The sequence below is a fragment of the Rhizobium mesosinicum genome (assembly GCF_019511345.1).
GTDB lineage: Bacteria > Pseudomonadota > Alphaproteobacteria > Rhizobiales > Rhizobiaceae > Rhizobium > Rhizobium mesosinicum.
In genome coordinates, this window is the sequence record NZ_JAEUAK010000005.1 from 223526 (window position 1) to 337670 (window position 114145).

The 114145-nt window shown below is 60.0% G+C and carries 108 protein-coding genes and 1 tRNA gene (2 of these 109 cut by a window edge); 64 read left to right on the forward strand and 45 right to left on the reverse strand.

What is annotated here, in order from left to right:
• The 7 genes from tkt to JNB85_RS15645 all read left to right on the forward strand — a co-directional run.
• Positions 1-1573 carry the 3' portion of a transketolase gene (gene tkt / locus JNB85_RS15615; RefSeq protein ID WP_220335254.1) on the forward strand. 401 nt of this gene lie to the left of the window's left edge, so the window shows 1573 of its 1974 coding nt (coding positions 402-1974); its start codon lies beyond the left edge, outside the window; the stop codon is at positions 1571-1573.
• 66 nt (positions 1574-1639) lie between these two features.
• Positions 1640-2650, forward strand: coding sequence for a type I glyceraldehyde-3-phosphate dehydrogenase (gap, locus tag JNB85_RS15620; protein ID WP_220335255.1), 1011 nt, complete (start codon positions 1640-1642; stop codon positions 2648-2650).
• A 76-nt stretch (positions 2651-2726) separates the two neighbouring features.
• Positions 2727-3236: a GNAT family N-acetyltransferase gene (locus JNB85_RS15625; RefSeq protein WP_420852274.1), complete on the forward strand. Its 510-nt coding sequence runs from the start codon at positions 2727-2729 to the stop codon at positions 3234-3236.
• 279 nt (positions 3237-3515) lie between these two features.
• Positions 3516-5366, forward strand: a complete 1851-nt coding sequence (locus JNB85_RS15630; RefSeq protein ID WP_220335256.1) for a potassium/proton antiporter — start codon at positions 3516-3518, stop codon at positions 5364-5366.
• A gap of 79 nt (positions 5367-5445) precedes the next feature.
• Positions 5446-6642 (forward strand): phosphoglycerate kinase, encoded by a 1197-nt coding sequence (locus tag JNB85_RS15635; protein ID WP_220335257.1) that lies wholly within the window; start codon positions 5446-5448, stop codon positions 6640-6642.
• Positions 6643-6875: 233 nt separating this feature from the next.
• Positions 6876-7901: a class I fructose-bisphosphate aldolase gene (locus JNB85_RS15640; RefSeq protein WP_220335258.1), complete on the forward strand. Its 1026-nt coding sequence runs from the start codon at positions 6876-6878 to the stop codon at positions 7899-7901.
• A gap of 160 nt (positions 7902-8061) precedes the next feature.
• Positions 8062-8982 carry a PhzF family phenazine biosynthesis protein gene (locus tag JNB85_RS15645; RefSeq protein ID WP_220335259.1) on the forward strand — a complete coding sequence of 307 codons (921 nt, stop codon included), beginning with the start codon at positions 8062-8064 and terminating at the stop codon, positions 8980-8982.
• Positions 8983-8988: 6 nt separating this feature from the next.
• On the opposite strand, the gene JNB85_RS15650 is transcribed toward JNB85_RS15645, so the two are convergent.
• Positions 8989-9156 carry a hypothetical protein gene (locus JNB85_RS15650; RefSeq protein WP_183850680.1) on the reverse strand — a complete coding sequence of 56 codons (168 nt, stop codon included), beginning with the start codon at positions 9154-9156 and terminating at the stop codon, positions 8989-8991.
• Positions 9157-9331: 175 nt separating this feature from the next.
• Here JNB85_RS15650 and JNB85_RS15655 point away from each other — a divergent pair, with 175 nt between their 5' ends.
• The 4 genes from JNB85_RS15655 to JNB85_RS15670 all read left to right on the forward strand — a co-directional run bounded on the left by JNB85_RS15655 (position 9332) and on the right by JNB85_RS15670 (position 13327).
• Entirely contained in the window at positions 9332-10612 is a 1281-nt protein-coding gene (locus JNB85_RS15655) for an MFS transporter (protein WP_220335260.1), read from the forward strand.
• 119 nt (positions 10613-10731) lie between these two features.
• Positions 10732-10923, forward strand: coding sequence for a DUF1192 domain-containing protein (locus JNB85_RS15660; RefSeq protein WP_220335261.1), 192 nt, complete (start codon positions 10732-10734; stop codon positions 10921-10923).
• A gap of 372 nt (positions 10924-11295) precedes the next feature.
• Entirely contained in the window at positions 11296-11811 is a 516-nt protein-coding gene (gene rcdA, locus JNB85_RS15665) for a protease adaptor protein RcdA (RefSeq protein WP_112545041.1), read from the forward strand.
• A 149-nt stretch (positions 11812-11960) separates the two neighbouring features.
• A protein-coding gene (locus JNB85_RS15670) for an IS3 family transposase (protein WP_223216515.1) occupies positions 11961-13327 on the forward strand; the annotation gives its coding sequence in 2 pieces (ribosomal slippage) (positions 11961-12435 and positions 12435-13327; 1368 coding nt in all).
• 66 nt (positions 13328-13393) lie between these two features.
• Here JNB85_RS15670 and rpmE read toward each other — a convergent pair.
• Entirely contained in the window at positions 13394-13615 is a 222-nt protein-coding gene (rpmE, locus tag JNB85_RS15675; protein WP_220335262.1) for a 50S ribosomal protein L31, read from the reverse strand.
• Positions 13616-13809: 194 nt separating this feature from the next.
• On the opposite strand from rpmE, the gene JNB85_RS15680 reads away from it, so the two are divergent.
• The 5 genes from JNB85_RS15680 (at position 13810) to JNB85_RS15700 (ending at position 18932) form a co-directional block, all read left to right on the forward strand.
• Complete coding sequence (locus JNB85_RS15680) at positions 13810-15612, forward strand: ABC transporter transmembrane domain-containing protein (RefSeq protein ID WP_220335263.1); 1803 nt, start codon at positions 13810-13812, stop codon at positions 15610-15612.
• Between the two features lie 136 nt (positions 15613-15748).
• Positions 15749-16738 (forward strand): Bug family tripartite tricarboxylate transporter substrate binding protein, encoded by a 990-nt coding sequence (locus JNB85_RS15685; protein ID WP_220335264.1) that lies wholly within the window; start codon positions 15749-15751, stop codon positions 16736-16738.
• A gap of 170 nt (positions 16739-16908) precedes the next feature.
• Positions 16909-17097 carry a YegP family protein gene (locus tag JNB85_RS15690; RefSeq protein ID WP_220335265.1) on the forward strand — a complete coding sequence of 63 codons (189 nt, stop codon included), beginning with the start codon at positions 16909-16911 and terminating at the stop codon, positions 17095-17097.
• Between the two features lie 232 nt (positions 17098-17329).
• Positions 17330-17674 carry a YciI family protein gene (locus JNB85_RS15695; RefSeq protein WP_220335266.1) on the forward strand — a complete coding sequence of 115 codons (345 nt, stop codon included), beginning with the start codon at positions 17330-17332 and terminating at the stop codon, positions 17672-17674.
• A gap of 7 nt (positions 17675-17681) precedes the next feature.
• Entirely contained in the window at positions 17682-18932 is a 1251-nt protein-coding gene (locus JNB85_RS15700; RefSeq protein ID WP_220335267.1) for an RNA polymerase sigma factor, read from the forward strand.
• Here the strand turns inward: JNB85_RS15700 and JNB85_RS15705 are convergent.
• From JNB85_RS15705 to JNB85_RS15770, 14 genes are all read right to left on the reverse strand, one after another.
• Complete coding sequence (locus JNB85_RS15705; RefSeq protein WP_220335268.1) at positions 18913-19944, reverse strand: peptidoglycan -binding protein; 1032 nt, start codon at positions 19942-19944, stop codon at positions 18913-18915. The two genes, JNB85_RS15700 and JNB85_RS15705, sit on opposite strands and share 20 nt — an antisense overlap.
• 3 nt (positions 19945-19947) lie before the next feature.
• On the reverse strand, positions 19948-21048 hold the full coding sequence (locus tag JNB85_RS15710) for a MotA/TolQ/ExbB proton channel family protein (RefSeq protein ID WP_220335269.1): 1101 nt from the start codon (positions 21046-21048) through the stop codon (positions 19948-19950).
• A 112-nt stretch (positions 21049-21160) separates the two neighbouring features.
• A complete protein-coding gene (locus tag JNB85_RS15715; protein WP_220335270.1) occupies positions 21161-21961 on the reverse strand; it encodes an inositol monophosphatase family protein in 801 nt (266 codons plus the stop codon).
• 192 nt (positions 21962-22153) lie between these two features.
• On the reverse strand, positions 22154-23251 hold the full coding sequence (locus JNB85_RS15720; protein ID WP_220335271.1) for a protein-glutamate methylesterase/protein-glutamine glutaminase: 1098 nt from the start codon (positions 23249-23251) through the stop codon (positions 22154-22156).
• 9 nt (positions 23252-23260) lie between these two features.
• Positions 23261-24115 (reverse strand): CheR family methyltransferase, encoded by an 855-nt coding sequence (locus tag JNB85_RS15725; protein ID WP_220335272.1) that lies wholly within the window; start codon positions 24113-24115, stop codon positions 23261-23263.
• A 32-nt stretch (positions 24116-24147) separates the two neighbouring features.
• Positions 24148-24624 carry a chemotaxis protein CheW gene (locus JNB85_RS15730; RefSeq protein ID WP_220335273.1) on the reverse strand — a complete coding sequence of 159 codons (477 nt, stop codon included), beginning with the start codon at positions 24622-24624 and terminating at the stop codon, positions 24148-24150.
• Positions 24625-24700: 76 nt separating this feature from the next.
• A complete protein-coding gene (locus tag JNB85_RS15735; RefSeq protein ID WP_220335274.1) occupies positions 24701-26521 on the reverse strand; it encodes a methyl-accepting chemotaxis protein in 1821 nt (606 codons plus the stop codon).
• A gap of 169 nt (positions 26522-26690) precedes the next feature.
• Positions 26691-28751: a HAMP domain-containing methyl-accepting chemotaxis protein gene (locus tag JNB85_RS15740; protein WP_220335275.1), complete on the reverse strand. Its 2061-nt coding sequence runs from the start codon at positions 28749-28751 to the stop codon at positions 26691-26693.
• A gap of 198 nt (positions 28752-28949) precedes the next feature.
• Complete coding sequence (locus JNB85_RS15745; protein WP_220335276.1) at positions 28950-30878, reverse strand: HAMP domain-containing methyl-accepting chemotaxis protein; 1929 nt, start codon at positions 30876-30878, stop codon at positions 28950-28952.
• A 359-nt stretch (positions 30879-31237) separates the two neighbouring features.
• A complete protein-coding gene (locus tag JNB85_RS15750; RefSeq protein WP_220335277.1) occupies positions 31238-32947 on the reverse strand; it encodes a methyl-accepting chemotaxis protein in 1710 nt (569 codons plus the stop codon).
• Positions 32948-32977: 30 nt separating this feature from the next.
• A complete protein-coding gene (locus JNB85_RS15755) occupies positions 32978-33484 on the reverse strand; it encodes a chemotaxis protein CheW (protein ID WP_220335278.1) in 507 nt (168 codons plus the stop codon).
• Positions 33481-35541, reverse strand: coding sequence for a chemotaxis protein CheA (locus JNB85_RS15760; RefSeq protein WP_220335279.1), 2061 nt, complete (start codon positions 35539-35541; stop codon positions 33481-33483). The genes JNB85_RS15755 and JNB85_RS15760 overlap by 4 nt, the downstream gene beginning before the upstream one ends.
• Positions 35538-35906 carry a response regulator gene (locus tag JNB85_RS15765; protein WP_183748778.1) on the reverse strand — a complete coding sequence of 123 codons (369 nt, stop codon included), beginning with the start codon at positions 35904-35906 and terminating at the stop codon, positions 35538-35540. The genes JNB85_RS15760 and JNB85_RS15765 overlap by 4 nt, the downstream gene beginning before the upstream one ends.
• Positions 35903-36232 carry an STAS domain-containing protein gene (locus tag JNB85_RS15770; RefSeq protein ID WP_220335280.1) on the reverse strand — a complete coding sequence of 110 codons (330 nt, stop codon included), beginning with the start codon at positions 36230-36232 and terminating at the stop codon, positions 35903-35905. The genes JNB85_RS15765 and JNB85_RS15770 overlap by 4 nt, the downstream gene beginning before the upstream one ends.
• Before the next feature lie 353 nt (positions 36233-36585).
• Here JNB85_RS15770 and JNB85_RS15775 point away from each other — a divergent pair, with 353 nt between their 5' ends.
• Positions 36586-38319, forward strand: a complete 1734-nt coding sequence (locus JNB85_RS15775; RefSeq protein WP_220335281.1) for a chemotaxis protein — start codon at positions 36586-36588, stop codon at positions 38317-38319.
• Positions 38320-38332: 13 nt separating this feature from the next.
• Here the strand turns inward: JNB85_RS15775 and JNB85_RS15780 are convergent, their stop codons facing one another.
• Together JNB85_RS15780 and JNB85_RS15785 are read right to left on the reverse strand one after the other, a co-directional pair.
• Positions 38333-39412 carry a tetratricopeptide repeat protein gene (locus JNB85_RS15780; RefSeq protein ID WP_220335282.1) on the reverse strand — a complete coding sequence of 360 codons (1080 nt, stop codon included), beginning with the start codon at positions 39410-39412 and terminating at the stop codon, positions 38333-38335.
• A gap of 10 nt (positions 39413-39422) precedes the next feature.
• Complete coding sequence (locus JNB85_RS15785; RefSeq protein ID WP_220335283.1) at positions 39423-40076, reverse strand: thiamine phosphate synthase; 654 nt, start codon at positions 40074-40076, stop codon at positions 39423-39425.
• Between the two features lie 108 nt (positions 40077-40184).
• Between JNB85_RS15785 and JNB85_RS15790 the strand changes: the two genes are divergently transcribed.
• Complete coding sequence (locus JNB85_RS15790; protein WP_220335284.1) at positions 40185-40949, forward strand: sulfite exporter TauE/SafE family protein; 765 nt, start codon at positions 40185-40187, stop codon at positions 40947-40949.
• A 63-nt stretch (positions 40950-41012) separates the two neighbouring features.
• Entirely contained in the window at positions 41013-41273 is a 261-nt protein-coding gene (locus tag JNB85_RS15795; protein ID WP_025669780.1) for an ArsR/SmtB family transcription factor, read from the forward strand.
• Positions 41274-41427: 154 nt separating this feature from the next.
• Here JNB85_RS15795 and JNB85_RS15800 read toward each other — a convergent pair whose 3' ends face one another.
• The gene (locus JNB85_RS15800) at positions 41428-41601 is read right to left on the reverse strand and encodes a YdcH family protein (protein WP_007826474.1); all 174 of its coding nucleotides are present in this window, start codon (positions 41599-41601) and stop codon (positions 41428-41430) included.
• A gap of 230 nt (positions 41602-41831) precedes the next feature.
• On the opposite strand from JNB85_RS15800, the gene JNB85_RS15805 reads away from it, so the two are divergent.
• The 6 genes from JNB85_RS15805 (at position 41832) to JNB85_RS15830 (ending at position 45757) form a co-directional block, all read left to right on the forward strand.
• Entirely contained in the window at positions 41832-42035 is a 204-nt protein-coding gene (locus JNB85_RS15805) for a YdcH family protein (protein WP_220335285.1), read from the forward strand.
• Between the two features lie 16 nt (positions 42036-42051).
• Positions 42052-42546: a 5-(carboxyamino)imidazole ribonucleotide mutase gene (gene purE, locus JNB85_RS15810; protein WP_220335499.1), complete on the forward strand. Its 495-nt coding sequence runs from the start codon at positions 42052-42054 to the stop codon at positions 42544-42546.
• Complete coding sequence (locus JNB85_RS15815; protein WP_220335498.1) at positions 42543-43610, forward strand: 5-(carboxyamino)imidazole ribonucleotide synthase; 1068 nt, start codon at positions 42543-42545, stop codon at positions 43608-43610. The genes purE and JNB85_RS15815 overlap by 4 nt, the downstream gene beginning before the upstream one ends.
• Positions 43611-43786: 176 nt before the next feature.
• Positions 43787-43912, forward strand: a complete 126-nt coding sequence (ykgO, locus tag JNB85_RS15820) for a type B 50S ribosomal protein L36 (protein ID WP_109457334.1) — start codon at positions 43787-43789, stop codon at positions 43910-43912.
• 99 nt (positions 43913-44011) lie between these two features.
• Positions 44012-44629 carry a tetratricopeptide repeat protein gene (locus JNB85_RS15825; protein ID WP_220335286.1) on the forward strand — a complete coding sequence of 206 codons (618 nt, stop codon included), beginning with the start codon at positions 44012-44014 and terminating at the stop codon, positions 44627-44629.
• A gap of 78 nt (positions 44630-44707) precedes the next feature.
• The gene (locus tag JNB85_RS15830) at positions 44708-45757 is read left to right on the forward strand and encodes an alpha/beta fold hydrolase (RefSeq protein WP_220335287.1); all 1050 of its coding nucleotides are present in this window, start codon (positions 44708-44710) and stop codon (positions 45755-45757) included.
• Positions 45758-45832: 75 nt separating this feature from the next.
• On the opposite strand, the gene JNB85_RS15835 is transcribed toward JNB85_RS15830, so the two are convergent.
• Positions 45833-46549 carry an SDR family oxidoreductase gene (locus JNB85_RS15835; RefSeq protein WP_220335288.1) on the reverse strand — a complete coding sequence of 239 codons (717 nt, stop codon included), beginning with the start codon at positions 46547-46549 and terminating at the stop codon, positions 45833-45835.
• A gap of 114 nt (positions 46550-46663) precedes the next feature.
• Between JNB85_RS15835 and JNB85_RS15840 the strand changes: the two genes are divergently transcribed.
• Entirely contained in the window at positions 46664-47515 is an 852-nt protein-coding gene (locus JNB85_RS15840) for a helix-turn-helix transcriptional regulator (protein WP_220335289.1), read from the forward strand.
• Between the two features lie 63 nt (positions 47516-47578).
• A complete protein-coding gene (gene ggt / locus JNB85_RS15845) occupies positions 47579-49321 on the forward strand; it encodes a gamma-glutamyltransferase (RefSeq protein ID WP_220335290.1) in 1743 nt (580 codons plus the stop codon).
• 8 nt (positions 49322-49329) lie between these two features.
• On the opposite strand, the gene JNB85_RS15850 is transcribed toward ggt, so the two are convergent.
• Positions 49330-50037: a hypothetical protein gene (locus JNB85_RS15850; protein ID WP_220335291.1), complete on the reverse strand. Its 708-nt coding sequence runs from the start codon at positions 50035-50037 to the stop codon at positions 49330-49332.
• A gap of 149 nt (positions 50038-50186) precedes the next feature.
• Between JNB85_RS15850 and JNB85_RS15855 the strand changes: the two genes are divergently transcribed.
• The 3 genes from JNB85_RS15855 (at position 50187) to JNB85_RS15865 (ending at position 53453) form a co-directional block, all read left to right on the forward strand.
• Positions 50187-51248, forward strand: a complete 1062-nt coding sequence (locus tag JNB85_RS15855; RefSeq protein WP_220335292.1) for a helix-turn-helix domain-containing protein — start codon at positions 50187-50189, stop codon at positions 51246-51248.
• A gap of 69 nt (positions 51249-51317) precedes the next feature.
• A complete protein-coding gene (locus tag JNB85_RS15860) occupies positions 51318-52292 on the forward strand; it encodes a threonine ammonia-lyase (protein WP_220335293.1) in 975 nt (324 codons plus the stop codon).
• A gap of 132 nt (positions 52293-52424) precedes the next feature.
• Positions 52425-53453 (forward strand): alpha/beta hydrolase family protein, encoded by a 1029-nt coding sequence (locus JNB85_RS15865; protein WP_220335294.1) that lies wholly within the window; start codon positions 52425-52427, stop codon positions 53451-53453.
• Between the two features lie 53 nt (positions 53454-53506).
• On the opposite strand, the gene JNB85_RS15870 is transcribed toward JNB85_RS15865, so the two are convergent.
• Positions 53507-54304, reverse strand: a complete 798-nt coding sequence (locus JNB85_RS15870; protein ID WP_220335295.1) for an SDR family NAD(P)-dependent oxidoreductase — start codon at positions 54302-54304, stop codon at positions 53507-53509.
• Between the two features lie 128 nt (positions 54305-54432).
• Between JNB85_RS15870 and JNB85_RS15875 the strand changes: the two genes are divergently transcribed.
• Positions 54433-55377, forward strand: coding sequence for a GlxA family transcriptional regulator (locus tag JNB85_RS15875; RefSeq protein WP_220335296.1), 945 nt, complete (start codon positions 54433-54435; stop codon positions 55375-55377).
• A 424-nt stretch (positions 55378-55801) separates the two neighbouring features.
• On the opposite strand, the gene JNB85_RS15880 is transcribed toward JNB85_RS15875, so the two are convergent.
• Together JNB85_RS15880 and JNB85_RS15885 are read right to left on the reverse strand one after the other, a co-directional pair.
• Entirely contained in the window at positions 55802-56608 is an 807-nt protein-coding gene (locus JNB85_RS15880; protein ID WP_220335297.1) for a phytanoyl-CoA dioxygenase family protein, read from the reverse strand.
• Between the two features lie 225 nt (positions 56609-56833).
• Positions 56834-57766 (reverse strand): LysR substrate-binding domain-containing protein, encoded by a 933-nt coding sequence (locus tag JNB85_RS15885; RefSeq protein WP_220335298.1) that lies wholly within the window; start codon positions 57764-57766, stop codon positions 56834-56836.
• 107 nt (positions 57767-57873) lie between these two features.
• On the opposite strand from JNB85_RS15885, the gene JNB85_RS15890 reads away from it, so the two are divergent.
• From JNB85_RS15890 to JNB85_RS15900, 3 genes are read left to right on the forward strand one after another with little or no spacing between them, the layout of a single operon-like run.
• The gene (locus JNB85_RS15890; RefSeq protein ID WP_220335299.1) at positions 57874-58293 is read left to right on the forward strand and encodes a tautomerase family protein; all 420 of its coding nucleotides are present in this window, start codon (positions 57874-57876) and stop codon (positions 58291-58293) included.
• Positions 58290-58694 (forward strand): cupin domain-containing protein, encoded by a 405-nt coding sequence (locus JNB85_RS15895; RefSeq protein ID WP_220335300.1) that lies wholly within the window; start codon positions 58290-58292, stop codon positions 58692-58694. Before JNB85_RS15890 ends, JNB85_RS15895 begins: the two co-directional genes overlap by 4 nt.
• Positions 58691-59242, forward strand: a complete 552-nt coding sequence (locus JNB85_RS15900) for a DUF4865 family protein (RefSeq protein WP_220335301.1) — start codon at positions 58691-58693, stop codon at positions 59240-59242. Before JNB85_RS15895 ends, JNB85_RS15900 begins: the two co-directional genes overlap by 4 nt.
• A 78-nt stretch (positions 59243-59320) precedes the next feature.
• On the opposite strand, the gene pyk is transcribed toward JNB85_RS15900, so the two are convergent.
• Positions 59321-60760: a pyruvate kinase gene (gene pyk, locus JNB85_RS15905; RefSeq protein ID WP_220335302.1), complete on the reverse strand. Its 1440-nt coding sequence runs from the start codon at positions 60758-60760 to the stop codon at positions 59321-59323.
• Positions 60760-61233, reverse strand: a complete 474-nt coding sequence (locus tag JNB85_RS15910; RefSeq protein ID WP_420852275.1) for a DUF1036 domain-containing protein — start codon at positions 61231-61233, stop codon at positions 60760-60762. The genes pyk and JNB85_RS15910 overlap by 1 nt, the downstream gene beginning before the upstream one ends.
• Positions 61234-61448: 215 nt before the next feature.
• On the opposite strand from JNB85_RS15910, the gene JNB85_RS15915 reads away from it, so the two are divergent.
• The 3 genes from JNB85_RS15915 (at position 61449) to JNB85_RS15925 (ending at position 62913) form a co-directional block, all read left to right on the forward strand.
• The gene (locus tag JNB85_RS15915; protein ID WP_220335500.1) at positions 61449-62237 is read left to right on the forward strand and encodes an N-formylglutamate amidohydrolase; all 789 of its coding nucleotides are present in this window, start codon (positions 61449-61451) and stop codon (positions 62235-62237) included.
• Positions 62238-62253: 16 nt separating this feature from the next.
• A complete protein-coding gene (locus tag JNB85_RS15920; RefSeq protein ID WP_220335304.1) occupies positions 62254-62559 on the forward strand; it encodes a DUF1244 domain-containing protein in 306 nt (101 codons plus the stop codon).
• Between the two features lie 90 nt (positions 62560-62649).
• Positions 62650-62913, forward strand: a complete 264-nt coding sequence (locus JNB85_RS15925; RefSeq protein ID WP_007822869.1) for a DUF2312 domain-containing protein — start codon at positions 62650-62652, stop codon at positions 62911-62913.
• 149 nt (positions 62914-63062) lie between these two features.
• Here JNB85_RS15925 and JNB85_RS15930 read toward each other — a convergent pair whose 3' ends face one another.
• Both JNB85_RS15930 and JNB85_RS15935 read right to left on the reverse strand, forming a co-directional pair.
• Positions 63063-64937, reverse strand: coding sequence for a peptidoglycan L,D-endopeptidase MepK (locus tag JNB85_RS15930; RefSeq protein ID WP_220335305.1), 1875 nt, complete (start codon positions 64935-64937; stop codon positions 63063-63065).
• 179 nt (positions 64938-65116) lie between these two features.
• On the reverse strand, positions 65117-66661 hold the full coding sequence (locus tag JNB85_RS15935; protein ID WP_220335306.1) for a sigma-54-dependent transcriptional regulator: 1545 nt from the start codon (positions 66659-66661) through the stop codon (positions 65117-65119).
• A gap of 208 nt (positions 66662-66869) precedes the next feature.
• On the opposite strand from JNB85_RS15935, the gene JNB85_RS15940 reads away from it, so the two are divergent.
• The 11 genes from JNB85_RS15940 to JNB85_RS15990 all read left to right on the forward strand — a co-directional run bounded on the left by JNB85_RS15940 (position 66870) and on the right by JNB85_RS15990 (position 78299).
• The gene (locus JNB85_RS15940) at positions 66870-68723 is read left to right on the forward strand and encodes a M3 family oligoendopeptidase (RefSeq protein ID WP_220335307.1); all 1854 of its coding nucleotides are present in this window, start codon (positions 66870-66872) and stop codon (positions 68721-68723) included.
• A gap of 33 nt (positions 68724-68756) precedes the next feature.
• Positions 68757-69917: an aminodeoxychorismate synthase component I gene (locus tag JNB85_RS15945; RefSeq protein ID WP_220335308.1), complete on the forward strand. Its 1161-nt coding sequence runs from the start codon at positions 68757-68759 to the stop codon at positions 69915-69917.
• Positions 69914-70543, forward strand: a complete 630-nt coding sequence (locus tag JNB85_RS15950) for an aminotransferase class IV family protein (RefSeq protein ID WP_262928183.1) — start codon at positions 69914-69916, stop codon at positions 70541-70543. The genes JNB85_RS15945 and JNB85_RS15950 overlap by 4 nt, the downstream gene beginning before the upstream one ends.
• Positions 70544-70545: 2 nt before the next feature.
• Entirely contained in the window at positions 70546-70830 is a 285-nt protein-coding gene (locus JNB85_RS15955) for a YciI family protein (protein ID WP_220335310.1), read from the forward strand.
• A gap of 155 nt (positions 70831-70985) precedes the next feature.
• Positions 70986-72431, forward strand: coding sequence for a homospermidine synthase (locus JNB85_RS15960; protein WP_220335311.1), 1446 nt, complete (start codon positions 70986-70988; stop codon positions 72429-72431).
• Between the two features lie 171 nt (positions 72432-72602).
• Positions 72603-72971 (forward strand): outer membrane lipoprotein Omp10, encoded by a 369-nt coding sequence (omp10, locus tag JNB85_RS15965; protein WP_220335312.1) that lies wholly within the window; start codon positions 72603-72605, stop codon positions 72969-72971.
• 265 nt (positions 72972-73236) lie between these two features.
• Complete coding sequence (locus JNB85_RS15970; protein ID WP_220335313.1) at positions 73237-75156, forward strand: bifunctional metallophosphatase/5'-nucleotidase; 1920 nt, start codon at positions 73237-73239, stop codon at positions 75154-75156.
• A gap of 126 nt (positions 75157-75282) precedes the next feature.
• Positions 75283-76314 (forward strand): ferrochelatase, encoded by a 1032-nt coding sequence (gene hemH, locus JNB85_RS15975; RefSeq protein WP_220335314.1) that lies wholly within the window; start codon positions 75283-75285, stop codon positions 76312-76314.
• Between the two features lie 153 nt (positions 76315-76467).
• Positions 76468-76731, forward strand: a complete 264-nt coding sequence (locus tag JNB85_RS15980; RefSeq protein WP_220335315.1) for a hypothetical protein — start codon at positions 76468-76470, stop codon at positions 76729-76731.
• A gap of 83 nt (positions 76732-76814) precedes the next feature.
• Positions 76815-77840 carry an SPFH domain-containing protein gene (locus JNB85_RS15985; protein WP_220335316.1) on the forward strand — a complete coding sequence of 342 codons (1026 nt, stop codon included), beginning with the start codon at positions 76815-76817 and terminating at the stop codon, positions 77838-77840.
• A 3-nt stretch (positions 77841-77843) separates the two neighbouring features.
• Positions 77844-78299, forward strand: a complete 456-nt coding sequence (locus JNB85_RS15990; protein WP_183748694.1) for an NfeD family protein — start codon at positions 77844-77846, stop codon at positions 78297-78299.
• Here the strand turns inward: JNB85_RS15990 and JNB85_RS15995 are convergent, their stop codons facing one another.
• Positions 78300-79295 carry a KpsF/GutQ family sugar-phosphate isomerase gene (locus JNB85_RS15995; protein WP_220335317.1) on the reverse strand — a complete coding sequence of 332 codons (996 nt, stop codon included), beginning with the start codon at positions 79293-79295 and terminating at the stop codon, positions 78300-78302.
• A gap of 143 nt (positions 79296-79438) precedes the next feature.
• Between JNB85_RS15995 and JNB85_RS16000 the strand changes: the two genes are divergently transcribed.
• Positions 79439-80980 (forward strand): outer membrane beta-barrel protein, encoded by a 1542-nt coding sequence (locus tag JNB85_RS16000; RefSeq protein WP_220335318.1) that lies wholly within the window; start codon positions 79439-79441, stop codon positions 80978-80980.
• Between the two features lie 6 nt (positions 80981-80986).
• Here the strand turns inward: JNB85_RS16000 and galU are convergent, their stop codons facing one another.
• On the reverse strand, positions 80987-81874 hold the full coding sequence (galU, locus tag JNB85_RS16005; RefSeq protein ID WP_220335319.1) for a UTP--glucose-1-phosphate uridylyltransferase GalU: 888 nt from the start codon (positions 81872-81874) through the stop codon (positions 80987-80989).
• Between the two features lie 204 nt (positions 81875-82078).
• Here galU and JNB85_RS16010 point away from each other — a divergent pair, with 204 nt between their 5' ends.
• Positions 82079-83302, forward strand: a complete 1224-nt coding sequence (locus tag JNB85_RS16010) for a lytic murein transglycosylase (RefSeq protein ID WP_220335320.1) — start codon at positions 82079-82081, stop codon at positions 83300-83302.
• 188 nt (positions 83303-83490) lie between these two features.
• Positions 83491-84699: an SGNH/GDSL hydrolase family protein gene (locus JNB85_RS16015; RefSeq protein WP_220335321.1), complete on the forward strand. Its 1209-nt coding sequence runs from the start codon at positions 83491-83493 to the stop codon at positions 84697-84699.
• Between the two features lie 321 nt (positions 84700-85020).
• On the opposite strand, the gene JNB85_RS16020 is transcribed toward JNB85_RS16015, so the two are convergent.
• Both JNB85_RS16020 and gltB read right to left on the reverse strand, forming a co-directional pair.
• Complete coding sequence (locus tag JNB85_RS16020; RefSeq protein WP_220335501.1) at positions 85021-86475, reverse strand: glutamate synthase subunit beta; 1455 nt, start codon at positions 86473-86475, stop codon at positions 85021-85023.
• Between the two features lie 222 nt (positions 86476-86697).
• Positions 86698-91422: a glutamate synthase large subunit gene (gltB, locus tag JNB85_RS16025; RefSeq protein ID WP_220335322.1), complete on the reverse strand. Its 4725-nt coding sequence runs from the start codon at positions 91420-91422 to the stop codon at positions 86698-86700.
• Positions 91423-91964: 542 nt separating this feature from the next.
• On the opposite strand from gltB, the gene JNB85_RS16030 reads away from it, so the two are divergent.
• Complete coding sequence (locus JNB85_RS16030; RefSeq protein ID WP_220335323.1) at positions 91965-93017, forward strand: threonine aldolase family protein; 1053 nt, start codon at positions 91965-91967, stop codon at positions 93015-93017.
• A gap of 133 nt (positions 93018-93150) precedes the next feature.
• Positions 93151-93579, forward strand: coding sequence for a BA14K family protein (locus JNB85_RS16035; RefSeq protein WP_220335324.1), 429 nt, complete (start codon positions 93151-93153; stop codon positions 93577-93579).
• Positions 93580-93640: 61 nt separating this feature from the next.
• Here JNB85_RS16035 and JNB85_RS16040 read toward each other — a convergent pair whose 3' ends face one another.
• On the reverse strand, positions 93641-94495 hold the full coding sequence (locus JNB85_RS16040) for a LysR family transcriptional regulator (protein WP_220335325.1): 855 nt from the start codon (positions 94493-94495) through the stop codon (positions 93641-93643).
• A gap of 94 nt (positions 94496-94589) precedes the next feature.
• Between JNB85_RS16040 and JNB85_RS16045 the strand changes: the two genes are divergently transcribed.
• Complete coding sequence (locus tag JNB85_RS16045) at positions 94590-95594, forward strand: bile acid:sodium symporter family protein (RefSeq protein WP_220335326.1); 1005 nt, start codon at positions 94590-94592, stop codon at positions 95592-95594.
• 74 nt (positions 95595-95668) lie between these two features.
• On the opposite strand, the gene JNB85_RS16050 is transcribed toward JNB85_RS16045, so the two are convergent.
• Entirely contained in the window at positions 95669-96139 is a 471-nt protein-coding gene (locus JNB85_RS16050) for an Hsp20 family protein (RefSeq protein WP_183829563.1), read from the reverse strand.
• 546 nt (positions 96140-96685) lie between these two features.
• Here JNB85_RS16050 and JNB85_RS16055 point away from each other — a divergent pair.
• Positions 96686-97657 carry an alpha/beta fold hydrolase gene (locus tag JNB85_RS16055; protein ID WP_220335327.1) on the forward strand — a complete coding sequence of 324 codons (972 nt, stop codon included), beginning with the start codon at positions 96686-96688 and terminating at the stop codon, positions 97655-97657.
• Positions 97658-97751: 94 nt separating this feature from the next.
• Here the strand turns inward: JNB85_RS16055 and hisN are convergent, their stop codons facing one another.
• On the reverse strand, positions 97752-98525 hold the full coding sequence (hisN, locus tag JNB85_RS16060) for a histidinol-phosphatase (RefSeq protein ID WP_220335328.1): 774 nt from the start codon (positions 98523-98525) through the stop codon (positions 97752-97754).
• A gap of 247 nt (positions 98526-98772) precedes the next feature.
• Positions 98773-99654 (reverse strand): N-formylglutamate amidohydrolase, encoded by an 882-nt coding sequence (locus JNB85_RS16065; protein ID WP_220335329.1) that lies wholly within the window; start codon positions 99652-99654, stop codon positions 98773-98775.
• A gap of 191 nt (positions 99655-99845) precedes the next feature.
• On the opposite strand from JNB85_RS16065, the gene cpdR1 reads away from it, so the two are divergent.
• The 3 genes from cpdR1 (at position 99846) to JNB85_RS16080 (ending at position 101080) form a co-directional block, all read left to right on the forward strand.
• Positions 99846-100208: a response regulator CpdR1 gene (gene cpdR1, locus JNB85_RS16070; RefSeq protein WP_003542883.1), complete on the forward strand. Its 363-nt coding sequence runs from the start codon at positions 99846-99848 to the stop codon at positions 100206-100208.
• Between the two features lie 84 nt (positions 100209-100292).
• Positions 100293-100367: transfer RNA gene (locus tag JNB85_RS16075), tRNA-Val, on the forward strand.
• Positions 100368-100591: 224 nt separating this feature from the next.
• On the forward strand, positions 100592-101080 hold the full coding sequence (locus tag JNB85_RS16080; protein ID WP_220335330.1) for a hypothetical protein: 489 nt from the start codon (positions 100592-100594) through the stop codon (positions 101078-101080).
• Positions 101081-101100: 20 nt separating this feature from the next.
• On the opposite strand, the gene JNB85_RS16085 is transcribed toward JNB85_RS16080, so the two are convergent.
• The 3 genes from JNB85_RS16085 to JNB85_RS16095 form a co-directional block, all read right to left on the reverse strand.
• Complete coding sequence (locus JNB85_RS16085; RefSeq protein WP_220335331.1) at positions 101101-101817, reverse strand: hypothetical protein; 717 nt, start codon at positions 101815-101817, stop codon at positions 101101-101103.
• A 155-nt stretch (positions 101818-101972) separates the two neighbouring features.
• Positions 101973-102149, reverse strand: coding sequence for a hypothetical protein (locus tag JNB85_RS16090; RefSeq protein WP_220335332.1), 177 nt, complete (start codon positions 102147-102149; stop codon positions 101973-101975).
• A 32-nt stretch (positions 102150-102181) separates the two neighbouring features.
• Positions 102182-102421, reverse strand: coding sequence for a hypothetical protein (locus tag JNB85_RS16095; protein WP_220335333.1), 240 nt, complete (start codon positions 102419-102421; stop codon positions 102182-102184).
• A 368-nt stretch (positions 102422-102789) separates the two neighbouring features.
• On the opposite strand from JNB85_RS16095, the gene JNB85_RS16100 reads away from it, so the two are divergent.
• A complete protein-coding gene (locus JNB85_RS16100; protein WP_220335334.1) occupies positions 102790-103884 on the forward strand; it encodes a DUF475 domain-containing protein in 1095 nt (364 codons plus the stop codon).
• 122 nt (positions 103885-104006) lie between these two features.
• Here JNB85_RS16100 and JNB85_RS16105 read toward each other — a convergent pair whose 3' ends face one another.
• The 6 genes from JNB85_RS16105 to JNB85_RS16130 all read right to left on the reverse strand — a co-directional run bounded on the left by JNB85_RS16105 (position 104007) and on the right by JNB85_RS16130 (position 109379).
• Complete coding sequence (locus JNB85_RS16105) at positions 104007-104177, reverse strand: hypothetical protein (protein ID WP_184398949.1); 171 nt, start codon at positions 104175-104177, stop codon at positions 104007-104009.
• A gap of 258 nt (positions 104178-104435) precedes the next feature.
• Positions 104436-105953: a tripartite tricarboxylate transporter permease gene (locus JNB85_RS16110; RefSeq protein ID WP_220335335.1), complete on the reverse strand. Its 1518-nt coding sequence runs from the start codon at positions 105951-105953 to the stop codon at positions 104436-104438.
• A 93-nt stretch (positions 105954-106046) separates the two neighbouring features.
• Positions 106047-106538: a tripartite tricarboxylate transporter TctB family protein gene (locus JNB85_RS16115; protein ID WP_220335336.1), complete on the reverse strand. Its 492-nt coding sequence runs from the start codon at positions 106536-106538 to the stop codon at positions 106047-106049.
• Positions 106535-107479 carry a Bug family tripartite tricarboxylate transporter substrate binding protein gene (locus JNB85_RS16120; protein ID WP_220335337.1) on the reverse strand — a complete coding sequence of 315 codons (945 nt, stop codon included), beginning with the start codon at positions 107477-107479 and terminating at the stop codon, positions 106535-106537. Before JNB85_RS16120 ends, JNB85_RS16115 begins: the two co-directional genes overlap by 4 nt.
• Positions 107480-107758: 279 nt before the next feature.
• Entirely contained in the window at positions 107759-108823 is a 1065-nt protein-coding gene (locus JNB85_RS16125; protein ID WP_223216516.1) for an ABC transporter substrate-binding protein, read from the reverse strand.
• A gap of 43 nt (positions 108824-108866) precedes the next feature.
• Positions 108867-109379 carry a GNAT family N-acetyltransferase gene (locus JNB85_RS16130; RefSeq protein WP_220335338.1) on the reverse strand — a complete coding sequence of 171 codons (513 nt, stop codon included), beginning with the start codon at positions 109377-109379 and terminating at the stop codon, positions 108867-108869.
• A 137-nt stretch (positions 109380-109516) separates the two neighbouring features.
• Between JNB85_RS16130 and JNB85_RS16135 the strand changes: the two genes are divergently transcribed.
• The 5 genes from JNB85_RS16135 to JNB85_RS16155 all read left to right on the forward strand — a co-directional run.
• Complete coding sequence (locus tag JNB85_RS16135) at positions 109517-110137, forward strand: TetR/AcrR family transcriptional regulator (protein WP_220335339.1); 621 nt, start codon at positions 109517-109519, stop codon at positions 110135-110137.
• Positions 110134-110604 (forward strand): cupin domain-containing protein, encoded by a 471-nt coding sequence (locus JNB85_RS16140; protein WP_220335340.1) that lies wholly within the window; start codon positions 110134-110136, stop codon positions 110602-110604. Before JNB85_RS16135 ends, JNB85_RS16140 begins: the two co-directional genes overlap by 4 nt.
• 159 nt (positions 110605-110763) lie before the next feature.
• Positions 110764-111441, forward strand: coding sequence for a response regulator (locus JNB85_RS16145; RefSeq protein WP_220335341.1), 678 nt, complete (start codon positions 110764-110766; stop codon positions 111439-111441).
• Positions 111438-112820, forward strand: coding sequence for a sensor histidine kinase (locus JNB85_RS16150; RefSeq protein WP_220335342.1), 1383 nt, complete (start codon positions 111438-111440; stop codon positions 112818-112820). Before JNB85_RS16145 ends, JNB85_RS16150 begins: the two co-directional genes overlap by 4 nt.
• Positions 112821-112928: 108 nt before the next feature.
• Positions 112929-114145 carry the 5' end (the start) of a transglutaminase family protein gene (locus JNB85_RS16155; protein ID WP_220335343.1) on the forward strand. 2104 nt of this gene lie beyond the right edge of the window, so only the first 1217 of its 3321 coding nucleotides appear in the window; the start codon lies at positions 112929-112931; its stop codon lies beyond the right edge, outside the window.

The window sequence follows — 114145 nt, forward strand, 5'->3', positions numbered from 1 at the left end:
GCGCAAGCTGCGCGAAGAGTTCGGTCCGGAACTGCAAGACCATTATACCTACGTCATCAATGGCGACGGCTGCCTGATGGAGGGTATCAGCCATGAGGCGATTGCACTCGCCGGCCATCTGAAGCTGAACAAGCTGATCCTCTTCTGGGACAACAACTCGATTACCATCGACGGCGCCGTCTCGCTGTCCGACTCCACTGACCAGATCGCCCGCTTCAAAGCCGTTCACTGGAACACGATCGAGATCGACGGTCACGACCAGGCCGCCATCGCAGACGCGATCGAAGCCGCCCACAAATCCGACCGCCCGACCTTCATCGCCTGCAAGACCGTCATCGGTTTCGGCGCACCGAACAAGCAGGGCACCCACAAGGTACACGGCAATCCGCTCGGTGCCGACGAAATTGCCGCGACCCGCAAGGCGCTGAACTGGGAATACGAGCCCTTCGTCATCCCTTCCGATGTCCTCGACGCGTGGCGCGCAGCTGGCGCCCGCTCCGACAATATCGTCAAGGCCTGGGAAGAAACCCTTTCCAAGTCGCCGGCCAAGGCCGAGTTCACCCGTCGTTTTGCCGGTGACCTGCCCGAAGGCTTCGACAAGGCCATCGACGACTACAAGAAGAAGCTTGCCGAAACCAAGCCGACGATCGCTTCCCGCAAGGCATCCGAAGATGCGCTCGAAGTCATCAACGGCTTCGTGCCGGAAACGCTTGGCGGCTCCGCCGACCTGACGCCGTCCAACAACACCAAGACCAGCCAGATGCACTCGATCACGCCGACGGATTTCGCCGGTCGTTACATGCACTGGGGCATCCGCGAGCACGGCATGGCATCTGCCATGAACGGTATCGCGCTGCACGGCGGTCTTATTCCTTACGGCGGCGGCTTCATGATCTTCTCCGATTATTGCCGCCCGCCGATCCGTCTCGCCTCGCTCATGGGCATCCGTGTCATCCACGTGCTCACCCATGACTCGATCGGCGTCGGCGAAGACGGCCCGACCCACCAGCCGGTCGAGCAGATTGCCGGTCTGCGCGCCGTTCCGAACCTGCGGGTCTTCCGCCCCGCAGACGCGGTGGAAACCGCGGAATGCTGGCAGATCGCCATGAAAAGCAAGAACCATCCGTCTGCATTGGCTCTCACCCGCCAGAACCTGACGACCGTCCGCACCGAATATAACCAGAAGAACCTCTGCGAACTCGGCGCCTACACGCTCGCCGGCAATGCCGACGCCAAAGTCACGATCTTTGCGTCCGGCTCGGAAGTGGAACTCGCGGTGGCGGCCCGCGCAACGCTGGAAGGCAAGGGTGTCAGCACCCGTGTCGTTTCCGTTCCCTGCACGGAGCTCTTCTTCGATCAGCCGGATGCTTACCGCAAGGATGTCATCGGTAACTCGCCGGTCAAGATCGCCGTCGAAGCCGCCGTCCGCGAAGGCTGGGATGCCTTCATCGGTCCGGAAGGAACCTTCGTCGGCATGAAGGGCTTCGGCGCTTCCGGTCCGGCAAAGAAGGTCTTCGAACATTTTGGCATCACGGCTGACGCCGTCGTTGCAGCAGCGGAAGCGAAGCTTTAATAGAAGTACCTTCGGGCACTTCCTCATCTACTATCAGCAAGCCCCACCTCTAGGGAGTGAATGCACATGACAGTCAAGGTTGCCATCAACGGTTTCGGACGTATCGGCCGCAACGTTCTTCGCGCCATCGTCGAGTCCGGTCGCACCGACATCGAAGTCGTCGCCATCAATGACCTCGGACCGGTCGAAACCAATGCCCACCTGCTCCGTTACGACTCCATCCACGGCAAGTTCCCGGCCGAAGTGAAGGTCGAAGGCGATACGATCATCGTCGGCGGCGGCAAGCCGATCAAGGTCACCGCGATCAAGGATCCGGCAACCCTTCCCCACAGGGAACTGGGTGTCGACATCGCGATGGAATGCACGGGCATATTCACCGCTCGCGACAAGGCTGCGGCCCACCTGACAGCTGGCGCCAAGCGCGTCATCGTTTCGGCCCCTGCCGACGGTGCTGACCTGACGGTCGTCTTCGGCGTCAACCATGACCAGCTCACCAAGGAGCACATGGTCATCTCCAACGCCTCCTGCACGACGAACTGCCTCGTGCCGGTCGTTAAGGTTCTCGACGACGCCGTTGGCATCGACCACGGCTTCATGACGACCATCCACTCCTACACCGGTGATCAGCCGACGCTCGACACGATGCACAAGGACCTATATCGCGCCCGTGCTGCTGCGCTTTCGATGATCCCGACCTCGACAGGCGCAGCCAAGGCCGTCGGCCTCGTTCTGCCGCACCTGAAGGGTAAGCTTGACGGCACCTCGATCCGCGTTCCAACCCCGAACGTTTCCGTCGTCGACTTCAAGTTCGTTGCCAAAAAGGCCACCACGGTCGGCGAAATCAACGAAGCTATCAAGGCTGCCTCCAATGGCAAGCTGAAGGGTATCCTCGGCTACACCGACGAGCCGCTGGTTTCTCGCGACTTCAACCACGACAGCCACTCCTCGATCTTCGCAACCGATCAGACCAAGGTCATGGAAGGCAACTTCGTGCGCGTCCTGTCCTGGTACGATAACGAGTGGGGCTTCTCCAGCCGCATGTCCGACACGGCTGTGGCCTTCGCCAAACTTATCTGAGCCTTTAGGCAGTGACATTAGAAAACGGCTCGGGAAACCGGGCCGTTTTTCGTTTCGGGCAAACGTTGGGAAGAGCATGACGCAGTTGACCATTCGCAAGGCGACTGTTGATGACGCGGAGGAACTCTGCGGACTTATCAATGAAATCATCGAAGCCGGCGGCACGACCGCGCTGCAGGATCCCTTTTCTCCCGAAATCCTGGCTGACTGGTTCATATCAGGCGAATTCGCGATCGTCTGCCATGTGGCGCAAGCGGGCTCTGGGCTGACAGGCTTTCAGTTTCTCAGCCGTTATGGCGAACTGCCGGAGGGTTGGGCCGATATCGGAACCTTCGCGCGCCAGAGTCCAAAGATACCAGGCGTCGGCACCGCGCTGTTTGCAGCAACGCTTTCCGCTGCCGCGGAGCGCAATATCGACGTCATCAATGCGACCATCCGCGCCGACAATACCGGCGGTCTCGCATATTACGAAAAGATGGGCTTCCGCACTTATAACACGCTGGTGAAAGTGCCGCTTGCCGACGGTACGCCGGTGGACAGGATTCAGAAGAAATACCCGGTCAAGAAAGAACGAAGCGTCCTCTGACGACCTGATCAACAAAAAGTGCAGTGCCCCGCCTATCTGCCCTGCTCTCGCCTGATTTCCTTATACATTCTTTATACAGAGTTTTTCCCGTAGCATTCTTCATTGCCCTCACCCGAGGGCCGTACAGCAGCATGATGCAGCAATCCAGTCGAGGTTAAGCCGCAAGGCCTACCCTTCTGTGGCATTTTGCCGTTTACTAAAAGATCGCACTGGGCGCGGAGGGGCGAGGACAGGCCGGAGGCGGCTTCGGGATGGCGTGATGAGGCGAAAGGGGTAGGCATGGAAGCGTTTTATATCGTGGTGCTGGTCGCGACGGCACTTGTGCTTCTTGCTGCCTTTTCCAGCCTTCTTGCCTTCCGCTTCGGCGCTCCCCTGCTTTTGCTCTTCCTCATGATCGGCCTTGCCGCAGGTGTCGATGGTCTCGGCATCGAATTCAGCAACAACTACCTCGCCTATATCCTGGGTTCGATTGCTCTTGCGATCATTCTCTTCGATTCCGGCTTTGGCACGCCGATGCAGGCCTTCCGGATTGCCGCGATACCGTCATTGACGCTGGCCTCAGTCGGCGTACTCTTGACAGCGGCCCTCTTTGCCTTCGCCGCTCGCTGGTTGCTCAACTTCACCTGGCTGGAAGGCATGCTGCTCGGTTCGATCGTCGCCTCCACCGATGCCGCGGCCGTCTTCTTCCTGCTGCGCATCGGCGGCATCAATATCCGCGACAAGGTGCGTTCCACGCTTGAGGTTGAATCCGGCACCAACGACCCGATGGCGATTTTCCTCACCATCGCACTGGTCGAGGTTCTCGCCAGCGGCGAACGCTACGCCGGCATCAATATCGGCATGCTCGCCATGTTCATCCAGCAAATGGGCCTTGGCGTTATCCTCGGCCTGCTCGGCGGCATGATGATCGTGCTGATCGCCGGCCGGCTGGAAACGGATCGCGGCCTCACGCCGATCTTCGTGCTGGCGCTCGCTCTGCTCGTCTTCTCCTTCACCGGTGCTGTCGGCGGCAGCGGCTTCCTTGCCGTCTATGTCGCGGGCATCTACGCCGGAAACCGTAAGATGCAGGCGATCGGCACCATCAGGCGCTTTCAGGACGGCATGACCTGGCTTGCCCAGATCATCATGTTCCTCGTGCTCGGCCTGCTCGCAACACCCTCGCAGTTTCCGGTCATCATCGTGCCGGCAATCCTGCTGGCACTGTTCCTGATCTTTATCGCCCGGCCGCTCGCCGTCTGGGTGTCACTGCTGCCTTTCGATTATACGCAGCAGGAAATCGGCTTCGTGGCCTGGGTCGGCCTGCGCGGCGCCGTCTCGATCCTGCTTGCCATCATGCCGATCCTCGGCGGGCTGCAGCATAGCCAGATCTATTTTAACACTGCCTTCATCATCGTGCTTGTCTCGCTGCTCGTGCAGGGCTGGACGATCAAGCCGGTCGCCAAGCGCCTCGGTCTCATCATCCCGCCGCGCATCGGCGCGGTCGACAAAGTCGAGGTCGACCTGCCGGGTGCGGCCAATCACGAGTTGCTTTCCTATCGCGTCGTCAAGGACAGCCCGGTTCTTCGCGGCGAGCGCATTCCGCGCTGGGCAGCACCCTCGCTCGTGATCCGCGACGGCAAGTCGATGCGCTACCAATATGCCGGTCGCTTGAGGGAAAACGATCTCGTCTACCTCTTCATCGCTCCCAGCTATTCGCGCCTGCTCGACCGCCTCTTCGCCAGCCGCGCACCTGTTGATGAGGACGACGCGGAATTCTTCGGCGCCTTCGCGCTGTCGCCGGCCCGCCCTGCCGCCGATCTCGATGCCGCCTATGGTCCGGGCCTGCTCAACGAATCCGAGAAGGGTCTGACGATCGCCGAACTGATGAAACAACGCCTTGGCGGCAAGGCTGACTATGCTGATCGCGTCCGTCTCGGCTCGCTTATCCTCATCGTCCGCGACCTCGACGACCAGGATCACATCACCTCCGTCGGCATGTCGCTGGAAGCCGTCGAGCCCGCCATTACGCTGCCGATCTTCATCAATCTGCGCGAGATTATCCAGCGCACCCGCGAGCGTATGAAGGGCCGGAAGAAGCACGAGGCAACGGCTGCGGAAAGCGCTGCAGGACGTGACGAAAGCCCACGCTAAACGGCCGCCGACTGCCTTGCGTCTCCTCCGATCCTTGCTATGGTCGGCGCAACTTTCGCCAACACGAACGGATACTCCCATGGCAGCTTTCAAGACCATCGACGACCTCAACGACATCGCCGGCAAGCGCGTTCTCGTCCGCGTCGACCTTAACGTCCCGGTCAAGGACGGCAAGGTTACGGACACGACCCGCATCGAGCGCGTTGCGCCGACGATCCTCGAACTGTCAGAAAAGGGCGCCAAGGTCATCCTGCTCGCTCATTTCGGCCGCCCGAAGGACGGTCCCTCGCCAGAATTCTCCCTTTCGCTGGTTGCCCCCTCCGTCGAGCAGGTACTTGACCACGCCGTGCTGACGGCATCCGACTGCATCGGCGAGGCAGCCGCTTCTGCCGTCGCAAAGATGAACAATGGCGATATCCTGCTCCTGGAAAACACCCGCTTCCACAAGGGCGAGGAAAAGAACGATCCAGATTTTACCAAGGCGCTCGCCGCAAACGGCGATATCTATGTGAACGACGCCTTTTCGGCCGCGCACCGCGCCCACTCCTCCACCGAAGGTCTTGCCCATCATTTACCGGCTTATGCGGGGCGCACGATGCAGGCCGAACTCGAGGCACTGGAAAAAGGCCTTGGCAACCCGGTCCGTCCGGTCGTCGCAATCGTTGGCGGCGCCAAGGTCTCGACCAAGATCGACCTTCTTACGAATCTCGTGAAGAGGGTCGATGCACTTGTCATCGGCGGCGGCATGGCCAATACCTTCATCGCCGCCCGCGGCACCAATGTCGGCAAGTCGCTTTGCGAGCATGATCTTGCCGATACGGCCAAGCAGATCATGATCGAAGCTGCCACCGCCGGCTGCGCGATCGTTCTGCCGGAAGACGGTGTCGTCGCCCGTGAATTCAAGGCAGGTGCCGCCAACGAGATCGTCTCGATCGAAGCCATCCCCGGTGATGCCATGGTCCTCGATGTCGGTCCGAAGTCGGTCGATGCCGTCAAGGCCTGGATCGAACGCGCCGCGACACTCGTCTGGAACGGTCCGCTCGGCGCCTTCGAAATCGAGCCCTTCGATGCAGCGACCGTCGCCGCCGCTCGATATGCCGCCGAACGCACCAAGGCCGGCAAGCTCACGTCAGTCGCAGGCGGTGGTGATACGGTCTCTGCTCTGAACCATGCGGGCGTTGCCGAAGAATTTACCTACGTTTCGACGGCAGGCGGCGCCTTTCTTGAATGGATGGAAGGCAAGGAACTGCCCGGCGTCGCCGTTCTCTCCCGTTAACTGGCCCACTGACGGGTAAGCCGATTAGGCAGATATTCCAGCAGGATAGACCGCGGAGGCTAGAGCTTCCGCGGTCTTTTGCTCAAAAAGAGAAAAAATACCCGAACTTTCAAACGATTGAAATCAATTCAATCGTTTCAATGACTTAGCGCTCCCATTTTTCTCCCTATAAACTTCTGTTATCCGAGTTCTATATTGTCAATTCTGCTGGGTTTCATTGTGGAGAGAACGAGATGAGCGAACGACTGGAAGACATTGCAGTGAAGATGGTTGCTGGCGGTCGGGGCCTGCTTGCAGCCGACGAATCGACCTCCACCATCAAGAAGCGTTTCGATACGATCGATCTTGAATCGACCGAGACCAGCCGCCGCGATTATCGCGAGATGCTCTTCCGCTCGGAAGACGCAATGAAGAAGTACATTTCCGGTGTCATCCTTTACGAGGAAACCCTGTTTCAGAAGGCTGCCGACGGCACGCCTTTCGTCGACATCATCAAGGCCGCCGACAGCATTCCGGGCATCAAGGTCGATATCGGCGCCAAGCCGATGGCCAAGTTCCCTGGCGAGACCATCACCGAAGGCCTCGATGGTCTCGCAGATCGCCTTGCCAAATATTACGAAGCCGGCGCCCGCTTCGCCAAGTGGCGCGGTGTGATCGCTATCTCTGAGACCCTGCCAACCCGCGGTTCCGTGCGCGCGAACGCTCAGGCGCTGGCCCGTTATGCCGCACTGTGCCAGGAAGCCGGGATCGTGCCGATCGTCGAGCCGGAATGCCTGATGGACGGCAAGCCGGGTGATCACAATATCGACCGCTGCGCCGAAGTGACCGAATCGACGCTGCGCATCGTGTTTGAGGAACTGGCCGACGCGCGCGTCAGCCTCGAAGGCATGATCCTCAAGCCGAACATGGTCATCGACGGCAAGAATGCCCGCAAAGCTTCCGTCGCTGAAGTCGCCGAGCGCACCGTGCAGGTGCTGAAGCGCACAGTTCCGTCAGCCGTTCCCGGCATCGCCTTCCTCTCCGGCGGCCAGACAACCGAAGAAGCGACCGCCCATCTCTCGGCAATCAATTCCGGCTACGAGCTGCCCTGGCTCGTCACCTTCTCCTATGGCCGCGCCCTACAGGACAGCGCGCTTAAGGCCTGGAATGGCAAGCAGGAAAACGTCGCCGCCGGCCAGCGCGAATTCTCTCATCGCGCCGAAATGAACAGTCTCGCCGCCAAGGGCAACTGGAAGGCCGAGCTCGAAAAGGCCGCGTGAGCCTTTTGATATTGAGAAAATGAGACAGGCGGCGAACATCTTCGCCGCCTGTTTCATTTACGCTTACCTGTCACGAAGGCGATTTGTCATGGCGACAAGATAATCCTTCGCCACAATCGCTGGCCTCGCTAATCATGACGGCTTGACCATTGGAGCCGCCATGAAAAGCCTGCCCTACATCACCGTCGACGTCTTCACCTCTACCCGCTTCGAGGGCAATCCGCTCGCGGTCATGAGCGACGCCAGAGGCGTCGGCGACGCGGCAATGCAGAAGATCGCTGCCGAATTCGGCTATTCCGAAGTCACCTTCGTGCTTCCTCCGGAAAACCCTCAAAACTCGGCAAGAGTGCGTATCTTTACGCCGACGATGGAGATACCCTTCGCCGGTCATCCCAATGTCGGCACCGCCTATGTGCTCGGTCAGCAGAGCGAAATCTTCGGCCGCCCCATCGGCGAAACGCTGCGGTTCGAAGAGAAGGCCGGCCTCGTCGAGGTTGCCCTGCAGCGCCGTGAAGGCCAAGTCACCGCAGCGACGATCCGTGCTCCACGACCGCTTGAAATAGAAGACACGATAGCCGATGCGGTCATCGCCGGGTGCGCCTCCATCGATCCGGCGTCAATCCGCAAGGACACGCATGTCCCGGTCTTCGTCTCCGTCGGCCTGAAATTTGCCGTTTCCGAACTCGAAAGCCTCGAGGCTCTGGCCGCGGCAAGCCCCAATATCAACGGCTTCCAGGCTGCGGCCAAGTCAGTAACCGGCAGCCATGATTTCTCCCTGTTCCTCTATGTTCGCCCTGCCGCCACACCTTGGAAGATCCGCGCCCGCATGTTCGCGCCGCTGGACAACGTCATCGAAGACCCCGCGACCGGCAGCGCTTCGGCAGCCCTTTCCGCCTATCTCGTCTCACTCCTGCCGGAGGCGGACATCAGCCGGCATGTGACGATCGAACAGGGCGTCGAAATGGGCCGGCGCAGCGTCATCGAACTCGATGTGGTCAAGAAAGCCGGCGCGGTGACCGACGTGACGATCTCGGGAAGCTGCGTACCCGTCATGAAAGGCGAGATTATCCTACAGGACTGAACATGCCTATTGCACCAGGAAATCGCGCGCCAGCAACGCCACCGCCCAGATGGCAAAAGCAATCAGCGCGATCTTCCAGAAATCCATCCGGCGGCGCAACCCCGGATAGCCGAGCGGCTTGATGATTTGGATTGCCATGGCAAGGATGAGCAGCAGCGCTATCAGCTTTGTCATGGCTTTATTTTTTCCATTTATCAGAATGTCACAGGACGGACATTTTTTCACGCGAACAGAGAATATCTACTCGCCGTAAAGGCATTCCGGGACACAATCAACATTCTTATGGACTGGGCAGATACAGGTCTCGCCTTATGTCCTTTTTCAAAGCGAACACGCCGAGTCTGGGGATATGACAAGAAATCTGCTGTCCGTCGCTGCGCTGCTCTTTGGCACGCTTTTCCTTTTCATGGGCAACGGATTGCAGGGCATTCTGCTTCCCGTACGCGGAAATCTCGAAGGTTATGCAACGACCACACTCGGCTTGCTCGGCACGTCTTGGGCGGCGGGCTTCGTCATCGGCTGCCTTGTTGCCCCGAAGATGGTGCGCCGCGTCGGCCACGTGCGCGCCTTCTCCGGCTTCATCGCCATTATCGCCATCATCGCGCTCGTGAGCGGCATCGTCATCGACCCTGTCTGGTGGGTCGTTTTGCGCGCCGTCACCGGCTTCTCAACCGCTGGCACCTCGATGATCATCGAAAGCTGGCTGAACGAACGCGCGAATAATGAAAGCCGCGGCGCGATCTTTTCGCTCTATATCGGCATCACGCTGCTCGGCGTCGTGGGCGGTCAGTTGATGATCCCGCTGGAAGACGTGCGCACGCCGGCGCTCTTCATGATCTGCGGTATCTTCTACTGCATCGCCATGCTGCCGACGACGCTCTCGACCGCCGCCTCGCCACAGCCGTTGAAGGCGGTGAAACTCGATCTGCCTGCACTCTATCGCAATTCGCCCGTCTCCTGCCTCGGCATTCTGCTCGTCGGCATCGCCAACGGGGCCTATGGTACGCTCGGCGCCGTATTCGGCGCGGGTGCCGGCCTTTCCGATACCTCGATTGCGGTGATGATGAGTGCCACCATCTTTGCTGGCGCGATAATGCAGCTTCCGGCCGGGCGTCTCTCCGACCGCATCGACCGCCGTTATGTGCTGGCGGCCATGTCGGCCATTGCAGCGCTCGCCGGCCTCCTGATCTTCGTATTGCACCCCTCCTCCCCTGCCTTCCTGATCGGCCTCGTCATCCTCTACGGTGCCGTTGCCAATACGCTCTATCCAATCACCGTCGCGCATGCGAACGACTTTGCCGCATCGGAGGATTTCGTGAAGGTCTCGGGCGGCCTGCTGCTTCTCTACGGTATCGGCACCGTCATCGGTCCGACGATCGGAGGTCCAGTGATGTCGATTATTAGCCCGCATGCACTCTTCCTGGTGACAGCGCTCGCCCATCTTCTGATCACCGGCTACGCCATCGTCAGGAGCCGCATTCGCGCAGCCATTCCGGCAAGCGACCGCGATGCCTATACGACGATCCCGACAGCAACATCTCCCACGCTTACGCCGCAAAGCATGTCGCTTGCCGATCGCGGCTCCAACAAGCCTCCCGAAAGCAGCGATCCTGTTGTAAAGTTCGGCTGACGAACTGAGCTTGTTGCGCAAGCTGTGCAGCGGTTTTGCGATAACGACATGATTGAAACAGAGCTAAAACGTGGAAGCGAATCCTGGAGATCGCGACACGATTTAAAGGAGGGGCGACAATGAGCTTGATGGATGACGACAGGCCGCAGAAGAAGACCGCACATGAGATCGGCTCCGATCTCTCCATGCTTTCGGTGGACGAACTGAAGGCGCGCGTGGAACTGTTGAAAACCGAGATCGCGCGGCTTGAAGCCGAAGCCACCAAGAAGGCGTCCGGCCGGATTGCCGCCGAAAGCCTTTTCCGATCATAAGACTGTGAACGAGCAAATATTGCTTCGAAATTACTTGTCATAAGTCTTGAATTGGGACGGCGTTAATAAAAAATTAAGCTTTATAAGATATTACTCGTTCCGTTCGGATTCTTCTGGACCTCAGACAGTTTTCCAAGCGGTGAATTGGTCTGATTTTTCTCCCTGTTTTACCTTGAGAGCCGCATCTGCGGCTCTTCTTTTTGCGCTGCCTTAGATCTTTCCACGAAACTGTGGAGATTAACCTTTTCTTAAGAAACGGCTTGCGCATCTAGGCTAAAGATACCATCTTAAAATCACAAAGACCGGATTGGGAAACTTTCCCGGGAACCCGGCGTTACCTGATAGTAGATGCGTGCAACAGGGATTCTTTAGATGTCGGAACTTGGATTGAACACGATCAGTTTTGCGGGGCGCGCTGCCGCATCCTCACAGTTCAAGACGCTGTATGCAGAGGGCATGTCGCTGGTCGAGGAAACCGCATCCTACCTCGACGGCCAAGGCCGCGCAGCCTCCAAGGTGCTGCCGCGCATGGCCTCGGTCCTTTACGCCGCTGAATCGATGCGCCTGACCACCCGTCTCATGCAGATGGCTTCCTGGCTGCTCCTGCAGCGCGCTGTCAACAACGGCGAAATGTCCCGCGATCAGGTTCTGGCCGAGAAGAACAAGGTCCGGCTCGACGGCTTCAACGTCGACCGCAACGCTCCGGGCTGGGGCGACCTGCCGGAATCCTTCCGCGACCTCGTAGAGCGGTCGCTTCGCCTGCAGAACCGTATCGCCTTGCTCGACCGCGAAATCTATCGCCCGGCAGAAGCTGCGATCGTTCCGGACAATCAGAACAGCGTCCAGGCTCAGCTTTCCCTGCTGCAGACGGCCTTCGGCAACAACTGATCCGGCATCATAGAACTTCGTTGAAAACCGGCTGCGGCAACGCGGCCGGTTTTTTATTTGCTCACCAACCAATACAGACCCGCAAACAAAAAGCCCGACGACAATGAACTGACCCCCGAAAGTTGGACATCCACCTTCGGGGGTTTTGCATGTCCAAACACAGCGTGGCTTTTAAGCTTTCTGTTGTGGAGTTTTACCGAAAGGGCGAGCGTAGCGCTCGGGAAGTGGGCGCGCATTTCGGAGTGGACCATTCGACGGTTCGCAAATGGGTCGCAAGCTACGAGGCGCACGGGGCTGTGGGGCTTGCGAAGAAGTTCAGCCACTACGATGCAGCATTCAAGCTATCGGTTCTCCAGCGGATGTGGGAGGATGGGCTGTCGTATCGCCAGACGGCGGCGCTGTTCAACATCCGCAATAAGAGTTGCCTTTCGGATTGGGAAAAACATTATGAGCGGGGCGGGATCGACGCCCTGAGCCCGCGCCGCAAAGGAAGGCCCCGATCAATACCCGAGCCGCCAGGGCCCAAAGAACCGGACGCTTCACGTAGCGATGATAAAAAGAGCCGCGAAGAGTTGCTTGCCGAACTGAGCTATTTGCGGATGGAGAACGCCTTCTTAAAAAAATGGGAGCCCTTAACGCGGGAACAACCAGGTCTCAAAAAGCGCAAGTCGTCCAAGCGTTAAGGCCGTTCTATCCGCTTGACGGGTTGCTGAAGCTTTCGGGCCTTTCCCGCAGCACGTTCTATTATCGGCAAAAGATGTCGGCGCTTTGCGACAAGCATGCTGAACTGAAAAACCGGATCCAGGCCATCTTTGACGCTCACAAGGGCCGTTATGGCTATCGGCGCGTGACGGCGGCGATCCGCCAGCTCGGACAGGCGGTCAATCACAAGACGGTCCAGCACCTGATGGTCAAGATGGGATTGAAATCGCTGGTGCGGCCGAAGCAATACCGCTCCTACAAGGGCAGCGTCGGGCGCACCGCCCCCGATCTCATCAAGCGGCAGTTCACCGCACAGGCGATCAATCAGAAATGGGTGACGGACGTCACCGAGTTTAACGTGGCTGGCGAGAAGCTTTATCTCTCACCGATCATGGACCTCTACAACGGCGAGATCATCGCCTTCGAAACCGCCAGAAGGCCAATCTTCAAGCTGGTGGAAAGCATGTTGAGCAAGGCATTGAACCAGCTGAAACATAACGAACGGCCGATCCTGCACTCCGATCAGGGATGGCATTACCAAATGCCCGCTTATCGCAGCCGGCTCCAAAAACGCGGCATCGACCAGAGCATGTCACGCAAAGGCAACTGCCTCGACAACGCCGCCATGGAGAGTTTCTTTGCCGTGCTCAAATCCGAGTTCTTCCATCCCAACCGGTTCGAGAGCATCCAAAGCCTAAAGGACGGCATCAAGGACTATATCCACGACTACAATCATCATCGCATCAAGCTCAAACGCAAAGGGCTGAGCCCTGTACAATACAGGTCCCAGCCCTTAAATCTGCCCAGCCTTTAAACCGTCCAACTTATGGGGTCAGTTCACAAGGCCGGGCTTTTGAATAATCCGCCAAGCGGAAGCGAATTAGAGGCCGAGGCCGCTGAAACGCTTGTTGAACTTCGAAACACGGCCGCCGCGGTCCATCAGCTGCTGGTTACCGCCGGTCCAGGCCGGGTGCGACTTGGAGTCGATTTCGAGGTTCATGACAGCGCCTTCCGAGCCCCAGGTCGAGCGGGTTTCGTACTCGGTGCCATCGGTCATGACTACCTTGATGACGTGGTAGTCGGGATGGATGCCTTCCTTCATGACAATCTTCCTGCGATGCCGAGGTTCAATTTGCCCGCGGACAGTTGCGGGGACAGAACCGATTGAATAAATGAAGCCGCAGTCGTGAAGGCTACGGCTTTCCATTAGAATGCGGTGCCTATACATCAAGGGCGCCGGGATAACAAGGGCCAACGGAGCCGCAATACGCGGTCTTGACAGCGATCGGAGACGATTTGGCAGAGCAGGCAGAACTTGGGGAGAAGAAGTCGCGTTCGCTAAGACCGCTCGGCAGGCTGGCACCCTATGTGGCACGTTATCGTGGCCTGGTCGCAGGTGCTCTGATTTCGCTGGCGCTCGCCGCCGTCACATCACTTGCCATACCGCTTGCCGTGCGGCGCATGATCGATCACGGCTTTACCCAGGCCGATGGTACCTTCATCAACAGCTACTTTGCCATGCTGATGGTCATGGCCATCGTGCTCGCCGTCGCCAGTGCGCTCCGCTACTATTTCGTCATCACCATCGGCGAGCGCATCGTTTCGGACCTGCGCCGCGATGTCTTCTCGCATGTCACACGGCTGTCGCCCTCCTTCTTCGACGTCAACCAGTCGGGCGAGATCGTCTCGCGACTGACGGCCGACACCACGCAGATCAAATCCGCCGTTGGCGCGACCGCTTCGGTGGCGCTGCGCAACCTGATCCTCTGCATCGGCGCGCTCGGCATGATGATCGTGACCTCGCCAAGACTTTCGAGCCTCGTCATCGTCGCAATCCCGATCATTGTTTTTCCGCTTGTCGCCGGAGGCCGCTCGGTGCGCAGGCGCTCCCGAGCGGCGCAGGATACGCTGGCAGAGGCTTCCGCCTTCGCCAATGAGACGATTGCTGCAAGCCGCACCATCCAGGCTTTCAACGCCGAAACCGCTGCGGCAGACCGCTACGGCTCGGCCGTCGAATCCGCCTATCAGGCCGCACGTTCCGCCGTCTCTTCCCGAGCGCTGCTGACAGGCATCGCCATCACCCTGATCTTCGGCAGCGTGGTCGCCGTTCTCTGGTTTGGCGCTCATAGTGTCCTCGCCGGCACGCTTTCGGCAGGGACGCTCGGACAGTTTTTGCTTTATGCAGTCATTGCAGCCGGCTCCCTCGGTGCACTCTCGGAAGTCTGGGGCGAGCTTTCGCAGGCAGCAGGTGCAACGGACCGCCTGACTGAGCTTCTGGACGAGGTTTCGCCGATTGCCGCACCCGCAAATCCGCAGCCTCTCCCTTTACCTGCCCAGGGCCGTGTGGAATTCGACGGCGTGCACTTCGCCTATCCGTCTCGTCCGGGCAAGTCGGCTCTGCACGGGCTGGATTTTACGGTGCTGCCGGGAGAAACGGTCGCGATCGTCGGTGCATCAGGCGCCGGCAAGAGCACAGTCTTCTCGCTGCTGCTGCGCTTCTACGATCCGCAACAGGGTAGCGTGAAGGTCGACGGCATCGATGCCCGCCAGGCAGATCCGGACGCCTTGCGGCAGCGCATTGCTATCGTGCCGCAGGATGTCACCATCTTCGCCGCTTCGATCCACGACAACATCGCTTTCGGTGTCCAAGGCGCCACGCGGGAGCAGGTACGCGCCGCCGCGATCGCGGCGCAGGCTGATGAGTTCGTCAACCGGCTGGACAGGGGCTACGATACCCAAGTCGGTGAAAGGGGCGTAACCCTATCCGGTGGCCAGCGTCAGCGTATTGCCATCGCCCGCGCGATCCTGAAAAACGCACCCATCCTGCTTCTGGACGAAGCGACCTCGGCCCTTGACGCCGAGAGCGAAACGCTTGTGCAGAGGGCGCTTGACGGGCTTATGCATGGCCGCACTACTGTTGTCATCGCCCACCGCCTCGCCACTGTCCTCAAGGCCGACCGCATTCTCGTCATGGATCAGGGCCGCGTCGTCGAGGAAGGCACACATCAGAGCCTGATCCGCCACGGCGGCATCTATGCGAGGCTCGCCCGCCTGCAATTCGATGCAGCCAACGAGGATGCGCTGGCCGCCGCTAAATAGCTGCCTCATACGCCATCGCGACTAAAGTCTGATCGCTATAACTCCCCGGACGCGGTTGCCTTTGCGGCAACCCGCCCTAACCTCCCTATGCCCAGGTAGGGGCCTTTGCTGTTGAAGTCTGTGGGAGGAGATTCGGATGGCGCTTTCTGATATAACCCGTCGCATGAGCCTGGCGCTCGGCCTTGGCCTGCTCGCAGCGGCCACGGGCACGGCCGCATCGGCCCAGAGCTTTCCTGACCGATCCGTAACCATGATCGTGCCCTTCGCGGCAGGAGGCTCGACCGATGTCGTCGCCCGTATCGTCGCGCAGAAAATGTCCGAAGATCTCGGCCAGCAAGTCATCGTGCAGAATGTCGCGGGAGCCGGCGGCAATCTCGGCGCTGACAATGTCGCGCGCGCCGAACCGGACGGCTATACGATCCTGATGGGTACCGTCGCAACCCACGCGCTCAATCCGCTGATCCTGAAATCGACGCCCTATGATCCCGAGAAGGATTTCGCGCCGATCTCGTTGCTCGTGATCGTCCCGAACGTGCTGGTCGTCAATCCGGAACTGCCCGCAAAGAACGTGCAGGAACTGATCGCGCTGCTGAAAGCCAATCCGGACAAATATAGCTATGCCTCATCTGGCAACGGCACGCCGCTGCATCTTTCCGGCGAACTTTTTAAAAGCATGGCGGGCGTCGACATGCAGCATATTCCCTATAAGGGCGCTGGGCCGGCGCTGAACGATGTCATCGGCAATCAGGTGCCGATCATGTTCGACAACCTGCCCTCGTCCTCGAGTCACATCAAGGCCGGCACGCTGCGGGCACTCGCCGTAACGACCGCCGAACGCGCGTCATCCTTCCCTGATATTCCGACCATCGCAGAATCCGGTATATCAGGATACGAGACCTATACGTGGAATGCGCTCTTTGCACCGGCCAACACGCCGGCCGATGTGATCGCCCGCCTCAACGCCTCCGCCAAGAAGGCACTGGCGGATCCGGCCGTAGCCGAGCGGATGAAGGAATTCAGCGCGAAGATCGTCGGTTCCGCGCCGGAGGAACTCGCCGCTCACGTGAAAGCCGAGCTTGCGAAATGGAAACCGGTCGTGGACGGCGCTCATATCCAAATGGAATGATCACAACGGCAGGGGACAGCGTGCCGTTAGCTCCTTATCTCGCGCCCGATCCAGCCGGTGGCATTTGGACGCCAATGCCACTGAATTCTAATTAAGGTAGTGGAAAAGCTGATAATTCTGGGCTAGCTTTCGGAAGGCTGATGGACATTTCAGCTTACCAGGAGGGATCCATGTACAGATTTGAAGTTTACAAGGATAAGACCGGTGAATTCCGCTTCCGCTTCAAGGCATCGAACGGCGAGACCATGTTCTTGTCCGAAGGCTACAAGGCGAAGGCATCCGCAATGAGCGCCATCGAATCCATCAAGAAGAATTCGTCTGGCGCCGATGTCGTGGATCAGACGAAGGCGGACGCCTGACCAGAAGCGGAGGCGGCATCGGTCGCCTCCAGCACTCCCTACTCAGCATATTTTTCACACGCATTTCTCTGTCATCGGTTTTTTTCGGTCGCTATGTCGAAATGAGGACGACTGAGACCTCATTGTTTCGGAACGGCTTAAGGCCGGGCCACCGGAACATTGCAGCATGGGCGAATTCGGCCTTACATGCTGCTTGTCCGGTCAAACGCCCCTAGAGGATCAGGAGTTTCCGATGCAATACGCACTTATCATTCGTGAATCCGCAGAAGACTTCGTCGTCCGCCGCAACGACCCTGCCTACCGCGATGGCTGGACGGCCTACACCAAGGCACTGGTGCAAGCCGGAATCTTGACCGCCGGTGCCGGCCTGACCTCGCCCGAGACAGGCACGATCCTGCGTCGCAAGGGTGAGAACCACGATGTACAGGATGGCCCCTACCCGGAAGGCAAGGAATCGCTCGGCGGCTTCTATGTAATCGACGTGCCCGATCTCGATACAGCGCTCGCATGGGCCACACGGGTTCCCGTCTCCGAACAGGGGTCGGTGGAAATACGGCCCCGGCTGCAGGTCGCGTGAGGCCGTTGTGACATCAGATGCGGGCCGTGCCGCCGAGAAGGTAGCACGGCAATCCTACGGCAAGCTCATCGCCTTCCTTGCCGCCCGCTCCCGCGACGTTCCGGCGGCGGAGGACGCCCTGTCTGATGCGCTGGCGGCCGCGTTGCGGGTCTGGCCCGAGCGCGGCATTCCCGACAATCCCGAGAGCTGGCTTCTCACCGCAGCCCGCCGCAACCTTATACAGGCTGCCCGCCGTCGAACCGTGCGCGACAATGCCAGCGGGACGATTGCGCTGGCCGTCGAGGAGGCCGAGCAGCGCATGAACGACGCACGAAACGCCGACTTTTCCGATGAACGGCTGAAGCTGCTTTTTGTCTGCACACACCCGGCAATTGATCAATCCGTTCACACACCCCTGATGCTTCAGACCGTGCTCGGCATTGATGCGAAGACAATCGCGCAGGCCTTCGTAATCTCCCCGGATGCCATGAGCCAACGCCTGGTGCGGGCCAAGGCCAAGATCCGCGACGCCGGCATTCCCTTCACCATTCCCGAGCGGCAGATCCTGACGGAACGCCTGGCAGACGTGCTCTCGGCAATCTATGCCGCCTACGGGCTCGGCTGGGACGGTCTCGATGGTGAAGGAGACAATCGCACGGGTCTGACCGATGAAGCGATCTGGCTTGGCCGCGCACTCATGACCATTCTGCCCGAAGAGCCCGAGGTTATCGGCCTGCTCTCACTGATGCTCTATTGCGAGGCGAGAAGACACGCACGACGTGATGGGGATGGCGTCTATATACCGCTTGAGGAGCAGGATACCGGTCTCTGGAACGAAATCATGATGGCCGAAGCCGATGCATTGCTGCGCAAGGCGGGCACCTTCGATCGTTTCGGTCCATTTCAGTGCCAGGCGGCGATCCAGTCCGTCCACGCCACGCGCCGCCGGACGGGTACGATCGATTGGAAAGCGCTCGTCACCCTCTACCGAGCGCTGATCGCGATGAAACCGACACTCGGGTCGGAGGTCAGCCATGCCGCCGTGATCGGCAGGGTCGATGGCGCGGCCCCGGCCATCGCGCTGCTGAACGGGTTGGAACAGCGAGGCATCGCCAACTACCAGCCTTACTGGGCGGTGCGGGCTCATCTGCTGGCAGACCTTGGCGAAAGCGATGCCGCTGCAGAAGCTTACAGGATAGCGATCGGCCTCAGCGACAGTCCCGCCGTCCGCACCTTCCTCACCGGCAAACTTCGGGCCGTTATTTCTCGGTCAGCTTGAGCTCGATACGGCGGTTGGTGGCGCGAGCTTCCGGCGTGTCGCCAGGTGCAATCGGCTGGAATTCACCAAACCCTGCCGCAACGAGCCGGTCGGCGGGCACGCCCTGCGCGATCAGGAACTTCACGACCGAAATCGCGCGGGCGGATGAAAGCTCCCAGTTGTCGCGGTAGCGGCCTGAGCCCGACAGCGCGACATTGTCCGTATGGCCATCGACGCGCAGAACCCAGTTGATCTCGGGCGGAATTTCCTTGGCGAGGTCCAGCAAGGCAGCGGCAAGCTTTGCCATTTCCGTTTGGCCATCCGGATTAAGGTCGGCACCGCCGGATGGAAACAGCACTTCGGACTGGAAGACGAAACGGTCGCCGACGACGCGGATGTTGTCGCGGTCGGACAGAATTTCGCGCAGGCGGCCGAAGAAGTCCGACCTGTAGCGGTTGAGTTCCTGCACGCGCGCAGCCAGCGCCACGTTCAGGCGGCGGCCGAGATCGGCGATTTTCGTCTGCGAGGTCTGATCCTTCTCCTCGGAAGCCTGAAGTGCGGCCTCGACAGCGGCGATCTGGCTGCGTAGTGCCGCGATCTGCTGGTTGAGGAGCTCGACTTGGCTGAGGGCACGGTCGCTGACCTGCTTCTGCTCGTCGAGCTGCTGCGTCAGCGTTCCGATCTGCTGCTTTGCCGCATCCTGGCCGCCGGCACCCGCGCTGAGAAGCGCCTGCAATCGCGTACGCTCGCCTTCGGCACTTGCAAGCGAAGCCTGGAGATTGGCAACGGAATCCTGAAGATCCTGATTGCTGCCCTTCTCAAGCGCCAGCAATTGCGTGAGTTCGTTGATCTGGCCATTGAGACGCGCCAGCACCTCGTCACGGCCGCTGATTTCGCGGCTGAGAATGAACTGGCCGACAACGAAAACCGTGAGGATGAACATGATGGCGATGAGCAGCGTCGATAGAGCATCGACGAAGCCCGGCCAGTAGTCCACCGCGCGTTGATGGCGGCGGTTGCGGGCAAGAGGCATGGCTTACTTGCCCTCGCTCTTTTCGACATGGCCGGACCGTTCGCGCGCTCTGTCGCCGCCGCGGTCTTGGACGCCGATTCGTTCAGCCAGACGATCGAGCGTGCGGCGCATCGCCTTTGCCTCGTCCTGCTGGACCTCGATCCAGTCGCGCAGCATCTGCTGCTCGTTGCGCATGTTCTTGACGAGGCCCTGGATGCCTTCGGCAAGGCTTGCCATGGCGGCGACCGATCGCTGGCTGGACGCGCCGTCCCCTTCGGCTACCTTTCGCAGATATTCCGACAGTGCCTTCATATCTTCCGACGAGCCGCCGGAAACGCCATCGAGCGCCGGCACCGGAATGTCCGAGCCGACATCGGTAATGGAGGAGAGCCAGTTTTCCAGCTCCGTATAGAAACGGTTCTGCGCACGTCCGGCCTGCAGATCGAGGAACCCGAGGATCAGCGAACCCGAAAGACCGAGCAGCGAGGATGAGAAAGCCTGACCCATCCCCGAAAGCGGCGTCGCGAGCCCTTCCTTCAGCGTCGAAAGCACATCGCCCGTGCCATTCGAGCCGGCATCGAGCGACTGGATGACAGAACTGATCGAGCCTATCGTGCCGATAAGGCCCCAGAAGGTGCCGAGCAGGCCGAGGAAGACGAGCAGGCCGATGAGATAGCGGGAAACGTCACGCGACTCGTCGAGGCGGTTGGCAATCGAATCCAGAATGGAGCGCAGCGCGGTGGTCGATAATGCAACCCCGGACCTGCTGCGATTTCCGATCAGCGCCCGCATCGGCGCGAGCAGCCGCGGATGGCGATTCACCTTCTCGGCGCTGCCAGCAGCGCGGAAAGAATTGAACCAGCGTACTTCCGGGCGAAGCGACAATACATGATTGAAAACGAGAATGATTCCAACGGCAAGAACGCCGACTATGAGACCGTTCAGGCCCGGATTATGCATGAAGGCAGTTTGTGTCTGCCGGAACAGGATCGCGGCTATGAAGCCCACGATGATGAGGAACAGCACCATCGTCCAGAAGAACGACATCGGGCTGGAGAGTTTGTAAGCGTAGCCACCGGCCGTCTTCTCGGTCGAGCCGAACTCGGCCACATTCACATTTTCCATAGGTTCCTCGGCCTCCGGACTCTTTACTGCCGAAGACTAGATCAACATTGTGCCAAATTGAAGTATGCGCAGGCGAAAAGCCGGACTTTACAACAGGCTGTTGCCTGAATCGTCACTTGGTCGGCACTGGCCGCTTGACGACTTCCGTGAGCGCTTTGTGGATATGCTCGTTGCCGGCTATGATCGCACCGGTCTCCAGAATTGACGCCCCGCCGTCCCAGTCAGTCGCATAACCACCCGCTTCGCGGATGAGCAGAATGCCGGCGGCCACATCCCAGGGCGACAGTGCCGCTTCCCAGAAGCCGTCAAAACGACCGGCGGCCACATAAGCAAGATCGAGCGAGACTGCGCCCATGCGGCGGATACCGGCGACTTCGCCCATGACATGGCGCAGCTCGATCAGGAACTTGCCGTGATTGCCGCGGCCGAGATGCGGCACGCCGCAGCCGATGACGCTGTCGGAAAGCACCCGGCGCGAGGCGACGCGCAGACGCCGATCGTTCAGGAACGCACCACCGCCACGCTCGGCAGTGTAGAGCTCGTCGGTAGCCGGATTGAAGACCACGCCTGCGACGATCTCATTGTTGCGCTCAAGCGCAATGGAAACCGCAAAAGCCGGAATGCCGTGCAGGAAGTTGGTCGTGCCGTCGAGCGGATCGACGATCCAGCGATGCGCGCCGTCGGTGCCCTTGATCTCTTCGCTCTCTTCGCCAAGGAAGCCATAGGTCGGACGAGCCTTGAGAAGCTCTTCCTTGACGATCTTTTCGGCCTTGCGGTCGGCATTCGAAACGAAATCGCCCGGTCCCTTCACGGATACCTGCAGGTTCTGCACTTCCCCGAAGTCACGCCCCAGCGATTTGCCTGCCTTGATGGCAGCCTGAACCATGACATTGAGAAGAGCTGAACGGGCCATGTGGGCATTTTCCTTGGATAATACGGGACGCGCTGTCAGGGGCGGGATATGTCCCTGAACGCCGGAAGCGACAGCGCTGCATAGATTGGCGGCCTCAAGACCACAAAATCAGGGAAATTTCAAGGGGAATGCCGCATGGCAGGTCCAGACGGCGGCGCGAATTCGCCGCCCTTCCGTTTTAGTATTCGAAATTCAAGACTTCTGCTGCGTGATCAGCACTTCGCGGGCGATCTGGTCGAGCGGTAGGATACGGTCGACACCGCCCTTGGCGATCGCTTCCTTCGGCATGCCGAAGACAACCGATGTCGCCTCGTCCTGCGCGACGGTGTAGGCGCCGGCCTGATGCATTTCCAGCATGCCGCGCGCACCGTCGTCTCCCATTCCGGTCATGATAATACCCATCGCATTGGAGCCGGCAGAGCGGGCAGCCGAACGAAAGAGCACGTCGACCGACGGGCGATGGCGAGAGACCAGCGGCCCGGGCTTGACCGACACATGATAACGCGCACCCTGACGCTCCAGCAGCATATGCTTGTCGCCCGGCGCGATCAGCACATGACCGCGCAGCACCGGATCGCCGTCGGCTGCTTCCTTGACCTCGACCTCGCAAAGACCGTTGAGGCGCTTGGCGAAAGCCGCAGTGAATTTCTCCGGCATGTGCTGGACGATTACCATGCCCGGCGCATTGGCCGGCAGCGCCTCCAGAAATTCACGCAGGGCTTCCGTTCCACCCGTCGAAGCGCCGACGCAGACGACCATTTCCGTCGTCTTCGCCATGGCTCTGCCAGTCGGTGGCGGCAGCATCGCATCGGCCGTCAGCTTCTTGGCCGGCCCTTCCGCCGAAGCCGAACGGACGCGGCCTGCAGCGCGGCGTGCATTCGCAAGCCGTGCATGCGAAGCGCTCTTCACCACTTCACGGATACGCATCGCATCATCGGCGAGACTGTCGGCCGCACCGATCTTCGATTTCAGGATGACATCGACAGCTCCAGCCTCCAGCGCCTGCAGCAGCGTTTCCGAACCTGCTTCCGTCAGCGACGAACACATGACAACCGGGATAGGCCGCTGTGACATGAGCTTGCGCAAGAACGTAATGCCATCCATGCGCGGCATCTCGACATCGAGCGTGATGACATCGGGGATCTCTTCCTGGATCTTGCGCGCCGCCATGAAAGGGTCGGAGGCGACGCCCATGATCTCAATGTCCGGATCTCCCTCCAGAACCTTCGTCAACGTCTGCCGAACGCTGGCGGAATCGTCGATGATGAGGACACGGATCTTCTTATTCATGAAATCCTCTCAGATCCGCTGAAACACCGTATTTGAAACCTGCTTCAAGGGAAGGTCGAAGCCGGTGATCGATTCCGAGTGGCCGATAAACATGTATCCCCCTTTGGCGAGGCAATCGCAGAGGCGGCCGAGGACGCCCGCCTGGGTCTGCTTGTCGAAGTAGATCAATACGTTGCGACAAAAGATCAGGTGCATCATGTCACCGACAGGATATTTCTCATCCATCAGGTTCATGCGGGCGAAGCCGACACGGCTGCGCAGCTTCGGCGAGATGCGAACCTCGCGGCGACCCTGCTGCTTGGCGACCATGACATATTTCTTCTGCAGGTCGCGCGGCACCGGAGCGACCAGATCTTCCGCATAAATACCCTTTCGCGCGGTCTGCAGCACATCAGTGGAAAGATCAGTCGCCAGTACACTGTAGGAGACATCGCTGCGGCTCTCGACAAATTCGGCCAGCACCATTGCCATCGTATAGGGCTCGGCCCCCGTCGAGCAGGCAGAACTCCATGTGCGGATCGTCCGCAGGCCGCTGTCGGCGAGCGTCGGCAGGGCAACCGTCTGCATATATTCGAAATGCTTGGCTTCCCGGAAAAAGTCGGTCTTGTTGGTCGTCACGACGTCGATCAGGTAGACCGTCTCCTGCTCAAGCCCACCCTCGTTGAACAGAAAGTCACAATAATCGTCAAAGCTCGCATGGCGCGTGGCTCGCAGACGCCGGCGCAGCCTGCCCTCCAGCATCGTCAGCTTCGTCGGCGGCATCTTGATGCCGCTATAATCATAGATGAACCGTGCCAGCTTGTCGAAATTACGCTTGCTGATCCTGTCACCCGGCAATTGGGTTTCTACCGCAGCCATACTCATAAAACGTGACGCTCCGAACAGGTTTTGAAGGCTCAGGCGGCCGATTGCAGGACAGTGGCATCCTCGCGCGACAGAAGTCGGGCAAGGTCGATTATGACGACGAAGCCGTTCTCGCGGCGCACGACACCAGCGATGTAATCCGACCGCCAGCGTACGCCGATATCGGGTGCGGACTCGATCTGATCGCGACGGAAGGGCGTCACTTCGAAAACGCGATCGGCAACGAGGCCGAGCGTCAGAAGGCGATTTTCCAGGGGAACGTCGAGGACAAGTACGCGCGTATGCGGCGTCGGCACGGTTTTCGACATGCCGAGCTTCAGGCGCAGATCGATCGTCGGAACGCCCTGACCGCGCACGTCGCGCAGACCGAGCAGATAGTCTGGACCATTCGGAATCTTGAATGCTTCCGCGTAGTCGAGGATTTCGCGCACCACCTCCACCGGGACGGCGAAGATCTCTTCGCCGAGGCTGAAGGTCACAAATTGGGCTTCCAGAGATGTTGTTGCCATGATCAACCGCTTTCCTTGGATTCGGGCGCCCCCATTATCGGGGACGCCTGTTAACAGATTGAAAGGACCCGGACGCTCAGGCGCTTTCCTTGAACTCGGCATCCCCGTCGTCGGGGCCACCCATGGAGAGGTCAAGGGCAAAGCCTTTGGCGCGTGCCTGCTGGGCGGCGACCGAATTGGCGGCCGTGGTCTTCTTGCCGACCGGCTTGCGGCCTCCGGTCGGAACCGGCGTGCGCACCGTCACCTTGGCAGCCGGAGCGCGCGACAGGCGGTTGCCGGCCATGTCCACCTTGAAGAAGGCGATCGAGGCCTGCAGTTCTTCAGCCTGGGTGGCGAGTTCCTCGGAGGTCGCCGACATCTCTTCGGAGGCGCCGGCATTCTGCTGCGTCACCTTGTCGAGCTGCTGGATCGCTTCGTTGATCTGGGCTGCACCGATATCCTGCTCGCGGCAGGCGGCACTGATCTCGGAGACCAGTTCGGCAGTCTTACGGATGTCGGGCACTAGGCGGCCGAGCATGTCGCCGGCTTCCTGCGCCGCCTTGACCGTATCGCCCGACATCGCACTGATTTCGGCTGCTGCCGACTGGCTGCGTTCGGCAAGCTTGCGGACTTCCGAGGCGACGACCGCAAAGCCCTTGCCATGTTCGCCGGCGCGCGCAGCTTCCACGGCGGCGTTCAGGGCGAGCAGGTCGGTCTGACGGGCGATTTCCTGAACGATACCGATCTTTTCGGCAATCGTACGCATCGCCTGAACAGCGCGGGAGACCGCTTCACCCGAAACTTCGGCATCCTTGGCGGACTGACGGGCGATCTTTTCGGTCTGGGCGGCGTTGTCGGCATTCTGCTTGATGTTGGAAGCCATCTCCTCCATCGAAGCGGAAGCCTCTTCAGCCGAAGCCGCCTGCTCTGTTGCACCCTGCGAGACCTGTTCGGAGCTGGCCGACAGTTCCTGGCTGCCGGACGAGACGTTTTCAGCTGCGGCGATTGCATCGGCCACGACACCGCGCAGGCGCTCGACCATCTGCTCCAGAGCAATACCCAGCGTATCCTTCTCCGACAGAGGCTTCGGAGAGACGGTAAGATCGCCGTTCGAGATCTGGTTGGCGATCTGCGCTGTGTTACGCAGGTTGCCGGTCATCCTCGTCATGGAATTGACCAGGTCGCGGATCTCGTCATTGCTCTTGTGCTCGATGTCCTGTTCGAGATCGCCGATGCTGACGGCATCCGCGAGCTGGACTGCGCGCTTGAGGCCACGGGAGATATTGAGCAGGATCCAGATGGCAGCAGCGGAGGATACGATGATCAGGCCGACCGTCATCATCACGAGCATGTTGCGCGACTGCGCATACTGATCGTTGGTGGCGGCGTCGGTTTCGGCGACATTGCCGGTCACGGTGTCGTTCAGCTTGGAGAGAATGCCGAGAAGCTGAGTCGTTACTACCTGGCCCTCGCCCATCGAAATGACGCCGGCCTGGGTGTTGGATTCGCTGGTGTTTTGCGTGGCAAGGTCGGCAACACGATCCTGCAGCGCAGTCCACTTGCCGTAGAGATCGCCGAACTGAGCCATGCCATTCCTGATGTCAGGGTCTTCCGAGGTTGCCAGGCGAGCCTGTAGTGTCTTGATCTGTTCGCGCTGCTGCGAAATCTCATCGACATAGCCGGCGATCTTGGTCGCATCGGTATTGATGATCGCATCCTTTTCGGCGCGGATGGAACGCATGACGGCGTCGGAGAGATCGCCGGAATCGCGCAAATTGGCGACCGGACCGGCAACCATGATTGAGATGTCGCTGTTCAGCGACGAAAGATTGTAGATCGAAAGACCGGCCATGGCGCAGGTCAGGAGAACGATGAAACCGAACACCAGGCCCAGTTTGAGTTTGATCGTGAAGCGCATTCCAAGACCCCTTCAGGACTGCAGCGGATATCCCGCGAAATGACACATTGTGCCGCCGTAAAAACGCTTCATGCGTTGCCGGCCGAGCCGGTGTGCCCCGGCGCTTCCATGCGCCGGCCGTAACAGGGCCGCTGTTGCCGCGGCCCCGATGCTGTCCTCCGGGAAGAGGCTATGCGCTTTCCCGGAAATCATCGTCCGCCGTGTCCGGTCCGCCCATGGACATGTCGAGGGCAAAACCCTTGGCGCGAGCCTGCTGAGCAGCGACGCCGTTGACGAGAGCCGCCTTGCCGGCCGGCTTGCGGGCCGCAGACGGAGCCGGGCGTGTGGGCACCTTGGCGGCCGGTGCGCGGGCCTGACGGCCACTCGCCGCCATTGCCTTGCCACCCGCCGTGTCCACTTTGAAGAAAGCGATGGACGTCTGCAGTTCCTCGGCCTGGGCGGCGAGCTCTTCCGACGTCGCAGACATCTGCTCGGAAGCCCCCGCATTCTGCTGGGTTACCTTGTCGAGCTGCTGAATCGCCTCGTTGATCTGCGACGCACCGACATCCTGCTCGCGGCATGCGGAGCTGATCTCCGCCACGAGTTCCGCCGTCTTTCTGATGTCAGGCACCAGGCGGCCAAGCATCTCCCCGGCTTCCTGGGCAGCTGTGACGGTATCGCTCGACATGGCGCTGATTTCCGCTGCCGCCGACTGGCTGCGTTCGGCAAGCTTGCGCACTTCGGAAGCGACGACGGCAAAACCTTTGCCGTGCTCGCCGGCACGGGCGGCCTCTACCGCAGCGTTGAGTGCGAGAAGGTCGGTCTGACGGGCGATTTCCTGAACGATGCTGATCTTCTGGGCGATCGTGCGCATGGCCTCTACGGCGCGGGAAACGGCGCTGCCGCTCATCTCCGCATCCTTGGCAGACTGACGGGCGATCTTCTCGGTCTGGGCGGCATTATCGGCATTCTGCTTGATGTTGGCCGCCATTTCTTCCATCGAAGACGATGCTTCCTCGGCCGCCGAAGCCTGCTCGGTGGCACCCTGCGATACCTGCTCCGAGCTAGCCGAAAGCTCCTGGCTGCCCGCCGAAACATTCTCGGCGGCCGCTATTGCGTCCGCGACGACATCGCGCAAACGCTCCACCATCTGTTCGAGTGCGGTGCCGAGTGTATCCTTAGCCGAAAGCGGCTTCGGAGAAACCGTCAGGTCGCCAGCGGCAATCTGCGTGGCAATATCTGCGGTGGTCCGAAGATTGGCGACCATGCTTTGCATCGCGATGCCGAGCGTATCCTTGGCCGAAAGCGGCTTGACCTCGACGGAGAGGTCGCCTTCTGCGATCTGGTTGGCAACATCGGCGGTGGCGCGCAGGTTGTTCACCATGCCGAGCATGGCAATGCCGAGCGTATCCTTGTCGGAGAGCGGCTTCGGTGTAACGCTGAGGTCACCGTTCGAAATCTCGTTTGCGATGCCAGCGGTATTGCGCAGGTTATCCGTCATGACGTTGATCGTGTTCACCAGATCCTTGATTTCGTCGTTGCTATTGATCTCGACCTTCTGGTTCAGATCGCCGATGGCAACGGCGCTGGCGACGTTCATGATCTTGCGCAGGCCACTGTTGATGCCGAGCGCGATCCACAGTGCGGCGGCAAAAGCGATGACGGAAGCGCCGATGGCGATGCCGATCAGCAGGTTTCTGGTGTTGCCGTAGAGGATTTCCGTGTCGTCGTCGGCTCGGGTCATCGACTTCTGCTGAAGCGCGACAAGCGTCGCAAAGACGTCTTCCAGTTCTGTGACGATGGTTCGAACCTCTCCACTGGAATAAGCCGTGGCCCCTGCCCTGTCGCCGCTTTCCTGGATGGAGGCGACTTTATTGGAACCTTCCACGAAACGTTTGCTGAGCTCGACCAGCCTGTCCCAAGTGGGCTTGCCCTCAGCCGTTGCGAGCTGCTGGCCGCCTGTCGCGAATGTGAGCAATTCATCCATGCTCTTTGCCGAATTTTCGTAGTGTTTCCTGGCTGCTTCAGGATCCATTTCCAAAAGAGCGTTTTTCTGCCACCGGATGGCATCGAGCTCGGCGGCTTTGGCTTCCAGAGCCAGCTCCAGTCTTTTTGAAGGACCCGCGATCAGGTTGCCGACAGCGTCGTTCAGCGAGCTGAGGCTGATGATTCCAAAGACCGCACTACCCACTAGTAACAATATGACGAAGCCGAACGCGGCTGCGAGCTTGAGCTTGATCGTAATACGCATCGCAATATCCCTATTTGAAAGCGACGGAATAAGTGTGGACCGGTGGTTCCTTGGCGCGGCGTCACGCAGCAAAACATTCCGGCAGGCGAAAACAGTTACCGAAGAAATTGCGACCCTGCGTCCGGCGTTCCTGGGCGCCGGAAGCTTGTGTCAGGGGCCACAAGCCTGGCCCCTGACAGTATTGGAGCGAGAAAGCGCTCAGGCGCTTTCTCGGAAATCATCGTCGCCGGCATCCGGGCCACCCATCGACATATCCAGGGCAAAGCCCTTGGCGCGTGCCTGCTGGGCGGCAACGGTATTGGCGGCAGCGGTCTTCTTGCCGACAGGCTTACGGATTGCTGTCGGAGCCGGGCTGCGGACCGTGACCTTGGCGGCCGGCGCGCGGGATTGGCGGTTGCCGGCCATGTCCACCTTGAAGAAGGCGATCGACGTCTGCAGTTCCTCAGCCTGGGAGGCGAGCTCTTCCGAGGTCGCAGACATCTGCTCAGAGGCACCTGCATTCTGCTGGGTCACCTTGTCGAGCTGCTGGATGGCTTCGTTGATCTGGGCTGCACCGATATCCTGCTCGCGGCAGGCGGCGCTGATCTCGGAGACCAGTTCGGCAGTCTTGCGGATGTCGGGCACCAGGCGGCCGAGCATATCGCCCGCCTCTTGAGCGGCTTTCACGGTATCACCGGACATGGCGCTGATTTCGGCGGCGGCCGATTGGCTGCGTTCGGCAAGCTTGCGCACTTCCGAGGCGACGACCGCAAAACCCTTGCCGTGCTCGCCGGCACGTGCCGCTTCCACAGCGGCATTCAGCGCGAGAAGGTCGGTCTGGCGTGCGATCTCCTGCACGATGCCGATTTTCTGAGCGATCGTGCGCATGGCATCAACGGCGCGGGAGACGGCTTCACCGCTGGCTTCCGCATCCTTGGCCGATTGGCGGGCGATCTTTTCGGTCTGGGCGGCATTGTCGGCATTCTGCTTGATGTTGGAAGCCATCTCCTCCATTGAGGCCGAAGCCTCTTCGGCGGAGGCGGCCTGCTCCGTCGCACCTTGAGAGACCTGCTCGGAACTCGCCGAAAGTTCCTGGCTGCCCGCAGAGACGTTCTCAGCAGCCGAGATCGCGTCGGCGACGACACCACGCAGGCGCTCCACCATCTGCTCGAGTGCAGTGCCGAGTACATCCTTTTCGGACAGCGGCTTCGGTGAAACGGTGAGGTCGCCGTTCGAGATCTGATTGGCCACTTCGGCAGTTGTACGCAGGTTGGTCACCATGCTCTGCATGGCGATGCCGAGAACATCCTTGTCCGAAAGTGGCTTTGCATCGACCGAGAGATCCCCCATTGCGATCTTGTCGGCAAGCGCTGCAGTGCTGCGCAAATTGGCTGTCATGACATTGACGGTCTCGATCAGATCTTTGATTTCGTCATTGGTCTTGACGGCAACATTCTGGTCGAGGTCACCGATTGAAACGGCCTTTGCGACAGTCGCGATCTTCGTGAGACCATTGCTGATGCCGAACATGATCCAGAGGGCAGCGGCCAGCGCGATCAACACCGCAATCCCCGATGCAACGCTGAGGATCAGCTTCGTGGAGTTATAGAGCTCGTCGTTGGCCTGATCAGTCGCCTTCATGCCCTTGCGCTGGATGTCGACAAGAGCTGCAATTGCTTCGCCCATATCGTTCGTCAAGTCACGCAGTTCGCCAAGCGAGAGTGCCTGGGCACCGGCCTGATCGCCTTTGGCATCAAGCTGCTGAAGTTCAGCTGACTTTTCACGGAATTTCGCACCGATGCCCTGCAACTTTTCCCAATAGGGCTTGCCTTCGGGCGACGCGATTTTGTGGCCGTCGTTGACGGAGTCAAGCATGGCCTGCAGGTTCTGATCGGCCTCCTTGTAGAATCCGGAGGACGTCTGTGGATCGGTTGAAAGCAGGGCGTTTTTCTGCGCGCGAATGGCGTTGACTTCGGCCACGTTGGCTGTCAGCGCGAGTTCAAGACGGCGCACAGGCCCGTCGATCATCGCACCACTGGCCTCATTCAGAGAGCCGAGGCTCATGCTGCCATATACGGCGATACCAACCAACAAGAGGGTCATCAAGCCAAAAGCAAGACCCAGTTTCAGTTTAATGGTGAAGCGCATTTGAATACTTCCTTGAAGGGAGATCGACGGAGCTGGGTGCATTACTCAACGTTCGGGCATGGGTCGTCATTCTGCCGTTTTGGCAGCACGCACTAGGGACAATTGAATAGCTTGAGACCATCGACGCTTGCCCGCATGTCCATCATTGGGACCTGTGGGAGTTCACAATCGGCTTGCAAAGCCGCAGCGCGTCTGACTGCGGAAGATTCCCACCTTTCAGAGGGAAACCCGATGTCCCCCTGCCTCTTGAGGCCGGGCAGGCGGACATCTGCCGATCGATACCAACGCATACACACGTTGGGCATTTCCTTTTGCCGCGGGCCAGAGGTCCGCGGCAGTCTTCATTTCAGCGAAGCCGCTCAGGCGCTTTCGCGGAAATCGTCATCACCGGCGTCCGGGCCGCCCATCGACATGTCCAGAGCAAAGCCCTTGGCACGCGCCTGTTGGGAAGCGACGGTGTGGCCATGGTTATGTATCGCCGGAGCCGGCTTGCGTGGGTTAGCGGCGGCCGGAGCCTTGACCACCTTGGCAGCCGTCTTTGCAGCGGTCTTCCGCACGCCGGCGCGGATCGTGCCTGCCGTATCGACCTTGAAGAAGGCGATCGAGGCCTGCAGTTCCTCGGCTTGAGCAGCAAGCTCTTCGGAGGTTGCCGACATTTCTTCGGAAGCGCCGGCATTCTGCTGGGTCACCTTGTCAAGCTGCTGGATCGCTTCATTGATCTGCGAGGCGCCGATATCCTGTTCACGGCAGGCGGCACTGATCTCCGAGACCAGCTCGGCCGTCTTGCGAATGTCAGGAACCAGACGGCCGAGCATTTCGCCGGCATCGCGGGCGGCCTTGACCGTATCGCTCGACATGGAGGAAATCTCTGCGGCCGCCGACTGGCTGCGTTCTGCCAACTTGCGGACTTCGGATGCGACCACGGCAAAGCCCTTGCCGTGTTCGCCGGCACGCGCAGCTTCCACGGCGGCATTCAGGGCGAGCAGGTCGGTCTGGCGGGCGATCTCCTGAACGATGCCGATCTTCTCGGCAATCGTGCGCATTGCATCCACGGCCCGGTTGACGGCATCCCCGGAAGCTTCCGCGTCCTTGGCGGACTGGCGGGCGATCTTCTCAGTCTGGGCGGCATTGTCTGCGTTCTGCTTGATATTGGCAGCCATCTGCTCCATCGAAGCGGAAGCCTCTTCAGCCGAAGCCGCCTGCTCTGTCGCACCCTGTGAGACCTGTTCGGAGCTGGCCGAGAGTTCTTGACTGCCCGACGAAACATTATCGGCGGCAGACAGGGCATCGGCGACGACGCCGCGCAGGCGTTCGATCATGACGTTGACGTTGCCGAGCAGTTCGCCGATTTCGTCATGCGTGGTGATTTCGGCCATCTTCGTCAGGTCGCCTTCGGCAACTTCGCGGACAACGGTGTTGGCGCGGCTGAGACCCTTGCTGATGGTATTCGCGATCCAGAAGGCAGTGAGGCCGGCAATCAGCAACGCTACGGCGGCAACCGCAATCATCGTCGTGCGCGTGGTGGCATACTGCTGATCGGCGCTATCATCGGCTTCTTTCATGCGCTGCTTTTCGAGCGTCAGAATTTCATCGAGTGTGGCATCGATATCGTTGGCCGCCTGGCGAGCCATTGTGACCGAGACAGTGTTGGCGCCGTCCATATTGCCGTCCTTGATGAAATTTCGGATCTGGTCGTCGGCCTGATTGAATGCTTTGGAGAGTTCGGCAACTCGCTCCCAACGCGCCTTGCCTTGCTCGGTCGCAAGCTTCGTCACGGCAGCGAAGGCATCGGCGAAGTCCTTGCGAGCCTTGTTGCCTTTTTCGATCGCACCGGAAGCGTCGTCGGCATTGCGCGCCGTCAGGAGGTTCTTCTGCTGGCGGATGGCTTCGAGCTGAGCGATATTGATCTGTTGCGCCAGGTCGAGGCGCGCAGCGGGACCGGCAAGAAGATTGCCGATCGTGTCGTTCAGCGAGCCGAGGCTGAAGATGCCGTAGGCGGCAGTGCCCATGAGCATGAGAATGATAAAAGTGAACGCTGTCACCAGCTTTGTCTTGATCGTCAATCGCATCGTCTTAACCCCTCAATGATTGGCCGCCGGCTAGTTGACGGCCCCCGCCGTCTCATGCCTCGATGAAAAAATTGCCTGCAAATTCGGGAGGATGATGAACTCGCCACCCCTCTTGACCAGGCAGTTGATGTAATCCGCGCGCCAGCGCATACCGACGCTCGGTGGCGGTTCACTGGCGCTCTTCGTCAGCGTCGTCACCTCGTTCACCTTGTCGGTCCGCATTCCCACGAGCGTCTGCTCCCCCTGCAGATCGACCTCGATGACGATGATGCGGCTGTCGATCGTCGCCTCCGAAGCCTCCATCCCGAAAGCGAGACGAAGATCGGCAAGCGGAATGACCTTGCCGCGGAAGTTGATGACGCTGGCGACGAAGGGCTGGCTGCCCGGCACCGCGGTCTCGGGAAGCAGATCCAGGATTTCCTGGACGATGACAGCTTCCAGCGCGAAGGTTTCGCCATTGAGATCGAAGGTCAGAACTTCGACTTCTTCGGCATAATTCCAGTGCTTGTCGAGTTTTTCGGCTGTTGCTGTGCTCATCCTGCCACGCGCAATTGCGCCTCCTGTTGCTGACCCGCGGCAACGAGGTGCCCGACGTCAAGAATGAGAGCGACGCTGCCGTCGCCGAGAATGGTGGCGCCAGAGAAGGTCGCCACGTCGTTGTGCAGTTTCGACATCGACTTGATGACCGTCTGGTGGTCGCCGATGATCTGATCGACCACGAGGCCGACACGTTCGGTGCCCGTCGAGATGACGACCACCTTTTGATGCACGTCCGGCTTGGTGCCGGTACGGAAGAGATCGCGAAGCCTCAGGAACGGCACCAGGCTGTCGCGCAGCGAGATGAAGCTGCGCCCACGCGAGCGAAGATCTTCTTCGAGCGACAGTTCGAGGCATTCCTCGACCGCCGAGAGGGGGATGACATAGCGACCGGAACCGACGCGAACGAGCAGGCCGTCGATGATGGCAAGCGTCAGCGGAATCCGGAGAGAGACTTCCGAGCCCTGCCCCGGCAGGCTGACGATCTCGATTGCGCCGCGTAGCGCCTCGACCGTCTTCTTGACGACGTCCATGCCGACGCCACGACCAGAGAGATTGGTGATCGTTGCAGCCGTGGAGAAGCCAGGTGCGAAGATGAGCTGCAGCAATTCCTGATCGGAAAGCGGCTGGCCGGGCGCAATCAGGCCCGAGGATTCCGCCTTGGCTCGAACCCGATCGCGGTTGATGCCGCGGCCGTCATCCTTGATCGAGATGATGACCTCGCCGCCGGACTGACGGGCGGCAAGCGTCACAGTTCCTGCTTCCGTTTTGCCGGCAGCAAGGCGTTCGGCAGGCGGCTCGAGGCCGTGATCGATCGAGTTGCGAACGAGGTGAACCAATGGATCGGCGAGACGCTCGATGACGGTCTTGTCGACTTCCGTGGTCTCGCCTTCGGTGACGAGTTCGATCACCTTGCCGGTTTCACGCGCAAGATCATGGACGAGGCGGCGGAAGCGTGAGAAGAGCGTCCCGACCGGCACCATGCGCAACACCATCATCGTGTCGCGCAACTCCCCGGAAAGACGTTCGATTTCTTCCGAAACCGAGCGCAGGGCAATATCCGAACTGGAGCTTGCCAGCTGGCTGAGGCGCGACTGGGCAATGACAAGTTCACCGACGCGGTCCATCAGCTCGTCGAGACGCTCCGCCGGAACGCGGACGTTTTCCTGCGCCTTTGCCTGGGCTGCCGCCTGAACGGGAGCCGTTTCGCGTTTCACCGGAACCGCCTCGACCGGTCGGAATTCCGGAGCGGCGGCTGGCGCCGATACGACAGAGGCTGGCGTAACCACGGCGACCGCAGCGGGAGTTCCATCTCGCTTTGTCTCGGCAGATGCGGCTTGCGGATCGGAGATTTCCTGAACGTCGAGCTCCATGTCATCCATGACGAAGATGAAGACGTCGTCGATCGCCGAACGGTCCTGTTCGCTCGTCAGAATGACGTCCCATGAAACGTAAAGCTCAGTCGGAACCAGATCGTCGAGCTGCGGAATACCTGATGTGTTTGCGCGGACGGCGCATTCGCCGAGATCGCGCAGCTCATCCAGCAGACCAAGCGGATTGGTGCCGTTAGCCATGGAATTCGCCGGCAGGCTGAAGCGGATGCGCCAGGTCGTTTTCTTCTTGGTAGGAGCGGCGGCCGCAGGCTCGGCAGCAGCGGAGGCGACAGCTTCCTTGACTTCGACCTTGCCGCCGACGGCGGCCTGGAGTTGTGCAAGCAGCTTGTGACCAGTATCGCCGTGATCCGCGTCGGGCTGTTCGACGAGGGCGCGCATATGGTCCTGCGCGGCAAGCACGGCAGCGACGAGCTCAGCGGTCGCCGGAACCTCACCCTTGCGAACACGGTCGAAGGCGGTCTCGCAATGATGGGTGAAAGCGGCAAGCGCCTCAAAGCCAAACATCGCCCCCGAGCCCTTCAACGTGTGCAGGCCGCGGAACACGGCGTCGACGAGATCCTTGTTTTCGAGGTCGTGGTTCAGGTCGAGAAGGCCGGCTTCGATCGCCTCAAGGCATTCGGCCGCTTCGGTACGAAAGACTGCGACTGGATCAAGCGAGCTCATCTGCCAAGAACCTTCTTCGCGATCTTAACGAGATTTTCCGGATCGAACGGTTTGGTGAGCCAGCCGGTGGCGCCGGCGGCCTTGGCACGGGCCTTGAGGTCCGCATCGGATTCCGTCGTCAGGAAGATGATCGGCACGCCGGCCTGGGCGGGCAGTTTCCGCAGCTCCTCGATCATCGTCAGCCCGTCCATGACGGGCATGTTGAGATCAGTGACGATCAGATCGAAATTGCCGCTCTTGGCGATTGCTAGGCCCTCGGCGCCATTGACGGCTTCGGTGACTGCGTAGCCTGCATTGGTGAGCGTGACCTTGGTGGTCAGCCGGATGCTGGCGGAATCGTCGACGGTCAGGATGTTTGCGCTCATAGCGTCACCTCTTTATGCAACCAGAATTTCGTGTCTTCGTGATCGAAGGCTTCCGCAAATCCGGCACGCTCAAGAACCTTGAGAAGCGAGCTGCTGGCCGGAGCCGAAAGCGTAAGAGTCTTGCCTGTCGCCTTTGCCTGACGACGGGCGGCTTCGACGAGCTGAATGAAACTCAGATCCGCTTCCGCGTTTTCGGGAAGACTTAGAACAATGTTATTACTGTCGCGAAATTGATCGAGAACCTTCGCGTATACTTCCGAAGCAGTACGAATGCTCAGAACTTCGGGAAGGGATATAGATTCGAAATATTGCGCCTGAGTATTCAATGCAGCCTCCATGGTCGGAGAATACTTAACGACCCCAAAAGGACTCTCATGACAGGCTTAACAGCGCGTAAACAGCGGTTGTAGGAAAGTGCAATTACAGCGAGTCCGGACTCCCTGATTTCTCATCCAAGATAACTTATACTGACGCATATTCATGTTATAAAATAAACCGTAAAATCATATAGATAGTCCGGATCTAAACGGTACGTCTCAAATTTAGCCGAACTCCTTTAAGCGTTGTTAATCACAACGTTGACGAGTCTGCGGCGTTTACCTGCCGTTTCCATCCTGCCCGTAAAAATAGAATCAAATTGCCTGTGTTTAGAAGTAAAGGTACAAATGTGACAAACACGATGTCATCGGCACAGACTGCGCTCTACGCCTCAGGGTCAGATATCAGCCTGACCCTGGAATCGGCCCGCGCTCAAGTCGAGGAACGTTTCCTCGAAGGTGGCACCGTTCTGCTTTCGGTGATGGATGTCCTCAATCGTCTGTTGACGTCGCTGGACCAGCTCACCAAGGCGTTGGACACCAATGAGGCGAGTGATACCAGCGCCGATCTGAATGCGACCGTTCAGAACTTGATTGAGCTTCCTGGCGCTGAGGAAAACCGTCAGCAGGCTCTGACGGCACTTGCCCAAACGGGCTCGGAACTGCACCGGCACGTCGCGGATATGCAGGAGACGATGCGGTACCTGCGCACCTTCGCAGTCACGGTAAAGATAACGGGTGCGGGTCTCGCCGAATTCGCGGGCTTCGCACAGGAAATCCTGGAGCGCATCTATTCGGGGACGGACGAAGTCAATCGCTTCGCCAGCCATCTGGACAGCCTGCAGAAGGAGGTCAAGCTCGCCCTTTCCTTTGGCAACAGTCTGTCCAAAAGCTACGCCGGCACCGTTCCTGCAGTCGCCTCGGCGCTTAAGGACGACGCAAAGAAGATTGCCGATCACCGTCAGAACCTCGGCGCGATCGCCCGCGAGGTAGGCGCCATCGCTCGCGGCGTACAGGGCAAAGTCGCATCTACGCTTTCGGCACTGCAGATCGGCGATATTACCCGCCAGCGCATCGAGCATGTGCAGAGTATCTTCTCGCTGCTGGAGGATTTCTTCGCAAGCGCAGATGGCGCCAAGCTCGACGCCGATGCACGCAAACGGCTGCAGAACGTCATCCATCACCTGACCGCCGCGCAGATGGCTGAGATGTGCACCAACTTCCAACGGGATTCCCACAACGTCGTAAAGACCATCGCGAGCTTCAGCCAGGATACGCAGCAAATTCTGCGATTGCGCGACCAGATGAGCGGTCAGAGCAACGGCGGCGGCGGCAATTTCATGCGCGCGCTTGAATCCAGCGTCTCCGCAGCCCACGAGATCGTCAAGCAGGTCGATACGGCAAGCCGTCAAGCCGACCAGGTCAGTCAATCGACGATCGGTACTGCTGCAACGCTTCTGCAGTCCATCGAAGCGATCCGCGCGGTCAAGACCGATATTCACTATATGGCGCTGAATACCAACCTGCGCTGCAGCCGTCTCGGCGAGGAAGGCAAGTCGATCAACGTCGTCACCGCCGAGTTGCGCATCTTTGCCGGCAAGCTCGATGATTCAGCCGATGCCATCGTCAATGGCCTGCCGGCGCTCGAAGCCTCGGCCGGGCGCGTTGCCCCCGCCGCCGGCCCCAAGAACGGCGGTCTTGCCGAAAGCCTCACCTCGGCCGTCAACACGATCCGCTCGGCCGCCAACTTGATGGAAGACGAACTCGAAGTGCTTGCCGAACATGGCCGCGAAGTCGCGACAAGGATCAACCTTCTGATCGGCAAGCTCGATTTCCAGCATGATCTTGGCGACGTGCTCGCGCGCTGCGCCGATGTGCTGGAAACCGCGGCCGGCGACCAGATCGCCGATATTTCCGACATCGCCGAAGCAATCGCTCCGCTCGACCGCACGATCTTCAAGCTCTACACCATGGTCCAGGAACGCAATGTCCATCGCGACATCATTCCCGCCACCGAGCAAACAACGGAAGCGGTTTCTGCTCAGCCCGCCAAAGTCCGGAGCGACGAAGATCTGTTCGAGGACGCCCTTTTTTAGAAAAAGCCGCGGCTTAATTGATGCGGCGGAACTTGTTCGCCGCTTCGATCGCCGCCTTCTGCTGGTCGTCCTCGATGCCGAGATAGAAATCCTCGAGCGAGGGGTCGCTCAATCCCGCCCGCCGCGACAGGACATACCATTTGGCAGCTTCGATCGGATCGGGCGCCGTACCGATCGCATTGATGTAGAGATGCGCGAGCTTGTTCTGCGCAACGACATTGCCCCGGTTGGCGGCAAGCTTCAGCCATTCGAAACCGCGCACGTAATCCTTCGGCCCACCGACACCGTTGACCAGCCAAATACCCATGTCGAGCTGAGCCGTATCGAAGCCTGCCCGCGCCGCGCGCGCCATCCAGTCCCGGGCCAGTTGCTTCTTGTCTTCGGGCAGGTCTGAGACCTGCTGATAGATCTGCGCTACCGCATATTGCGCGTCGGCGACGCCCTGCTCTCCCGCCTTTTCATAGTAAGGCAGGGCAAGTTTCAGACCCTTGCTGCCGGGATTGTCGGCAACGAGCGTCTGCGCCCAATTGAATTCGGCCGACGAATTCCCGCCGTCGGCCGCCTTGCGCATATATTCGTCGGCCTTCGCCTTGTCGCGCGTGACATTGTTACCCTCCATCAGGAGCAACGCATATTTGAACATGGCGGCCGGATCGCCGCCCTCCGCCGCCTTGCCGTACCAGAAGGCGGCATTCTTCATGTCCCGCTTGACGCCGAGGCCTTGCGACAGGATTTCGGCGATCAGGGTCTGGGCCGCCGGATCGCCAAGTTGCGCCCGTGGCAGCGCCTTGTCCATGGCGGTCAGATAATAGCCACGTTGATAGGCGCCGAACGCCTCGTCGACCGGACCCGTATATTCCTTTTCAGGCGGCAGGTCGGGGAGCTTCGCACCCATGCGATCGAAAACCCCGACACCATCGGACGGTACAATACCCTGCGGCTGCGGTCGGCCGGCACGGAACGTCTGGCTGGGTGCCGCAGAAGGTTCGGTGATCGCTTCGTTTGTCTGTGCCAGCACAAATTCCGGCCAGACCGCCAGAAAGGTGGTCATACAAAGGAGAGCGCATCTCGAAAGGCGGGCGGGCATCGGCATAAGCGCGATATCAATCCTCAAACCGTGGCGCTTTTTCGTCAAGTAAAGCATTGATCTGAGCCACGATCGAGGGCGCCTGAGCCGGCTCTGCGAATACCCCCACGCGCATCGCCACGAACTCGGCCCCAGTCTCCGCAACGGCAAGCACGGAAGCCGGATCGGTGCCGCCCATGACGATGCACGGTATTTCGATCATCGACGCCCACCACTCGGCAAGCGCCAGGTTCTTCGGGTGCGCCTCCGGCTTGATGTCGCCGTCGAGCTTGCCGAAGAAGATGTAATCGGGCCGCTCCTCGCCGACTTCGAGCGCCGTATGCCGGTCCGCCGCGTTACCGCCACCGACGATCAGTTTGTCGGCATAGCGATCGATCGCATCGGCAATCTCGCTTGCCGGCCCTGTGATGTGCAGGCCATCGGCTTTCGAACGGCCGACGACGCGGCTGTCACCGGCAATCAGAGCCGCAGCACCGGCATTCTGGATGATGGGCACGAGCTTTTCGGCATGTTTCTGAAAGCTGCCGTCATCGAGACCATATTGCGGTAGGATAACGGACGCGACATCGCCGCCCCTCAGCGCATCGGCAACGATCGCCGCCCGTTCATCGGCATTGGCGATATCGGGCACAACGAGAACAAGGCGGCAGCGGTTTTCCGGTTCGGTCATGAAGTCTTTCCATCTGCGGCGGTTTTTCCCGCTCTATGGCGGATCCGCACTCGTTTTGAGTGAGTAATTCCGATAGAGGGGGCTTGCAAGGGGAGGAACTTCAAAAGCATGCCGCATGATCTGTCATTTTACTACGCCGCAATCCCGGCTGTCATTCTTGTCGGGCTTGCCAAAGGCGGGATGGGCGACGCTTTGTCGCTGATCGGTCTTCCCTTTCTCGCCCTCGTCGTGGCACCCGTCGAAGCCGCCGCAATTCTGCTTCCCATCCTCGTCTTCATGGACATGATATCGCTGGTCATCTGGCGCCAGCATGGCGACTGGACGACGCTGAAGATCATGCTGCCGGGCGCACTTCTCGGCATCGCTTTCGGCTGGGCCACCTCTGCTCTGGTGCCGGGAAGCGTGCTGCGCATTCTCATCGGTGCCGTCACCGTTGCCTTCTGCCTGCGTTACTTCTGGAACAATTTCGGCCCCGGCAAGGGCAAGGTCGTCCCGCCGCGACCCCAGCGTCCGGTCCTGGCAAGTCTTTGGGGCACGCTTTCCGGTTACGGCAGTTTCGTCGCCCATGCCGGCGGCGCGCCCTTCCAGATCTACGCCCTGCCGCTCAAGCTGCCCCCACGCGAGTTCACCGGCACAAGCGTGCGCTTCTTCGCCATTTTGAATGCTGTAAAGCTGGTTCCGTATTTTGCGCTGGGGCAGTTCGAGACCCGCAATCTTCTGGCCTCTGCCACGCTCTTGCCCTTCGCCCCGCTGGCAACGATTGCCGGCGCATGGTGTGTGCGGCGCATGCAGCCGCAGATATTCTATCCATTCATGTATGCCATGGCACTGATCGCTGCTTTCCTGATCCTGCGCGAAGGCATGCTCGAATAGGATGCGTTCGTTGCGATGCACAATTCCCTTGCTGGATACGCCTGTTTGACGTAGCTTTTTGGGATGTCGAACACGGACCCTTTCGCCGCGATTGCCGATCCGAACCGGCGGTTCTTGCTGGAGGAATTGCGACGCGCGCCAAAAACGGTCAATGAGCTTGCCGAGGGTCTGCCGATCAGCCGCCCTGCCGTGTCGCAACACCTGAAAGCGCTGCTCGAAAGCAACCTCGTTTCCGTAACCTCGGAGGGAACGAAGCGCATCTACACGGTCAATAACCGCGGCTTCGACAAGCTCAATCTCTGGCTGGATCAGTTCTGGGCCTGAACACGCCCGCTTCTCGTAAAAACACCAGCCCGATGCCGCATGCAAGGGACTGGCGCTTGATTTCGGTTATTCACCGGGTCTTGCTTGGTAGTCGAAAAATGGGGAATTTACCTTTTCTTTCACAAGACTGATGTCCGGCGATATCCTGGAAAGATCAATGGACGGATGACTTGAGACGCTCGATCTCGTCCTTGATGCGCAGCTTACGGCGCTTGCATTCGGCAAGTTCAGTATCGGAAATAGAGGGAGATGTTCTCAGGGCATGCAACTCCTCCTCGAGAGCGACATGCTTTTTCTGGAGCGATTCAAGATGAGCTTGAACAGTCATTTGACCCTTCCTTCCTCTTACCCTTCCCCAGCCATCCATTGCTGGAGATCCAAGGTGTCAACGCGCGGACTGTGACACATTTTTGAATGCTTGTCGAAGGCCAAAAGATGGAGACTAAGCGGCAAATTCATGATCAACACTAACTTCCCGTTACCTCTATTTGGTGATAGGAGCTTGCGGAAATTATCGGCAGACCGGACAAGGTCCGAAGACGATCATGGGGAATGCAAATGGCCGATCAGGAACAGGCGGAAATCAGGCTCATGGTGGCGCGCCTGCGCCAGGAGCATGAGGATTACGACGCCGCGATCAACGCCATGATCCAGACGGGCTGCGATGCTCTGCGCATCCAGCGCATGAAGAAGAAAAAGCTCGTGATCAAGGACAAATTGTCCAAGCTGGAAGATCAGATCATCCCTGATATCATCGCCTGAAGGAACGATTGTGACGATAACAGACAGACCGCCAGTCGCCATTATCATGGGCAGCCAGTCAGACTGGGAAACCATGAAGAATGCTGCCGATACGCTGGAGGCGCTGGAAATCGAGTATGACGCACGTATCATCTCGGCTCATCGCACACCGGATCGACTGGTAAGTTTCGCCAAAGGCGCACGCGCCGAGGGCTTCAAGGTTATCATAGCAGGTGCCGGCGGCGCGGCTCATCTTCCGGGGATGACGGCGGCCATGACGCCGCTGCCGGTCTTCGGCGTGCCGGTCCAGTCGAAGACCATGTCCGGCCAGGACAGCTTGCTCTCCATCGTCCAGATGCCGGGCGGCATCCCCGTCGGCACGCTTGCCATCGGCAAGGCCGGTGCGATCAACGCTGCACTTCTTGCTGCTGCCGTGCTTGCTCTTTCCGACGACGAGATCGCCGAACGCCTCGACGAATGGCGCGAACGCCAGAGCGCTTCTGTTGCCGAATATCCGATGGACGATCTCTGATGGTAAGGACGATAGGCATTATCGGCGGCGGCCAGCTCGGCCGCATGCTTGCCATGGCTGCAGCACGCCTGAATTTCCGCACGGTGATATTGGAACCGCAGGCCGATAGCCCCGCCGCCCAGCTCGCCAACCGGCAGATCATTGCCGCCTATGACGATCATTCAGCACTCGCCGAACTGGCCGGGCTCTGTGATGTCGTAACCTACGAATTCGAGAACGTTCCCGTCGCCGCCGCAGAAATGCTGGCAAAAAGCGTGCCGGTCTACCCGCCCCCGAAGGCGCTGAAAGCTGCTCAGGACCGGCTGGTCGAAAAGCGCTTCATCAACGGCTGCAACATTCCGACAGCCCGTTTCCACGCGGTCGATAGCCAGGCCGATCTCGAATCGGCATTGAAAGACTTCAGCGGCCAGGGCGTGCTGAAAACCCGCCGCCTCGGCTATGACGGCAAGGGCCAGAAGGTATTCCGCTCGCCGGCTGACAGTCCTCACGGCGCCTATGCGGAACTTGGCTCTGTGCCGCTCATTCTCGAAAGCTTCGTCGCTTTCGAACGCGAGGTCTCGATCATCGCCGCCCGCGCCGCCGACGGCACTGTGCTCTGTTTCGACCCGGCCGAAAACGTGCACCGCAATGGCATCCTGCATACTTCGACAATTCCAGCGACAATCTCCGCCGCCACCGCCGATGCGGCGCGCAAGGCTGCCGAACAAATTCTGGCGGCACTCGATTATGTCGGCGTCATCGGCATCGAGTTCTTCGTGCTGGCCGATGGCAGCCTGATCGCCAACGAGATGGCGCCGCGCGTCCACAATTCCGGCCACTGGACGGAAGCTGCCTGCGTCGTCTCGCAATTCGAGCAACATATCCGCGCCGTCGCCGGCCTGCCGCTCGGCAATCCGCGCCGCCATTCCGATTGCGTGATGCAGAACCTCATCGGCGACGATATCCTTGCCGTTCCGGACTGGCTGAAACGTGACGACACGCTGGTGCATCTTTACGGCAAGACCGAAGCGCGCGCCGCTCGGAAGATGGGCCACGTGACGACGCTGACGGGCAAAGCCTGCTGAGCCGTTTGTCCGGCCAGCGCCTGAAACCCGCGGAAAAAAGCCTTCACGTGGTTGACACAAGGCGGAGGCCGGGTTATCTGCTCCCCCACCTAAGAGCGCGCCCAGCCGGCGCGCTTTTGATTGTTAAAAGACACGGGCGAATGTGAATTCCCCCAGAAACATCGCGGATCAGAAAAATGAAGATCAAGAATTCGCTCAAGTCGCTCAAGGCGCGTCATCGTGACAACCGTCTCGTTCGCCGCAAGGGCCGCATCTACATCATCAACAAGCAGAACCCGCGCTTCAAGGCCCGTCAGGGCTGATTGCGCGTATCCGGTTTGCCTGCCCTCGGGCGGGCATATCGGTTGGTCGCTTCGGTGATCACGCCAAATTTGTTTGATCTTCAGCGATGGCGGGCTAATATGTCCGCCATGCGCTTTTTTGCCTTGACCTTAGCGGCGCTGCCGCTTGTTCTCACCTGGTTTGCCCCTGCCCTTCCTGCCATGGCGCAGCAGAAGGATGTTATTGTCGAACAGCCTGATAACACCGTTTCGTCGCCGAAGCAGCGTCTCGACCAGCTCTATGGTCAGTTGAAGCGCGAACGCGACCCGGACAAGGCAAGCAGCATCGCCAATCAGATCCGCATGGAATGGAACGATTCCAACAGCGCGACGATCAATCTCCTGATGCAGTGGGCCGATAAGGCGATCGAGGAGAAGCGCAATCCCGCAGCGCTCGATTTTCTCGATGAAGCCATCGCCCTGAAACCCACCTATACCGAAAGCTGGAATCGTCGCGCAACGCTGAACTTCGTGCTCGGCAATTATCGCAAGTCGATGGCAGATATCGAACAGGTGCTGAAGCTCGAACCCCGTCATTTCGGCGCGCTGTCAGGCATGGCGGCTATCCTCGCCACCACGGGCAATGACCAGATCGCCCTAAAGGCCTGGGAGCGCGTTCTGGATGTCTACCCCGCCGATCGCACTGCGCAAGAGCAGGTCAGCACGCTCTCGGAAAAGCTCGCCGGCAGCCGCACCTGAGAGATCCGGCGCGCACTTGACGGCGTAGGAAAGCCTACAATCTTAGCTCAATGATGTGGTCTCTGTGCGGTTGAAGCCATGCTTGCCGAAGTTTCTGCCCTTCTCGCTCCCGTTGCTGCCGCTATCGGCTATTCCTCCTACAAGGCCCGCCAGTTCGAACATGCCTATCCCAATATCGGCGAACTGACCGATATTGGCGGCTATCGCATGAATGCTGTGCATGTCCGGCGCCCAGACGCTGCCGATCTTCCGCCCTTGGTCTTCATCCATGGCGCGAGCGGCAACTTGCTGGACCAGGCGGGCGCCTTTCGCGAGCCGCTGGAAGGCCGCGCCGAGATGCTCTTCGTCGACCGCCCCGGTCACGGCTATTCGGAACGCGGCGGGCCGGAAAACGCCCTGCCCTCGGGTCAGGCCGACGCCATTGCCAAACTGATGGAAAAGCGCGGTATCGAAAAGGCTGTTATCATCGGCCATTCCTTCGGCGGCGCGATCGCCGCGGCCTTCGGCGTCCGCCATCCAGAGAAGACAGCCGGCCTGCTGTTCCTGGCACCAGCCTCCCACCCATGGCCGGGTGGTATCGACTGGTATTATCACGTTGCGACAACCCCAATTCTCGGCTGGCTCTTCAATCATGCATTCGTCGTACCCCTCGGGCTGCGGCGGCTGGAGCGCGGCACGCTGAACGTCTTCCATCCCAATCCGCGCCCCCCTGATTACATCGCCAAGACCGGCCCGTCGCTGGTGCTACGGCCACGCGCTTTTTTCAACAACGCTACCGACTTCAAACGGCTCCATGAATATCTGACGGTCAACGCGCCGCATTATTCCAAGATATCAGCACCATCAGTCATCATCACCGGGGACAAGGATGAGATCGTCTGGGAGCATCTGCATTCGCGTGGATTGGCCAGGGATATAAGCGGATCGGAACTCATCACCGTCAGAGGCATCGGCCATAAGCCGGATTACCTTGCGACCGATGTTGCCATCGCCGCCATGGAGAAGATTGCCGGCAAGCCGCGTGACCTTGCGGCGATCGCCCGCAAGGCGGAAGAGCGGCTTGCCAGCTCTTCCATCGATCAAACGGTCGGAACGGTGCCGCCGTCGATCGTATGTTCAGCACCGTGAACAGAGGCGACGTGAAGCGAGAACCAGACCGTGGTTTCCGCTCTCGAGGAATCGTCGATGGGATGCCTAATCCTCTCAAGCCGCGAGGTGAATGCCGCCGTCACAGGTCAGGACGTGACCGCTCATGAAGCCGCTCGATACCAGGAAGGCGACGGCCTTGGCGACATCCTCCGGCCGGCCGATGCGGCCGACCGGCGTGCGCCCGGCAAAATCCTGGAACGCGGCCTGACGCTGTTCGGCGGGCAGGAAATCCCACCACGGCGTATCGATCACACCAGGCGAAACGCCATTCACGCGCAGCGGCTTCAACTCTGCTGCAAGCACCCGCACCATCGCCTCGATCCCCGCATTGACGGCGGCAAGGCCTGCGGTTCCCGGCATCGCGGCCTGCGCACTGACGGCGGACACGAAGGTGATGCTGCCTTCTGACTGCAGGAAAGGCAAAGCCGCTTGCGCCGCCGCCGCATGCGGTATGAGCTTCGTCTGGAAGCCGGCGAGCAGATCGGCCATGTCGAGCGTCGCGAAGGGACCGGCACCATGGCCGCTGCCCAGCGCCAGCACAAGATGATCGAAGGATCCGAGGCTTTCGAAGGCCTGCTTCACCGCGGCGGGATCTCGGGCATCGACGGCGATCATTCCGACCTCGCCGGAAAGATGGTCAGCCGATGCCTTGAGCTTCGCCTGATCCCGTGCGGCGATGGTGACGCGATACCCTTGTCCCAGAAGCAATTTAGCCGAGGCAAGGCCGATACCTGAAGAGCCGCCGATGACAACTGCGTGCTTCAGTGACATGAGATTTCTCCTTTGGATAATCGAACTTCCGGCTTTTGTTGCCGGGAACAGTGTCATCTTGCGGATACCCAAAATCGCAAACAGACCCGATTTTATCCTGGTATCGATACTGATATGATGGATGCCATGGATCAGAAACTCGATACGTTCGAAGCCCGCCGCCGCGAATTCGCAGCCTTCCTGCGCTCGCGCCGCGAGCGGCTGCGGCCTGCCGACGTCGGCCTGCCGGACGGCTTTCGCCGCCGCACGCCGGGGCTCAGGCGCGAAGAACTCGCCATGCTCGCCGGCGTCGGCACCACCTGGTACACCTGGCTGGAACAGGGGCGCGACATCCGCCCCTCCCCGCAGGTGCTGAACGCGCTCGCGAACGCACTTCGCCTTGATGAGGCCGAGCGCCAGCATCTCTTCACCTTAAACAGTCGCCAGTCGCCGCAGCTTTCGTCAGCTCCGGAAGTGGTCGATGAGCCGCTGCGCCGCATGCTGGACAATCTGACACATCAGCCGGCTTATGTGCTTGGCCGCCGTTGGGATGTGCTTGTCTGGAACCGTGCCGCCGACCTGCTCTTCGGCGGCTATGACCGGCTGGGGCCGGACGAGCGCAACACCATGCACCGGCTGTTTGCCGATGATTTCCACCGCAGCCTGCTAGTCGACTGGGAGGCCGTCGCCCGCGTCTCGCTCGCCATGTTCCGCGCCGACAGCGCCCGTTATGCCGGCGACCCCGATTTCGAACGTCTCATCGCACTGCTCCAGCTGGAGAGCCCGGAATTCCGCGCCTGGTGGCCGCGCCATGAGGTCGTGGCTCCGCTCACAGGTGTGAAACGCCTGAACCATCCGCTCAAGGGCCTGATGTCCTTCGAACATACCGGCCTTGCCCTGATGACCCAACCGGACATGAAGCTGATCGTTTACACGCCTCTCGACGAGCACGATACAAACAGGAAACTCGCCGAGCTTCTCACCTGATCATTGTCTGCGGCCGAATTGACGCCATATCTTCCCCCATCGCCGTCCTTCGAGGGGAAAATCATGGACCGCCTTCCCAGACAACTCGTCGCCATTTTCGCCGCCATTTCGCTTTGCCTGGCGCCGCTATCGGCCTTTGCCGCTTCGCCGGCACCTGTCGAAGCTGAGCATGGCATGGTCGTCACCGCCCAGCATCTGGCAACCGATGTCGGCGTCGACGTGTTGAGGAGCGGCGGCAATGCCGTCGATGCCGCGGTCGCAGTTGGCTATGCGCTCGCCGTCGTCTATCCGACGGCCGGCAATCTCGGCGGCGGTGGCTTCATGACGATCCGGATGAAGGATGGAAAAACGACCTTTCTTGATTTCCGCGAACGCGCGCCGCTTGCCGCAACCAAGACCATGTATCTCGATGCTAAAGGCGATATCGTTCCGCGCGCCAGTCTCGACGGTTATCTCGCTGTCGGCACACCCGGTTCGGTCATGGGCTTCGAAACGGCTCGTGAGAAATATGGCACCAAGAGACGTGAAGAGCTGATCGCCCCAGCTTTAAGATATGCAAGGGATGGCTTTACCCTGGAGCAAGGCGATGCAGCCTCTTTCGCGAGTGGCGCCAAGCGACTCGCCAGGGATGAAGAAGCTGCAAAAATCTTCCTGAAAACTGGCGGCAGCACCTATATGGCCGGTGAGAAACTGGTGCAGCCCGATCTCGCCGCCGTCCTGCAATCGATCTCGGAGAAAGGCCCCGATGCCTTCTACAAAGGGGCGCCTGCCGAGGCGATCGTCAATGCCAGCCAGGCCAAGGGCGGCATTCTCGCCAAGGAGGATTTCGAGCAATACCAGGTGCGGGAACTGAAGCCGATCGAGTGCAATTACCGCGGCTATGACATCATTTCCTCGCCGCCACCCTCCTCCGGCGGCGTCATCATCTGCGAGATCTTGAACGTTCTCGAAGGCTACCCGCTCTCTTATCTCGGTTACGGATCGGCCGAGGCAGTGCACATCATGGTCGAAGCCATGCGTTATGCCTATGTGGACCGCAACGCCGCGCTCGGCGACCCCGACTTTATCGACAATCCCGTCTCCAAACTGCTGGACAGAAGTTATGCAGCATCAATTCGCGCCAAGATTGATCCGTATAGGGCCGGCACGTCCGCCAATCTCAAGCCGCTCGGCGGCAAGGAAAGCACTGAGACGACGCATTATTCAATCATTGATGACGAGGGCAATGCAGTCGCCGTGACCTACACGCTGAACGGCTCCTTCGGCGCCGGTGTCGTCGCACCCGGTACCGGCGTACTGCTCAACAACGAGATGGACGACTTCACCTCCAAGCCTGGCGTGCCGAACCTCTATGGCCTCGTGCAGGGCGAGGCTAATGCCATCGCGCCGAAGAAGACGCCGCTTTCTTCGATGAGTCCGACGATCGTCACAAAGGACGGCAAGCCTTTCATGGTGATCGGCAGCCCCGGCGGTTCGCGCATCATTACGATCACCCTGGAAGCCATCCTCAACGTCGTCGATTTCGGCATGGATATCAGCCAGGCGGTCAATGCTCCGCGCATTCATCACCAGTGGCAGCCGGACATGGTCTACCTGGAGCCCTACGCCCTCTCGCCGGACACCGAAAAGGCACTTGCCGCAATGGGTTACAAGTTCGATGCCGGCAATAATACACCCGTCTGGGGACAGGCGGCCGGTATTCTTGTCGGCGGCAAGAGCCTTGCGGCGATCGAGAAGGGTGGCGGCGCCCGTTACAACGGCGCGATGGACAGTCGCGCAGCCGAAGGCTCCGCCAACGGCTATTGAGCAGTGCCTCAGCGAATTCTCACCCGAACGAAATCGCCGTCGATCTCGACATGCGGTTTTGCGCCCCACACACTTGGCTGCCGGGCGTCGACCCAGGAAGCCTGCGCCGTTACCTTGTAGTCAACAGGAACATTGTTTCCGAAGCCGAGATAGGCATCGAGCGCGCGAGCGCGAATCGACACGTTTTCGTTCGCCTCGACCTTGTCGAAGTCGAGGGAAGCCTTCAGGGCATCCGCGCGGATATCGATGCCACTGGCATGACCGTCGAGTGTGACGTCGGCAGCCTTTCCGGCAATGCCGAGCTCGGAAAAATGACCAATGAGCCTTGCAGTGAAGGCGCTCTGATCGACCCGAAGGGCCGCACCGGCAGGCACATTGGCGTTCAGCTCGATCACACAGTCTGAAGGGTCCAGCCAGGACGATGCAGCGATATCGACATGCAATACCGTACCATCAACCCGCATGTCGCTGTTGTCCCGGCAATCCGCAAAATACCAGCTTGAATACCAGGACGAGAACCAGCCTTTCCGCCGCCCGCCGAGCGATGCGCCATAGGGCTGATCGCTTCGCGTGGTGATGTTGATCGAACTGGCCTCGCCACTGATGGCAACCGCCCGCACGTCGGAAAGATCGGGAATTGCAGTTGTCGTTACTTTGTCCGGCAAAGCGGCCGCAGAAGCCGCCAGAAGTACCGGCAACACAAGAAGGATGATCATCGAAATCCGTCCATGAATGAAGCCCTCCCGTCGAGGACACCATCAGGATGGATTCTCAGCCTCTATTTCGAGACCTCGATCACGATCCGGGTCGACCGCGAACGCAATCGGGTTCATTCTGGGGTCATTGTTGCCGCCGGATATCGCCGATGATCTTCGTTCCCCTGCCCTTCGTCGTCGCTCTGCTGCTTGCCATCCTGCTGATACGGATGCTGCGGCAGGGTGATGGCTCGCTCGCCGAAAAGCGGCCTTTCCTGTTGCTCATCGGGTTCTACATCCTCCAATCCATAGTGATCGGTATTCGCTGGGGTTACGACGTCATCGCGATCATGCCGATTCAATCGTTGATCGCGACAACAATCGCGGCTCTCGCCTGGGTCTGCTTCAAGGGGCTCGCTATGGAAGAGCAACCCACCCTTGCCCGTTTCTGGCCGCACCTTTTGCCGACGGCCTCAATCGCCGTCTTGATCGCGCTCTATCCAGAGCCGATCAGTCTCGCCATTATCATGATCTTCCTCGGGTATGGTGCAGCACTACTCTGGCTTGCCCGGCATGGCCCTGATGCGCTCGTCGCCTCCCGCCTTGACGGTGCGGTGCTTTCCTATCGCTCGCTGCAGATCACCGGCTTTGCCCTCATCGCCTCCGCCGTCACCGACGTCATCATCAGCTTTGATTTCACCAGGACCGGCGGCATTCATGCAGGCGCCATAGTCGCTCTTGGCAACGTCATTGCGCTCTTGATCCTTGGCACCGCCGCGTCCGTGGCAAGCAGCGGGAGCACGGTCGAAACAACATCCGCGGAGCCGCCTCCACCGCCGCCGGCAACGGAAGAAGACAGCGCGGTCGCAGCAGCCCTCGATGCGCTGATGCGTGCTCGTCATCTCTACCGCGATCCCGAACTCAATCTGACCCGCATTGCCCGCAAGATGAATCTCCCTGCCCGGCGCGTCTCCACGGCTGTCAACCGCATCCACGGCATGAGCGTCTCGCAATATGTGAACGACTTCCGTATCCGCGCCGCCTGCGAGCAGCTGGTCGGCACCGATCATCCAATAACGCAGGTGATGTTCGACTCCGGCTTCATCAGCAAGTCCAACTTCAATCGCGAATTCGCGCGCATGAATGGCGAAAACCCTACACAGTTCAGAAAGCGGCGCGTCCTGCGGGAATCGGGTGGCGCCGCTTCCAATGTCATATTCATGTCACCGTGACAAAATCGCCGTTCACAAGCAAGGATGTGCGCTCTATGCATGAGCGGCATTAAAGCAGAAGAGATTCCCATGGCTTCCATTGAAATGATCGTTGCCGCCAGGGCCCGCCTGCGCGGACATGCGCGGCGCACGCCGCTTCTCTCCTCCCCCTTCCTCGATGACATCGCCGGCCGGCGGCTGTTCGTGAAGGCCGAGTGCCTTCAGCATTCCGGCTCCTTCAAGTTCCGCGGCGGCTGGTCCGCCGTCTCGGGCATCGACCCGGAACTGCGCAAAAAGGGCGTCATCGCCTTCTCCTCCGGAAACCATGCACAGGGTGTGGCACTCGCCGCCCGCCTGCACGGCATCCCCAGCGTCATCATCATGCCGAGCGACGCGCCAAAGCTGAAGATTGCCAATACGCGCGCCTTCGGCGCCGAAGTGGTGCTCTATGATCGTGCCAACGAAGACCGCGACGAGATCGGCGCGAAGCTCTCCTCCGAGCGGGGGCTGACGCTCATCAAGCCTTTCGACGAACCGCTGGTCATTGCCGGCCAGGGTACGACCGGGCTGGAGATCGCCGAGCAGACGGAAGAGGAAGGCATCAAGAACGCCGAAGTCCTCGTTCCCTGCGGCGGCGGCGGCCTGAGCTCGGGCATTGCCCTCGCACTAGAAGCAAGCGCGCCGAACTTCCGTGTCCGTCCCTGCGAACCGGAAAATTTCGACGACACCACCCGCTCGCTTGCGTCGGGCAAGATCGAGCGCAACCTTACTATGAGCGGGTCGATCTGCGATGCGATCGTCACGCCGCAGCCGGGCAACATCACTTTCCCGATCCTCAAGCGCCTGGCCGGACAGGGTGTTGTCGTTACGGATGATGAGGCATTGCGCGCTGTCGCCCTTGCCTTCACCCGCCTCAAGATCGTCGTCGAGCCGGGCGGAGCCGTCGCTCTTGCTGCCGCACTCTTCCACGGCGACCAGCTGAATAGCGACACGGCCGTCGTCGTCACCTCCGGCGGCAATATCGACGCCGACGTGTTCACCACTGCACTGGAACGCTTCGGCTAAAGCGCGACTGCACTCTGGAAGACCCTGATCGCGATCGGCGACGATCTCGATCATGATCGGGGTCTCCCTCACCTGGGAAATAACGAATACCTCGTCTCGCCGCCACATGGCGGTCTTCGTTCCGAGGTTTTCATGATACATCTTCTCGCCCTGCTGCTGTCGGTCGGCCTTCTTGCTGCCAATACTCCGGCACACGCGGCCGACCCTGTCGGTCTGTCCTTTCTTTCGGTTCCGGTTCCGGAACGCCACGGCACCATGGAGATCTCACTCTGGTATCCGGCCACGACAGGCGGAACGCCCGTCCTGATCGGCGACGGTCCGCTTTTCAAAGGCGAGACCGTGCAACGGGACGCACCGGCCGCTGTTGGCGATTATCCGCTGATCCTCCTTTCCCATGGCGGCCTGAAATCCGGCCCTTTCATCGGCGCTTGGATGGCGTCGCACCTCGCGTCGAAGGGCTTCGTGGTGGCAATGATGCGCCAGCCGGATCCACAGACGATGACGATCGAGGAGAGCATCCATGAGATATGGCTGCGGCCTGCCGATCTCTCCGCGGCCCTGACGGCCATCGAGAGGGACGACACGCTGCCTGCCGGAATCGACCGTAACCGCATCGGCGTTCTTGGCTTTCTGGTCGGCGGAACATCCGCACTTTCGATTGCAGGCGGCAACCTTGATCCGGATAAGTTTGCGCGCTCTTGCGATCCCGGTGGCACCGGCATCGACTGTGCCGAGTTCGCCAGCGCCGGCATCGATCTCCATTCCGTCGACAGGCAGAAGCTCACCCGCTCTCATCTCGACCCACGGGTGAAGGCAACCGTAGTCATCGATCCTGAATTCGGCACCAGTTTCACACCAGAAAGCCTCGCGCAGATATCGATCCCGGTGCGGCTCGTCAATCTCGGCACACCGGAAACCGTCTGGCCGGGGCTGCGCGCATCGGGCCTGGAAAACGCAATATCCGGCGCACGCTACGATCTGCTCACGAACGCTTCGCAATACAGCGCCTTCAGCGAGTGCAAGCCAGCAGGCGGCTCTATACTTCGCGAGGAAGGCGAAGAGCCTCTCTGCCAGGATTCCGAAGGAACGAACCGCGCGGCTATCCACGACAGACTGGCAGAGATGGTGGCGGCAGCCTTTGGTAGCGATCTCCCGCAATAGAAAATAATGTCCGCAGCACTTACTGCGGACATTGGCGTTCTCTATTTTTGCGCTCAGGCGATCTTGTAGCGCGCAGCCGGAACCGACCGCGACAGGTTCGGCATCAGCGCCTGGCGCGCCTGTTCATAAGCGGCGAGCAGGCCGACATCTTCGAGCGCCGGGATCGTCGCAAATTCTCCCTCGGCAAGACCTGCCAGCGAGGCATCGACCATGTTTTCCGCCGACATGACGATTTCGCCTGGCAGGTGCTCGACCGGCGTGCCGGCAATGCCCCAGAATTCGGTGGCCGTGGCACCCGGCAGCACGACCTGAACGCGGATATTCTTGTCGGCAAGCTCGTGCTTCAGCGACTGGCTGAAGGCGAGCACGAAGGCTTTGCTGCCGCCATAGACACCGTTCAGGACCTCGGGCGCGATCGCGACGATCGAGGCGATGTTGATGATGGTGCCTCCACCGCGAGCAACGAAGCCTGGCACCGCAGCATAGGTCAACCGCGTCAACGCCGTCACGTTGAGCTCGATCATTTCCTGCATCTTGTCGACGTCCGACGCCAGCAGCGGCGCCGTGCCGCCGAAGCCGGCATTGTTGACGAGCATGGTGATGCTCTGATCTTCCTTCAGCACCTTTTCGACTTTCGCGAGATCGTCCTTCTTGCCGAGATCGGCAGACAGCGTCTCGACTGTGCGGCCCGTCTCATCGGCCAGCCGGCTTGCCAGCGCCTTCAGTCGATCTCTGTTGCGGGCGACGAGGATGAGATTAAAGCCCTGCCTTGCCAGTCGGTGTGCGTAGATTGCGCCGATACCCGAGGATGCGCCGGTGACCAGCGCGGTACCTTTGTCTTCATGCGCCATGATCGTTTCTCCATTTTGTACGCCGGCCCGATGCCTGCGCTTGAGGAGAGTTTTACGCTCGATTGAAGGTGTCCTAAATGTCATATATACCACCTTTTAGGACATGCACTTTTCAGGACACGATGACGATGCAGCAAATTGGTTTCCTGCTCTTTTCCGGCTTTCAGATCATGAGCCTCGCTGCCGCCTCGGCCTTCGAATTCACCAATCTTGAGATCGGCGAAAAGGTCTACGACATCCATTATCTCTCGGAGACCGGCGGCCCTATCGCCAATTCGCTCGGTATGATTATCGAAACAGAAGCCTTCGGCGATCCCAGCTTCGACACGCTGATCGTCGCCGGCGCGCCCGACATCAAGCTGCCCAACGCGGCGGAAGCAGATTTCATCCGCGCAGCACTTCCTGCGACACGCCGCCTCGCATCGATCTGCACCGGCGCTTTCCTGCTCGCCGATGCCGGCATTCTCGACGGCCGCCGCGCCACGACGCACTGGTATCTCGCCCGCGAATTGCAAAACCGCTATCCCGAGATCCGGATGGAAGAGGACCGCATCTACATTATCGACGGTTCCGTCTGGACCTCGGCGGGCATGACGGCGGGTGTCGATCTGGCTTTGGCCATGGTCGAGAAAGATCACGGACTGGAAGTTGCCCGCGCCGTTGCTCGCATGCTCGTCGTCTATCATCGCCGCGCCGGCGGCCAGTCGCAATTTTCAGCTCTTCTGGAACTGGAACCGAAATCCGATCGTATTCAGAAGGCACTCGCCCATGCGCGCAGCAATCTAAAATCCACGCTCTCGGTGGAGGAATTGGCCGAGGCAGCACATCTCAGCCCCCGCCAGTTCAGCCGTGCCTTCCGCGCCGAAACAGGTCAGTCCCCCGCCAAGGCCGTCGAGAACTTGCGGCTGGAGGCGGCCCGCCTGATGATGGAGCAGGGCCGCCATTCGATCGATACCGTCGCCCGCGAAACCGGCTTTGCCGATCGTGAACGCATGCGCCGCGCCTTCCTGCGCGCCTTCGGCCAGCCGCCGCAGGCAATCCGCCGGGCGGCGCAGCAGGAAATTCAGGCGTGAGGTAACCTGCGAAATTGGATGCATCCTCTCCGGCCGCGGCGGGGTGGCGGAGGTGGCGGCGGTTAAAACGCGTTTTCCAAGACTAGCCGCAAGCGTTGCTGTACCCGCTCGATATGCGCCGGCATGAGCGACTTCCGGCTAGTTTGACCAAATAACCTCCGCCACCTCCTCCGCACGACTTTTATCCATATCTATCAATGACTTGTTCTGGCGGAGGCAACCTCCTCCGAACCTCCACCGCTTGAGGTGAACCTCCTCCACCGAGAGGGCCGAGCGTCCGTTTCGACGCGAAAACGACGTCCCGTTCTTGACGCCCGGCGTCTTGTGGCGGAGGTTCCCTGAAGTGGCGGAGGTTCCGATAGGGAGCAACCTCCGCCACATCCGTCATACCGCGCAGAGCCGTGCGCCGGTTTTTCGATGGGCCTCAACCTTGCTGAAGCGCCCTTCGGATGGCGATTTCGACAGGCGAGTAGGCGCCATCCTCACGCACAAGCTTTAGCGGCTCGGAAGGCGCGAGGCCCGGCTGCGCCATGAAGCGCGGTTCCCTGCCGCGATGCATCTGCGCCGCATGGATAAGGAACGGATGGCACAGATAGACCGTGCCCGCCTGCCCCGTTGCCAGAGCAAGCGGCCTATCCTCACCGACATGCTCCAGCCACAGATGCGCCATGCCGGCTTCACCGGCCGGTTCCAGCATCTTCGCGATATCCTTGTGCGACCCGACCCGGATACGCGTCGGCGCGTCATTCTCACCGACATCGGAAAACAGGAAGAGCATCAGGAGGGCTCGTCCACGCGAATTTATGTTCACTCGCCACGCGGAGAAATCCCGCTGTTCGCCAGGGTTTCCATCCTCCCCCGGAAAACTTAGATCCACATGCCAGCCGGCATCGCCGGGATCGTCAGGATGCGGAAAACGGACCGGAAAGCTGCCAAGACCGCTGCGCGGCTCCCAGCGTCCCTTGCCGACCAGTTGATCGAAAGCCGAATGCAGCACGGATGTATTGACCGCTTTCTCGAACGGCCCGCCGCCATAACCGGCAAGTCGGACCACGGGTCGTACCCATGACTTGGGATCATCGGGATCGAAGGGAATGTCCCGCCACATGATGGCGCGGGCTTCCTTGGCCACATCACGGGGAAAAGCATCATCGATCCGCACCAAGCCGTCTTCGATGAATTGCTCGACCTGCGCGGCGCTGAGCGCCGGCGGATAACCAACAGATGTCATGAAATATTTCTCTATCGCCAGACCCTGCCGGCATTGTCCATCGGCCCTGCAGGGTGGTTACAAGTCAACGGCAACTGGCCAGCCGACAGGCTGGTGAAGCGGCCGCATCTTCCTTTGCCCGAGGGCAGAGCCTTAGAGGTTCAAGAAGAAGACCGTAGCGATGTTGAGAGCGATCATTTTCATAGCGATGGGAGGCTACCGGCTTCCGCAAGCAGGGTCAATGTTTCACCCGAACCTTCGCAGCGCCTTCTCCTGATCGGATGGGATAGAAATGTCTCGCACCGCCTCATGCACCGACTGCAGCACCAATTCCGCCAGCCGGCTCGTTGCAGCATCCGGCTCCGCTTCCGCTCGATGCAAGACCAGCCCCAGGTCAGGCAGTTCCGGCAGGCCCGCTTCGCCGGGCGCCAGCATGCGCACCTTGGCGGGCAGCCCGATGGGCGTGCGCACCGTAATACCCAATCCCGCGGCGGTCGCCGCCCAGAGGCCGCCGAGGCTTGGACTGACGAAGGACAGCCGCCAGGAGATACCGGCCTCGTCCAGCACTTTCGTCGCGGCATTCCTGAGCAAGCAGGGCGCCTCGAGCGAAGCAAGCGGCATCGGCTCGCCGCTTCCAGCCGCCCATGCCGGTAAGCCGTTCACCGGGCCGATCCAGCGCATCGGCACGTCGGCAATATGCTCGCAATGGGCGGTCAAAGTGCCGGCGCTCCAGGCGAGCGCAAGATCGAGCTTCCCCGTCGTCACCCGTTCCAGAAGCTCGGCATTGCGCACCACCCGCGCTTCGATCCGCACCTTCGGATGCGCCCGGGCAAAACGTCCGAGCACCTCGGGTAGCAAGTTCTCACCGAAATCCTCCTGCAGGCCGAGCCGCACCCAGCCTTCCAGCTCGACACGCTGGACCGCAGCGACCGCCTCGTCATTCAGATCGAGCAGTCGCCTCGCATAGGCAAGCATCGTCTCTCCGGCTTCCGTCAGCGCCAGTCCGCGCCCGGATTTGCGAAAGATCGGCGTGCCGGCCTGTTCCTCCAGTTTTTTGAGTTGTGCGCTGACGGCTGATGTCGAACGTCCGAGCCGATCCGCCGCCCTGGCGAAATTTCCGAGGTCCATGCCGGTCGCGAATGTCCTCAGCACATCCAGGTCGAATGTAATCCGCCGCATCTAACGATCCCAATTTTCAGGATTATAAATCCATAAAATTCTGATTTTCTGCATCATAGTGTCGTGGCATGCTTCTCCTGTCAAGATAAAGAACAAGGAGGCATCCAATGCCATTCGCTCGCATTTCCGTTCTGAAGGGCAAGTCGCCGGACTATCTCAGCGCCCTTTCAGACGCCATCCATACGGCAATGGTCGAAACCTTCAATGTGCCGCCGGCCGACCGCTTCCAGGTCATCCATCAACATGAGCCGGGCGAATTGATCTTCGATCGCAATTACCTTGCCGGTCCGCGCTCTGACGATTTCGTGATGATTTCGATCACGACCGGCAAGCCGCGAACGCAAGAAATGCGCAATGCCTTCTTCCGCCGAACCGTCGAACTGCTGCAACGCTCCCCTGGTCTGCGTCCGGAGGATGTCATGATCGTCGTTTCAACGAGCGAGCCGGGCGAATGGTCCTTCGGTGACGGAGTGGCGCAGATGACTGAGCCCGGCTGGGAAGCCCGGGCCATGGGGACTCCGGCATGAGCGCGGCCAATCCGAAAACCATGACGATCCGCCGTCCCGGCAGTGCGGCCCGGTCTCCCGAAGGCATATCGAATGCACCCTTCTGGGTCGAAATGCTGCTCGACAGCGAGATCGATGGCGAGAACACCGCCATGCGCGCAACCCTCGACCCCGGCACCGTGACGCACTGGCGTACGCATCCGCGTGGCCAGCTTCTTTATGTCCTCTCGGGCGTCGGTCTCGTGCAGCGGAAGGGTGAATCAGTGGAGGAGGTCAGAACCGGCGATGCAATATGGTTCGCCCCGGACGAGCCTCACTGGCACGGGGCAACAGCCGACAGCCCTTTCAGCTATCTCAGCATCCAGGGTTTCGAGAAGGGACGCTTCGTCGACTGGTCTGACAGAGAGGAGACACAGCCATGATGGCCATGCAATATTCCTTCACCTTGCCTGCAGATTACGACATGGAGATCATCGATCACCGCATCCGCGACAAGGGCCCTGCAATGAACGGCTTCCCGCATCTCGGTTTCAAGGCCTTTCTGAGCGCTCGCCGAGGCGAATTCGGCGGCCGGGAAAATCTCTATGCGCCCTTCTATCTCTGGGATCAGACCGAAGGCGCCGGCAATTTCATTTGCGGTCCGGGCTTTGCCGCCCTGACGGACGCCTTCGGTCGCCCGCGCATTCGCCGCTGGATCGTCTGGCATGCGCGTGTCTTACCGGGCCTTGCCAATGCCCGCTTCGCCGACAGTCAATATCTCCCTATCGAACAGCATGCCTCTCTGCCCGACCTGCGGCAGCAGGAGGTGTATCTGGCAAAACAGGAAGCCGGCGGCAAACATGTGCTCGTCCGCATTACCGCCTTTGATCCGCATGACTGGACGATGGTGCGCTTTGGCCTTCACGCGGAAGCCCCGCCTGCCTCGGACGGCAAGCAGATTTATCGCGTCGGTCACCTCTCTCGCGGCTAAGAACACCAAGAGCAAAATCAAAAACAAAAAGCGCCCCTCCTGCGAGCGGCGCTTTGTATTTTGAGTGCTTGAAAACGGTCAGATGCCGGTCTGGCCGTCGGAGCCGATATAGGCGATGCGCAGCATGTTGGTCGCCCCGGGTGTCCCGAGCGGCACACCGGCCGAGATGATGATGCGATCGCCCGGTTTGCCGAAGCCTTCGGCAGCAACGATGCGGCAGGCGCGGTTGACCATGTCGTCGAGATCTGTCGCGTCATGGGTGACGACGCAATGCATGCCCCAGACAACCGACAGACGGCGCGCCGTCTTGATGATCGGTGACAGAGCGATGATCGGCACCTGCGGGCGCTCACGCGAAGCGCGAAGGCCGGTCGTGCCCGACGACGTATAGCAGACGATGGCCGACAGCTTCAGCGTCTCAGCGATCTGGCGGGCGGCGAGCGAGATAGCATCCGCACCGGTTGCTTCCGGTTGGGCGCGCTGGGCGTAGATGATGCCCGGATAATGCGGATCCCTTTCCACCGTGCTCGCGATCGAAGCCATCATCGAAACGGATTCGACAGGATAGGCGCCGGAGGCCGATTCGGCCGACAGCATGATTGCATCGGCGCCTTCGAATACGGCAATGGAAACGTCCGAAACCTCAGCGCGCGTCGGAACCGGCGAGGAGATCATCGATTCCAGCATCTGCGTGGCCACGATGACAGGCTTGCCCGAGCGACGGCAGGCGCGAATGAGCTGCTTCTGGATACCCGGCACGGCTTCGAGCGGCATTTCCACGCCGAGATCGCCGCGAGCGACCATCAGGGCGTCGGAAAGCTCGATGATTTCCTCGATGCGCTCCAGAGCCTGGGGCTTTTCGATCTTCGACATCAGGCCGACGCGGCCGCGGGCGATCTTGCGCACTTCTGCGAGATCGTCGGGGCGCTGGACGAAGGAGAGCGCCACCCAGTCCACATCGTCGGTCGCGAGAACCGCGTCGAGGTCGGCTCGGTCCTTGTCGGTCAGCGCGCCGACGCCGAGCAGCGTGTCGGGCAGGCTGACGCCCTTGCGGTCGGAAATGCTGGTGCCCGCGATGACGGTGGTGACGATGCTCTTGCCGTCGCACTTTTCGGCGCGCAGAGCCAACTTGCCGTCATCGATCAGCAGGCGATGGCCCGGCTGCACAGCTTCGAGAATTTCGGGATGCGGCAGATAAACGCGGGTGTTGTCGCCAGGGGTGTCTTTGTTGTCGAGCGTAAAAGTCTGGCCGGGCTTCAGCTCCACCTTAACGTCGGCGAACTTGCCGACTCGCAGCTTCGGGCCCTGGAGGTCGGCCAGAATGCCTATCGGCCGCCCCGAGCGGGCTTCGACGGCGCGGATACGCTGCACGAGCGTGCGCATCAGGTCATGGCTCGCATGGCTCATATTGATGCGGAAGATATCCGCACCCGCCTGGTGCAGCTTCTCGATCATCGATTCCTCGGAGGAGGCCGGGCCGAGGGTGGCGAGGATTTTAACTTTGCGGTTACGCTTCATCAATTCTGGCTTTCTTGCGTCCCTGGGGTGTCGGAGAGTTGAACCATCCAGCTTCCCTGGCGGCCCGTATCATATTCCTTGAATCCCATTCTTTGATAACCCCGGGCATAGCAGTCCTGCACGCCCGCGATCTTGAATTCGTTTTCCGCCACGCACATCTGCACGTCACCCGTCCATCGGCCTCCCCGAGCGGCATCCTCTGCGTAGAGGTAGTAATAGCGCGACTGTAATTCTCCCTCGATCAGCGTAGCGCAGGTCGTTGCCGGCACCTGCCACCAGCCCTCCGTTACCCAGCCCTCCTTCGCGCGATATCCGATCGCAACGCCAACCAGATTTTGCGTACCATTGCATACACGGAAATCGGCGCGCGCGGCATCGGCAATGAAAAACGGCGAGACGGCTGCAAGAGCGAACAATGCGAGACGGACCAGCGGCCCGGACCGCGTGAGGAAACTTGGCGCGGCTTGGATCAACACGACTCCCAAATAGCTCCACGGTTATTCGTTGTCCGTGTCTTCTTGCGCCGCCGTCAAACGAAAGTCAACGCAATGCTAATCGATTATATTTCCTTTCATAACTGCCCCTCGGATGCATCTCGTCACGCTTGACCTGCCCATCGCGCTTGAACCGTCCGGACGCGCATGCAATCACTGGACGAAGACGCGAAATGACAATCGGCAATTTCCAAATGGATCACTTCCCATCCTTCGAAATCCTACCCGGTCAACATGACAAAGGCATGGTGATCCTCGGCGATCATGCCATGAACCGCCTGCCCGCACGATATGGCCGGCTCGGCCTGCCGGAAAGTGCCTTTTCCAGACACATCGCCTATGACATCGGTATCGAAGGTCTTGTCCGCAAGCTGTGTGCACAGCTGGGCGTGCCAGGCGTGCTTGGCGGTTTTTCGCGCCTTCTGATCGATCCTAACAGAGGCGAGGACGACCCGACACTGATCATGAAGATCTCCGACGGGGCGGTCATTCCCGGCAACCATCCTATTAGCGAAGAGGAGTGGAACTACAGGATCGAGACTTTCCACAGACCTTATCACAATGCTGTGTCGGAGACGATGGATAGGGTGGCGAATGCGACCGGCAAAGCCCCGCTGGTGCTGTCCCTCCACTCCTTCACGCCTGCCTGGAAAAGCGTTCCTCGCCCTTGGCATGCAGCAGTGCTCTGGGATAGCGACCACCGCGCCGTCGGCCCATTGCTTGAAAAACTGCGGGCCGATCCCGATCTCGTCGTCGGTGACAACGAACCCTATGACGGTGCCTTGAAGGGCGACACCATGTATCGTCATTGCATGGTGACGGGTATCCCGCACGCGCTTCTGGAAGTGCGCCAGGACCTCATCGGCAGCGAGACCGGTATCGAGGAATGGGCTGCACGTCTGGTCCCTGTCTTTGCGGAGATGAACGCCGATCCGGCCCTTCATACATATAGCGTACATGCGTCACGCACCGGCCCCTATTGAGTGAAAGGACTTGGCCATGGCCACGCTCAGCAAGAAACAGCAGACGGAATTCGAGGCCGCCGCGTTCCGCCGGCTCATCACGCATCTTCGTGAACGGACCGACGTGCAGAACATTGACCTGATGAATCTTGCCGGTTTCTGCCGCAACTGCCTGTCCAACTGGTATCGCGAGGCTGCGGAAGCCGAAGGGGTCGCTATGACGAAGGACGAATCGCGCGAGATCGTCTACGGCATGCCCTACGAAGATTGGAAGAACCTTCACCAGGCGGAAGCATCGCCTGTGCAAAAGGCAGCTTTTGAGGTGAACAACCCGCACAAATAGGCCATACGGCCTCAAACCGCCTTGACGCTGGCGGCACTTCGCGGCAGTCACTGGCAACCCGAATACATATCCCGAAATCAGGAGAACACGATGTCTGATGCACATGGCGTCGCCCGCGATCAGCTTCGCGCTTTTGTCGAGCGCATTGAACGCCTGGAAGAAGAAAAGAAGACCATCGCCGACGACATCAAGGACGTCTATGGCGAAGCCAAAGGCATGGGCTTCGACACCAAGATCCTCAAGAAGGTCGTTGCGCTGCGCAAGAAGGACGAACAGGAACGCATGGAAGAAGACGCGATCCTCGACACCTACCTGCACGCTCTCGGCATGATCGAGTCCCCGCCGGAAGGCTGAAGATCGGCCAGTTCCGTTCGCGAAAGCCGCCTTCATGGCGGCTTTTCTTTTGACGCTGTCAAACGCCAGCGCATCGCCCTGCCGCTGGCCCTAAAACAAAAGCCGCCGGATACGATCTGGCGGCTTGTGCTTTTTCGAAATCTAGCGGATCAGCGTGTGTTGAACTTGCGCACTTCCATGAAATTGACGGCCGTGCCACTGAAGCGACCTGGGTCGATCGAAGCAGTCTTCTGGAAGCCTTCGGCATAGACCGAGGTTGGCTGGGCGCGCAACTCCTGGCTGACGAAGCGTGGTGCCTGCACCTTCTTGGACGCCATTTCCAGGCGGGCATTGGTGAGAGCCCACTGCGAGATCATCTTCTGGGTCAGCTTCGGCTCCGTACGCACCGTCTGGCGGCCTTCGTCGGCGGCGACCGCTTCCTGCTTCGTCGGACGGCCACCCTTGGTGGGGAGGCCCTGCGCGACCGGACTGTCGAGGGTGACAGGCTTCGGTACTGCGGGAGGTGCAGCGAAGCCTGCGGACTTGGTCATCGGAGCAAGTGCGGCAAGCTGCAGCGGCGGTTTGTCGAGTGCTGGCGGGTTCTTCGGCACAGCGGCGTTGATTGCTTGCTCCACGGTCTGCGGCTCGGAGGGCGCGTTCACCGCAACCTCAACGTCACCACTCTCGTCCTGCTGCTTTGCAAGCGCCGCCGCCATGGCGGGGGAAAGCATATCCTGATCAGCTTCGTCTTCACCCGCTTCAGGATCGGCATTCTGTGCAGCAAGCAGGTTTTCGGCAACGGCCGGACGTTCGGCAGGGGTAGGAACGCTCGTCGACATCAGGCTCCGATCGACAGAGGCAAGTTCGGCATCACCGGGCGCACGACGCTGCCCAAGGAGCGATGGAACCGGAATGCTGTAGCCGCTGAGATCGGCGAAATGCTCCGGTTCCTGCGGCTGGCCAGCGGGCATGGCGGCAAGCGCCTGCTGCGCCGCGTTACCGGCAGATGGCGGCACAAGAGCATTGACAACCTCATTGCCGGCAAGCTGGTTGCTGAAGGCCGGACGAACCTGTGGCACCGGTGCGTTGACGCTTGCAACTTCGGTCTGGGGCTGCGGTTCAGCAGCCGGAACAGCTTCAGCCTTCGGCGGCGTTGCCTTGGCGACAGCCACCGGTGTGCTATCCTCCGAATTATCCTCTTCCTCGTCGGCGCCGCCACCAAAGAGATAGGCAAACAATGTCTTTTGCTTGCGAGGCTCTTCATCCGAAGCGGAAGTGCCGGCGCTCGCCATCATGATCTGGCTGCCGTTCGCCACACGACGCTTGTAATCGGCCATCGCCTGCTGGTAACCCGGCAGCGGCTTGCCATCGGCGGGAATATGAATGGTGTTTCCATCAGGAAAGAGCCTGACCAACTCGTCGCGGCTCATGCGCGGCCATGCGCGGACGCCGCCGACATCCATGTGCACGAAGGGTGAACCCGATTTCGGATAGAAGCCGACACCGCCGACCTGCATCTTCATGCCGATGCCGCGCAGCGTCGCGAGCTTCACGTCAGGAATGAAGAAATCCATCGCCTTGCCGAGCATATGCTGGCTCTTTTCGGCGACGCCGGAATTACGCGAACGGCCGCGCAGCATCTCGTTGGTAGCCGGAGAGCGGAAACCGCAGACGACATTGATGTAATCCCTGGAACCGGACTGGCGGTAAACTTCCCAGATGAGGTCGAAGAGACGCGGATCCATCTTCGTCGGCTGATTCTTTCGCCAGTCGCGAAGGAAGCGGTTGAGCTGCTCAAGACCCTTGGGGTCGAACTTGCCGTTCCGCTTGTAGGTGATGACTGCTTTTTCGCCGGTATGAATGAAATAGAGCTTCAGGCTGCGGGTATCCCCTGCAGCCTGAGACGGTGTGCTTACGAATACAGGTGAGGAAACCGCGAGCGCAAGAAGGGCGGCCGCTGCCGTCCTAACTGCCTTTCCGCCAATCTTGGCGCACAAACGCCAACTCAAGCGCGAAAGCTTGGTATTCCCATTCAAATTCGGCAACTCGATCCCCGTCAGACAGTCAATGTCCCGTGCTGTCTCAAATGGCTGTCAATTGCGGTCACACGATGGCAAAAATGCCACACATGATCAACCTTTTCTTTACATAGTGAACGAGCAGCTAACAAGTGGTTTATGGACAGTAACGAAACGTGGTTGCCTCATTCTTAATAAAAAGGCGCTTATGCCGCATCTTTTTGAGGATTATCGGGGTCGATACCGTAGTCCTTGAGCTTTCTATAAAGTGTGGACCGTCCGATACCTAGCTTTCTTGCCACTTGACTCATTTGTCCTCGGTAGAATTTCAAGGCGAAACGAATCAGTTCTTCCTCGACGTCAGCAAGACGCCGAACGTCACCGGCCTGATTGACGCTCGATATCGCCTTGTCGGAAGCCTCGGCCCCTCGGCGCATCGTCTCGGCGGCGGGTTCCGCCTGATAATCCTCGGGAAATTCCGCATCCGGATCGAGATGCGAATTGTCGGCAACAAGCGCCAGATGATCTATGACCTCATAGTTCGGAAGCTGGGCGGCGATCTGTGGAAAGTCCGCTTCAGTCAGCTCCGGACCTTCGGCAAGCACGACGGCGCGGAAGATCGCGTTTTCGAGCTGGCGGATATTGCCAGGCCAGTCGTAGGCGGTCAGCAATGCCAGCGCGCCGGCGTTGACTGTCATGCGCCGGCCATTCTTCTGCTCGCTGGAGAAGCGGTCTGCAAAGACCCGCACCAGATGCGGAATGTCCTCCTTGCGCTTGCGCAGCGCCGGAATGGTGATCGGGAAGACGTTCAGGCGATAGTAGAGGTCCTCGCGGAAATGGCCGTTCTTGACCTCTTCGATCAGATCCTTGTTCGTCGCCGAGATAAGGCGAACATTGACCTTGTGCGCAGTGCGCGCGCCAACGGTTTCGATCTCGCCCTGCTGAACGGCGCGCAGCAGCTTCACCTGCACCTCGAGCGGCAGATCGCCGATCTCGTCGAGGAAGATGGTGCCGCCATCGGCTTCCATGAACTTGCCGATATGCTTTTCGGTCGCGCCGGTGAACGCACCTTTTTCATGGCCGAAGAGGATGCTCTCGACCAGATTGTGCGGGATGGCGCCGCAATTGACCGTCACGAACGGCTTGGTGGCGCGATCCCCCCCCGATTGGATGGCGCGTGCCACCAATTCCTTACCGACGCCCGATTCTCCTTCGAGCACAACCGGAATGTTGGATTGGGAGGCACGCTGCGCCAGATCGATGACTCGGATCATTGCCGGGCTCGCCGAAACGATGTCGTCAAAACCGATGGCGCCCGAACGCGAACGGCGGCCGGCACGGGCCTTCACTTCGCGCTGGTCGAGCTTCATGGCATTGGAAATAGAGGTGTTGATCCGCTCCGGGGAAACCGGTTTGACGACGAAATCGAAGGCACCGGCGCGCATGGCCTGCACGACCGTTTCGATGCCGCCCTGCCCCGTCTGGACAATGACCGGGATCTGCGTGCCGAAATCGTGCAGCGCTTCGAGGAACTCGAGGCCGGTCATTTCCGGCATCATCAGATCGAGCACGATGACATTGAAAAGGGCGGGATCGCGCTTCACCATTTCCAGCCCGATGCGGCCGTTTTCGGCCTGATGCACCACATGGCCGCTACGCTCGATCGCGTTCTTGAGCAGACGGCGCTGCACGGGATCATCCTCGACCACAAGGATCTGCCCTGCCCCTTTGAGCTCATTGTAACCGGTCATTGTCGCCTCACTTCATGCGAAACCATAGAGAGCACTCTGACAGAAAGGCTTGAACATCCAGTTTTGAGAAACAATTGCATTTTACCGATTACGACAGGCCGTTTTCGTGCCGTAACAGGGCCCTTTTTGCGCCGAAAAACCCTTGCTGACAGGCGTTACGACGCTTAGACAGTCAGACCTGTTATAAAAGAGGAAGAGGAACCTCCCGATGAGACATATGCTTGCGCACGCCGATCTTCATCTTTCGGCAGCGGCTCCCGCTGCAGCGGTAGACCCGGCTCTCGGCGAGCTTCCCTCCTGGCGGCTGCAGGATCTCTACCCCTCGGCCACTTCCACGGCTTTCGTTTCCGACATGGAAAAGGCCGGCAAGGCAGCGTCTGATTTCGAAAACAAGTGGAAGGGCAAACTTGCCGCAGCCGCCACCAGGAAGGGCGAGGAAGGTATCGGCCAGGCACTGAAGGAATATGAGGCACTTGACGATATCATGGGCCGCCTCGGCTCCTTCGCAGGCCTTACCTACTTCTCGGATACGTCCAACCCTACAAACGGCAAGCTCTATGGCGACGTCCAGACCAAGCTTACCGATTATTCCGGCCGCCTGCTCTTCTTCGCTCTCGAACTCAACCGCATCGACGATGCGGTGATCGATGCCTGCATGGCGAATGATCCGATTGCCGGCCATTACCGCCCCTGGCTGGTCGACCTGCGCAAGGACAAGCCCTACCAGCTCGAAGACAAGCTTGAGCAGCTCTTCCTCGAAAAGTCGATGACATCAGCTGCCGCCTTCAATCGTCTCTTCGATGAGACGATGGCGGAGCTGCGCTTCGAGATTGACGGCGAAAAGCTGCCGCTCGAAGTGGCGCTGAACATGCTGCAGGAAAAGGATCCGGAAGTGCGCCGTAAAGCGGCGATGGCGCTCGCCGAAACCTTCAAGACGAATATCCGCATCTTCACCTTGATCACCAATACGCTCGCCAAGGACAAGGAGATCGCTGATCGCTGGCGCGGCTTCGAAGACATCGCCGATAGCCGCCATCTGGCGAACCGCGTCGAGCGCGAAGTGGTCGACGCCCTTGCCGCGGCCGTCAAGGAGGCCTATCCGCGCCTCTCGCATCGCTATTACAAGATGAAGGCCAAATGGCTCGGCATGGAGCAGATGAATTTCTGGGATCGCAATGCGCCGCTTCCGGAAACCTCTGGTGCCATCATCTCCTGGACCGAAGCCAGGGACACGGTGCTGTCCGCCTACGGTAATTTCGCGCCGGAAATGGCTGAAATCGCCAAGCGCTTCTTTGACGAACAATGGATCGACGCTCCCGTTCGCCCCGGCAAGGCGCCTGGCGCTTTCGCTCACCCGACCGTCCCTTCTGCCCATCCCTACGTGCTCGTCAATTACATGGGCAAGCCGCGCGATGTCATGACACTCGCCCACGAACTCGGCCACGGCGTTCATCAGGTTCTTGCCGGCGCCCAAGGCGCCCTTATGTGCCAGACGCCGCTGACGCTTGCCGAAACTGCTTCCGTCTTCGGCGAGATGCTGACCTTCCGCGCCCTGCTCAACCGGACGACCGACAAGCGCGAGCGCAAGGCCATGCTTGCCCAGAAGGTCGAGGACATGATCAATACGGTCGTGCGCCAGATCGCCTTCTACGAGTTCGAGCGCAAGGTTCATACCGCCCGCAAAGCCGGCGAACTGACCGCCGACGACATCGGCGAGCTGTGGCTTTCCGTCCAGTCGGAAAGCCTTGGCCCGGCGATCAAGATTTCCGAGGGTTATGAGACCTACTGGGCCTATATCCCCCACTTCATCCATTCGCCCTTCTATGTTTACGCCTATGCTTTCGGCGATTGCCTGGTGAACTCGCTCTATGCCGTCTATCAGAAGGCCGAGAAGGGCTTTCAGGACAAGTATTTCGAGATGCTGAAGGCCGGCGGCACCAAGCATCATTCCGAACTGCTGAAGCCCTTTGGGCTTGATGCGACCGACCCGTCCTTCTGGAGCAAGGGGCTGTCGATGATCGAAGGCCTGATCGACGAACTCGAAGCGCTGGACAAGGCATAAGCCGCCCAAACCCGCAGCTTCGCTGGAAAGGCAATGGCAGCGTCCGAACCCTTCATCCTGTTCCGGGACGACACGACCGGCGAAGTCATGCTCTTCGCCGGCCCGCAACACGTGATCGTTGCCCGCACGCGCGCCGAATTCCTGCCCGCGCTGGAGCGGATGGAAGAAGCGCGCAAAGCCGGCAAATGGCTTGCCGGTTACATGGCCTATGAGGCCGGCCATCTCTTCGAAAAAAAGCTTGCCGCTTTCGCCGAAGAGGACCGGGCGACGCCCTTGCTGCTGTTCGGCGTCTTCGATGCGCCGCAGCCGGAAAATCATCCCCTCGCAAGGCCGCGTCAGCGGCGCGAAAACGAGGAATTCCTGACCGCACCGAAGGCAGCCTGGAACTTCGCGATATATAAAGAGCGTTTCGAACGCCTCCATCGGCATCTGCGCCTCGGCGATATCTACCAGGCCAACCTGACGATGCCGATCAAGGCCCGCTGGAACGGTGATCCGCTTGCCGCCTTCTGGTCGCTGATCGACCGCCAGCCCGTGAAATACGGCGCATTTGCCAATCTCGGCGGCCCCATCATTCTTTCCCGCTCGCCGGAACTGTTTTTCCGCACCGACCAAGATGGCTGGATTGAGACCCATCCGATGAAGGGTACAGCCAAGCGGGGTGCGACGCCGGCCGAAGATGCCCAAATCGTCGAAGCCATGAAGGCCGACATCAAGACGCAGGCGGAAAACCGTATGATCGTCGACCTCTTGCGCAACGACATCTCGCGCATCACCGAGGTCGGCACGCTCGACGTTCCAAAACTCTTCGAAGTCGAGACCTATCCGACAGTCCACCAGATGGTCAGCCACGTTCAGGCGAAGCTCCTGCCCAACCTTTCCGTCCGTGACATCTTCGCCGCCCTTTTTCCATGCGGCTCGATCACAGGCGCGCCGAAGATCCGCGCCATGGAAATCCTCCATGACCTCGAGGATGGTCCGCGCGATGCCTATTGCGGCGCAATCGGCATGATCGCGCCCAGTGGCGCGATGCGCTTCTCCGTTGCGATCCGCACGATGACGCTCTTCGGCGGCGGCAAAGCAGTCTTCAACGTCGGCGGCGGCATCGTCTTCGATTCCACTGACGAAGCCGAATATGAAGAATGCCTGCTCAAGGCCCGCTTCGCCGTCGGCGACCAATGGATTGCCCGATGACGGATTTTTCGCTGATCGAAACGCTACGTTGGCAACCGGACGAAGGATTCATTCGCCTGCGCCTTCATCTCGCCCGCCTCTCCCGCTCCGCCCGCCGCACCGGTTTTCCCGAGCCGAGAGATGTGGTCGCGAGACTGGAAGACGCGGTAAGGGATGACAAGGAGCCGCGCCGTGTCAGGCTGACTTTCGACGGCCAGGGCCGGATCGATATTGCCACCGCGCCTTTCACCCCGCTGCCGCAAGACGCAGTCTGGAAACTCCGTATCGCCAGCACGCGTCTCGATTCCACCGACAAGCTGCTGCGTATCAAGACCACATGCCGGGCCGTGTATGAAGCGGCGCGCGCCGAGTTCACGCCGCAGCAAGCAGATGAAGTCATCCTGCTCAACGAACGGCAGGACGTCTGCGAGGGAACCATCACGTCAGTCTTCCTTGATGACGGTTCCGGCATTCTCAGAACGCCGCCGATCTCCTGCGGCCTGCTTGCGGGCGTGCTGCGCACCGACCTCATCTGCCAGCGCAAGGCCCGCGTCGGTCGCATCACATCAGATGATCTGGACAAGGGTACGCTATACGTTGGAAATTCGCTGCGCGGCCTGATCCGCGCCACGCTGCAAAAGGACTGACCATGCTGATCCTCTCCCTGACCTATGTGAAGCCGAACGAGGAGGCCGACAAGCACATGGAGCCGCATATGGCCTGGGTAAAGGAAGGCTACGCAAAGGGATGGTTTCTTGCTTCCGGACGCAAGGTCCCCCGCACCGGCGGTGTTATTCTCGCTGTCGGCGACCGCGCCGATATTGAAGCCTATGTCGCAGCCGACCCTTTCATCATCCATGGTGTTGCCGAATATGACATCATGGAAGTCGCGTTGACGACAGTGACGGAAGGGCTGGAGGCTCTGAAGCGCTGAGCATTTTGCAGCCTCGATATTTAACCTTTGCAGGGGAACGCTCTTTATTGTGACGCCATTTTGTGGTTAGAGCCGGTCACTTCGCGAGCTTCGCGGCATTTTCATATGAATTCTTTAGGCTGACGGCCTTCGTTCCCTTCCAATAGGAGAAAAGAATGACGGAACAGAACTATCCGGTATATGGCGAAATTACCGGTCCGATCGTCATGATCGGCTTTGGCTCCATCGGCCGAGGCACGCTGCCCCTGATCGAGCGCCACTTCAAATTCGACAAGAGCCGGATGGTCGTCATCGACCCGCGCACGGATGATGCCCACATTCTGGAAAAGCACGGTGTCAAGCACATCCAGGCGTATGTGACGAAGGACAACTACAAGGAGCTGCTGAAGCCGCTGCTGACCGAAGGCGAAGGGCAGGGCTTCTGCGTCAACCTCTCGGTCGACACCTCCTCGCTCGACATCATCAAGCTCTGCCGCAAGCTCGACGTGCTCTATATCGATACCGTCGTCGAGCCTTGGCTCGGTTTCTATTTCGATAAGGACATGAAGAACGAGGAGCGTACCAACTACGCGCTGCGCGAAACCGTTCGCAAGGAAAAGGCCAAGAACCCTGGCGGCACCACTGCCGTTTCCACCTGCGGCGCAAACCCAGGGATGGTCTCCTGGTTCGTCAAGCAGGGGCTTTTGAACCTCGCCCGTGATATGGGCCTGAAGTTCGATGAGCCGGGCCAGGACGACCGCGAAGAATGGGCAAAGCTCATGAAGAAGGTCGGCGTCAAGGGCATCCACATTGCCGAACGTGATACCCAGCGCACCATCCATCCGAAGCCGCTCAACGTTTTCTGGAACACCTGGTCGGTCGAAGGCTTCATCTCCGAGGGCCTGCAGCCGGCGGAACTCGGCTGGGGCACCCACGAAAACTGGATGCCGAAAAACGCCAAGAAGCACAAGAAAGGCTCCAAGGCCGCCATCTTCCTGGAGCAGCCTGGCGCCAATACCCGCGTGCGCACCTGGTGCCCGACGCCCGGGCCGCAATACGGTTTTCTCGTCACTCATAACGAGTCGATCTCGATTGCCGACTTCTTCACGGTCAGAGACAAGGATGGCGACGTCACCTACCGCCCGACCTGCCACTATGCCTATCATCCGGCCAATGACGCAGTTCTCTCACTGCATGAGATGTTCGGCAACGGCGGCAGGCCGCAGCCGGTCCTGCACGTTCTCGACGAGAACGAACTGGTGGACGGCGTCGATGAACTCGGCGTGCTGCTCTACGGCCATGACAAGAACGCCTACTGGTACGGTTCGCGCCTGTCGCTGGAAGAAACCCGTCGCATCGCCCCCTACCAGAATGCAACCGGCCTGCAGGTGACTTCTGCCGTTCTGGCCGGAATGGTCTGGGCCCTTGAAAACCCAAAGGCCGGCATCGTCGAAGCCGACGAGATGGATTACAAGCGCTGCCTCGAAGTCCAGCTGCCCTATCTCGGCCCGGTCGAAGGCCATTACACCGACTGGACCCCGCTCGACGGTCGTCCGGGCCTGTTCCCGGAAGACATCGACACCAAGGATCCGTGGCAGTTCAAGAACATCCTGGTTCGCTGATTCCTGCCTGATGCTTTCGAAGATGCCCGCTGTTAGGCGGGCATTTTTGTAACGCCTGCTGTCTAAATGCCGACAGACTCCCGTCGAAGGCTTGCCTTCGCGGAAGGCCCGCGCCATGTTTTTGGCGGACTGTCGCGGACAGCTTCCGCCTAGATTCGCCGGAGAAGTCTTATGAAAATAAAAACTGGTCTCGTTCTTGCGGTTGCATCGGCAGCGCTTGCCGCCTGCGTTTCCTCCGGCCCGCGCCCGCTCCCAACCGCATCGGCGCCCGCTCCTGCTGGTGTCGAAGGAAACTGGGCCGATCCGAACGGCATCGTCTCCACCTTCCAGGCTGGCACCTTTACGACGCGTACGACCGACAGCAACCAGCTTCTGGCCTCCGGCACCTATACCAATACCTCGCCCACGCTGGTGGAAATCAACATGACCTCGCTGGTTCGCAACAAGCAGTCGAAAGTCAATTGCGCGCTCGTCACGACGAGCCAGCTGAACTGCACCTCGGACGCCGGCGCACAGTTCGTTCTGACCCGCCGCAGCTGAAAAGAACAGATGGGGTAAAGGCTAAGCACCCACGCGGCTTTCGCCGGTTACCCCGTCCTGTTGCTCGCAATGCCGCTTGCAGCGGCGATAGCAATCCGGCTTTTTTGCCCGGCTCCCCTTGGAAAGCAACTCTCCTGGCCCAGCTTTCCCTTGCGGCGGTGCATCGTCCGATGGAACATCCGCATGCCGGAAAACCGCTCCGGCTGACTATGGAAGGGGCCGGCGAGGATCAGGGGGATCTTCGCCCTTAATCAGGAGAACAGGGATGACGAAGTCTTTCAGCTTCGGTCTTTTGACCGCGTCCATGCTGGCGCTCAGCGCGGGCGCCGCTTTCGCGGATTACGAACTCAACATTCTTCATATCAACGATTTCCACTCACGTATTGAATCGATCAACAAGTTCGACTCCACCTGCTCGGCCGAGGAAGAAGGCAAGAACGAATGCTTCGGCGGCGCCGCCCGCCTGAAGACCGCCATCGACCAGCGCCGTCAGGCTCTGACGGGCAAGAACGTGTTGCTGCTCAACGCCGGCGACAATTTCCAGGGCTCGCTGTTCTACACTACCTATAAGGGCGCGGCTGAAGCCGAGATGCTGAACCTCATGAAGTTCGACGCCATGACGGTTGGCAATCATGAATTCGACGACAGCGAAGATGGGCTCGCAACCTTCCTCGACAAGGTGCAGTTCCCTGTCGTAACCGCGAACGTCAAGGCGACAGCTGCTTCCAAGCTCGGTGACCGCGTCAAGCCTTCCCTCGTACTTGATGTCAGCGGCCAGAAGATCGGTATCGTCGGTGCCGTCACCAATGACACACCCGAACTCTCCTCGCCCGGCCCGAACGTGACAATTGCCGATGATGTCCGGAGCATCACGGCAGAGGTCGAGAAACTGAAGGGCGAAGGTGTCAACAAGATCATTGCGCTGACGCATGTCGGCTACCCGCGCGATCTCGCCATGATCGCCAAGATCCCCGATGTCGACGTGGTCGTCGGCGGCCATTCGCACAGCCTGCTGTCGAACACCGATCCGAAGGCGGAAGGTCCTTATCCGACAATGGTCGACAATCCCGGCGGCTATAAAGTGCCGGTAGTGCAGGCAGCTTCATATAGCAAGTACCTCGGCGATCTCGTCGTCAATTTCGACGACAACGGCGTCGTCAAGGAAGCCAAGGGCGATCCGATCCTAATCGATTCCACCTTCACGCCGGACCAGGCTGTCGCCGCGCGCATCGTCGAACTGGCAAAGCCGATCGAAGAGCTGCGCAAGAAGGTGATCGGCTCCTCGGAAGGCCCGATCGAGGGCGACCGCAAGGTCTGCCGCGTCAAGGAATGCTCGATGGGTAATCTGGTGGCTGATGCCATCCTTGACCGCGCCAAGAACCAGGGCGTGACCATTGCCATCCAGAACGGCGGCGGCCTGCGCGCCTCCATCGATGGCGGCGACGTCACCCAGGGCGAAGTCATCACCGTGCTGCCCTTCCAGAACACGCTCGCAACCTTCCAGCTGACCGGCGCCGATATCGTCAAAGCGCTCGAAAACGGCGTCAGCCAGATCGACCAGGGCGCCGGCCGTTTCCCGCAGGTCGCCGGTCTGAAATTCACCTTCGACCAGTCGAAGCCGGTTGGCAGCCGCGTCAGTGACGTCCTCGTCAAGGACGGGGACAATTTCGTGCCGATCGACAATGCCAAGACCTATGGCGTCGCCACCAACAACTTCATGCGAGCCGGCGGCGATGGCTATGTTGCCTTCAAAGACGGCCAGAATGCCTATGACTTCGGTCCGGACCTGGCCGACGTGACAGCCCAATATATCGCGGCGCATTCGCCCTATAAGCCTTATACGGACGGCCGTATCACCGAAATTGCGCAGGCGGCACCTGCTCCCTCCGCAGAGCAGGCTCCTGCAGCCCCTGCACCCGCGGCACCGGCTCCATCTGCCGAACCGACCCCAGCTCCTGCAGCACCAGCCCCGGCGGCTCCCGCTCCAGCAGTTGAACCTGCCCCGGCAGCCTCCGCACCGGCCACGCCCTCGACCCACGTCATCGTTGCCGGCGATACGTTCTGGGATCTTGCCAAGACCTTCTATGGCGACGGCGCCGAATGGCACAAATTGTCGGAAGCCAATGGCAGCCCGAACCCGCGCCATCTGCGGATCGGCGAGGAAATCCAGGTTCCCGCCAAGTAAGACGATTTGTCCCGATCATCAGAGCCGGTCCGGGGTTCCCCGGGCCGGCTTTTCTTCCTATAGGGTGAACCGTGACCGGCCGGCTGTTTATGAGCCGGCGAGGCACGAAAGCGCGTTGGGGCCAGAATGACAGATACTTCACTCCGCCCGGCGGATCATCCCGCCGTCAAGTTCGGCAAGGTTGGCGTCCTGCTGGTCAATCTCGGCACGCCTGACGGCACCGATTACACGTCCATGCGCCGCTATTTGCGCGAATTCCTGACCGACAAACGCGTCATCGAATGGTCGCCCTGGAAGTGGTACCCGATCCTGTTCGGCATCGTCCTCAACACGCGCCCGCAGAAAGTGGGAAAGGCCTATGAGACGATCTGGAACAAGGACCTGAATGAAAGCTGGCTGCGCACCTATACCCGCAACCAATCGGACTTCATGGCCGAACGGCTGCGCGACCTGCCACACGTTAAGGTCGATTGGGCGATGCGCTACGGCACCCCTTCGATCCCCTCGCGCATCGAAGCGCTGAAAGATGCAGGCTGCGACCGCATCCTGCTCTTCCCACTCTATCCGCAATATGCGGCCGCCACCACCGCGACCGTCAATGACAAGGCCTTTCAGAAGCTGCTCACCATGCGCTGGCAGCCGGCATTGCGCACTGTCCCTGACTACCATGACGATGAGACCTATATCGAAGCGCTCGCCAGATCCGTCGAACGGCATCTTGCCACCCTCGACTGGAAACCGGAGATGCTGCTCGCCTCCTTCCATGGCATTCCGCTCTCCTATTTCCAGCAGGGCGATCCCTATTACTGCCAGTGCCAGAAGACCGGCCGCCTGCTGCGCGAGCGCCTCGGGCTGACGAAGGAAAACTTCATGGTCACCTTCCAGTCCCGCTTCGGACCGGAGGAATGGCTGCAGCCCTATACTGACAAGACCGTCGAGAAGCTGGCACAGGACGGGGTCAAGCGTATCGCCGTCATGAATCCTGGCTTCGTTTCCGACTGTCTGGAGACGCTGGAAGAGATTGCCGAACAGGCCGCCGATTCTTTCAAGCACAACGGCGGCGAGCAGTTCACGCATATTCCCTGCTTGAATGACAGCGAGAACGGCATGCAGGTGCTGGAAAAAGTCGTGCGCCGTGAGCTGCTGGGCTGGGCATGACAGGCAGGGCGCCAGATTTTCTGGCGTCCTGCAATAGATAAAAACGTCCCGCGCACCAGATCTGAGGAATGGCCGATAGGCGATCGCGATCGCGTCAGAGGCGCGATTGCCGCCCGGAGTTTCGCGGCTGCTTTTTTGATCCGGGCGTACTTTATGATTTCGGGTTCCAGAAAATTGATTGTCCTCGCCTGCCTGCTCGTCATTGCAGGTGGCGCTTATCTCGCGTGGGAGCACTATCAGCGGGTCTATGCCAACGCTCCTCCCAAAGGCATTGTCGGTCAGGTCGCATGTCAGCTTCGCCTCCACGATGTCAAAACCAGCAATCCGAAGCTGGACGACCAGCCGTTTCTCACCAATTGCCTGATGGGCGGCTACATCACAAAGAGCGACCTGGACGATGCCGGCCTATCACCCTGATTTGACAGGCGAGGCTGTCATTCCTTCCTTGCAAAGAACGTGCTAACTCACCACGTCAGGTAGGTGGGCCCAGGGAGGAATACATGCTGCTCGGCGGCTTCGATATCGTCGTGATCGTATTGGTGGTTTTTGTCATCCTGGTGCTCTTTGCAGGCATCAAGACGGTTCCGCAGGGCTACCGTTATACGATCGAGCGTTTCGGCCGCTATACGCGCACGCTGGAACCCGGCCTGAACCTGATTACCCCTTTCATCGAACGCGTCGGCGCCAGGATGAACGTGATGGAGCAGGTGCTGAACGTACCGACCCAAGAGGTGATTACCAAGGACAATGCCTCGGTCTCGGCCGATGCCGTGTCCTTCTTCCAGGTGCTGAATGCCGCGCAGGCCGCCTATCAGGTTTCCAACCTGGAAAATGCCATCCTGAATCTCACCATGACCAATATTCGATCCGTCATGGGCTCTATGGATCTCGATGAGCTGCTCTCCAATCGTGATGCGATCAACGACCGGCTGCTGCGCGTCGTGGACGAGGCCGTGCAGCCTTGGGGCATCAAGGTCACCCGCGTCGAGATCAAGGATATCCAGCCGCCGCGCGACCTCGTTGACGCGATGGCCCGCCAGATGAAGGCCGAGCGCGAGAAGCGCGCCCAGGTGCTGGAGGCCGAAGGCGCGCGCAATGCACAGATCCTGAGAGCCGAAGGCGCCAAGCAGTCCGCCATCCTTCAAGCCGAAGGCCAGCGCGAAGCCGCCTTCCGCAATGCCGAAGCCCGCGAACGCCTAGCCGAGGCCGAAGCCAAGGCGACGAAGATGGTCTCGGAAGCAATCGCCGCCGGCGACGTCCAGGCAATCAACTATTTCGTTGCCCAGAAATACACCGAGGCGCTCGCTTCGATCGGCTCGGCACCCAATTCCAAGATCGTCATGATGCCGATGGAGGCTTCTTCCATTCTCGGCTCGCTTGGCGGCATCGGCGCGATTGCGCGAGAGGTCTTCGGCGAAAACAACAATCCGTCGTCCCCACCGCGTCCGAGTCCAGGTCCTGTGCGCTCCACCCCGCCGGTCGCTCCGCCTCCGTCCAATCCCTTCAGTCCCAACTCGGAGCGATAAGCGATGCTGGCGAAAATCGTCGGCGAACTTGGGCCGTGGAGCTGGTGGGTGGCAGGCCTCGTGCTGCTGGCAGCCGAGATGATCGTGCCGGGCTTCTTCCTGGTCTGGATCGGGCTTGCCGCCCTCGCCGTCGGTATTCTGTCACTGCTCTTCTGGGATACCGCCTTCTGGGTTTGGGAGCTCCAGGCGATCCTCTTCGCCATCCTCGCGGTCGCCGCCACGCTCATCGGCCGGCGGCTGACACTGCGCAACGCCACGACGGACGAGCCGTTCCTCAATCAGCGCGGCGCGAGCCTCGTCGGCCGTACCGCGACACTGCACGAGCCAATCCGCGAAGGCCGCGGCCGTATTCGTCTCGACGATACGACGTGGCAGGTCATGGGGCCGGATCTTCCGGCCGGAACGCAGGTCAAAGTGGTTTCGAGCAACGGCCGCGACCTGACGGTCGAGCCAACCTGATCAGGCAACGCCGATCCTCAAGAGATCGTGGAAGTGAACGAGCCCGATCGGCCGCTGCTCGTCGTCGACGACGATAAGAGCGCCGATCTTGTATTGCTCGAGCAGCGCCAGGGCCGCCGTCGCCAGTATCGTCGGCCTGACCGTCTTCGGCGCGCGCGTCATGATGTCGTCGACCGTCAGCTCCGCGAGATTGCGGTTGAGGTTGCGGGACATGTCACCATCAGTGACGATGCCGCAAAGCCGGCCCTCCGCATCCAACACGCCGACACAGCCGAAATGCTTGTGCGACAGTACCTTGATCGCGTCTGGCACGGAGGTACCGTTTACGACCAGCGGCAGGCGGTCACCGGTATGCATGATGTCTGCAACATGCATCAGGCTCGCGCCCAGCTTGCCGCCGGGATGGAAAACATGGAAATCCGTCGCCGTGAAGCCGCGCGCGTCCAGAAGCGCAATCGCCAGTGCATCACCTAGTGCAAGCTGCATCATCGTCGACGTGGTTGGCGCCAGCCCGTTGGGACAGGCCTCTTCCTCATTGGGAATCAACAGCGCGATATCTGCAGCCGTCGCCAGCGAGGACTGCGGGCTGCAGGTCATCGCGATCAGCGGAATGGAAAAACGCCGCGTATAGGAAATGGTACTCTTCAGTTCCGCGCTCTCGCCGCCCTTGGAGATCGCAAGCACCACATCGTCGCCGGCGATCATGCCGAGGTCGCCGTGATTGGCTTCCGCCGCATGCACGAAAAAAGCGGGCGTCCCCGTTGAAGCGAAGGTGGCGGCGATCTTCGTTCCGATATGGCCGCTCTTGCCGACGCCGGTCACGATCACCCGGCCGGTATTTTCGCCGATCACCTCCACGGCACGGGTAAAGGGTCCGGCGAGCCCGTCGTCGAAAGCACGTTCCAACGCCTCGAGGGCGCGTCTTTCGATGCTGACGGTGCGCTTGCCCGACTCCAGCACGCTGTTTTCGACGAGTTTTACCGCTCTCCTGATCATGGCAATGCGTTAGACCTTTTCACTTTGGCTGTCCACCCGACAATATTTCCCATGTATGAACGGGCGGCCCGCACGGCAACGAATGGTTAACCACAAGGCTTTACGCTTGGGTAAGACTTCGAAGCATTTCAGGCGCGGATTGAATGGGCCAGGGAACACAGAAGAGCAGTGTGACGCCGCTCCGCGCCATGAGCCGTGCCGTCTCCATCACGGCTATCAGCCTGCTAGTCGCGCCCTCAGCTTTCGCACAGCAGATCACGCAACAAGAATCGGGGGGCACGACGAATTCTCGCACCACGGCCACCTCCGCCGCGCAACGCACCGGCTCAAGCAACGTGAGGCCGGATGTCGATGGCGCAGGCGATGATACGATGGCCCCTGCCAACCTTTCTGCGCAGGCCCGGGATACGGAAAGCGCAATTGCACCCACTGCGACGACACAGCCCGACGACCAGACGACCGGCTCGATCCTCGACGAGGAGATGCGCAGGCTGAACACCCGCGAACCGCGCCTCGACGAGACGCCGATACGCAGGGTGCCTGAGAGCGTCTCGACCGAGCAGACGCCTGGCATCCCGGTCGGCAGTTTCGTGCTGCGCCCGAGCGTCACGCAAACGATCAACACCGAGACCACGAAGGACGGCGGCACAAAAAAGAGCCGCGGCTTCCTCGAAACCGATATGGGCGCAACGTTGACCTCCGACTGGAGTCGGCATCAGTTGACCGTCACCTCCGAAGGCGCCTGGCAAAAGAACATCAGCGGCGAGGGTGAAGAACAGCCATCCGTCAAGATCAATGGCGATCTGCGGTTGGACCTGACGCGCGACACCGTCGGCCATATCACCGGCGGCTATAATTTCTATCGCGAGGATACGGATGATCCGGATGCGATCACCAATGCCGACCAGCAATCCGATGTGCAGGAATTTACCGGCGGCGCTTCCATTGAGCATGACTTCGGCATCTTGCGCGGAACCGCCGCCGTCGCACTCTCGCGCTCGATCTATTCCGACGCCGTGCTTTCGAACGGCACGACGGTCTCTCTGAGCGATCGCAACCAGACCACAGGTACCGTACGCGGCCGTATCGGCTACGAACTCTCGCCGGCACTCATTCCCTTCATCGAAGCGTCGATCGGCAAGACCAACTATGATGAACGCACCGATTCCTCGGGCTACCGGCGTTCCGGAGATAGCTACGGCGCCAAGGGTGGCGTGCAGGTCGATATGGGTGAAAAGCTGAAGGGCGAGGTCGCGGTCGGTTATGCGACAGCGGATTTCGATGATGACAGGCTGAAATCGATCGACACGGCGACACTCGATGCCAGCCTGCTCTGGTCGCCGATCCGCGGGACGAATGTCAATCTCGACCTCCAGACCAGCATCCAGCCTTCCACGGCAGCCGGCGAAAGCGGCTATGTCTCACATCAACTGAGATCCACGGTCGATCATCAGCTGCGCGACAATCTGGTGGCGACGGTCATCGGTGGCGTGACGCTGCGCGATTACCCGAGCGGCAGCACAATAAGCGACGAGACGGTTTACACCGCCTCGACCGGTCTTGTCTGGAATATCAACCGCTATCTCGACTTCACCAGCACGCTTGGCTACGAGCTGACGACACGCAAGGAAGGCGACGACTCGCAGCAATGGCGAGCCGGCGTCGGTCTCAAGGTGAAGCGCTGAACAACTTTACTTCAGGCGAGTGAACAGGTTCTTGAAGCCGTCTTCGATGGTCGGGCGGATGTCCGCGCGCTCGAGAGCGAAGGCAACGTTGGCGAGGATGAACCCATCCTTGGCACCGCAATCGTAAGTCTCACCCTTGAAATGGTAGCCCGCGAAATCCTGTTCCTTGAGCAGTTTCAGCATGCCGTCGGTAAGCTGGATTTCGTTGCCGGCGCCGCGTTCCTGGGTTTCCAGGATCTTGAAGATTTCCGGCTGCAGGATGTAACGGCCGTTGATGAAGAAGTTGGACGGAGCCGTACCCTTGGCCGGCTTCTCGACCATGCCGGTGATGCGGAAACCTTCGCCGACGGATTCACCGACACCAACGATACCGTATTTGTGTGCCTGGTCGGGAGCGCATTCCTCGACGGCGATGATGTTGCCGCCGCTATGCGCATAGAGCTCGATCATGCCCTTCATGCAGCCCTTTTGATCCTTCATGATCATGTCGGGCAGCAACAGAGCAAAAGGCTCGTCGCCGACGATCTCGCGGGCGCACCAGACGGCGTGGCCGAGGCCTAGCGGCTCCTGCTGACGGGTAAAGCTTACCGTGCCTGCCTTGGGAAGCTGCTGCTGCAGCAGGGTGATTTCCGCCTTCTTGGCGCGCTCCTTGAGCGTCTGCTCAAGTTCGAAATGAATATCGAAGTAATCTTCGATGACATGCTTGTTACGACCAGTAACAAAAACCAGATGTTCAATGCCCGCTTCAAGTGCTTCGTCGACGACATACTGAATGATTGGCTTATCGACGACAGTCAGCATTTCCTTTGGAACCGCTTTTGTGGCTGGAAGGAATCGCGTTCCCAGGCCTGCAACCGGAAATACTGCCTTACGAACTTTCTTATTCAGAGCCACACCGACCTCCTGTTTTGACTATACCGCTTTTAATTCAACGCTATATCGATTTGAACTAGTATAGAATTGCTACCGTTTTGCAAATGGTGACTGGACCGGCCGGCCATGGTAAAGAATTTGTTGACTCCGTTCCTGTATTTTCGGCGTAGGACGGACATGACGTACCGCCCAGGCTAAAACCGAAGATGACGGATACGACTGCCGATGACCCAGAAATACGTACACTCCCTTCGTGGTCTTGCTCTCGCCCTCGTTGTCGCCACCGCGACCGGACTGGCCCCTCATAACGCAAAAGCGGATGCCCGGTTCCAGAAGTGGATCGCGGACTTCTACCAAACTGCCGCGCAGAGTGGCATCAGTAAGGCAACCTATCAGAAAGCCTTTTCTGGGGTAAGCGATCCAGACCCAACGGTACTGGAAAAGGCGACCTATCAGCCTGAATTCACATCCAAAATCTGGGATTATGTCGATTCCCGCGTCAATCCCTACACTGTGGAAATCGGCCGCAAGATGGCCGCCAAATATGCCAAGACGCTGGATGCGATCCAGCGCCAATCCGGCGTCGACAAATCGATTCTACTCGCTATCTGGTCGATGGAATCGAATTACGGCGCAGTTCTCGCTAAGGATGAGCGCCTTCACTATGTGCCGCGCGCATTGGCAACGCTTGCCTATGCCGACCCGAAGCGTGCCAAATATGCCAAGAAACAGTTGATTGCAGCGCTGAAGATCCTGCAGAATGGTGATGTTCCCGCCAAGGAAATGACCGGGTCCTGGGCCGGCGCCATGGGCCACACGCAGTTCATCCCGACAAGTTATCTTCTTTACGCCGTCGATGCCGATGGCAACGGTCATCGCGACATCTGGAATTCGGTGCCCGATGCGCTGGCGACTTCGGCCAACCTCCTGATGAAGAACGGCTGGGACACCGGCAGGACCTGGGGCTACGAGGTAGCGGTGCCGGCATCCGCCGCCCAGCACATCGGCAAGACGCGTACGCTCGCCCAATGGGCGGCCCTCGGCCTGAAGCGTCCGAACGGCAAGCCTTTCAAGGATGGCGACACCCGCGCCATGCTGAAGATGCCGGCCGGTAGCGATGGTCCGGGCTTCCTGATGACCGCGAACTTCTTCACCATCAAGAACTACAATGCCTCAGACAGCTACGCTCTTGCTGTCGGCCTTCTTGCAGACCAGATCGCCGGCTTTGGCGGCATGCAGCAGCGATGGCCGCGTCCCGAAGGGTCGCTGGACATAACGGAGAAGTTCGAATTGCAAACGCGACTGAAGACGCTTGGCTATTACAGCGGCGATGTCGACGGCAATTTCGGATCCGGCTCCAAGGCAGCCATCGCCGCCGTTCAGGAGCGTATCGGCATGCAGCCGGATGGCGAACCCTCGCTTTCGCTTCTCCACGCGCTGCGCCGTTAAAGCGCGACACATCCAGACACATGAAGGACGCCTTAACTTCTTGAATTTACGCATCGTGCGCCCGGGAATCGATGACGATTTTCGAGCCGATGCCGTAGAAGCGGGGAAAGCCTGACCTAAATAATACGGGTTGAGTGGACGGAAAGCTGCTGCCTATGCAAAATGCCCGGCAGATGCGAAACTGCCCGATGACGAAACAACTTGACCGGACCCGATGGATTCGTGGGCTTGCGCTTGCCGCGGCCACGTTGTCTTTTTGCCTGGGTTCGATGCTGCCGGCGGACTATGCCGAGGCGCAGGAGCTTCGCTACCAGCGCCGCTCCATCCTCGATTTCTTTCTCGGCCGGCGTTACATCGACGAGAATCCACAGCCCGAAATGCGGGACCAACCGCGGCGGCAACAGCAGCCACGCAGGCGCCCACCCACGCAGAAGGCTGTGACACCAATGCGCACGACGCCCGTCGCGCCCGCTGAACCCGTGGTTCAAAAGCAGGAGAACGCCCAGAAAATCCTTGTCGTTGGTGATTTTCTCGCCGGTGGCCTGGGGGATGGCCTTGCCGCCGCGTTCGAAACCTCACCCGGTGTTGTGGTCGAAGCCCGCAGCAATGTCTCGTCCGGCCTCGTGCGCGACGACTACTACAACTGGCCGGGCGAATTGCCGAAGATGATCAACGAACTGAAGCCAGCAATGGTCGTCGTCATGATCGGCACCAATGATCGCCAGCAGATGGTAACGGATGCCGGCAAGGAAAAATTCCGCACCGACGGCTGGTTTACTGAATATCAACGCCGCGTTCTGGCCTTCGGCAAGGAGATCACGAGCCGAAAGATCCCGCTGCTCTGGGTCGGACTTCCCGCCTTCGAATCCGATTCGATGACGGCCGATGCCGTGCAGATGAACCAGCTCTACCGCAATCAGGTGGAAAGCATCGGCGGCGAATTCGTCGACATCTGGGACGGCTTCGTGGACGAGAATGGCAAGTTCATCGTCACCGGCTCCGATGTCAACGGCCAGCAGGTGCGCCTGCGGACCGCTGACGGCGTCAACCTGACCCAGGCCGGCCGCCGCAAGCTCGCCTTCTACGTGGAAAAGCCGGCGCGCCGCCTTCTTGGCACTCAGGCAAGCCCCGATCTCGTGCGCCTCGATCCAGGCAACCTGCCGGCGCTGACGCTGCCGGCCAATCCGATGGAACATACGCAACCGATCAGCCTGTCCGACCCGAGTCTTGATGGTGGAGCGGAATTGCTCGGCGCCAGCAGGACGCCGGTCACGCTGACGAAATCGCCACGCGATCTCCTGGTCGAACAGGGAGAGATGGCTCCGGCGCCGACAGGCCGCATAGACGACTACCGTATGCCGACGCCAAAGACGGCGGCAGAAGTTTCGGTGAAGTGAGAAAGGGCCGCTTGAGCGGCTCTCATCGATGTCCCGGACCTACCTGGCCGTCACCTGCGGCCAGGTCTGGTACTAGTAGAAGTCGGAGCCGATCTGGCCGAAATAGGCATCGCTGCCGTCGACCTTATCCACAGGGTGACCGGCCTGCCTCGGCCTCCGGTCAGTCACCGCAGGCCGGGTCGGACCTGCCTACGCAAGGAAAACTGCAGCTCGACAATTGCATGAAGCTTGCCGGAAACCGCAGCGCGTCACCGGTCCTACCACGAGAAACTCCGCCGGAATGCGGCGGAGTTTCTTGTTCGACGAATTGTTTGAGGCAGATCAGCGCGGCAGGACGGTAGAGCCCATCAGCGCCTCGTCGATCGCACGCGCCGCCTGGCGGCCTTCGCGGATCGCCCAGACCACCAGCGACTGGCCGCGGCGCACGTCGCCAGCCGTCCAAAGCTTTTCGATCGAGGTCTTGTATTCGCGATCGTTGGCAACGACGTTGGTTGATCCGCGCTTGTCGACGTTGAGCGTCAGCTTGCCGTCGAGTTCCTTCAGCACGCTGTCATTGAACGGACCGCTGAAGCCGATCGCAATAAAGGCTAGATCCGCCTTGATAACAAAATCGGTACCCGGAACGGGGCGGCGGCGCTCGTCGACTTCGCAGCACTTTACGCCGGTCAGCACGCCATCTTCGCCGACGAATTCGAGCGTCGCGACCTGGAATTCGCGGATCGCGCCCTCGGCCTGCGAAGAGGAGGTACGCATCTTTGTAGCCCAGAATGGCCAAACGGCCAGCTTATCTTCCTTCTCCGGAGGCTGCGGACGAATGTCGAGCTGGGTCACCTTGACCGCACCCTGACGGAAGGCCGTGCCGACGCAGTCCGACGCCGTGTCACCACCACCGACAACGACGACATGCTTGGCGCCGGCCAGGATCGGATCGGACGGCCAGCCGGTGCTGTCGATATTCTCGCGACCGACACGCTTGTTCTGCTGAACGAGGTACGGCATCGCATCGTGAACACCGGAGAGATCGGTGCCAGGGATACCGGCTGCGCGCGGTGTTTCGGAGCCGCCGCAGTAAAGGACGGCATCATAATCCGCGAGCAACTGTTCGACCTTGACATCGACGCCGACATTGACGCCGCAATGGAACGTCACGCCCTCCCCCTTCATCTGCTCCACGCGGCGATCGATGAAGTTCTTCTCCATCTTGAAGTCCGGAATGCCGTAACGCAGCAGGCCGCCCGGCTTAGTCTCGCGCTCGTAGACGTGCACGTCATGGCCGGCTCGGCCGAGCTGCTGGGCCGCCGCCATGCCGGCAGGGCCGGAACCGATGATCGCGACCTTCTTGCCGGTGTGGATCGTTGCCGGCTGCGGACGGATGAAGCCAAGCTCGTAAGCCTTGTCGGCGATCGCCTGCTCGACCGTCTTGATGGCAACGGGTGCATCTTCAAGGTTCAGCGTGCACGCCTCCTCGCAGGGAGCGGGGCAGACGCGGCCGGTGAATTCCGGGAAGTTGTTGGTCGAGTGCAGGTTCTGGATCGCCGCTTCCCAGTTGTTGTTGTAGACGAGGTCGTTCCAGTCCGGAATCTGGTTGTGAACCGGGCAGCCGGTCGGGCCGTGACAATAGGGGATGCCACAGTCCATACAGCGGGCTGCCTGTTTCTGCACTTCCGGGTCCGACATCGGGATCGTGAATTCGCGGAAATGACGGATGCGATCCGACGCCGGCTGATACTTCGCTACCTGCCGGTCGATTTCCAGAAAACCTGTAACCTTACCCATATTTTCGTCCCTTGCCCTCATGACCGCCTCGCCCGCGGCCAGTTGTCTGTTCAGCCTCGGTCGCGGAGGCAGGTTGTGTGTCTTGACCGTCATCAGAACATATCTCCTGTCGCCATCCACGCGGTTGCGCAAGCTTCAGGCTTGCGGCTGATCGTCGTTGAGTCATTGAGATATTTCAGTCATCCGCCACGCGCTTCCGGCGTGGCGGATTGTTCGGTTCAATTATTCGGCAGCGATGCCCATCCGGCTGCGTTCCATTTCCTCAAGCGCGCGCCGGTACTCGACGGGCATGACCTTGCGGAATTTCGGGCGGTAGTCGGCCCAGTGCTCAAGGATTTCCTTGGCGCGGGTGGAGCCCGTGTAGTGCAGATGGTTGGAGATCAACTGGTAGAGGCGCTCCTCGTCATGGCGCGTCATGTCGCCGGAAACGTCGACCCGTCCCTTGTGCATGAGGTCCCCGCCGTGATGGTGCAGCTTCTCCAGCATGTCGTCCTCTTCCGGAACCGGCTCGAGTTCGACCATGGCCATGTTGCAGCGGCTGGCGAAATCGCCGGCCTCGTCGAGAACGTAGGCCACGCCACCGGACATGCCGGCCGCGAAGTTGCGGCCCGTTCCGCCGAGCACCACGACCACGCCGCCGGTCATATATTCGCAGCCGTGGTCGCCCACGCCTTCGACGACGGCGATGGCACCGGAGTTACGAACCGCGAAACGCTCGCCCGCGACACCGCGGAAGTAGCATTCGCCCTCGGTGGCACCGTAAAGCACAGTATTGCCGACGATGATCGAGTCCTCAGCGACGATCCTCGAATTTTCCGGCGGACGGATGATGATTTTTCCGCCCGAAAGGCCCTTGCCGACATAGTCGTTGCCGTCGCCGATCAGGTTGAAGGTCACGCCGCGTGCTAGGAATGCGCCGAAGCTCTGGCCGGCCGTGCCCTTCAGGGTGACGTTGATCGTGTCTTCCTTCAGGCCGCGATGGTTATAACGCTTGGCCACTTCTCCCGAGAGCATCGCACCGGCCGAGCGGTCGACGTTCCTGATATCGACTTCGAAGGCGACGGGCGTCTTCGATGCCAGTGCCGGCTCGGCGGCCGCAATCATCTTGCGGTCGAGAATGTCGTCGATCGGGTGCTTCTGACGGGTCGTCCAGTAGGTCTCTTCCTTCGGTGCGTCGACCTTGTGGAAGATCTTGCCGAAATCGAGCCCCTTGGCCTTCCAGTGCGCCAGCATCTCGTCCTTCTCGAGTAGCTCCGAGGCGCCGATGATGTCATCGAGCTTGGTGAAGCCGAGGGAGGCCAGAATTTCGCGCACTTCGTTGGCGACGAAGAAGAAGTAGTTGATGACGTGCTCGGGCGTGCCCTTGAAGCGCTTGCGCAGGACGGGATCCTGCGTCGCCACGCCGACCGGACAGGTGTTGAGATGGCACTTGCGCATCATGATGCAGCCGGCCGCAATCAGCGGCGCCGTCGCAAAACCGAACTCGTCGGCACCGAGCAGCGCGCCGATGACGACGTCACGGCCGGTCTTCAGACCACCATCGACCTGCAGGGCAACACGCGAGCGCAGCCCGTTCAGCACCAGTGTCTGCTGTGTTTCGGCAAGGCCGATTTCCCAGGGTGAACCGGCATGCTTCAGCGAGGTGAGCGGTGAAGCGCCCGTACCGCCATCGAAACCGGCAACCGTGATGTGGTCCGCACGCGCCTTGGCGACGCCGGCGGCAACCGTACCGACGCCGACTTCCGAGACGAGCTTGACTGAGACATCCGAGGTCGGGTTGACGTTCTTCAGGTCATAGATCAGCTGTGCCAGATCTTCGATCGAATAGATGTCATGGTGCGGCGGCGGCGAAATCAGACCGACACCCGGGGTCGAATGACGGGTTTTCGCAACGACCGCATCGACCTTATGGCCAGGCAGCTGGCCGCCTTCGCCGGGCTTGGCACCCTGCGCGACCTTGATCTGCAGCACGTCAGCGTTGACGAGATATTCAGTCGTCACGCCGAAACGGCCGGATGCAATCTGCTTGATGGCCGAGCGCTCGGGGTTCGACGAACCATTCGGCAGCGGCATGTAGCGATCGCTCTCTTCACCGCCCTCGCCGGTGTTCGACTTGCCGCCGATTCGGTTCATGGCGATCGCCAGCGTCGTATGCGCCTCACGACTGATCGAACCGAAGGACATGGCACCCGTGGAGAAGCGCTTGACGATATCGGCAGCCGGCTCGACGCTGTCGACCGGCACCGGCTTACGGCCGACTGCCTCGGCGCTCTTGATCTTGAAGAGGCCGCGGATCGTGTTCATACGGAGCGCCGACGTGTTCACCATCTCTGCGAATTCGCGGTAGCGATCCTCGGCATTGCCGCGAACAGCATGCTGCAGGGCAGCCACGGCATCCGGTGTCCAGGCATGGCTTTCGCCGCGCATACGGTAGGCATATTCGCCGCCGATATCGAGGTTGCTTGCGAGGATCGGATCGCGGCCGAAGGCTGACTTATGACGGGCGACCGTCTCGTTGGCGATCTCTTCCAGACCGACGCCTTCGATGGTCGTTGCCGTGCCGAAGAAATACTTGTCGACGAATTCCGACTGCAGGCCGATCGCATCGAAGATCTGCGCGCCGCAATAGGACTGATAGGTCGAGATACCCATCTTGGACATGACCTTCAGGATGCCCTTACCGACAGCCTTGATATAGCGATAGACGACTTCGCTGGCGTCGACTTCCTTCGGGAATTCACCCTTGGCATGCATGTCGAGCAGCGTGTCGAAAGCGAGATAGGGGTTGATCGCTTCCGCACCGTAGCCGGCCAGCAGGCAGAAATGGTGCACTTCGCGCGGCTCGCCGGTTTCGACGACGAGACCGACCGACGTGCGCAGCCCCTTACGGATCAGGTGATGGTGCACGGCAGCGGTCGCCAGCAGCGCTGGAATGGCGATGCGATCTGGCCCGATCTGGCGGTCGGAGAGCACGATGATGTTGTAGCCGCCCTTGACCGCCGCTTCCGCACGCTCGCAGAGACGATCGAGCATCTCCGGCATGCCTTCGGCGCCGCGTTCGACATCATAGGTGAAGTCGAGCGTCTTGGTGTCGAAACGGTCTTCCGTGTGACCGATGGAGCGGATCTTTTCGAGATCGCCATTGGTCAGGATCGGCTGGCGCACTTCGAGGCGCTTGGCATTCGCCATGCCTTCGTGATCGAGAATGTTCGGACGCGGACCGATGAAGGAAACGAGGCTCATGACGAGCTCTTCACGGATCGGGTCGATCGGCGGGTTCGTTACCTGCGCGAAGTTCTGCTTGAAATAGGTATAAAGCAGCTTCGACTTCTCGGACATGGCCGAGATCGGCGTATCCGTGCCCATCGAGCCAATCGCTTCCTGCCCCGTCGTCGCCATCGGCGACATCAGGATCTTGGTGTCCTCGGTCGTGTAACCGAAGGCCTGCTGGCGATCGAGTAGCGAGACGTCGCGGCGAAGCGCGCGCGGCTCGACCGGCTTCAGATCTTCGAGAATGAGCTGCGTGCGGTTGAGCCAGCTGCGATAGGGATGCGCGTTCGCAAGCTGCGCCTTCACCTCGTCGTCAGAGATGATGCGGCCTTCTTCCATATCAATCAGCAGCATCTTGCCGGGCTGCAGGCGCCACTTCTGGATGATGCTCTCTTCGGCAACCGGCAGCGTGCCGGCTTCCGACGCCAGGATGACGCGGTCGTCATCGGTAACGAGATAGCGTGCCGGCCGCAGGCCGTTACGGTCGAGTGTCGCACCGATCTGCTTGCCATCGGTGAAGGCAACGGCAGCCGGCCCATCCCACGGCTCCATCAGCGCGGCATGATATTCGTAGAATGCCTTGCGTTCGGGCGACATGGACTGGTTGCCGGCCCATGCCTCGGGGATCAACATCATGACCGCATGCGACAGGGAATAGCCGCCACGCAGGAGGAATTCGAGCGCGTTGTCGAAACAGGCCGTGTCCGACTGGCCTTCATAGGAGATCGGCCAGAGCTTGGAGATATCCTCGCCGAATAACGGAGAAGAAACAGAAGCCTGACGGGCCGCCATCCAATTGACGTTGCCGCGCAGCGTGTTGATTTCACCGTTGTGGGCGACCATGCGATAGGGATGCGCGAGCTTCCAGGACGGGAAGGTGTTGGTCGAGAAGCGCTGGTGCACGAGAGCGACCGCGCTTTCGAAGCGCGGGTCTGACAAGTCCTTATAATAGGCGCCAACCTGGTAAGCCAGGAACATGCCTTTGTAGACGACGGTCGTGCTCGACAGCGACACCGGATAGAAGTGGCTCTCCTCACCGTCGAACTCATCATAGATCCGGTTGGAGATGACCTTGCGGAGCGTGAAGAGGCGGCGCTCGAATTCATCGTTCGTCGCAGCATCCTTGCCGGCGCCAATGAAAACCTGCACGTGATGCGGCTCGGTCGCAGCAATCGCCGGCGCCTTTGACAGAGATGAATTGTCGACCGGCACGTCGCGGAAGCCGAGGAAGATCTGACCTTCTTCGGCGATGACGTCCTTGATCACCTTCTTGAAGTGGTCGATCTGCTTTTCGTCGCGCGGCATGAAGATATGGCCGACCCCATATTCGCCAGCCTTCGGCAGGGTAATACCCTGCTTGGCCATTTCCTCGCGAAAGAAGCGGTCAGGGATCTGCACGAGAATGCCGGCACCGTCGCCCATCAGCGGATCGGCGCCGACGGCACCACGATGCGTCAGGTTTTCGAGAATGAAGAGGCCGTCCTTGACGATCTGATGCGACTTCTGGCCCTTCATATGCGCGACAAAGCCGACACCGCAGGCGTCATGCTCATTGCGCGGATCGTAAAGCCCCTGTTTCTTCGGAAGATCGGAGGCAGATTTACGCGTATTGGCCGTTGCGCGCACGTCTGCTGGTGCGAACTGGCCGATATGCGTGGATGGCGTCATCTTCGTCATCGTCTTTCCTCCTGTCGAAGCCCGCGGGGCTGCGGGCGGCTTTTCGTCGCGTACCGCACCTTTAAAATAGGTCCGGCGCGTGACAGCGCTGTTGCATTATGAAGATCGGGCGCAGACATCTGCTTTTAAGGAAAGCAAACCATCGCGTTCCGCGCTGCCATTCGCTTCCGCGCGCCGCCATATGAAGGCTTGACGCTCGGAAGAACTATAGCGTGAAAGCCGCTCTGTTCCAGGGCTTTCGGCGCCTCTTCGGCCGGGAAGGCCAAAATAGGACAGCAACCCTGTCCTAGTTCATCCGTTCAATGACAGAAACAATTCCGCTCCGCAAGAGTGCCCTCTTAAAAAAACATCAATTTGCGACCGAAGATTGCCAGATCTACCAAAATCGAGACATAAAATTACGTCGCACTTTATCATCTTGTTTATTGATTGCGCAGTTCAATTTTTGTGATGCATCCGGGTTTCCGCCTTTGATCCTGTGAAGCTTTGGCGTAGTGTCCAATCCCGAAACTCCCGCCCCACCGTTTTCAATGGTTTTCTCTATGATTTTTGCTTCCGACAACTGGGCTGGCGCCCATAAATCCATTGCCGAACGCCTGCTTGCCGAGTCCACCGGTTTTGCTGCCGCTTACGGCAACAGCGATCTCGACAGACGAGTGGAAGCCCGCTTTTCAGAAATCTTTGAGCACGAGGTTTCCGTCTTCTTCGTTGCGACCGGCACCGCCGCCAACTCTCTGGCGCTGGCGAGCGTCCAGCGCCCTGGCGGGATCACCATCTGCCATCGGGAAGCCCATGTGATCGAGGACGAATGCGGCGCGCCCGAATTCTTCTCCAGCTCAGCCCGCCTCATCGCCGTCGACGGCGAAGCCGGCAAGATCGATCCGACCAAACTCTCGGCAAAGATCGCCCACTTCCCGGAGGATGCCCTTCGTCATGGCCGCGCCACCGCCGTGACCATCACCCAATCCACCGAAATCGGTACCGTCTATTCGCTGCCGGAAATCGGCGAGATTTCCACGATTGCCAAGAAGCGAGGACTACCCCTGCACATGGACGGCGCGCGCTTTGCCAATGCGCTCGTTGCATTGAATGCAACACCTGCCGAAATGACCTGGAAGCGCGGCGTCGACATCCTCTCCTTTGGCGGTACCAAGAATGGCTGCTGGTGCGCGGAAGCGATCGTCTTCTTCAATCCGGAGCAGGCAAAGGAAATGCATTTCATCCGCAAGCGCGCCGCCCAGCACTTCTCCAAGTCGCGCTTCATCTCCGCCCAGTTCGACGCCTATTTCGAAGACGGCCTCTGGCTTGACCTCGCCCGTCACTCCAACGGCATGGCCGAACGTCTTCGTGCCGGCATCGGCACCAGCAATTCGGCCCGGCTCGCCTGGCCGACCGCGTCAAACGAAGTTTTCGCGGTCATTCAGAAATCAGCCGCAAAGACGGCTGAGGGCAAGGGCGCAAAATTCTACGAGTGGCCGATCCCGGCCGGCATGCCGGACGTCGTTTCGGAGGGCGAAACGCTCGTCCGTCTCGTCACCAGCTTTGCAACGACCGAAGCGGATGTAGACGGCTTCCTCAAGTGCCTGGCCGCCTGATTTCGCAAACGCCCGGAACGCCCGCTCGAAAGAGCCCGTATCCAGCCACTACGGAACAAAGTGCATCCTTCGGCATTCCTGTCTCAATTCATAGGCGGTCCGTGTCACCCGTTTCCTATGAAGAGGTGAAGAAATGAAGAAGTTGGCAATCATCGTCCTGACCGTGGCGACGGCTTTTACCAGCGTCGCACCGGCGCAGGCCTTTCCGACAATCGCAGAGCCTGATGTGCCCCAGGTCTCGAATGTCGAGCAGGTTCAGTATTATCGCCGGCACTGGGATCGCTATCGGTACGACGACGATAGGTGGCGCTATCGTTATGATGACGACGGGTGGCGCTATCGCCGGCACCACAGGCACAACAACGCCGGCGCGATCATCGGCGGCCTTGCCGCAGGTGCCATCATCGGCGGCATCATAAGCTCGCAGCGCCAGCCGCGCTATTACTATTCCGGCGGCAGCTACCACACCCGGTGGTGCTATTCGCGCTACCGCTCTTATCGCGCCTACGACAATACCTATCAGCCCTATTACGGTCCGCGCCGCCAATGCGTTTCGCCGTAGAGTTCTGATTTCGAAAATCAAAATCCCGCCTTTGCCGGCGGGATTTTTGATGTGAAGGTATTCAGGCCGATCGCAGGCTCCTGACCTTCTTCAGAATATCATCCGAAAGTGCCGCCACAAGCGCCTGATCGGCGCCCTTTCGCGGCACCAGCACGAATTCGACATCCTCAAGCACCGGCAGCCTGGCCGGCGCGATTTCCTTCAGCCCGGAAGGCGCCATGCTGCGCGGCTGCACGAGTACGCCCATGCCGGCACGCGCGGCGGCCGTCAGCCCGCTCAGACTGCCGCAGGTGCAGACGATGCGCCAGGCGACACCGTGCCGGCCGAGTGCCTCCAACGCAATGGCGCGCGTCACACTCGGCGGCGGGAAAGCGATCAAAGGCAGTGGGTGGGATGCGAGCACATGCTCCGGATCCCGCGCCAGCCACACCAGCGGCTCCCGGTAGACGAGCTTTCCGTGCTCATCACCGAGCCGTCGCTTGGCAAGCACAAGGTCGATCGCTCCCGCATCCTGCATTTCGTAGAGAACACCTGAAAGCGCCACCGTCAGTTCGAGATCGACGGAGGGATGCGAGCGCACGAAGTCTTCCAGCACCGCCGGTAGCTGGCTCGTTACGAAATCCTCGGAAACGCCGAGCCGCAGGCGTCCGCGCAGGCTGCCGCCCTTGAACAGTGAGCGCACCTGCCCTTCAATCGACAACATGGACCGCGCATGCGACAGCAGCGCCTCACCGTCACTGGTCAGCACCACCTTATGCGTATCGCGTTCCAGCAGCCGGCGCTCCAGCGAGGTCTCCAGTCTTTGGATATGCTGGCTGACTGTCGACTGCCCAAGGCCCAGCCTCTCGGCGGCCAGCGTGAAGCTGCCCATCTGCTCGACGGTGACGAAACTGCGAAGCTGCGATAGGTCCAGCATAGGCATAATCCTGGTTCGTGATAACTGTTATTCGTTGCATCCTGTATCGTAATGAGAGACAGGGTAATGAGTGATTTGTTCCAGCGAGACTGTCATGCGCCGCTTTTTGCCCGACACATTCACGATCCTGCTCGTCTGCACCGTCGTCCTCGCCTCGATCTTTCCGGCGAGCGGCACTTTTGCAAGCTGGTTCGGTGTGGCGACCGATATCGCCATCGCGCTTTTGTTCTTCCTGCACGGCGCGCGCCTCTCGCGCGATGTCGTCATCGCCGGCTTGCTGCACTGGCGGCTGCATCTCGTCATTCTGCTAACGACCTTCGGCATCTTTCCGATCCTCGGCCTGACCGTAGGCTTCATCCCGGATTCCATCCTGCCGCAGCCGCTTTATCTCGGCATCCTCTTCCTCTGCGTGCTGCCGTCAACGGTGCAGTCCTCGATCGCCTTCACCTCGATGGCAGGCGGTAATGTGCCGGCAGCGATCTGCTCGGCTTCAGCTTCCAATATTTTCGGCATGTTCCTGACACCGCTGCTCGTCGGCCTGCTCTTCTCGGTCGGCGGTCATGGCGGCTTTTCCTTCGATGCGCTGGAACAGATCCTGCTGCAGTTGCTGGCTCCGTTCGTCGTCGGCCAGATCCTGCAGCCCTGGATCGGCGAATGGATCCGCTCCAAGAAGAAGATCTTGATGCCGGTCGATCGCGGCTCCATTCTGATGGTCGTCTACCTGGCCTTCTCGACCGCCGTTGTCGAAGGGCTCTGGCACACCTTCTCGATAGCCGATATCGCCGCAGTCATCGTCGCCGACATGGTGCTGCTGGCGCTCGTTCTCGTCCTCACCATGTATGGCAGCCGCTGGCTGGGTTTCAACAAGGCCGATGAAATCACCATCACCTTCTGCGGTTCGAAGAAGAGCCTCGCAAGCGGCGTTCCGATGGCGAACGTCATCTTCGCCGGCCAGTCGATCGGCGCGATCGTTCTGCCGCTGATGCTGTTCCACCAGATCCAGTTGATGGTCTGCGCGGTCATCGCCCAAAAATATGCAGCCGCCGCAGCCCGCCGCGCCTCGGAAGAAGAGCTGGAAGAAGCCGCAAGCCCGGCCTGAACGAGCGTAACAGGCGCAGAACAAAAACGGCGCCATCGCTGGCGCCGTTTCCGTCTGATTCGTAAGAAAGCGGATTAGCTGTTGACGACCTGCGCTTCAATTGCCTTGGGAGCTTCGACCGGCTCAGCGGCAATAGAAATCTTGCGGGGCTTCAGAGCCTCTGGGATGCTGCGCAGAAGGTCGATGTGCAGGAGGCCGTTCTTCAGCGAGGCGGCAGTCACTTCGACATGATCGGCAAGCTGGAAGCGGCGCTCGAAGGCGCGCTTTGCAATGCCGCGATACAGATACTCGCTGCTATCGGCATTTTCCTCGCGCTTTTCACCCTTCACGGTAAGCGCGTGAGCATGTGATTCGATGGCGAGTTCGGTTTCGTCGAAGCCGGCAACGGCCATGGTGATGCGATAGGTGTTCTCACCGGTCCGTTCGATATTGTACGGCGGATAGGTCGGAACCTGATCCGGCTGGGCGAGGCTGTCGAGCATCGTGAACAGACGGTCGAAGCCAACGGTGGAACGATAAAGGGGAGAGAAGTCTACGTGACGCATGATGTCCTCCTAGGGAAGCGACGTGTTGCGGTAGGATGCCCCAAAAACCCCGTTCTTGGCGGTTTCGGGACGGTTGCGCGGACCCTTCCGGCGCCCGCAAAGTTCAGATGGGGATAGGTTTCCGGGACTTCAAGCCCCTCTTCAGGCACCGCCATTGCTGCGTGAACCCTGTATGAACGGCAGGTTCGGCGAAGGTTCAGGCACTGCCCGCTAGAAATAGATGCATCGGGTGACACTGGCCCGAAGGCTGAAGTGTATCGTCCCTTCTTCTTCAGCCTCAATTCGGCCGGCAGCGAGCCCCTCAGCTCCGCCGGCCTTTTTTCTCAAAGACTTGCAATTCGAAAGATGACTGTCGCTCTCATTGTCGCCATTGTGCGAAGGCGGCGCGGCTCGTCGGGCACTAACCTTGGCGTATCTCTCTTTCGAAGCCTGCCGTGGAACACCAATATATTACAATTCTCTTATATTGAGCATTATTCGACATTGATTTTCCCTGTCCCTGCGTTATCCCGTAATATATCTCTCACGCGAAGAAGCGCTCTGCCCATGGAACAGGTTCTTTACTCCACTCCAGACAATCCGGCGCCGGAGAACCGCACCGAGGGGTTTTTCGAGACTCACGACGGCCAGAGGTTGCGTTATGCCGTTTTCCGGTCACAAACACCTGCCGCCCATGGAACAGTGGTGCTCCTGCATGGACGCAGCGAATATATCGAGAAATACTTCGAAACGATCCGCGATCTCACCGCCAAGGGCCTCTGGGTTGCCACCTACGACCTGCGCGGCCAGGGAGGTTCGCCGCGACTGATCAAAAAGCGCAATCACGGCCACATCCGCCGCTTTTCCGATTACGAGCGCGACCTCGACACTTTCCTCGAAAAAGTCGTACTGCCGGATACCCGATTGCCCTTCTACATGCTCGCCCATTCCACGGGCGCGCTGATCGCGCTTTCCGCCGCACCTTATCTGTCCACGCGCATCGAGCGCATGGTGCTGTCAGCCCCTTTCCTTGGCCTTATTGGCCAGGCTGCGTCCGAGGGTATCATTCGCGCGGTGTCGGCCACGCTCAGCGCTGTCGGCCTTGGTGGCGTGCCGCTCGGCAAGATGAAAGAACTGCAATTCCCTGATAATCCACTGACATCGGATGAGACGCGTTTCGAGCGCAACGCGGCGATCGCAAAGGCCCATCCGGAACTCGCATTGGGAGCGCCAACTGCCCGCTGGATGCACGAATGCATGAAGGCGATCGATCGGGTGACCCAGCCCTACCACCTCTTCTCGATCACTATTCCTTCTGTCGTCATCGCGCCGACGCGGGACGGGGTGGTGCCTTATACGGCACAGGAGCGGCTTTCGCGCTATTTCCGCGCCGGTCAGCTCGTGCCAATCAACGGTGCCCGCCACGAGATATTCCAGGAAAGGGATATGTATCGCACCGCCGCGCTCGCGGCCTTCCATGCCTTCATTCCCGGCAGCGACGCCGAGGCCACCGAAGACGTGACGGCGATCGGCGTCTGAGCCTTTAAAACGCCTTGTGATCTCCAGGATTTACTTAGGCTTCAAGTCCTTTTCGCGTATGCCCTATCCCGTGGCACAATGTTACGCGACATGCTTAGCGCTGCAGGATGGCGATCGCCTCTTCGTAGACCGCCCTGCTGCCGGCAGCGATAATGGAGCCGCCATTTTCCGGCCGCCGCCCGTCCCAGGTGGTCATAATACCGCCGGCGCCCTCGATAACGGGGATGATGCCGCCGACGTCGTAAGGTTTGAGGCTGTTCTCGATGACAAGATCGACATGGCCTGCCGCCAGTAGCGCATAGGCATAACAGTCACAGCCATAACGGAAGAGCCGCACCTGGCTCTCGATCTCGCGATATTTCGCCATCTCCTCGCCGACGAACAAATGTGGCGAGGTGGTGAAGAGGATCGCGTTGGACAAGGCGTCGCAATCACGCACCTGCAGCCGGCGCTCGCCCTCAGGCCCGCTATAGGTCGAACCATTTTCGTCGCCGAAGTAACGCTCGCCGGTAAAAGGCTGCTCGATCATGCCGGCGACCGCCCGGCCGTTCTTCTGCAGGCCGATAAGCGTGCCCCAGACCGGAACGCCGGAGATGAAGGCCCGCGTGCCATCTATCGGGTCGATCACCCATACATGCTCGCGATCGAGGCCGATATCGCCATGCTCCTCACCCAGAATACCGTGCTCAGGGAAATGCGCTTCGATCAGCGCGCGGATGGCTGTCTCCGCCGCCCTGTCGCCTTCGGTGACCGGATCGAAGCCGGAAGACAGCTTATTGGTGACAGAAATGCCCGAACGAAAACGCGGCAAGGTTTCCGCCTTGGCAGCTTCGGCGAGACGGTTGAAGAACGAACGGTCAGGAAGCATGGAAAAATCCGTGACTGGCGGGAAATGGCGTTTTTCATAGCGAAAAAGCAGCGGAATGCAAATACAGCAGGCAATTTCCGGCATGCTGCCTAAATATTTTGCAGCGCAATATAATGCTTGACATTTGTGCAGCGCAGCAGTAGTTTCCGACTACAGTCTTCTGACTGTAAATACCCTCCTTGGGTGTTTCCTCCCTAGACTTAGCCGCGCTCACAAAGCGCGGTTTTTTTTGACCTGAAGGCAAAAATTACTCGGCCGCGAGCGCCTGATCGCCGAAGAATTTATCGACATAGTCGGCCATCTGCCGCATGAATGATGTGATGGCGGTCGCAACGATGCCGAAATCGGGCCGTTTCTCCAGCGTTATTTCGTCGACATAGATCGAGCGGTTGACCTCGATCTGCAGCGCATGCAGCCCGCGTGACGGGCGGCCGTAATGTTCAGTGATGAAGCCGCCGGCATAAGGTTTGTTGCGGATCGCCGCAAAACCCATTTCTTCGAGGATGCCGATCGCCGTACGCGAAAGCTCCGCTGAAGCACTGGTGCCGTAGCGGTCGCCGATGATGAAATCGGGCCGCGCGCTGCTGCCGGCAACCCGCACGTTGCCCGGCATCGAATGGCAGTCGATCAGGACCCCGAAGCCGAACTGTACATGCGTGCGTGCAATCAGCCGCCGCAACGTCGAGTGATAGGGCTTGTAGACACTTTCGACACGTTCCAGCCCCTCCTGAACGGGCAGCCGGCGCGCATAGATTTCCATATTCTCAGCCACGATGCGCGGAATGGTGCCAAGTCCGCCGGCAACCCTCAGCGAGTTGATATTCGCGTAGGGCGGCAACAGCCCGTCGAACATGCGTGGATCGAGTTCATAGGGCTCGCGATTGACGTCCAGATAGGCGCGCGGAAAATTCGCAAGAAGGAGTGGCGCACCAAGATCCACGGCTGCGCCGAACAGCTCATCGACATAATGGTCTTCGGACCGACGTATGGAGATACCCTCCAGCCGCGACTGCGCGATGAATTCCGGTGGATAAATGCGGCCGCTATGAGGGGAGTTGTAGACGAAGGGAATGGTCTGCGACACGGGCTCATGCACTTCAAAAAGCTCGTATTCGCGTATTTCCGGCACTTTCTGCCCTCTTTACCATGTCATCAAGTGGCTGTGACGGCTATGTTGCCAGTTGCCTGCCCTTAAGTCCATACTACATAGAAGGGATGGCGGTCGCGGCCAGGGCGATTTCACCGGTTGTTTACCGGGCGAAGTGTAGTGTAGACGGCTGGTATCCCATAAAAAGCACTAGTGATCAGCGGTCCGGATTAATGACTCAGAAGATACTTCTCGCCGAAGACGACAACGACATGCGCCGCTTCCTCGTGAAGGCGCTCGAAAAGGCCGGATACAAGGTCCTTTCCTACGACAACGGCGCGAGCGCTTATGACCGCCTGCGTGAGGAGCCGTTCTCCCTGCTCTTGACCGATATCGTCATGCCGGAAATGGATGGCATCGAACTGGCGCGCCGCGCGACCGAACTCGATCCCGATCTGAAGGTGATGTTCATCACCGGCTTTGCAGCCGTTGCTCTGAACCCTGATTCGAAGGCTCCGAAGGATGCAAAGGTCCTTTCCAAGCCGTTCCACCTGCGCGATCTCGTCGACGAGGTCAACAAGATGCTTGCCGCATAAGGTGTCCTGGCGGCTCGTCACAAAACTTCAAAAAAGCCTATTGACGGCTCCGGAGGTTTTGTGATCTATGCGCCGACATCGGATGGGCGTGTAGCTCAGCGGGAGAGCACTACGTTGACATCGTAGGGGTCACAAGTTCGATCCTTGTCACGCCCACCATCCTAATTCGCTGAAAAGCAAAGGCCTTTCGAGAAATCGAAAGGCCTTTTTAGCTTCCCGCTTCAAGTTGCCGGCTTCGCGCTCCAGACCAAGCCACCTGCGCCGGCTCTTCCCAAATCATATCCGAAGGATCGAAACCAAATTCGGACACAGAGCCATGCCATGCGCGATAATGGAACCTGAGGCATTGATTCGCCTCGTCAGGACATGGGGTTCGAATCGAAATGAAATTATCTGCGCGTGCCATCGCCGCCTTTTCCACCCTTGCTTTTGCAGCTGCTGCGCAGGCCGATGACAATTTTCCGGGCGCGCCCGGCGTCATCGCCCTTGGCGGCAAGTGCCAGAAACTAGTTGTTGCCAAGTTCGATGCCACGAAGGGCTGCAAGGGAGAGCTGGCAAGTGTGACGCTCGTCAATGGCACCGTCACCTTCATCTTCACCTCGGACGGCAAGCTGTTGGGCTTCCAGGGCGATGGGAAGGGCATCAAGCCTGCATCCAACGGCAATGCCCGCCTGCCGCTCAGCCTCGTCACCACGGGTGTCGGCAACAAGATGACCGGCGAGGTGAAGGTTGCAGGCTTCTGCACCTTCGGCAATCCCTATACCGGCAAGCCGACGGCCATCGAATGCACGGCGGAAAGCAAGGATTCGGCCTTCACCGGCAGCTTCCGCACCAGCGGCAAGGCACCGGCACGGAAAAACGCTGGAAAATAAGAGGTCGTTAGAGTTGGGGCTCAGGCGCACCAGGAGCCGCCGGCAGATCCCGGCTTCCTGGCTAGGCCCTCATCGATAAGGCGCGCGCCGAAGGAGCGTCCATCGCGCGAAATAACGCGCGGCGCGCCACGGTCATCCGCCTTGCCGGCGGCATTCATGTTGAACGGACCGGCATTCAGCAGCACGAGCAGCCGCGATTTGGCGGCAAAGGCGATCTTCCGCTCGTCTTCACAGCGCGCGCGGTCGACGTCCGGGCTCACCATATCAGCGATGACGATCTTCTCACCCTTATACCAGAAGGTGCCGGCATCGCCGACGCAATTGATATGCTCGCCCTGCCCGCAATATCCAAAAGCCGCTTTGGCCGTTTCCAAAGAGGGCGGGGCAACAGGGGAGATAGAGGCCGGCACGATTTTTGTCGCTGGCACCGGAGCCGAGGGGATCGCCGCAGGTGGCACCGGGTCGTTCGTCTGCCGCGGCTTGGCGGCAGGTGCTGTGACGGCAACCTGTTTGGGCGCTTCCTTGGGCGCCTGAGGCTTGGCTTCAGCCGCCGCACGGATGACTGCAGCCGGTGCATTGCCAAGCATCGGGCTGATGCTCTTCCAGTTGTCATAGGCGGCAATAGCGCCCACCGCAGCGATGCCGATCACCATCCACGGCATCGCGCCGCCGGAGGACGCGCTGCCCTTCCTTTTTGCCGGTGCCTTGCGGCGTCCGCGTGTTGCTGTCTTGGCCATCGATCCGATTCCCTTTAACGGGCCGGATTATCGCTGCCCAATCCTTTCGGAAAGGTTGGCAAGACATGGCCGTGGATTGCTTTCCCGAACCAAGAACTGGTCGGAAAGAAACGCCCGGCGCACGGCCGAGCGCCTCATTCAGCTGTTCCCTGTGTTCAGCAGCCTTGTACGGGCGAAGGTGCGGCAGCCGGCTTTGCGGTTTGCCCGCCTGGCTGGATGGATGGCGTCTCGCGCTTGCCTATACCGATCCGGCGTTCGGCCGCCTCCCGCACGGCCTGCCACTCATATTCGTGCTGGATGAAGATATCGCGCGGCACAAGATTGATCGTCATTCGTATTCACCTGTCGGTTGCGGAACTGGTTTTCAGCGCACGGGCTTTGCGAGGTTAGCATCGTCGCTCTTGATATCGAGCCCGCCCTTGGAAAGATCGCCGCCGGTCATATGTGCCGGCACATGAATGTCGTGGATCGCGCCCGGGGTCAGCGTCAGGTCCACCTGATGCGGGGGTAGAACCTGCGCCCTCTGCATACGGTTTGGTTTGGCCCGCTTCATGCGGTCTGACGCTTCCGTGCGCCTGTCGGGAACATGGGTCGAATTATGCATCGTCGCCCTCCTTCAAGAGTATCTGAGATGTTTCATCGGCTCAGCTAGGACTGAACGGGTGAGCGCCAGTATGGTTCCAAAGAAATCGGCAACCTTGCCTGACGGCGCTTCTTGACTGACGCAGTAACTTCACTACCTAGTGAGACACCCGCCGCCTCCAGACATCGGCTGCGGGGGAACCTGGTGCCGGGCCCCTCTGGCGAGAGTTTTTACGGCGCTCTCGTGATGTCGGTACCGCCTGCAAATTAGCCGGCGGATTTTTCATCGATGAAAAAGCTCACCATGCCAATCGCGCATGCCCTTTGCAGCATGCGTTTTTCTGTTATCACCCCATCTTCCGAAACGGTTTGCGGCTGCGAGGTGCAGCCATGAACCAGCCTCAATCCCACAAATCCTCGCTCGGCTATTTCCGCTGGGCCTTCATCGTCACAGCGCTTGGCCTTGCGCTCGGCGCCGTCCTCGGCTGGCAGTCGACCGGCACGCTGGGCGGCATGGCCACTGTTTTCTTCATCTGCACGGTGCTCGCCGTTCTGGAGATCTCACTCTCCTTCGACAATGCCATCGTGAATGCCAACAAACTGAAGGAAATGACGCCCGTCTGGCAGCACCGCTTCCTGACCTGGGGCATCGTCATCGCCGTCTTCGGCATGCGCATCGTCTTTCCGCTGGCAATCGTCGCCATCGCGGCAAAGATCGGCCCCTGGGAGGCGCTCGTGCTTGCGGCGCGTGAACCGGCCGAATATGCCCGCATCATGAATGATGCGCATCTGCCGATCGCAGCCTTCGGCGGTACATTCCTGATGATGGTCGGCCTCAGCTACTTCTTCAACCATGAGAAAGAAGTGCACTGGATCGGCTCGCTGGAGCAGCTGATGGCGCGTTCGGCGACGATCAAGGGCATCGAGATCGCCTTCGTGCTCCTGCTGATCCTGCTCTTCTCCTATCTCCTGGAAGGCGAAGACGCGACCACCTTCGTCTATTGCGCCATCTATGGCCTCGTGACCTTTCTGGTGGTGGAAGTCATCGGCGGCATGCTGGATGCATCGCAGCGCGCCATGAGCGAGGCGGCGAAGGGCGGCCTCGGCGCCTTCATCTATCTGGAAGTGCTCGATGCCAGCTTCTCCTTCGACGGCGTCATCGGCGCTTTCGCGCTGACGCAGAACCTCTTCGTCATCGCCATCGGCCTCGGCATCGGCGCCATGTACGTGCGCTCCATGACGATCATGCTGGTGGAAAAGGGAACGCTCGCCGAATACCGCTATCTGGAACACGGCGCCTTCTACGCGATCCTGATCCTCTCGGTGATCATGTATGTGCAGACCCTGACGCATATTCCCGAAGTCATCACCGGCCTCGGCGGCGCCGCTCTGATCGGCATCTCGCTCTGGTCGTCGATCCGCTACAACAGGCAGGAGCAGCGTAAGGAAGCGCATGTTCCCGAGGAAGAGCGCCTGCGCGCCTGACGATCAAAAGCCGCGGCGGTCTGGCTCTGCGGCTCGAATATCGCCCAAAACAAAGCCCGCGACCGGTTGCGGGCTATTCATTTATGGATGATTTGGCTTTCAACACAGGCATCCGGTACATCTTACCGGATGACACGGCCGAAGCTGACGGGATCGATGCCAAGTTCCTGCAGGTCGCGGGCGCGCGGCTTGCGGCCGCCTTCGACAGCGGCACTGACGGCATTTGCAGCACTGAGCGCTGCAAAGGCGCGGCCCAGGAAACCATTATGGATCGACTTTCTGATAGCGGACATCTTCTTTTCCTCTCGCACTTTGATTGACTACTCATAGATGGGCAGGTGCGAATGCCTTCACAACGTGCAGGAAATCACCGCTGCTATGCAAAAGACGCATATTTCTTTTGCCGGCAAACAAAATCACAGAAGGAATTCAGTTCAGCCTATTAAGGAAAGGCGGATTCTGACGGTCGATGCAGCGATGACAGATGGCAAAGAAAAGGCCGGCCGTGTCGCCACGGCCGGCCCTAATTAGGGGTCAGGTCGTCTTTTTGGTTAGTCTTCATTTGCCGCGAGCTGCGAGAGGACCTGGCCGCGGCCACGCAATCTCAGGATCAGCGGAATGAGGAAGGCTGCAGCCGCGACGATCAGCAGACCGCAGGCGATCGGCGACATGACGAGTGTCGTTACGTCGCCCTGGCTGATCGACAGCGCCCGGCGAAGCTGCTGCTCCGCCAGAGGCCCAAGGATGAGGCCGACCACCGCAGGCGCGATCGGATAGCCGAATATCCGCATGACATAGCCGAGCAGGCCGAAGCCGAGCAGCATGCCGAGCTCGAAGACCGAGGGGTTGGCTCCGATAGTGCCGAGGGTGGCAAACAGCAGGATGCCGGCATAAAGCCACGGCTTCGGAACCGTCAGCAGGCGGACCCAGAGGCCGATCATCGGCAGGTTCAGCACCAGAAGCATCGCATTGGCGATGAGCAGGCTGGCGATGAGGCCCCAGACGAGCTGCGGATTGGTTGCAAACAGCAACGGACCCGGCTGCAGACCGTATTGCTGGAAGCCGGCGAGCATGATTGCCGCCGTCGCAGACGTCGGCAGGCCGAGCGTCAGCAGTGGTACCAGCGTGCCGGCGGCCGAGGCATTGTTGGCGGCTTCAGGGCCGGCAACGCCTTCGATAGCGCCTTGTCCGAATTCCTCGGGGTTCTTCGACAGGCGCTTTTCCGTGGCATAGGAAAGGAAGGTGCCGATTTCGGCACCGCCGGCAGGCATGGCGCCGATCGGGAAACCGATGATCGTGCCACGCAGCCAGGGCTTCCACGACCGCGCCCAGTCCTGGGCGTTCATCCAGAGCGAGCCACGCACCGCTTCCACCTTATCCTCACCGCGGTTGCCCTGGGCGGCAATGTAGAGCGTCTCGCCGATCGCGAACATCGCGACGGCAAGCGTCGTCACTTCGATACCATCAAGCAGGTCCGGAATGCCGAAGGAAAGACGCGCTTGGCCCGTCTGCTGATCGATGCCCACCATGGCGAGCGCAAAGCCGATGAAGAGCGAGGTGAGACCGCGCAGCGCCGAATCCCCAAAGGCCGAGGAAACGGTGACGAACGCGAGCACCATCAGCGCGAAATATTCGCGCGGGCCGAAAACGAGCGCCAGCTTGACGATGTAGGGCGCGACGAAGGCAAGTCCGAGCGTGGCAATGAGACCGGCGACGAAGGAACCGATGGCCGCTGTCGCCAGCGCCGGTCCGCCGCGCCCTGCCCGCGCCATCTTGTTACCCTCGAGCGCGGTGACGATCGACGAGCTTTCACCCGGCGTGTTCAGCAGGATCGACGTGGTCGAGCCGCCATACATACCGCCATAATAGATGCCGGCAAACATGATGAGCGAGCCGCCTGGATCGAGCTTGTAGGTGGCAGGCAGGAGCAGCGCCACTGTCAGAGCCGGGCCGATGCCTGGCAGCACGCCGACGGCGGTGCCAAGGGTCACGCCGATGAGGGCGTACAGCAGATTGATCGGTTGCGCAGCAACCAGAATGCCCTGCCAGAGGAATTCGAATGTGTTCATGTCTTTGTCCCAAGCGGCGGCTCCAGAGGGGGCACCAGGACCGTCCGCGAAAAAAGCAAAAAACCGAGAGCGCCCCATGCGAGGCGAGCGCTGTCAGAAGAACAGATGTTCGAGCGGGCCGGCCGGCAGCATGAGCTGCAGGAGCTGCGAGAAGATCGCCCAGACGATGAAGCTCAGCACGATGCCCAGGGGCAGTGAGATCCAGATCTGGCGCTTGCCGAAGCCCCGTGCGGTCAGCGCAAAGAGAACACCGGTCGCAATCGAAAAGCCGGCGGTGCGCAAGAGCAGCATCTGCCCGGCAAGGCCTGCGACGACCCAGATGACGGGCGCCACTTCCTGATGCTCACGTTCCGGAAATTCGCCGCGCCAGCTTTCGAAGACCGTCCAGATACCAAGACAGAAGAGGCCGAGGGCGATGGCCTTCGGAACGGTAGACGGGCCGATACGGTCATATTGCGCGATCGTCTTCAGATGCGTGGCATCCCAGAATACAATGCCGGCCAAGGCAATGAGGAAAACGGCAATGATCAGCGCCGCCCAATCGGGGCGGCGCTTCGTTGCCGATGCGTGATCGGTTTCGCTCATTGGACGAGACCGATCTCTTTGAGAATGCCTTCGGTGGCCGAGATATCCTTTTCGAGCTGCTCCTTGAAGGCGTCCCCTGCGAGGTAGGTGTCGGCCCAGCCCTTTGTCTTCAGGATTTCCTGCCATGCGGCAGACTTGTGTACCTTGTCAAAGTCGGCTGCAATCGAGGCGACCTCTTCATCAGTCAGGCCGGGAGCGGCAGCGACCATGCGCCAATTCTGGATGGAAACATCGGTGCCGGCTTCCTTGAGGGTCGGTGCATCGACACCAGGGATGCGCGCATCGCTGGAAACGGCAAGCAGGCGAAGCGTACCGGCCTTGACCTGCGATTCGAACTCGCTGTAGCTCGAAATACCGACCGTGACCTGGCCGCCAAGGATAGCGGCGAGCGCTTCGCCACCACCCGAGAAGGCAACGTAGTTGATCTTCGTCGGCTCGACGCCGGACGCCTTGGCAATCAGGCCGGCAGTGATATGGTCCGTGCCGCCGGCAGAACCACCGCCCCAGGAAACGGCGCCGGGATCGGCCTTCAGCTTGGTAACCAGATCAGCAAGCGTCTTGATGTCGGACGAAGCCGGCACGACGATGGCTTCATATTCGCCGGTCAGACGAGCGATCGGGGTGACGTCCTTGAGCGTAACGGCCGACTTGTTTGTTAAGAGAGCGCCGACCATGACATAGCCGCCGACGATCAAGGCGTTCGGATTGCCGGCGCTCTGGCTGCTGAACTGTGCGAGACCGATGGAGCCACCGGCGCCCGGTACGTTCTGAACCTGAACGCTCTTGGAGATGCCCTCCTGCTGCAGCACCGTCTGTAGCGAGCGGGCTGTCTGGTCCCAGCCGCCACCCGGCGCTGCCGGAGCGATGATGGTGTAATCGGCCGCGTAGGCCGGCAGGGCGATGGCCGCTGCCAAAAGGGTTGCGATGAAAGTATGCTTCACGATGTATCCTCCGTGCTGCGGCTGAGCGAACCGCCAGTGCTATTTTTTTGAAAATGAGGAGAGATCACCGATCGGTGGACGCAATTGTCCTGATAGCGAGCGGAACTCCCCCCAATCTTCAACTCTCCGCCTCCACGGAGAGGAAGTAGCTCAAGCCATCATATCAAGCTGTCATTTAGCTGACATCAGCTGGATATCCAGTGCGGAAAGACACTTTTTTGCCGTAATTCTCCTAGTTGACCACAAAAGGCAGCCGCGTCATGGGCCGAGCCGGTGATTTTACTGCGTCCGCAGCACTTCATTCCAGTGCGCAATCAGCCGTGCGCGCTTCACCTGATCGAGATAGACCATCAGGCCGGGGCTGACCGGCACGGGACGCAACTGTGCGCCGAGCAGTTCCTGCAACGTATTGGCAGTGTTCTCACCAGCCACTTCCGGGCTGACGGCCGGGATCTGCAGCTCGCGAGCCATGATCGTCTGCCCCTCCTTCGACATGAAGAAGGCGAGGTAACGCCTTCCGAGTTCCGGCTCGGCCGCAGCCTGCGGCACCAGGCCGATGCGAGACATCACGACGGTATAATCCTTCGGCAGCACGATGCCGACATCGGGGTGACGCGAGGCCCAATCGGCTGCGTATGAGCCAAGGATATTGTAACCGAGCACGAAGCGCCCATCGGCCACGCGCTCGAGGATTGCCGAACTCGTGGAATAGAGTTTGACGCCTGCAGCCCCCATCGCGCTGATCACCGACCAGATGTCGCCGAACTGTTCCTGGTCTCGCGCCATGAAAAGGAAGCCGACGCCGGAACGCTCGATGTCATAGGTGCCGATCCGTCCATAGACTTCGTTGCCCTTGCGCTTCAGATAGTCGACGAATTCCGCACGCGAACTCGGCACCGTTTCATGGACAAAACTCGGCTTGTGATAGACGAAGACCGCGGGTTCGAAGGTCAGCGCATAGGCTGTATTGCGCCAGTTTGCCCATTTCGGCCACTGAGCGCTCATCGGCAGATTGCTGACTTGCGCGTAGCCGTCGTTCGAAAGCTTCACCTGCAGGTCCATGGCGGAAGAGAAGGCAAAGTCCGCCGTCTTATGGCCGGCATCCGTCTCGCGGACGATCCGATCGTAGATGTCGCCGGTCAGCATATCCTCATATTTGACCGCCACATCCGGATTGGCCTCCTGAAAGCCCCGGATCATCGGCTGCGCGAGCGGCTCATCGAGCGAAGAATAGACCGTCAGCACCGGCGCATCGGCGCTGCCCGATTTCGCCGGATAGAAGATCGGCTCCGCGGCTGCAAGACCGGGCGCCAGACACAAAAACAGAATGAAAAGGCTCCTCATGAAGAGAGAATGCCTGAGCAGACAGAGTGAAACAAGCAAAGCATCAGAGCTCGCGCTCGAAGAAAACCAAAATTGGCTTGAGATCGTCAGGGACCGCATAATAGGCATCCCGCTCGCGAAAACCCAGCCGACGGTAGAGTTTCTGCGCCGCGATCTGCCGATAGCCGGTGTCGAGCCGCATCACGCCGTAGCCGTCTTCTTTCGCTCGGGCCAGCGAAGCTTCGCAGAGCGCAAGCGCCGCGCCGCTGCCACGCGCCTTCTCAGAAACGAAGAGACGCTTCATCTCCGAAATGCCGGGCGCAATCTCATGCTGCATCACGCAGCCAACACTCTCCCCATCGAGACGCGCCAGAAACATCGCGCCTTGCGGCCTTGCGTGGATGTGGGGCAGATTCGCGAGCAATGCCTCGAACTTTTCAGGGTTATAGTAAAGCTCGACCTGTGGTCGTTCGGCCGGATAATTGTCATAGAGCCACTGCCTGAAGGCGCGACTGAGATGCCGCACAGCATCGATCTCTTCCGGAGTCTCCGCAAGCGCGACTGACAGGTCCCCCATCTGCAAAGTCTCCGTACGCAGCCTCCGGACCTTACCATGACGGCCTCCATCTCGCCATCGGCATCTCGAAGCATTGACAGTGATCAAGGCCGAAAAGCTCCATTGACAAGTCAAAAATTAATGCCATTAATAGTGACATGAATACACGAATAGTGACCAAATATGAAAGTCCGTTAAGGGCTGAGCAAGCACAGGCCACCCGGGAACGTATCCTGGTGGGTGTGCGCACCATGTTCGAACGGGATCCGGCTAATGCTCTGGGCTTTGACGAGCTCGCTACGGTCTCCGGCGTAAACCGCCGGACGATCTTTCGGCACTTCCCCACAAAGGAGGCGCTGCTGGAGGCTTTCTGGAACGAGGCGAATGCCTCGCTCGGCGTCCGTTTCTGGCCGGAAAGCGAAAAAGATCTGACTGAGCTGCCGCCGGCGCTCTTTGCGTCGCTCGACAGTATCGAAGGCATCGTGCGCGCATCGCATGCGAGCGGTGCCGGCCGGCAGATGCGCCTCCAGGCCAATGACGAACGGCAGGCCGCCTTCCGCAAGAGCCTGGCAGAAATTTCAAAGGATCTAACGCCGGAAGGCGCAAGGCAGCTGGAGGCCACCGTGCAACTGCTGTTCAGCGCCACTGCCTGGCAGACGATGAAAGATTATTGGGGCCTTCCCGGCGAGGAAGCCGGCAAGGCCGCCGCATGGGCAATTAAAGCCCTGCTCGATGCGGCAAGGAGAAACGGGCAAAACAGGACAGAAGAACCGAAATGAACACCAACAGCTCAGCAGAAGTCCATCCGCTGGCCGCTGCCGATACCTTCTGGGTCATGGGCGACCAGGTCCGCAAGCGCGGCAAGCTCGAAGGCACGGCCTTCAATGTCATCGATGTCATCGTTCCCTCCGGCAGCGGTACGCCGCCACACACCCACGCCTCGCCGGAAATCTTCCGCATCCTGGAAGGCACGGTGCGCATCTGGAGCATGGCTGGCGGAAAGCCTGTCGAAACCAATGCCGCCGCCGGCGATGTCGTGACCATTCCGGCCCACGCACCACATGCCTACCAGAATGTCGGCCCGGTCCAGGCCATCATGATGGCGATCGTCGATGACGACATGATCGCCTTCTTCGAAGCCGCCGCATCTAACGAAGCACCGAAAGGCCCGCCGACGCCGGAAGCGATCGGCCGCATCATGAGCCTGACCGCCAGCCACGGCATCAAGATTCTCCAGGCAGCCTGATCAATCTACTTGTGTGAATCGAGCGCCACTCCCCCTCGCCAGACGAGTCGAGGGGAGTGGATAAGCCTCGGGATCTTCCGTTCACCAATTCCCAGAATCGCTGTGACAGCCGGATGCCATCCCTGATAAACTCCCCGAAAAAATCGAGGGAAACATCCGTTGCGCATCCTGCTTACCGAAGACAATATCGCGCTGGCCGATGGCCTGTCGGCGATCTTGCGTGGCACGGGTCATGCGGTCGATGTCGTCCATGACGGAGCCTCGGCCAATGCGGTGATCGCGGCGGAAAATTTCGATCTCATCATCCTCGATTTGAACCTGCCGGAGATGGATGGGCTCGACGTGCTGCGTGCTATGCGCGCCCGCGGCAGCCGGGCGGCCGTGCTCATCCTGACGGCGCGCGGATCGCCGGAAGAACGCGTGAAGGGGCTGGATCTCGGCGCCGACGACTATCTCATCAAACCCTTCGACATTGCCGAATTCGAGGCGCGCGTCCGCGTGCTTCTTCGCCGTCAGGCCGGGCTGCACTCCTCGACCGTCAGTTTCGGAGCAATCTCGCTCGATCTCAATTCCCGCGCCTTTTCAGCCGGCGCCACTCCGCTCGACATTCCCGCCCGCGAGCTCGGCCTGCTCGAAATCCTCTTCATGCGCGCCGGCAAGGTCGTCGCCAAGGAAGCGATCATACAGTCGCTGACTGCGTTCGACGATGACATATCGGCCAATGCCATCGAGCAATATGTCAGCCGCCTGAGAAAGAGGCTTTCACCACATGGCCTGACGGTCAAGACCGCCCGCGGCATCGGCTATTACCTCGATAAACTGCCCGAGGCTTCATGACTGCTGCCTATTCGCTCCGGCGCCGGCTGCTTTTCTGGCTGCTCATCTCCACCGCCGTGATCGGCACACTGGCGCTTGCCGATACCTGGCGCGAGGCCGTGCAGACCTCGAATATCGTCTCCGACCGCGTGCTCGCAGGTTCCGCGCTCGCCATTGCCGAACGTGTCGTCGTTGCCGAAGATGGCACACTTGAGGTCGATATTCCCTATGTCGCGCTGGAAATGCTGACTTCGGCGGCACAGGATCGCGTCTTTTACCGGGTTGACGGCCCACCCGGAGATTTCATCACCGGTTATCAGACGCTTCCCGTACTGAAGGAAACGCAGGGCGATACGGCTGCCTTTGCCGATGACATCTTCCGCGGCGAGCCGATCCGCGTCGCGACATTGAGGCGCTCCGCCTCGACCGGCATCCGCTCCGTGCCCTTTGTCGTAACCGTTGCCGAAACCACCATTGCCCGCCGTCACCTGGCGCGGGCGATTCTCATCCGCTCGGCGCTTCGCCTGGCGGTCATGATTGCCGGTGCTGCTCTTATCGTCTGGATTTCCGTCACGGTAGCACTGCGGCCCCTTTATAAGCTTGGCGATGCCATCGGCGAGCGTAGCCCCGACGACCTGCATCCGATCGAACAATCCGTACCGAGTGAGGTGCAGCCGCTCGTCGATACCGTCAACTCCTTCATGGTGCGCCTGCAATCGGCCCTCGATGCGCTGCGCAATTTCACCGGCAATGCCAGCCATCAGCTCCGCACGCCTCTGGCGATCATCCGCACACAGCTTGCCCTTTCGGCCCGCGCCGGTTCACTGGATGAAGCGCAGCACGCCGCACTCAAGGGCGATCAGGCCGTTGCCCATGCCGAGCGCATCCTTGCCCAGCTGCTGCTGATGGCCAAGATCGATGCCGCGGCTGCCAAGGAAGCACTGACGGCCTCGGCCATCGATCTCACGGCTATCGCCCAGGAGATCACCGGCGAGCAGATCCCCCGTGCTGCCGAAGCCGGCATCGATCTCGGCTTCGAAGGTGAAGGACCTGCCATGATCCGCGCCGAACCGCTGCTCATCGGCGAAATGCTGCGCAATCTCGCAGGTAATGCCATCGCCTATGCCGGCAAGGGCGCGGAAGTGACCGTGCGTATTCTTGAAGATGCCGAGACAGTGCGGCTGGAAGTCGAAGACAATGGCCCGGGCATTCCACCCGAAAAGCTCGAAGCGGTCAGAAAGCGCTTCTCCCGCGGCAACGAATCCGGTGCACCTGGCGCCGGTCTCGGCCTGCCGATTGTCGAGGAAATTGCCAATCTTTTCAATGCGAGACTTACACTCGTCCCGGGCCGCGGCGGCAGGGGGCTGAAGGCATCGGTAATGTTCAGCAGAGCTGCCTGAAGGCTTTCATCGCGTTAACCATTCTGCCTTGCATTCTTTCGCTGCATTGCACACACTGGCTTCGGGAACAGCTAAGCCGATCAACGGCGCGCGGACAAAAAGAGCAATATGTCGATCAAAGCCAGCATCTACCATCTGACCCATTATCAATATGACAAACCGGTCCGCCTCGGCCCACAGATCATCCGCCTGAAACCGGCCTCGCATTCGAAGACGCGGGTCCTGAGTCATTCGCTGAAGGTCACGCCGTCGAACCATTTCGTGAACCTGCAGCAGGACCCCTACGGCAACTATCTTGCCCGCTTCGTCTTTCCCGACCCGGTCACCGAATTCAAGATCGAGGTCGATCTCGTTGCCGACATGACCGTCTACAATCCCTTCGACTTCTTCGTCGAAGAGGAAGCGACGATGTGGCCCTTCGACTATCCGGAAACCATCCGCGAAGACCTGTCGATCTACATGACACCGGAGAAGCCCGGCCCGCGCTTGAAGGCCTTTCTGGAAACGCTCGACCGCGCCGAGCAGAAGACCGTCGATATGGTCGTAGGTCTGAACATGCGTCTGCAGCAGCAGATCGGCTATGTAATCCGCATGGAAGCAGGCGTTCAGACGCCGGAACAAACGCTTGAGTTCGCGAAAGGCTCCTGCCGCGACACGAGCTGGCTGCTTGTCCAGATCCTGCGCCATCTCGGCCTCGCCGCCCGCTTCGTCTCAGGCTATCTGATCCAGCTGACCCCCGACCTCAAGGCGCTCGACGGTCCCTCAGGCACGGAATATGATTTCACCGACCTGCATGCCTGGGCGGAAGTCTATCTCCCCGGCGCCGGCTGGATCGGCCTCGACCCGACCTCGGGCCTTTTGACCGGCGAAAGCCATATCCCGCTTGCTGCAACACCGCACTATCGCAATGCCGCACCGATATCAGGCGGCTATTTCGGCGAAGCCGAGACGGAATTCGCCTTCGACATGAAGGTTGCGCGCGTCGCCGAACATCCGCGCATCACCAAGCCGTTTTCCGACGATGCCTGGGACGAACTCAACGGGCTTGGCGAGAAGGTCGACCGCATCCTTGAAGCCGAAGATGTCCGCCTCACCATGGGCGGCGAGCCGACTTTCGTCTCCATCGACGATTTCGAGTCCGCAGAATGGAACACCGAAGCCGTTGGCCCGACGAAGCGCGAAAAGGCGGATGCCTTGATCCGCCGGCTGCGCGCCCGCTTCGCACCAAACGGCTTCCTGCATTACGGCCAGGGCAAATGGTATCCGGGCGAAAGCCTGCCGCGCTGGACCTTCTCGCTCTACTGGCGCAAGGACGGCCTGCCGAT

What these genes read in the sequence shown, in the direction of transcription:
- JNB85_RS15785 (WP_220335283.1), bottom strand. Translation starts at nt 40,076, where the DNA reads ATGACCGAACCGGAAAACCGCTGCCGCCTTGTTCTCGTTGTGCCCGAT.
- JNB85_RS15945 (WP_220335308.1), top strand. Translation starts at nt 68,757, where the DNA reads ATGGCAGCGTCCGAACCCTTCATCCTGTTCCGGGACGACACGACCGGC.
- JNB85_RS15840 (WP_220335289.1), top strand. Translation starts at nt 46,664, where the DNA reads ATGATGGATGCCATGGATCAGAAACTCGATACGTTCGAAGCCCGCCGC.
- JNB85_RS15705 (WP_220335268.1), bottom strand. Translation starts at nt 19,944, where the DNA reads ATGCCTCTTGCCCGCAACCGCCGCCATCAACGCGCGGTGGACTACTGG.
- JNB85_RS16045 (WP_220335326.1), top strand. Translation starts at nt 94,590, where the DNA reads ATGCGCCGCTTTTTGCCCGACACATTCACGATCCTGCTCGTCTGCACC.
- JNB85_RS15625 (WP_420852274.1), top strand. Translation starts at nt 2,727, where the DNA reads ATGACGCAGTTGACCATTCGCAAGGCGACTGTTGATGACGCGGAGGAA.
- JNB85_RS16095 (WP_220335333.1), bottom strand. Translation starts at nt 102,421, where the DNA reads ATGCATAATTCGACCCATGTTCCCGACAGGCGCACGGAAGCGTCAGAC.
- JNB85_RS15960 (WP_220335311.1), top strand. Translation starts at nt 70,986, where the DNA reads ATGACGGAACAGAACTATCCGGTATATGGCGAAATTACCGGTCCGATC.
- JNB85_RS15750 (WP_220335277.1), bottom strand. Translation starts at nt 32,947, where the DNA reads ATGCGATTGACGATCAAGACAAAGCTGGTGACAGCGTTCACTTTTATC.
- JNB85_RS15990 (WP_183748694.1), top strand. Translation starts at nt 77,844, where the DNA reads ATGCTGGCGAAAATCGTCGGCGAACTTGGGCCGTGGAGCTGGTGGGTG.
- JNB85_RS16010 (WP_220335320.1), top strand. Translation starts at nt 82,079, where the DNA reads ATGACCCAGAAATACGTACACTCCCTTCGTGGTCTTGCTCTCGCCCTC.
- JNB85_RS15650 (WP_183850680.1), bottom strand. Translation starts at nt 9,156, where the DNA reads ATGACAAAGCTGATAGCGCTGCTGCTCATCCTTGCCATGGCAATCCAA.
- JNB85_RS16035 (WP_220335324.1), top strand. Translation starts at nt 93,151, where the DNA reads ATGAAGAAGTTGGCAATCATCGTCCTGACCGTGGCGACGGCTTTTACC.
- JNB85_RS15710 (WP_220335269.1), bottom strand. Translation starts at nt 21,048, where the DNA reads ATGGAAAATGTGAATGTGGCCGAGTTCGGCTCGACCGAGAAGACGGCC.
- JNB85_RS16130 (WP_220335338.1), bottom strand. Translation starts at nt 109,379, where the DNA reads ATGGGGGACCTGTCAGTCGCGCTTGCGGAGACTCCGGAAGAGATCGAT.
- JNB85_RS16115 (WP_220335336.1), bottom strand. Translation starts at nt 106,538, where the DNA reads ATGAGCGAAACCGATCACGCATCGGCAACGAAGCGCCGCCCCGATTGG.
- JNB85_RS15715 (WP_220335270.1), bottom strand. Translation starts at nt 21,961, where the DNA reads ATGGCCCGTTCAGCTCTTCTCAATGTCATGGTTCAGGCTGCCATCAAG.
- JNB85_RS16040 (WP_220335325.1), bottom strand. Translation starts at nt 94,495, where the DNA reads ATGCTGGACCTATCGCAGCTTCGCAGTTTCGTCACCGTCGAGCAGATG.
- JNB85_RS15690 (WP_220335265.1), top strand. Translation starts at nt 16,909, where the DNA reads ATGTACAGATTTGAAGTTTACAAGGATAAGACCGGTGAATTCCGCTTC.
- JNB85_RS15635 (WP_220335257.1), top strand. Translation starts at nt 5,446, where the DNA reads ATGGCAGCTTTCAAGACCATCGACGACCTCAACGACATCGCCGGCAAG.
- JNB85_RS16125 (WP_223216516.1), bottom strand. Translation starts at nt 108,823, where the DNA reads ATGAGGAGCCTTTTCATTCTGTTTTTGTGTCTGGCGCCCGGTCTTGCA.
- JNB85_RS16030 (WP_220335323.1), top strand. Translation starts at nt 91,965, where the DNA reads ATGATTTTTGCTTCCGACAACTGGGCTGGCGCCCATAAATCCATTGCC.
- JNB85_RS15735 (WP_220335274.1), bottom strand. Translation starts at nt 26,521, where the DNA reads ATGCGCTTCACGATCAAACTCAAACTGGGCCTGGTGTTCGGTTTCATC.
- JNB85_RS15695 (WP_220335266.1), top strand. Translation starts at nt 17,330, where the DNA reads ATGCAATACGCACTTATCATTCGTGAATCCGCAGAAGACTTCGTCGTC.
- JNB85_RS15855 (WP_220335292.1), top strand. Translation starts at nt 50,187, where the DNA reads ATGATCTTCGTTCCCCTGCCCTTCGTCGTCGCTCTGCTGCTTGCCATC.
- JNB85_RS15685 (WP_220335264.1), top strand. Translation starts at nt 15,749, where the DNA reads ATGGCGCTTTCTGATATAACCCGTCGCATGAGCCTGGCGCTCGGCCTT.
- gltB (WP_220335322.1), bottom strand. Translation starts at nt 91,422, where the DNA reads ATGACGAAGATGACGCCATCCACGCATATCGGCCAGTTCGCACCAGCA.
- JNB85_RS15825 (WP_220335286.1), top strand. Translation starts at nt 44,012, where the DNA reads ATGTCCGCCATGCGCTTTTTTGCCTTGACCTTAGCGGCGCTGCCGCTT.
- JNB85_RS15950 (WP_262928183.1), top strand. Translation starts at nt 69,914, where the DNA reads ATGACGGATTTTTCGCTGATCGAAACGCTACGTTGGCAACCGGACGAA.
- JNB85_RS15970 (WP_220335313.1), top strand. Translation starts at nt 73,237, where the DNA reads ATGACGAAGTCTTTCAGCTTCGGTCTTTTGACCGCGTCCATGCTGGCG.
- omp10 (WP_220335312.1), top strand. Translation starts at nt 72,603, where the DNA reads ATGAAAATAAAAACTGGTCTCGTTCTTGCGGTTGCATCGGCAGCGCTT.
- JNB85_RS15935 (WP_220335306.1), bottom strand. Translation starts at nt 66,661, where the DNA reads ATGACCGGTTACAATGAGCTCAAAGGGGCAGGGCAGATCCTTGTGGTC.
- JNB85_RS15870 (WP_220335295.1), bottom strand. Translation starts at nt 54,304, where the DNA reads ATGGCGCATGAAGACAAAGGTACCGCGCTGGTCACCGGCGCATCCTCG.
- JNB85_RS16105 (WP_184398949.1), bottom strand. Translation starts at nt 104,177, where the DNA reads ATGTCCGCTATCAGAAAGTCGATCCATAATGGTTTCCTGGGCCGCGCC.
- JNB85_RS15940 (WP_220335307.1), top strand. Translation starts at nt 66,870, where the DNA reads ATGAGACATATGCTTGCGCACGCCGATCTTCATCTTTCGGCAGCGGCT.
- JNB85_RS15915 (WP_220335500.1), top strand. Translation starts at nt 61,449, where the DNA reads ATGGATCACTTCCCATCCTTCGAAATCCTACCCGGTCAACATGACAAA.
- hisN (WP_220335328.1), bottom strand. Translation starts at nt 98,525, where the DNA reads ATGCTTCCTGACCGTTCGTTCTTCAACCGTCTCGCCGAAGCTGCCAAG.
- JNB85_RS15925 (WP_007822869.1), top strand. Translation starts at nt 62,650, where the DNA reads ATGTCTGATGCACATGGCGTCGCCCGCGATCAGCTTCGCGCTTTTGTC.
- JNB85_RS15890 (WP_220335299.1), top strand. Translation starts at nt 57,874, where the DNA reads ATGCCATTCGCTCGCATTTCCGTTCTGAAGGGCAAGTCGCCGGACTAT.
- JNB85_RS15875 (WP_220335296.1), top strand. Translation starts at nt 54,433, where the DNA reads ATGCAGCAAATTGGTTTCCTGCTCTTTTCCGGCTTTCAGATCATGAGC.
- JNB85_RS16150 (WP_220335342.1), top strand. Translation starts at nt 111,438, where the DNA reads ATGACTGCTGCCTATTCGCTCCGGCGCCGGCTGCTTTTCTGGCTGCTC.
- JNB85_RS16110 (WP_220335335.1), bottom strand. Translation starts at nt 105,953, where the DNA reads ATGAACACATTCGAATTCCTCTGGCAGGGCATTCTGGTTGCTGCGCAA.
- JNB85_RS15720 (WP_220335271.1), bottom strand. Translation starts at nt 23,251, where the DNA reads ATGAATAAGAAGATCCGTGTCCTCATCATCGACGATTCCGCCAGCGTT.
- JNB85_RS15725 (WP_220335272.1), bottom strand. Translation starts at nt 24,115, where the DNA reads ATGAGTATGGCTGCGGTAGAAACCCAATTGCCGGGTGACAGGATCAGC.
- JNB85_RS15645 (WP_220335259.1), top strand. Translation starts at nt 8,062, where the DNA reads ATGAAAAGCCTGCCCTACATCACCGTCGACGTCTTCACCTCTACCCGC.
- ggt (WP_220335290.1), top strand. Translation starts at nt 47,579, where the DNA reads ATGGACCGCCTTCCCAGACAACTCGTCGCCATTTTCGCCGCCATTTCG.
- JNB85_RS15860 (WP_220335293.1), top strand. Translation starts at nt 51,318, where the DNA reads ATGGCTTCCATTGAAATGATCGTTGCCGCCAGGGCCCGCCTGCGCGGA.
- JNB85_RS15660 (WP_220335261.1), top strand. Translation starts at nt 10,732, where the DNA reads ATGAGCTTGATGGATGACGACAGGCCGCAGAAGAAGACCGCACATGAG.
- JNB85_RS16000 (WP_220335318.1), top strand. Translation starts at nt 79,439, where the DNA reads ATGGGCCAGGGAACACAGAAGAGCAGTGTGACGCCGCTCCGCGCCATG.
- JNB85_RS15780 (WP_220335282.1), bottom strand. Translation starts at nt 39,412, where the DNA reads ATGCCGATGCCCGCCCGCCTTTCGAGATGCGCTCTCCTTTGTATGACC.
- JNB85_RS16050 (WP_183829563.1), bottom strand. Translation starts at nt 96,139, where the DNA reads ATGCGTCACGTAGACTTCTCTCCCCTTTATCGTTCCACCGTTGGCTTC.
- JNB85_RS15730 (WP_220335273.1), bottom strand. Translation starts at nt 24,624, where the DNA reads ATGGCAACAACATCTCTGGAAGCCCAATTTGTGACCTTCAGCCTCGGC.
- JNB85_RS16090 (WP_220335332.1), bottom strand. Translation starts at nt 102,149, where the DNA reads ATGACGATCAATCTTGTGCCGCGCGATATCTTCATCCAGCACGAATAT.
- ykgO (WP_109457334.1), top strand. Translation starts at nt 43,787, where the DNA reads ATGAAGATCAAGAATTCGCTCAAGTCGCTCAAGGCGCGTCATCGTGAC.
- JNB85_RS15800 (WP_007826474.1), bottom strand. Translation starts at nt 41,601, where the DNA reads ATGACTGTTCAAGCTCATCTTGAATCGCTCCAGAAAAAGCATGTCGCT.
- JNB85_RS15795 (WP_025669780.1), top strand. Translation starts at nt 41,013, where the DNA reads ATGTCGAACACGGACCCTTTCGCCGCGATTGCCGATCCGAACCGGCGG.
- JNB85_RS15980 (WP_220335315.1), top strand. Translation starts at nt 76,468, where the DNA reads ATGATTTCGGGTTCCAGAAAATTGATTGTCCTCGCCTGCCTGCTCGTC.
- JNB85_RS16015 (WP_220335321.1), top strand. Translation starts at nt 83,491, where the DNA reads ATGACGAAACAACTTGACCGGACCCGATGGATTCGTGGGCTTGCGCTT.
- hemH (WP_220335314.1), top strand. Translation starts at nt 75,283, where the DNA reads ATGACAGATACTTCACTCCGCCCGGCGGATCATCCCGCCGTCAAGTTC.
- JNB85_RS15745 (WP_220335276.1), bottom strand. Translation starts at nt 30,878, where the DNA reads ATGCGCTTCACCATTAAACTGAAACTGGGTCTTGCTTTTGGCTTGATG.
- JNB85_RS15760 (WP_220335279.1), bottom strand. Translation starts at nt 35,541, where the DNA reads ATGAGCTCGCTTGATCCAGTCGCAGTCTTTCGTACCGAAGCGGCCGAA.
- JNB85_RS15985 (WP_220335316.1), top strand. Translation starts at nt 76,815, where the DNA reads ATGCTGCTCGGCGGCTTCGATATCGTCGTGATCGTATTGGTGGTTTTT.
- JNB85_RS15655 (WP_220335260.1), top strand. Translation starts at nt 9,332, where the DNA reads ATGACAAGAAATCTGCTGTCCGTCGCTGCGCTGCTCTTTGGCACGCTT.
- JNB85_RS15805 (WP_220335285.1), top strand. Translation starts at nt 41,832, where the DNA reads ATGGCCGATCAGGAACAGGCGGAAATCAGGCTCATGGTGGCGCGCCTG.
- JNB85_RS15740 (WP_220335275.1), bottom strand. Translation starts at nt 28,751, where the DNA reads ATGCGTATTACGATCAAGCTCAAGCTCGCAGCCGCGTTCGGCTTCGTC.
- JNB85_RS15640 (WP_220335258.1), top strand. Translation starts at nt 6,876, where the DNA reads ATGAGCGAACGACTGGAAGACATTGCAGTGAAGATGGTTGCTGGCGGT.
- pyk (WP_220335302.1), bottom strand. Translation starts at nt 60,760, where the DNA reads ATGAAGCGTAACCGCAAAGTTAAAATCCTCGCCACCCTCGGCCCGGCC.
- JNB85_RS15790 (WP_220335284.1), top strand. Translation starts at nt 40,185, where the DNA reads ATGCCGCATGATCTGTCATTTTACTACGCCGCAATCCCGGCTGTCATT.
- JNB85_RS15900 (WP_220335301.1), top strand. Translation starts at nt 58,691, where the DNA reads ATGATGGCCATGCAATATTCCTTCACCTTGCCTGCAGATTACGACATG.
- JNB85_RS15765 (WP_183748778.1), bottom strand. Translation starts at nt 35,906, where the DNA reads ATGAGCGCAAACATCCTGACCGTCGACGATTCCGCCAGCATCCGGCTG.
- JNB85_RS16100 (WP_220335334.1), top strand. Translation starts at nt 102,790, where the DNA reads ATGAACCAGCCTCAATCCCACAAATCCTCGCTCGGCTATTTCCGCTGG.
- JNB85_RS15885 (WP_220335298.1), bottom strand. Translation starts at nt 57,766, where the DNA reads ATGCGGCGGATTACATTCGACCTGGATGTGCTGAGGACATTCGCGACC.
- JNB85_RS15995 (WP_220335317.1), bottom strand. Translation starts at nt 79,295, where the DNA reads ATGATCAGGAGAGCGGTAAAACTCGTCGAAAACAGCGTGCTGGAGTCG.
- rpmE (WP_220335262.1), bottom strand. Translation starts at nt 13,615, where the DNA reads ATGAAGGAAGGCATCCATCCCGACTACCACGTCATCAAGGTAGTCATG.
- JNB85_RS15865 (WP_220335294.1), top strand. Translation starts at nt 52,425, where the DNA reads ATGATACATCTTCTCGCCCTGCTGCTGTCGGTCGGCCTTCTTGCTGCC.
- JNB85_RS15630 (WP_220335256.1), top strand. Translation starts at nt 3,516, where the DNA reads ATGGAAGCGTTTTATATCGTGGTGCTGGTCGCGACGGCACTTGTGCTT.
- JNB85_RS16085 (WP_220335331.1), bottom strand. Translation starts at nt 101,817, where the DNA reads ATGGCCAAGACAGCAACACGCGGACGCCGCAAGGCACCGGCAAAAAGG.
- JNB85_RS16080 (WP_220335330.1), top strand. Translation starts at nt 100,592, where the DNA reads ATGAAATTATCTGCGCGTGCCATCGCCGCCTTTTCCACCCTTGCTTTT.
- JNB85_RS15775 (WP_220335281.1), top strand. Translation starts at nt 36,586, where the DNA reads ATGTCATCGGCACAGACTGCGCTCTACGCCTCAGGGTCAGATATCAGC.
- JNB85_RS15880 (WP_220335297.1), bottom strand. Translation starts at nt 56,608, where the DNA reads ATGACATCTGTTGGTTATCCGCCGGCGCTCAGCGCCGCGCAGGTCGAG.
- JNB85_RS16140 (WP_220335340.1), top strand. Translation starts at nt 110,134, where the DNA reads ATGAACACCAACAGCTCAGCAGAAGTCCATCCGCTGGCCGCTGCCGAT.
- JNB85_RS15955 (WP_220335310.1), top strand. Translation starts at nt 70,546, where the DNA reads ATGCTGATCCTCTCCCTGACCTATGTGAAGCCGAACGAGGAGGCCGAC.
- JNB85_RS16135 (WP_220335339.1), top strand. Translation starts at nt 109,517, where the DNA reads ATGAATACACGAATAGTGACCAAATATGAAAGTCCGTTAAGGGCTGAG.
- JNB85_RS15920 (WP_220335304.1), top strand. Translation starts at nt 62,254, where the DNA reads ATGGCCACGCTCAGCAAGAAACAGCAGACGGAATTCGAGGCCGCCGCG.
- JNB85_RS15835 (WP_220335288.1), bottom strand. Translation starts at nt 46,549, where the DNA reads ATGTCACTGAAGCACGCAGTTGTCATCGGCGGCTCTTCAGGTATCGGC.
- JNB85_RS15850 (WP_220335291.1), bottom strand. Translation starts at nt 50,037, where the DNA reads ATGATCATCCTTCTTGTGTTGCCGGTACTTCTGGCGGCTTCTGCGGCC.
- JNB85_RS16055 (WP_220335327.1), top strand. Translation starts at nt 96,686, where the DNA reads ATGGAACAGGTTCTTTACTCCACTCCAGACAATCCGGCGCCGGAGAAC.
- cpdR1 (WP_003542883.1), top strand. Translation starts at nt 99,846, where the DNA reads ATGACTCAGAAGATACTTCTCGCCGAAGACGACAACGACATGCGCCGC.
- JNB85_RS16020 (WP_220335501.1), bottom strand. Translation starts at nt 86,475, where the DNA reads ATGGGTAAGGTTACAGGTTTTCTGGAAATCGACCGGCAGGTAGCGAAG.
- JNB85_RS15895 (WP_220335300.1), top strand. Translation starts at nt 58,290, where the DNA reads ATGAGCGCGGCCAATCCGAAAACCATGACGATCCGCCGTCCCGGCAGT.
- rcdA (WP_112545041.1), top strand. Translation starts at nt 11,296, where the DNA reads ATGTCGGAACTTGGATTGAACACGATCAGTTTTGCGGGGCGCGCTGCC.
- gap (WP_220335255.1), top strand. Translation starts at nt 1,640, where the DNA reads ATGACAGTCAAGGTTGCCATCAACGGTTTCGGACGTATCGGCCGCAAC.
- JNB85_RS15830 (WP_220335287.1), top strand. Translation starts at nt 44,708, where the DNA reads ATGCTTGCCGAAGTTTCTGCCCTTCTCGCTCCCGTTGCTGCCGCTATC.
- JNB85_RS15755 (WP_220335278.1), bottom strand. Translation starts at nt 33,484, where the DNA reads ATGAGCACAGCAACAGCCGAAAAACTCGACAAGCACTGGAATTATGCC.